This window comes from Glutamicibacter sp. NPDC087673 (assembly GCF_044743255.1).
Classification (GTDB): domain Bacteria; phylum Actinomycetota; class Actinomycetes; order Actinomycetales; family Micrococcaceae; genus Glutamicibacter.
Genome location: NZ_JBIUWB010000004.1, coordinates 230,687 through 343,620, shown reverse-complemented (window position 1 = coordinate 343,620; position 112,934 = coordinate 230,687). Strand labels below are relative to the sequence as shown.

107 protein-coding genes, 3 tRNA genes and 1 riboswitch (2 of these 111 running past the window's edge) are annotated in these 112,934 nt (G+C 60.2%); of the genes, 38 read left to right on the top strand and 72 right to left on the bottom strand.

Annotation, left to right across the window (positions count from 1 at the left end):
* From infB to rimP, 4 genes are all read right to left on the bottom strand, one after another.
* On the bottom strand, nt 1–1,329 hold the start of the coding sequence (infB, locus tag ACIOTL_RS11775; RefSeq protein WP_400342784.1) for a translation initiation factor IF-2. Its footprint begins 1,638 nt before the window's first position; 1,329 of the gene's 2,967 nt are visible here — the first part of the coding sequence; the start codon lies at nt 1,327–1,329; its stop codon lies off the left edge, out of view.
* Between the two features lie 176 nt (nt 1,330–1,505).
* Nucleotides 1,506–1,826 (bottom strand): YlxR family protein, encoded by a 321-nt coding sequence (locus ACIOTL_RS11770; protein WP_400342783.1) that lies wholly within the window; start codon nt 1,824–1,826, stop codon nt 1,506–1,508.
* Between the two features lie 141 nt (nt 1,827–1,967).
* A complete protein-coding gene (nusA, locus tag ACIOTL_RS11765) occupies nt 1,968–2,951 on the bottom strand; it encodes a transcription termination factor NusA (protein ID WP_105661830.1) in 984 nt (327 codons plus the stop codon).
* Nucleotides 2,952–2,953: 2 nt separating this feature from the next.
* Nucleotides 2,954–3,520: a ribosome maturation factor RimP gene (gene rimP / locus ACIOTL_RS11760; protein WP_400342781.1), complete on the bottom strand. Its 567-nt coding sequence runs from the start codon at nt 3,518–3,520 to the stop codon at nt 2,954–2,956.
* A 175-nt stretch (nt 3,521–3,695) separates the two neighbouring features.
* Here rimP and ACIOTL_RS11755 point away from each other — a divergent pair, with 175 nt between their 5' ends.
* Together ACIOTL_RS11755 and ACIOTL_RS11750 are read left to right on the top strand one after the other, a co-directional pair.
* Nucleotides 3,696–4,769 carry a hypothetical protein gene (locus ACIOTL_RS11755; protein WP_400342779.1) on the top strand — a complete coding sequence of 358 codons (1,074 nt, stop codon included), beginning with the start codon at nt 3,696–3,698 and terminating at the stop codon, nt 4,767–4,769.
* A 466-nt stretch (nt 4,770–5,235) separates the two neighbouring features.
* Nucleotides 5,236–5,667: a hypothetical protein gene (locus ACIOTL_RS11750; RefSeq protein ID WP_332730583.1), complete on the top strand. Its 432-nt coding sequence runs from the start codon at nt 5,236–5,238 to the stop codon at nt 5,665–5,667.
* A 5-nt stretch (nt 5,668–5,672) separates the two neighbouring features.
* Here ACIOTL_RS11750 and ACIOTL_RS11745 read toward each other — a convergent pair whose 3' ends face one another.
* The 15 genes from ACIOTL_RS11745 to ACIOTL_RS11675 form a co-directional block, all read right to left on the bottom strand.
* The gene (locus ACIOTL_RS11745; protein WP_181148826.1) at nt 5,673–6,485 is read right to left on the bottom strand and encodes a TSUP family transporter; all 813 of its coding nucleotides are present in this window, start codon (nt 6,483–6,485) and stop codon (nt 5,673–5,675) included.
* A gap of 37 nt (nt 6,486–6,522) precedes the next feature.
* Nucleotides 6,523–8,310 carry a proline--tRNA ligase gene (locus tag ACIOTL_RS11740; protein WP_400342777.1) on the bottom strand — a complete coding sequence of 596 codons (1,788 nt, stop codon included), beginning with the start codon at nt 8,308–8,310 and terminating at the stop codon, nt 6,523–6,525.
* Nucleotides 8,311–8,915: 605 nt separating this feature from the next.
* Nucleotides 8,916–10,706, bottom strand: coding sequence for an NAD(P)-binding domain-containing protein (locus ACIOTL_RS11735; protein ID WP_400342776.1), 1,791 nt, complete (start codon nt 10,704–10,706; stop codon nt 8,916–8,918).
* Between the two features lie 124 nt (nt 10,707–10,830).
* Nucleotides 10,831–12,000, bottom strand: a complete 1,170-nt coding sequence (locus ACIOTL_RS11730) for a GAF domain-containing protein (RefSeq protein WP_400342774.1) — start codon at nt 11,998–12,000, stop codon at nt 10,831–10,833.
* Nucleotides 12,001–12,112: 112 nt separating this feature from the next.
* On the bottom strand, nt 12,113–12,853 hold the full coding sequence (locus tag ACIOTL_RS11725; RefSeq protein WP_400342772.1) for a hypothetical protein: 741 nt from the start codon (nt 12,851–12,853) through the stop codon (nt 12,113–12,115).
* A gap of 369 nt (nt 12,854–13,222) precedes the next feature.
* Nucleotides 13,223–13,963: a hypothetical protein gene (locus ACIOTL_RS11720; protein ID WP_332486588.1), complete on the bottom strand. Its 741-nt coding sequence runs from the start codon at nt 13,961–13,963 to the stop codon at nt 13,223–13,225.
* A gap of 51 nt (nt 13,964–14,014) precedes the next feature.
* Nucleotides 14,015–14,725: a hypothetical protein gene (locus ACIOTL_RS11715; RefSeq protein WP_400342770.1), complete on the bottom strand. Its 711-nt coding sequence runs from the start codon at nt 14,723–14,725 to the stop codon at nt 14,015–14,017.
* A gap of 600 nt (nt 14,726–15,325) precedes the next feature.
* A complete protein-coding gene (locus ACIOTL_RS11710; protein ID WP_400342768.1) occupies nt 15,326–16,222 on the bottom strand; it encodes a GNAT family N-acetyltransferase in 897 nt (298 codons plus the stop codon).
* Entirely contained in the window at nt 16,176–17,342 is a 1,167-nt protein-coding gene (ispG, locus tag ACIOTL_RS11705; protein ID WP_105657267.1) for a flavodoxin-dependent (E)-4-hydroxy-3-methylbut-2-enyl-diphosphate synthase, read from the bottom strand. The genes ACIOTL_RS11710 and ispG overlap by 47 nt, the downstream gene beginning before the upstream one ends.
* Nucleotides 17,343–17,481: 139 nt before the next feature.
* Nucleotides 17,482–18,036, bottom strand: a complete 555-nt coding sequence (locus ACIOTL_RS11700) for an NAD(P)H-dependent oxidoreductase (protein ID WP_105657266.1) — start codon at nt 18,034–18,036, stop codon at nt 17,482–17,484.
* Between the two features lie 121 nt (nt 18,037–18,157).
* Entirely contained in the window at nt 18,158–18,580 is a 423-nt protein-coding gene (arfB, locus tag ACIOTL_RS11695) for an alternative ribosome rescue aminoacyl-tRNA hydrolase ArfB (RefSeq protein WP_105661823.1), read from the bottom strand.
* 114 nt (nt 18,581–18,694) lie between these two features.
* On the bottom strand, nt 18,695–18,994 hold the full coding sequence (locus ACIOTL_RS11690) for a YciI family protein (protein ID WP_105657265.1): 300 nt from the start codon (nt 18,992–18,994) through the stop codon (nt 18,695–18,697).
* Nucleotides 18,995–19,017: 23 nt separating this feature from the next.
* The gene (locus tag ACIOTL_RS11685; RefSeq protein ID WP_105661822.1) at nt 19,018–20,367 is read right to left on the bottom strand and encodes an RIP metalloprotease; all 1,350 of its coding nucleotides are present in this window, start codon (nt 20,365–20,367) and stop codon (nt 19,018–19,020) included.
* Entirely contained in the window at nt 20,364–21,587 is a 1,224-nt protein-coding gene (dxr, locus tag ACIOTL_RS11680) for a 1-deoxy-D-xylulose-5-phosphate reductoisomerase (RefSeq protein WP_400342766.1), read from the bottom strand. Before dxr ends, ACIOTL_RS11685 begins: the two co-directional genes overlap by 4 nt.
* A 76-nt stretch (nt 21,588–21,663) precedes the next feature.
* Entirely contained in the window at nt 21,664–22,818 is a 1,155-nt protein-coding gene (locus ACIOTL_RS11675) for an acyl-CoA dehydrogenase family protein (protein ID WP_105657262.1), read from the bottom strand.
* A gap of 237 nt (nt 22,819–23,055) precedes the next feature.
* Between ACIOTL_RS11675 and ACIOTL_RS11670 the strand changes: the two genes are divergently transcribed.
* Both ACIOTL_RS11670 and ACIOTL_RS11665 read left to right on the top strand, forming a co-directional pair.
* Nucleotides 23,056–23,676 carry a TetR/AcrR family transcriptional regulator gene (locus ACIOTL_RS11670; protein WP_105657261.1) on the top strand — a complete coding sequence of 207 codons (621 nt, stop codon included), beginning with the start codon at nt 23,056–23,058 and terminating at the stop codon, nt 23,674–23,676.
* A 69-nt stretch (nt 23,677–23,745) separates the two neighbouring features.
* Nucleotides 23,746–24,207, top strand: coding sequence for a GNAT family N-acetyltransferase (locus ACIOTL_RS11665; RefSeq protein ID WP_105657260.1), 462 nt, complete (start codon nt 23,746–23,748; stop codon nt 24,205–24,207).
* Between the two features lie 445 nt (nt 24,208–24,652).
* Here ACIOTL_RS11665 and ACIOTL_RS11660 read toward each other — a convergent pair whose 3' ends face one another.
* From ACIOTL_RS11660 to pdhA, 11 genes are all read right to left on the bottom strand, one after another.
* Nucleotides 24,653–26,350, bottom strand: a complete 1,698-nt coding sequence (locus ACIOTL_RS11660) for an ABC transporter ATP-binding protein (RefSeq protein WP_332486603.1) — start codon at nt 26,348–26,350, stop codon at nt 24,653–24,655.
* Nucleotides 26,347–27,417: an ABC transporter permease gene (locus tag ACIOTL_RS11655; RefSeq protein WP_105657258.1), complete on the bottom strand. Its 1,071-nt coding sequence runs from the start codon at nt 27,415–27,417 to the stop codon at nt 26,347–26,349. Before ACIOTL_RS11655 ends, ACIOTL_RS11660 begins: the two co-directional genes overlap by 4 nt.
* A gap of 51 nt (nt 27,418–27,468) precedes the next feature.
* On the bottom strand, nt 27,469–28,986 hold the full coding sequence (locus ACIOTL_RS11650; protein WP_105661818.1) for an ABC transporter permease: 1,518 nt from the start codon (nt 28,984–28,986) through the stop codon (nt 27,469–27,471).
* A 141-nt stretch (nt 28,987–29,127) separates the two neighbouring features.
* Entirely contained in the window at nt 29,128–30,936 is a 1,809-nt protein-coding gene (locus tag ACIOTL_RS11645) for an ABC transporter family substrate-binding protein (protein ID WP_105661817.1), read from the bottom strand.
* A gap of 437 nt (nt 30,937–31,373) precedes the next feature.
* Nucleotides 31,374–33,017 (bottom strand): ABC transporter ATP-binding protein, encoded by a 1,644-nt coding sequence (locus ACIOTL_RS11640; RefSeq protein WP_105657255.1) that lies wholly within the window; start codon nt 33,015–33,017, stop codon nt 31,374–31,376.
* A gap of 3 nt (nt 33,018–33,020) precedes the next feature.
* Entirely contained in the window at nt 33,021–34,043 is a 1,023-nt protein-coding gene (locus ACIOTL_RS11635; protein ID WP_286134595.1) for an ABC transporter permease, read from the bottom strand.
* Nucleotides 34,036–34,962 carry an ABC transporter permease gene (locus tag ACIOTL_RS11630; RefSeq protein ID WP_105661816.1) on the bottom strand — a complete coding sequence of 309 codons (927 nt, stop codon included), beginning with the start codon at nt 34,960–34,962 and terminating at the stop codon, nt 34,036–34,038. Before ACIOTL_RS11630 ends, ACIOTL_RS11635 begins: the two co-directional genes overlap by 8 nt.
* A gap of 190 nt (nt 34,963–35,152) precedes the next feature.
* Nucleotides 35,153–36,784, bottom strand: a complete 1,632-nt coding sequence (locus tag ACIOTL_RS11625) for an ABC transporter substrate-binding protein (protein WP_105661815.1) — start codon at nt 36,782–36,784, stop codon at nt 35,153–35,155.
* Nucleotides 36,785–36,980: 196 nt separating this feature from the next.
* Nucleotides 36,981–38,330, bottom strand: a complete 1,350-nt coding sequence (locus ACIOTL_RS11620; protein ID WP_400342764.1) for a dihydrolipoamide acetyltransferase family protein — start codon at nt 38,328–38,330, stop codon at nt 36,981–36,983.
* On the bottom strand, nt 38,330–39,319 hold the full coding sequence (locus tag ACIOTL_RS11615; protein WP_400342900.1) for an alpha-ketoacid dehydrogenase subunit beta: 990 nt from the start codon (nt 39,317–39,319) through the stop codon (nt 38,330–38,332). Before ACIOTL_RS11615 ends, ACIOTL_RS11620 begins: the two co-directional genes overlap by 1 nt.
* A 14-nt stretch (nt 39,320–39,333) precedes the next feature.
* Nucleotides 39,334–40,449, bottom strand: coding sequence for a pyruvate dehydrogenase (acetyl-transferring) E1 component subunit alpha (gene pdhA / locus ACIOTL_RS11610; RefSeq protein ID WP_400342762.1), 1,116 nt, complete (start codon nt 40,447–40,449; stop codon nt 39,334–39,336).
* 150 nt (nt 40,450–40,599) lie between these two features.
* Between pdhA and ACIOTL_RS11605 the strand changes: the two genes are divergently transcribed.
* On the top strand, nt 40,600–41,073 hold the full coding sequence (locus ACIOTL_RS11605; protein WP_388023964.1) for an Lrp/AsnC family transcriptional regulator: 474 nt from the start codon (nt 40,600–40,602) through the stop codon (nt 41,071–41,073).
* 85 nt (nt 41,074–41,158) lie between these two features.
* Here ACIOTL_RS11605 and ACIOTL_RS11600 read toward each other — a convergent pair whose 3' ends face one another.
* Entirely contained in the window at nt 41,159–42,784 is a 1,626-nt protein-coding gene (locus ACIOTL_RS11600) for a cation acetate symporter (RefSeq protein WP_105657249.1), read from the bottom strand.
* Nucleotides 42,785–43,129, bottom strand: a complete 345-nt coding sequence (locus tag ACIOTL_RS11595; RefSeq protein WP_105657248.1) for a DUF485 domain-containing protein — start codon at nt 43,127–43,129, stop codon at nt 42,785–42,787.
* A 197-nt stretch (nt 43,130–43,326) separates the two neighbouring features.
* Here ACIOTL_RS11595 and ACIOTL_RS11590 point away from each other — a divergent pair, with 197 nt between their 5' ends.
* The 4 genes from ACIOTL_RS11590 (at nt 43,327) to ACIOTL_RS11575 (ending at nt 47,147) form a co-directional block, all read left to right on the top strand.
* A complete protein-coding gene (locus ACIOTL_RS11590) occupies nt 43,327–44,508 on the top strand; it encodes a sensor histidine kinase (protein WP_400342761.1) in 1,182 nt (393 codons plus the stop codon).
* Nucleotides 44,509–44,537: 29 nt separating this feature from the next.
* A complete protein-coding gene (locus tag ACIOTL_RS11585; RefSeq protein ID WP_105657247.1) occupies nt 44,538–45,254 on the top strand; it encodes a LytTR family DNA-binding domain-containing protein in 717 nt (238 codons plus the stop codon).
* Between the two features lie 125 nt (nt 45,255–45,379).
* A complete protein-coding gene (locus ACIOTL_RS11580) occupies nt 45,380–45,679 on the top strand; it encodes a hypothetical protein (protein ID WP_400342760.1) in 300 nt (99 codons plus the stop codon).
* Entirely contained in the window at nt 45,672–47,147 is a 1,476-nt protein-coding gene (locus ACIOTL_RS11575; protein WP_400342758.1) for a cation acetate symporter, read from the top strand. The genes ACIOTL_RS11580 and ACIOTL_RS11575 overlap by 8 nt, the downstream gene beginning before the upstream one ends.
* Here ACIOTL_RS11575 and ACIOTL_RS11570 read toward each other — a convergent pair.
* Nucleotides 47,144–48,094 (bottom strand): DMT family transporter, encoded by a 951-nt coding sequence (locus tag ACIOTL_RS11570; protein WP_400342756.1) that lies wholly within the window; start codon nt 48,092–48,094, stop codon nt 47,144–47,146. The genes ACIOTL_RS11575 and ACIOTL_RS11570 overlap by 4 nt on opposite strands.
* A 39-nt stretch (nt 48,095–48,133) precedes the next feature.
* On the opposite strand from ACIOTL_RS11570, the gene ACIOTL_RS11565 reads away from it, so the two are divergent.
* Nucleotides 48,134–48,637, top strand: a complete 504-nt coding sequence (locus ACIOTL_RS11565) for a MarR family winged helix-turn-helix transcriptional regulator (RefSeq protein ID WP_400342755.1) — start codon at nt 48,134–48,136, stop codon at nt 48,635–48,637.
* A gap of 104 nt (nt 48,638–48,741) precedes the next feature.
* Here the strand turns inward: ACIOTL_RS11565 and ACIOTL_RS11560 are convergent, their stop codons facing one another.
* The 6 genes from ACIOTL_RS11560 to rpsB form a co-directional block, all read right to left on the bottom strand.
* The gene (locus ACIOTL_RS11560) at nt 48,742–49,314 is read right to left on the bottom strand and encodes a DivIVA domain-containing protein (RefSeq protein WP_105657242.1); all 573 of its coding nucleotides are present in this window, start codon (nt 49,312–49,314) and stop codon (nt 48,742–48,744) included.
* Nucleotides 49,315–49,463: 149 nt separating this feature from the next.
* Nucleotides 49,464–51,020 (bottom strand): phosphatidate cytidylyltransferase, encoded by a 1,557-nt coding sequence (locus ACIOTL_RS11555; protein ID WP_332486626.1) that lies wholly within the window; start codon nt 51,018–51,020, stop codon nt 49,464–49,466.
* On the bottom strand, nt 51,020–51,577 hold the full coding sequence (gene frr / locus ACIOTL_RS11550; RefSeq protein ID WP_105657241.1) for a ribosome recycling factor: 558 nt from the start codon (nt 51,575–51,577) through the stop codon (nt 51,020–51,022). Before frr ends, ACIOTL_RS11555 begins: the two co-directional genes overlap by 1 nt.
* Nucleotides 51,578–51,655: 78 nt before the next feature.
* On the bottom strand, nt 51,656–52,378 hold the full coding sequence (gene pyrH / locus ACIOTL_RS11545; RefSeq protein ID WP_105657240.1) for a UMP kinase: 723 nt from the start codon (nt 52,376–52,378) through the stop codon (nt 51,656–51,658).
* A gap of 204 nt (nt 52,379–52,582) precedes the next feature.
* Complete coding sequence (gene tsf, locus ACIOTL_RS11540) at nt 52,583–53,419, bottom strand: translation elongation factor Ts (protein WP_105657303.1); 837 nt, start codon at nt 53,417–53,419, stop codon at nt 52,583–52,585.
* Between the two features lie 145 nt (nt 53,420–53,564).
* Nucleotides 53,565–54,416 (bottom strand): 30S ribosomal protein S2, encoded by an 852-nt coding sequence (gene rpsB, locus ACIOTL_RS11535; RefSeq protein ID WP_105661810.1) that lies wholly within the window; start codon nt 54,414–54,416, stop codon nt 53,565–53,567.
* Between the two features lie 396 nt (nt 54,417–54,812).
* On the opposite strand from rpsB, the gene ACIOTL_RS11530 reads away from it, so the two are divergent.
* Complete coding sequence (locus ACIOTL_RS11530; RefSeq protein WP_400342753.1) at nt 54,813–55,346, top strand: M23 family metallopeptidase; 534 nt, start codon at nt 54,813–54,815, stop codon at nt 55,344–55,346.
* Between the two features lie 256 nt (nt 55,347–55,602).
* On the opposite strand, the gene ACIOTL_RS11525 is transcribed toward ACIOTL_RS11530, so the two are convergent.
* The 7 genes from ACIOTL_RS11525 to ACIOTL_RS11495 form a co-directional block, all read right to left on the bottom strand.
* Nucleotides 55,603–55,679 (bottom strand) — tRNA-Ile (locus ACIOTL_RS11525).
* A 99-nt stretch (nt 55,680–55,778) separates the two neighbouring features.
* Nucleotides 55,779–56,966, bottom strand: coding sequence for a glycosyltransferase (locus tag ACIOTL_RS11520; RefSeq protein WP_105657237.1), 1,188 nt, complete (start codon nt 56,964–56,966; stop codon nt 55,779–55,781).
* Between the two features lie 51 nt (nt 56,967–57,017).
* Entirely contained in the window at nt 57,018–57,929 is a 912-nt protein-coding gene (locus tag ACIOTL_RS11515) for a DMT family transporter (RefSeq protein ID WP_105657236.1), read from the bottom strand.
* Between the two features lie 86 nt (nt 57,930–58,015).
* Nucleotides 58,016–58,861, bottom strand: coding sequence for a phage holin family protein (locus ACIOTL_RS11510; RefSeq protein ID WP_400342751.1), 846 nt, complete (start codon nt 58,859–58,861; stop codon nt 58,016–58,018).
* A 273-nt stretch (nt 58,862–59,134) separates the two neighbouring features.
* Nucleotides 59,135–59,210: transfer RNA gene (locus ACIOTL_RS11505), tRNA-Asn, on the bottom strand.
* A 139-nt stretch (nt 59,211–59,349) separates the two neighbouring features.
* The gene (locus ACIOTL_RS11500; RefSeq protein ID WP_400342749.1) at nt 59,350–60,423 is read right to left on the bottom strand and encodes a glycosyltransferase family 4 protein; all 1,074 of its coding nucleotides are present in this window, start codon (nt 60,421–60,423) and stop codon (nt 59,350–59,352) included.
* Between the two features lie 42 nt (nt 60,424–60,465).
* A complete protein-coding gene (locus ACIOTL_RS11495) occupies nt 60,466–61,719 on the bottom strand; it encodes an MFS transporter (protein WP_400342747.1) in 1,254 nt (417 codons plus the stop codon).
* Between the two features lie 353 nt (nt 61,720–62,072).
* Here ACIOTL_RS11495 and ACIOTL_RS11490 point away from each other — a divergent pair, with 353 nt between their 5' ends.
* Genes ACIOTL_RS11490 through ACIOTL_RS11480 form a run of 3 tightly spaced genes read left to right on the top strand, consistent with a single transcriptional unit; the run spans nt 62,073 to nt 67,268 of the window.
* Nucleotides 62,073–63,566 (top strand): aspartate aminotransferase family protein, encoded by a 1,494-nt coding sequence (locus ACIOTL_RS11490; protein ID WP_105661913.1) that lies wholly within the window; start codon nt 62,073–62,075, stop codon nt 63,564–63,566.
* Nucleotides 63,563–64,909, top strand: a complete 1,347-nt coding sequence (locus ACIOTL_RS11485) for a lysine N(6)-hydroxylase/L-ornithine N(5)-oxygenase family protein (RefSeq protein WP_400342746.1) — start codon at nt 63,563–63,565, stop codon at nt 64,907–64,909. Before ACIOTL_RS11490 ends, ACIOTL_RS11485 begins: the two co-directional genes overlap by 4 nt.
* A gap of 10 nt (nt 64,910–64,919) precedes the next feature.
* A complete protein-coding gene (locus tag ACIOTL_RS11480) occupies nt 64,920–67,268 on the top strand; it encodes a GNAT family N-acetyltransferase (RefSeq protein ID WP_400342744.1) in 2,349 nt (782 codons plus the stop codon).
* 54 nt (nt 67,269–67,322) lie between these two features.
* On the opposite strand, the gene ACIOTL_RS11475 is transcribed toward ACIOTL_RS11480, so the two are convergent.
* The gene (locus tag ACIOTL_RS11475) at nt 67,323–67,970 is read right to left on the bottom strand and encodes a maleylpyruvate isomerase family mycothiol-dependent enzyme (protein ID WP_400342742.1); all 648 of its coding nucleotides are present in this window, start codon (nt 67,968–67,970) and stop codon (nt 67,323–67,325) included.
* Nucleotides 67,971–68,178: 208 nt separating this feature from the next.
* Between ACIOTL_RS11475 and ACIOTL_RS11470 the strand changes: the two genes are divergently transcribed.
* The 5 genes from ACIOTL_RS11470 (at nt 68,179) to bioB (ending at nt 71,867) form a co-directional block, all read left to right on the top strand.
* Nucleotides 68,179–68,523 carry a PadR family transcriptional regulator gene (locus ACIOTL_RS11470; protein ID WP_105661795.1) on the top strand — a complete coding sequence of 115 codons (345 nt, stop codon included), beginning with the start codon at nt 68,179–68,181 and terminating at the stop codon, nt 68,521–68,523.
* A 2-nt stretch (nt 68,524–68,525) separates the two neighbouring features.
* A complete protein-coding gene (locus tag ACIOTL_RS11465; protein WP_400342740.1) occupies nt 68,526–68,897 on the top strand; it encodes a DUF1048 domain-containing protein in 372 nt (123 codons plus the stop codon).
* Nucleotide 68,898: 1 nt separating this feature from the next.
* Nucleotides 68,899–69,690 carry an ABC transporter ATP-binding protein gene (locus ACIOTL_RS11460; RefSeq protein WP_400342738.1) on the top strand — a complete coding sequence of 264 codons (792 nt, stop codon included), beginning with the start codon at nt 68,899–68,901 and terminating at the stop codon, nt 69,688–69,690.
* Nucleotides 69,687–70,454, top strand: coding sequence for an ABC transporter permease (locus ACIOTL_RS11455; protein ID WP_400342736.1), 768 nt, complete (start codon nt 69,687–69,689; stop codon nt 70,452–70,454). The genes ACIOTL_RS11460 and ACIOTL_RS11455 overlap by 4 nt, the downstream gene beginning before the upstream one ends.
* Nucleotides 70,455–70,634: 180 nt before the next feature.
* Nucleotides 70,635–71,867 carry a biotin synthase BioB gene (gene bioB / locus ACIOTL_RS11450; protein WP_400342734.1) on the top strand — a complete coding sequence of 411 codons (1,233 nt, stop codon included), beginning with the start codon at nt 70,635–70,637 and terminating at the stop codon, nt 71,865–71,867.
* A gap of 22 nt (nt 71,868–71,889) precedes the next feature.
* Here bioB and map read toward each other — a convergent pair whose 3' ends face one another.
* Nucleotides 71,890–72,672: a type I methionyl aminopeptidase gene (map, locus tag ACIOTL_RS11445; protein WP_332594826.1), complete on the bottom strand. Its 783-nt coding sequence runs from the start codon at nt 72,670–72,672 to the stop codon at nt 71,890–71,892.
* Nucleotides 72,673–72,718: 46 nt separating this feature from the next.
* Between map and ACIOTL_RS11440 the strand changes: the two genes are divergently transcribed.
* The 5 genes from ACIOTL_RS11440 (at nt 72,719) to ACIOTL_RS11420 (ending at nt 75,838) form a co-directional block, all read left to right on the top strand.
* Nucleotides 72,719–73,012: a helix-turn-helix transcriptional regulator gene (locus ACIOTL_RS11440; protein ID WP_332486659.1), complete on the top strand. Its 294-nt coding sequence runs from the start codon at nt 72,719–72,721 to the stop codon at nt 73,010–73,012.
* A 104-nt stretch (nt 73,013–73,116) separates the two neighbouring features.
* On the top strand, nt 73,117–73,443 hold the full coding sequence (locus ACIOTL_RS11435) for a helix-turn-helix transcriptional regulator (protein WP_105657301.1): 327 nt from the start codon (nt 73,117–73,119) through the stop codon (nt 73,441–73,443).
* A 16-nt stretch (nt 73,444–73,459) separates the two neighbouring features.
* Nucleotides 73,460–74,212, top strand: a complete 753-nt coding sequence (locus tag ACIOTL_RS11430) for an NADPH-dependent F420 reductase (RefSeq protein WP_400342898.1) — start codon at nt 73,460–73,462, stop codon at nt 74,210–74,212.
* A gap of 55 nt (nt 74,213–74,267) precedes the next feature.
* On the top strand, nt 74,268–75,290 hold the full coding sequence (locus ACIOTL_RS11425) for an LLM class flavin-dependent oxidoreductase (protein ID WP_400342732.1): 1,023 nt from the start codon (nt 74,268–74,270) through the stop codon (nt 75,288–75,290).
* A 110-nt stretch (nt 75,291–75,400) separates the two neighbouring features.
* The gene (locus ACIOTL_RS11420) at nt 75,401–75,838 is read left to right on the top strand and encodes a 6,7-dimethyl-8-ribityllumazine synthase (RefSeq protein ID WP_105657220.1); all 438 of its coding nucleotides are present in this window, start codon (nt 75,401–75,403) and stop codon (nt 75,836–75,838) included.
* Nucleotides 75,839–75,934: 96 nt separating this feature from the next.
* Here ACIOTL_RS11420 and ACIOTL_RS11415 read toward each other — a convergent pair whose 3' ends face one another.
* Nucleotides 75,935–76,591, bottom strand: coding sequence for a DUF6308 family protein (locus ACIOTL_RS11415; protein ID WP_400342731.1), 657 nt, complete (start codon nt 76,589–76,591; stop codon nt 75,935–75,937).
* A gap of 136 nt (nt 76,592–76,727) precedes the next feature.
* Here ACIOTL_RS11415 and ACIOTL_RS11410 point away from each other — a divergent pair, with 136 nt between their 5' ends.
* The gene (locus ACIOTL_RS11410) at nt 76,728–77,102 is read left to right on the top strand and encodes a PH domain-containing protein (protein ID WP_013348303.1); all 375 of its coding nucleotides are present in this window, start codon (nt 76,728–76,730) and stop codon (nt 77,100–77,102) included.
* A gap of 44 nt (nt 77,103–77,146) precedes the next feature.
* On the opposite strand, the gene ACIOTL_RS11405 is transcribed toward ACIOTL_RS11410, so the two are convergent.
* The 5 genes from ACIOTL_RS11405 to ACIOTL_RS11385 form a co-directional block, all read right to left on the bottom strand.
* Nucleotides 77,147–78,373 carry a glycerate kinase gene (locus tag ACIOTL_RS11405; RefSeq protein ID WP_400342730.1) on the bottom strand — a complete coding sequence of 409 codons (1,227 nt, stop codon included), beginning with the start codon at nt 78,371–78,373 and terminating at the stop codon, nt 77,147–77,149.
* 58 nt (nt 78,374–78,431) lie between these two features.
* Nucleotides 78,432–79,991, bottom strand: coding sequence for an SLC13 family permease (locus ACIOTL_RS11400; RefSeq protein WP_400342729.1), 1,560 nt, complete (start codon nt 79,989–79,991; stop codon nt 78,432–78,434).
* A complete protein-coding gene (locus tag ACIOTL_RS11395) occupies nt 79,988–81,508 on the bottom strand; it encodes an ATP-binding protein (protein ID WP_400342727.1) in 1,521 nt (506 codons plus the stop codon). The genes ACIOTL_RS11400 and ACIOTL_RS11395 overlap by 4 nt, the downstream gene beginning before the upstream one ends.
* Complete coding sequence (locus ACIOTL_RS11390; RefSeq protein ID WP_400342725.1) at nt 81,501–81,692, bottom strand: hypothetical protein; 192 nt, start codon at nt 81,690–81,692, stop codon at nt 81,501–81,503. The genes ACIOTL_RS11395 and ACIOTL_RS11390 overlap by 8 nt, the downstream gene beginning before the upstream one ends.
* Before the next feature lie 284 nt (nt 81,693–81,976).
* Nucleotides 81,977–82,786, bottom strand: a complete 810-nt coding sequence (locus ACIOTL_RS11385) for a DUF4352 domain-containing protein (RefSeq protein ID WP_400342723.1) — start codon at nt 82,784–82,786, stop codon at nt 81,977–81,979.
* A 337-nt stretch (nt 82,787–83,123) separates the two neighbouring features.
* Between ACIOTL_RS11385 and ACIOTL_RS11380 the strand changes: the two genes are divergently transcribed.
* Entirely contained in the window at nt 83,124–83,951 is an 828-nt protein-coding gene (locus tag ACIOTL_RS11380) for a hypothetical protein (RefSeq protein WP_105657214.1), read from the top strand.
* A gap of 162 nt (nt 83,952–84,113) precedes the next feature.
* Here ACIOTL_RS11380 and ACIOTL_RS11375 read toward each other — a convergent pair.
* The 4 genes from ACIOTL_RS11375 to dusB all read right to left on the bottom strand — a co-directional run bounded on the left by ACIOTL_RS11375 (nt 84,114) and on the right by dusB (nt 88,675).
* Nucleotides 84,114–84,186, bottom strand: a tRNA-Asn gene (locus ACIOTL_RS11375).
* A 53-nt stretch (nt 84,187–84,239) separates the two neighbouring features.
* Nucleotides 84,240–86,120, bottom strand: coding sequence for a DNA primase (dnaG, locus tag ACIOTL_RS11370; RefSeq protein WP_105657213.1), 1,881 nt, complete (start codon nt 86,118–86,120; stop codon nt 84,240–84,242).
* 9 nt (nt 86,121–86,129) lie between these two features.
* The gene (locus tag ACIOTL_RS11365; RefSeq protein ID WP_332498739.1) at nt 86,130–87,413 is read right to left on the bottom strand and encodes a deoxyguanosinetriphosphate triphosphohydrolase; all 1,284 of its coding nucleotides are present in this window, start codon (nt 87,411–87,413) and stop codon (nt 86,130–86,132) included.
* Nucleotides 87,414–87,490: 77 nt separating this feature from the next.
* The gene (dusB, locus tag ACIOTL_RS11360) at nt 87,491–88,675 is read right to left on the bottom strand and encodes a tRNA dihydrouridine synthase DusB (RefSeq protein ID WP_105657211.1); all 1,185 of its coding nucleotides are present in this window, start codon (nt 88,673–88,675) and stop codon (nt 87,491–87,493) included.
* Between the two features lie 103 nt (nt 88,676–88,778).
* Here dusB and ACIOTL_RS11355 point away from each other — a divergent pair, with 103 nt between their 5' ends.
* From ACIOTL_RS11355 to ACIOTL_RS11330, 6 genes are all read left to right on the top strand, one after another.
* The gene (locus ACIOTL_RS11355; protein ID WP_400342720.1) at nt 88,779–89,243 is read left to right on the top strand and encodes a hypothetical protein; all 465 of its coding nucleotides are present in this window, start codon (nt 88,779–88,781) and stop codon (nt 89,241–89,243) included.
* Nucleotides 89,243–90,889: a DUF5671 domain-containing protein gene (locus ACIOTL_RS11350; RefSeq protein WP_400342718.1), complete on the top strand. Its 1,647-nt coding sequence runs from the start codon at nt 89,243–89,245 to the stop codon at nt 90,887–90,889. The genes ACIOTL_RS11355 and ACIOTL_RS11350 overlap by 1 nt, the downstream gene beginning before the upstream one ends.
* 135 nt (nt 90,890–91,024) lie before the next feature.
* The gene (locus ACIOTL_RS11345) at nt 91,025–92,101 is read left to right on the top strand and encodes a FecCD family ABC transporter permease (RefSeq protein WP_400342716.1); all 1,077 of its coding nucleotides are present in this window, start codon (nt 91,025–91,027) and stop codon (nt 92,099–92,101) included.
* A complete protein-coding gene (locus ACIOTL_RS11340) occupies nt 92,098–93,144 on the top strand; it encodes an iron chelate uptake ABC transporter family permease subunit (protein WP_102598151.1) in 1,047 nt (348 codons plus the stop codon). The genes ACIOTL_RS11345 and ACIOTL_RS11340 overlap by 4 nt, the downstream gene beginning before the upstream one ends.
* Entirely contained in the window at nt 93,141–93,941 is an 801-nt protein-coding gene (locus tag ACIOTL_RS11335; RefSeq protein ID WP_105657206.1) for an ABC transporter ATP-binding protein, read from the top strand. Before ACIOTL_RS11340 ends, ACIOTL_RS11335 begins: the two co-directional genes overlap by 4 nt.
* Nucleotides 93,942–93,954: 13 nt before the next feature.
* The gene (locus ACIOTL_RS11330) at nt 93,955–94,923 is read left to right on the top strand and encodes an ABC transporter substrate-binding protein (RefSeq protein WP_400342714.1); all 969 of its coding nucleotides are present in this window, start codon (nt 93,955–93,957) and stop codon (nt 94,921–94,923) included.
* Nucleotides 94,924–95,000: 77 nt separating this feature from the next.
* Here ACIOTL_RS11330 and chrA read toward each other — a convergent pair whose 3' ends face one another.
* The 4 genes from chrA to ACIOTL_RS11310 form a co-directional block, all read right to left on the bottom strand.
* Nucleotides 95,001–96,206: a chromate efflux transporter gene (gene chrA / locus ACIOTL_RS11325; RefSeq protein ID WP_400342712.1), complete on the bottom strand. Its 1,206-nt coding sequence runs from the start codon at nt 96,204–96,206 to the stop codon at nt 95,001–95,003.
* Between the two features lie 57 nt (nt 96,207–96,263).
* Nucleotides 96,264–97,277, bottom strand: a complete 1,014-nt coding sequence (locus ACIOTL_RS11320) for a DMT family transporter (RefSeq protein ID WP_400342710.1) — start codon at nt 97,275–97,277, stop codon at nt 96,264–96,266.
* A 79-nt stretch (nt 97,278–97,356) separates the two neighbouring features.
* Entirely contained in the window at nt 97,357–98,286 is a 930-nt protein-coding gene (locus ACIOTL_RS11315) for a GNAT family N-acetyltransferase (RefSeq protein ID WP_105661781.1), read from the bottom strand.
* A 6-nt stretch (nt 98,287–98,292) separates the two neighbouring features.
* Nucleotides 98,293–99,678 (bottom strand): glycine--tRNA ligase, encoded by a 1,386-nt coding sequence (locus tag ACIOTL_RS11310; protein ID WP_400342708.1) that lies wholly within the window; start codon nt 99,676–99,678, stop codon nt 98,293–98,295.
* A 180-nt stretch (nt 99,679–99,858) separates the two neighbouring features.
* Between ACIOTL_RS11310 and ACIOTL_RS11305 the strand changes: the two genes are divergently transcribed.
* The gene (locus ACIOTL_RS11305) at nt 99,859–100,089 is read left to right on the top strand and encodes an RNA-binding S4 domain-containing protein (protein WP_181148825.1); all 231 of its coding nucleotides are present in this window, start codon (nt 99,859–99,861) and stop codon (nt 100,087–100,089) included.
* On the opposite strand, the gene ACIOTL_RS11300 is transcribed toward ACIOTL_RS11305, so the two are convergent.
* Nucleotides 100,090–100,740 (bottom strand): alpha/beta hydrolase, encoded by a 651-nt coding sequence (locus ACIOTL_RS11300; protein WP_388024018.1) that lies wholly within the window; start codon nt 100,738–100,740, stop codon nt 100,090–100,092.
* Nucleotides 100,741–101,426: 686 nt separating this feature from the next.
* Between ACIOTL_RS11300 and ACIOTL_RS11295 the strand changes: the two genes are divergently transcribed.
* Complete coding sequence (locus ACIOTL_RS11295) at nt 101,427–101,495, top strand: hypothetical protein (protein ID WP_388063470.1); 69 nt, start codon at nt 101,427–101,429, stop codon at nt 101,493–101,495.
* 29 nt (nt 101,496–101,524) lie between these two features.
* On the top strand, nt 101,525–102,421 hold the full coding sequence (locus tag ACIOTL_RS11290; RefSeq protein ID WP_388024020.1) for an SGNH/GDSL hydrolase family protein: 897 nt from the start codon (nt 101,525–101,527) through the stop codon (nt 102,419–102,421).
* An 82-nt stretch (nt 102,422–102,503) separates the two neighbouring features.
* Here ACIOTL_RS11290 and ACIOTL_RS11285 read toward each other — a convergent pair whose 3' ends face one another.
* The gene (locus tag ACIOTL_RS11285) at nt 102,504–103,649 is read right to left on the bottom strand and encodes a homoserine O-acetyltransferase (RefSeq protein WP_400342705.1); all 1,146 of its coding nucleotides are present in this window, start codon (nt 103,647–103,649) and stop codon (nt 102,504–102,506) included.
* A gap of 2 nt (nt 103,650–103,651) precedes the next feature.
* A complete protein-coding gene (locus ACIOTL_RS11280; protein ID WP_400342703.1) occupies nt 103,652–104,995 on the bottom strand; it encodes a bifunctional o-acetylhomoserine/o-acetylserine sulfhydrylase in 1,344 nt (447 codons plus the stop codon).
* A gap of 91 nt (nt 104,996–105,086) precedes the next feature.
* A riboswitch (SAM riboswitch) is annotated at nt 105,087–105,206 on the bottom strand.
* Between the two features lie 172 nt (nt 105,207–105,378).
* Here ACIOTL_RS11280 and ACIOTL_RS11275 point away from each other — a divergent pair.
* Nucleotides 105,379–106,023, top strand: a complete 645-nt coding sequence (locus ACIOTL_RS11275) for a VOC family protein (protein ID WP_332498748.1) — start codon at nt 105,379–105,381, stop codon at nt 106,021–106,023.
* A gap of 61 nt (nt 106,024–106,084) precedes the next feature.
* On the opposite strand, the gene ACIOTL_RS11270 is transcribed toward ACIOTL_RS11275, so the two are convergent.
* Nucleotides 106,085–106,501: a GNAT family acetyltransferase gene (locus tag ACIOTL_RS11270; protein WP_400342701.1), complete on the bottom strand. Its 417-nt coding sequence runs from the start codon at nt 106,499–106,501 to the stop codon at nt 106,085–106,087.
* 18 nt (nt 106,502–106,519) lie between these two features.
* Nucleotides 106,520–107,302: a CPBP family intramembrane glutamic endopeptidase gene (locus ACIOTL_RS11265; protein ID WP_400342700.1), complete on the bottom strand. Its 783-nt coding sequence runs from the start codon at nt 107,300–107,302 to the stop codon at nt 106,520–106,522.
* Nucleotides 107,303–107,398: 96 nt separating this feature from the next.
* Between ACIOTL_RS11265 and ACIOTL_RS11260 the strand changes: the two genes are divergently transcribed.
* Together ACIOTL_RS11260 and ACIOTL_RS11255 are read left to right on the top strand one after the other, a co-directional pair.
* A complete protein-coding gene (locus ACIOTL_RS11260; protein ID WP_400342698.1) occupies nt 107,399–108,244 on the top strand; it encodes a phosphotransferase family protein in 846 nt (281 codons plus the stop codon).
* Nucleotides 108,237–109,145 (top strand): phosphotransferase family protein, encoded by a 909-nt coding sequence (locus ACIOTL_RS11255; RefSeq protein ID WP_400342696.1) that lies wholly within the window; start codon nt 108,237–108,239, stop codon nt 109,143–109,145. The genes ACIOTL_RS11260 and ACIOTL_RS11255 overlap by 8 nt, the downstream gene beginning before the upstream one ends.
* A 144-nt stretch (nt 109,146–109,289) precedes the next feature.
* Here ACIOTL_RS11255 and ACIOTL_RS11250 read toward each other — a convergent pair whose 3' ends face one another.
* The 5 genes from ACIOTL_RS11250 to ACIOTL_RS11230 form a co-directional block, all read right to left on the bottom strand.
* Complete coding sequence (locus ACIOTL_RS11250; RefSeq protein ID WP_105657191.1) at nt 109,290–110,102, bottom strand: DeoR/GlpR family DNA-binding transcription regulator; 813 nt, start codon at nt 110,100–110,102, stop codon at nt 109,290–109,292.
* Nucleotides 110,103–110,114: 12 nt separating this feature from the next.
* On the bottom strand, nt 110,115–110,825 hold the full coding sequence (locus ACIOTL_RS11245) for a copper homeostasis protein CutC (protein WP_400342694.1): 711 nt from the start codon (nt 110,823–110,825) through the stop codon (nt 110,115–110,117).
* A gap of 2 nt (nt 110,826–110,827) precedes the next feature.
* On the bottom strand, nt 110,828–111,685 hold the full coding sequence (locus ACIOTL_RS11240; RefSeq protein ID WP_388024032.1) for a carbohydrate ABC transporter permease: 858 nt from the start codon (nt 111,683–111,685) through the stop codon (nt 110,828–110,830).
* Between the two features lie 2 nt (nt 111,686–111,687).
* The gene (locus ACIOTL_RS11235) at nt 111,688–112,617 is read right to left on the bottom strand and encodes a carbohydrate ABC transporter permease (protein WP_388024034.1); all 930 of its coding nucleotides are present in this window, start codon (nt 112,615–112,617) and stop codon (nt 111,688–111,690) included.
* 123 nt (nt 112,618–112,740) lie between these two features.
* A protein-coding gene (locus ACIOTL_RS11230) for an extracellular solute-binding protein (RefSeq protein WP_105657188.1) crosses the window boundary here: on the bottom strand, nt 112,741–112,934 show its 3' end. Its footprint extends 1,060 nt past the window's final position; the window shows 194 of its 1,254 coding nt (coding positions 1,061–1,254); its start codon lies off the right edge, out of view; the stop codon is at nt 112,741–112,743.

The window sequence follows — 112,934 nt, the reverse complement described above, 5'->3', positions numbered from 1 at the left end:
CTCTTCGCCGAGCACCTCGAAGGTTGCCTCGTCCAGCGACTGGGTGGCGGTAGCCATTTCACCGAGGTGGAACAGTACGGTCACCAGTGCTGCTGGGTTCGCGCCAATCTTGTCGGCGAAGTCGGTGATCGACGCGCCGCGGCGCAGACGGATCTCGGTGTCGCCGTTGCCGCGTGGAACATTCACGCCGCCCAATGACGGAGCACTCATCTGCTCCAATTCCTGGCGCTTTGCGCGCTTGGACTTGCGCTGCTTGCCGCGACCGGCGCCTCCCTTGCCGAAAGCACCGCCAACGCCACCGCGACCGCGTGGTGCACCTGGGCGGAAGCCGCCACCGGTACCGCTGCCGCCACCGCTGCCGCCACCTGGGCGACCGCGGCCGCCGGCACCTGCACCTGGACGTCCGCCGCCTGCTGGCGCTGGACGATCGGTGCGGTTAGGCATCATGCGCGGGGTTGCAGTGGTACCTGCGCCAGCACCTGGGCGTGGACCGCCGGCACCTGCTGGGCGTGGGCCACCTGCACCGGCTGGGCGTGGAGCGCCCTGGCCTGCTGGGCGTGGACCGCCGGCACCTGCTGGACGTGGACCGCGCTGGCCGTCACGTGCCGGACGTGGACCGCCCTGGCCGTCACGAGCCGGACGTGGACCGCCGGCACCTGCTGGGCGTGGACCGCGCTGGCCGTCGCGTGGTGGGCGAGGACCGCCCTGGCCGCCTTCGCCGCGCATACCCTGCTGCGAGGAGAACGGGTTGTTGCCTGGGCGTGGACCGCCCGGACGAGGTGCGCCTGGACGTGGGGCACGACCGCCTTCGCGGTTGCCGCCACCACGGCGTTCGCCGGACTCAGCGCCGCGCATACCCTGCTGGGAAGAGAACGGGCTGTTGCCTGGGCGTGGAGCGCCTGGCTTCGGAGCTGGCTTGGCACCTGGCTTCGGTGCCGGGGCTGCACCTGGCAATGGAGCGCCAGGGGTTGCCTTCGCGGCCGGAGCTGCAGGCGCCGCAGGTGCGGCTGGGGCAGCTGGGGCTGCAGGAGCCGGAGCTGGCTTAACGCCTGGCTTCGGGGCCGAGGCACCTGGGGTAGCAGCCGGCTTGGAAGCCGACTTCGGTGCTCCAGGGGTCGCTGGCTTGGCGGCGGCTGGCTTGGCAGCAGCTGCTGGCTTAGCGGCACCGTTGGAACCTGGGAATGCGTCGCGCAGCTTGCGCGCTACTGGCGGTTCAACGGTCGAGGATGCCGAGCGAACGAATTCGCCCATGTCCTGCAACTTGGTTAGTGCTTCTTTTGAAGTGATTCCGAGCTCTTTAGCGAGCTCGTGAACGCGGGGTTTAGCCACATCTCTCCTGTGTCGATGTGATCTGCTCAAACCCCGGTATCAAAAGATAAATCTTTAGATCAGCGGTCTGGCAGATCAGCTGTGTAATTCGTGAAATTCTTCCGTCGCACGGTGGATCACGCAGAACTGATTGTTCATCGTTGTGCGCTCAGCATTGCCGACTCATCGGGTTGCCATCAGATTTCTGACCCGCTTTCATCATGTTTGCCAGATAGCTGGTTGCTTGCCAGCTGATCTTCGTATGCAGTGAATTCCTGCAGCACCTGCGAATCGTCTACCGCAGACCTGAAGGCCCGCGCGAACGCCCGGCGCTGCACCGCTTGCTGCACACACTTTTCGGTCCCGTGGGTCCAAGTGCCCCGCCCGGAAGCGGAACCCTGTTGATCCAAACTCACCGCCTGCAGCGGTGTACCGTCTTTCAGGACCCAACGGAGCAGCTCATTTTTACTGGTTACGGTTCGACAGCCAATGCACGTGCGTTGCTGATGCAGCTTCATGCGAGCGCCGTCGCCACCTTCCCTAGTTATTACGAGCCATCTACTAGTCTAGCGCGTTTGGACGCTATAGCACGCATGAGTTGTGGCTCACACGCAGCTAGGCTTCCAACACGCTGAACTGGAATTATTTCCCGCAGCTGCTTAGAGCTGCGGTTCCTTGCCGCCCGAGGCAGCCAGGATGTCAATGCGCCAGCCGGTCAACTTGGCAGCAAGGCGAGCGTTCTGGCCTTCCTTGCCGATTGCCAGCGAGAGCTGGGAGTCGGGAACAACCACGCGAGCACGGCGTTCGGCTTCGTCCAGGATCTCTACCGAGACGACCTTCGATGGAGACAGGGCCGCGGCGATGAACTTCGCTGGATCCTCGTTGTAGTCAACGATGTCGATCTTCTCGTCGTTCAGTTCGTTCATCACGGCGCGCACGCGGGTTCCCATTTCACCGATGCAAGCGCCCTTGGCGTTGACACCGGCCTTGGTTGCGCGCACAGCAATCTTGGTACGGTGGCCAGCTTCACGAGCCAGTGCCTCGACCGTGACGGTGCCGTCAGCGATTTCTGGAACTTCCATTTCGAACAGCAGGCGAACCAGGTTCGGGTGGGAACGGGACAGGGTAACGGCTGGGCCCTTGTTGCCGCGCTCAGCGGAAACAACGTAGGCGCGCAGGCGGTTTCCGTGCTGGTACTTCTCGCCTGGGGACTGCTCAACTGGTGGCAGCAGCGCTTCCAGATCACCGATCTTGACCTGCACCATATGCGAGGAGTAGCCCTGCTGGATGACGCCGGAGATCAGGGTGCCAACGCGGGCTGCGAACTCGCCGACAACCTGCGCATCTTCAGCTTCACGCAGGCGCTGCATGATTACCTGGCGGGCGGTGGAGGCGGCGATGCGGCCGAAACCGTGCGGGGTGTCGTCGAATTCGCCCAGCAGCACGCCGGCGTTGTCGCGGTCCTCTACCAGGATCGCCACATGGCCGTTGCTGCGCTCAATGTGCGCGCGGGCGCCAGGCATGGCGCCTTCGGTCTTGTTGTAAGCCAGCAGCAGTGCCGACTCGATGGTCGGAATCAAAACATCCATTGGGATGTCGCGGTCTTTTTCCAGGATGCGCAGCGCATTCAGATCGATATCCACGCTTAGCCCTCCAAATCTTCAGTATCGGCAGTGTCAAATAGTGCGTCATCGAAGTTCAGCTCTGGATCGACAACAGCTTTACGGATATTTTCGAAGGCATAGGCCGCAGGATCGAGCACCTTGACCTTCATGCCCTTCTTGGCCGGCTCGCGGTGCTCAGCAATCAACACGTCGCCGTCGTTGACCTCAAACAGGCGCCCGCGAAGCTTCGTGCCGTCGGCCAGCGAAATCTTGACCATGCGGTTGAGGGCGCGGATCCAGTGGCGCTGGGCAGTCAATGGGCGGGAGAGTCCTGGGGAACTGACTTCGAGTTCGTAAGGAGCCGACGATGCGTAGACGGCGTCCTTGTCCAGAGCGTTGGAGATGGTGGTGGTAACTTCACCAAGTTCATCGAGAGTCAGCGTTTCGTGACCGTCGGCCTTGTCGACGATGATCTGCACGATCATCTGCTTGCCGGAGGGACGCAAGGCGACTTCCTCCAGGAGAAGCCCGTGGGATTCTACTTCCTTGGAGAGCAATGCAGTCAGACGCTGCGCTTCCTGTTCGGTATCGGCCGGCATTCCGGTCATGGATATCCTCCCACGCTATTCGATGTTGTCCGTTAAGCCTATATTGCGTTCCGCTCATTGAGAACATCTAAACGGGCACAGGTGAAGGAACTCACGCCCATTTTCTATCCATCGTGGCGCTCGACACCGCTATTGCCCTCTTTACCTGCATTGATCATGGCATGATCGAAACGCTATGACTGAAAAATCGCCCCATTCCGCCCGTCGCACCGACAGGCAAGTACGCCGCGCTCCAGGCTGGATTGCTCCGGTACTGGCTGGTGCAGTTGCCCTTGCCGTGACGTGGGGCATTGGCAGCACCATCTTCCGAGGCGCCCTGGTGGAGCGGGGCCTGCCCGAACAGGTCAATGAGGCCAGCGCCGATGCCCGCATGACGTGGGAATACGGAGCAAAGCTGGCAGACCTGGCATCTCAGGCCCAAGCCTTGGCCCAGCTGGCACCCGAGGATAACGCTTCGAGGCTATCCGCATTGGCGACTTCCTTGTCGCAGGGGTCAGCGGTGCTCGGTGAATTGCGCTTCGACGACCAAGAGCCTGCGGCATTGCCGCAAAGCTTCTCCCCCGACGCGCTGGTTGCGCTTGCCACGAATGTCGCCGACGCATCGTCAGCGATGCCTGCCTTTGCAGAACCGTCGCTGTCCAGGGATTCGAAGCTGGCCCAGATTGCTTTCCAGATCAACCTGGACGCCCGCAGCGCTGTTGCATCTTTGGGAGAAGAGCGTGATGTGGACTTGGCCTTGCCACTGAGTGCAGTCTCGGGTGAAGAAGAGCAGAAAGACCAGCCAGTAGCCTGCCTGCCTAATGAGGAGCTGCTGGACCCCGCGAAGGAAATCACCGAAGCGCAGAACATCGAACCAACGGCCGTCGCCCGGGCCCTGGACCGCGGCTATGCACTGGATTTCCTTCTGCAACTCACGGCTGCACGTGGTGCCGACAGCGCCAAGGAAGCCGTCGAAGCTCGACGCAGCGAACTGGGACGCCAGCTTCGCGGCCTGCGCGCGGCCGTTGACGAACAGTGCGCAGACCTGCGTGAACCCGCCTATGCAATACCCGAAGGCGGCCTCGAAGACCTGGCTGCCCTATCCGCGGAAGCCGAAGGGGATTTTGCTGATGCATTGGTCGTAGCAGCGGGCGTTAGCGATGGAGCTGCCGGCGCAAAAATTTCCGCCGTCGCTTTCCAGGCTCTCAATGGCCAGCAGGGATCGAATGAGGAATACCGCATCTTGGAGACTGGCGAAGTCGGGAAATAGTTCTGGATTCAGCTAGAATTTAGCCGTATTTCACGTTTCGTTGAATTATCACGAAATAATCACGACTGCTAATTGCCCTGAGTCGAAATAGAGCACGGGTTCGGGTAGAGCCAAAACAGCGCGAGGCGCACTAAAATTCACGGATGATCCGTAATTTCCATCCGCACTATAAGATATAGCCCGCATATGGCATGCGGGTTTTACGCGGTATTACCCGAAACCAATTTATCAACGACCACCATTTCCTCCGCCATGGAATGATTTCAAAGATATATGAATCTCGTTCCTATTCACTGGCTCTCGATATTCGCGCCGAAAGGGGCTATCGTGAATATCAAGTGCTTGAGATACGGAATTTGGCTCCCATAACACGGAGCGGAATTCTCCGCTTTCTTCCACTTATTGGGGAACTAAACAACTTGTGGCTAGGTCGTCAATTGGAGGTTGGGTAATGTCAGGTCGATTCATGCGTTCGAAGACAGCAGAACTGGTCAGCGAAGTGATCGGTTCAAGGCAAGGTCGGGCGCAACTCAGTTCACATGGTTGGGTCCAAGGCATGCCTATTGTCATTGCGCAACCTGAGGAAACAGTCAACGACGTCATGTCGCTCGTGGCCGCGCACCAGCCGCCAGCTCTGATCGCTACTCTCGATCCGGAGAACAACGATTTGTGGTTCCTGTATGTATCCATCGGTTGCACAGCGTTGAAGGTTGTAGATCCGCTGGCAAGCCACACTACGGTTTCCCAACTCTACAAAACTGCAATGGGTTCCAGCTTCTTGACTTTCAGGATCGCGCAAATGGCGACCAGTTCCATGGTCCATGCCATTGAACCCCAGCATGTCCAGCACTACGCCGGATACCCGCCAATCGACACATCAGCAGCTAGCGGCCGCTAAAGCTATCACTTGCCGGCGAGGATCAGGTCCGAGCCGAGCTTGATGATCAGTGCCGAAACGACGATCACGAAAACAATGCGAATAAAAGCGCTGCCCTTTGAGATCGCCATGCGCGCCCCGAGATAGCCTCCGAGCATATTCATCACGCCCATGGCCAGGCCTAATGCGACTAGAACGTGCCCCGTGGGGATGAAGAGCAGCAGAGCACCTGCGTTGGTGCAAAGGTTAACGATCTTCGCCTTGGCGGAGGACTGCAAGAAGTTGTAGCCCAGCACTGTCACCATGGCGATGATCAAGAACGATCCAGTCCCGGGACCGATCATCCCGTCGTAGCCGCCAATCAGCAGCCCAATCAGGATGGCTCGAAGATAATGCCCATGCCCGGCGTAGCGCAGGCGCGACAGCTCCCCGGCTTTGGGCTTCAGGATCGTGAACAGCAGCACCGCAATGAGCGCTGCGATAATGATGGGCTGAATGGCTCCAGAGGGAAGAATTGTGGCCAGCGCAGCTCCGCCGAAGGCACCGAGCATGGCAGTCAATGCCATCGGAATAGCGGTCTTCAAATCCGGGCTGGTGCGCCGGTAGTACGTCACCGCGCTGGTAGCCGTTCCGAAGATTGAGCCCAGCTTATTCGTGGCCAGCGCCTGCACCGGCGTGATGCCGGGGAAAAGAAGCAGCGCGGGCAATTGAATCAGGCCGCCACCGCCAACCACCGCGTCAATCCATCCAGCGCCCAAAGCTGCAAGAAGCAGCAACACCAGGGGCCAGAAGGAGACGGGTTCACCGTTGACGGACAGCAATTCCAAGAACTCTTGCACCGCGCTACTCCCCTATTCAGTTATTGGCTACAGCCTTTTAGGCGCTCAGCTCAGCGACAACGTCCTCGACCTTGACATCGCGGCGTTCGCCGGTGGCACGATCCTTGACCTCAACTACGCCCTCAGCAAGTCCACGGCCCACAACAACGATGGTTGGAATGCCGATCAGTTCTGCATCCGAGAACTTCACGCCCGCGGACACCTTTGGACGGTCATCCAAGATAACTTCCAAACCGGCCGATTCTAGTTCTGAGGCCAACTTCTCAGCAGCCTCAAGCAGCTCTGGGCCCTTGCCGGTAACGACCATGTGGACGTCGGCTGGAGCAACCTGCTTTGGCCATGCCAGACCGTTTTCGTCATGGTAAGCCTCGGCCAGTGCTGCTACCGCACGGGTGACGCCAATGCCGTAGGAGCCCATGGTGACAACCTTCAGCTTGCCGTTCTGGTCCAGGACCCGCAGATCCAGAGCCTCAGCGTACTTGCGGCCAAGCTGGAAGATATGACCCATTTCGATACCGCGTTCGGTGCGCAATGGGCCCGAGCCGTCCGGTGCCGGGTCGCCCTCTAGCACGTTGACCGACTCGATGGTGCCGTCAAAGCCGAAGTCGCGCTCGGCCACCAAGCCGAAAACGTGCTTGCCCTTTTCGTTGGCGCCGGTGATCCACGAGGTACCGGATACTACGCGAGGATCAACCAGGTAGGTGATGCCGCTGGTGCCTTCGGTACCCAGAACAGCCTGATCCAGGCCGTTGCCTGGGCCGATGTAGCCGGCAATCAATTCCGGGTGCTTGGCCAAGTCTTCACCGCTAGCGGCTTCAACCTGGACCTCGCCGATGATGCCCAGCGGGGCACCCACGGTAGCTTCGACACGCTTCAGGTCCACCTGGCGGTCGCCTGGAACACCGATGACTACCAACTGGCGGTTGCCTTCTGGATCGGTCACCGCCAGGACAACGTTTTTCAGGGTGTCCTTGGCTTCCCAAGCACCGGACTCGCGTGGGCGCAGCTCGTTGGCCGCGGCAACCAGCGTCTCGATGGTCGGGGTATCCGGGGTATCGACAACTTCGAACGCAGGTGCGTTGGCGTAATCGATGGACGCTGGCACTACTGTGGTGACAGCTTCCACGTTGGCTGCGTAACCGCCGGCCGAACGGACGAAGGTATCCTCGCCAATAGCTGTTGGATGCAGGAATTCCTCGGACTTGGAGCCGCCCATGGCACCAGCCTGCGCGAAGACCGGAATAACTTCCAGACCCAGGCGCTCGAAGATCTTCAGGTAGGCGCCGCGGTGAGCCATGTAGGCTTCGTCCAGGCCTTCATCATCGATGTTGAAGGAGTACGAATCCTTCATGATGAATTCGCGGCCACGCAGCAGGCCCGCGCGTGGACGTGCTTCGTCGCGGTACTTGTTCTGGATCTGGTACAGGTAGACCGGAAGATCCTTGTACGAGTTGTACAGATCCTTCACCAGCAGCGTGAACATTTCCTCATGGGTCGGTGCCAAGAGGTAGTCTGCATCTTTGCGGTCCTTGAGACGGAACAGGCCTTCGCCGTATTCGGTCCAACGGCCGGTCTGTTCGTAAGGTTCACGTGGCAGCAGCGCTGGGAAGTGGACTTCCTGGCCGCCGATAGCGTTCATTTCCTCGCGAACAATAGCTTCAACGCGCGCAAGGACCTTCAAACCCATCGGCAACCAGGTGTAGATGCCCGGGGCCGCACGACGGATGTAACCGGCGCGTACCAACAACTTGTGGCTGGCGACTTCGGCGTCAACCGGATCTTCACGCAAGGTGCGCAAGAAGGTAGTGGAAAGCTTCAAAACCACTCGGGGTGTCCTTTTCCGTCCGTCGACTTCAGAAATATTTTCGGATGCCGACTAGCTATGCAAAATCAAATGGGTTTTGGCCGCAAAATTGGCCTTAATCAATGCTACAGCTTTCGGCCACTTCCCAATAAATTCAAGGGCTTGCGCGGAATCGTGTTGCGTGCCCGGGGCCGGATGCGGGCCTCTGGATAGATGGTGGGCGCTGCAGGGTTCTGTTTCGTTGAGTCGCTGCCAGCAAAGGACATCCCAGTCGGGTGCCAGTTCCCCGACGATTTGTACTTGCCAGCACCCATGGCGAGGCTTACGCGGAAGCATGGTGCAGCTGGGTCGGCTGCGGCGCGCAGGCCGGTGCACCGGCGTTGTTGCGGCATCCGCGGTCTGCGCCGATTCATAAACTGCGCAGGTGCCAGGAGCGTGGGAGTCATGGTTCATCCGGCTTTCCGTTCAATTCGTTGTGCGATTTCCAGGCCGTTGCAGTTCAACGAAACGTCCGGATAAGGCCCGAAAACCGCCTCGTGGCAGACGCGCGGGTGACCCGGAGGAAGCGCCATACAGCGCTTGCTCCGGGTCCGGGAAACCGATTCACGGGCAGGGAAACGGTGTTATCAGGATTGATGATAGGTTTCGGCGAGCGCATACACCGGAGTTCCGATGCCCTCGTACCGTGCCTTGAGCTGCAAGCCCAGATACTTCGAATAATGCCTGGACTGGTGCAGGTTGCCTCCGTGGAACCAGAGGTTCTTGACCTTGGTGGGCTTCCACATATTGCGCAGTTCCCCCTGCCATGGACCCGGATCCTTGGCGGTCCCCGACCCCAGGCCCCAGCATTTTCCGACTTCATCCGCGACTTCCTGGGAGATGAGCTTCGCCGCCCATCCGTTCATCGAGCCGTAACCGGTGGCGTAGACCACCGCGTCCGCCGGCAGCCGAGTGCCATCGGCCAGCACCACCGATTCTTCGGTCAAGTGCGATACCTCGCCATGGGCCAAAGCAATCGATCCGTCGGCCACCAGCTCGCTGGCACCGATGTTGATGTAGTACCCCGAGCCGCGGCGCAGGTACTTGAGGAACAGCCCTGAACCGTCGTCGCCGAAGTCCAGCTCGAATCCCGCATCCGCCAGCGACTTGTAGAAGTGCGCGTCTTCCTGCTGGATTTTCTCGAAGACCGGCTTATGGAATTCCGGGAGGACTTTGTACGGGATGGAGGCGAAGATCAGGTCTGCCTTGTTGTGGTCTATGCCGGCAGCGAGGGCTTCTTCCGAGTACAGTCCGCCCAGCACATGCTTCATCAGCGATTCGGAGCGCACGATATGCGTGCTGGAACGTTGGACCATAGTCGGCTTGGCCCCGTTTTGCACCAGATCCGCGCAGATATCGTGTGCGGAGTTGTTGGCACCGATAACCACGACGTTCTTGCCCTCGTACCGTTCGCCGCCTGGATGCTTGGAGGAATGGTTCTGCTCGCCTTTGAAGATCTCGGCTCCCGGGTACTGGGGAATGTTCGGAATACCGGACATGCCGGTGGCCAGCACCAGCTGGGTGGGACGCAGGGTCAACGGTACTCCGTCGCGTTCTACCTCGACGATCCACCCCTCTCCTTCCGGATCCTGCCGGGCGCTGGTCGCTTCAGTCAGTGACCAATAGTCCAGCTCCATGAGCTTGGTGTAGCTTTCCAGCCAATCCCCCATCTTGTCCTTGGGCGTGAACACCGGCCAGTGGTCGGGGAAATCAATGTAGGGCATATGGTCATACCAGACCGGATCGTGCAGCGCCAAGGAATGGTAGCGCGAACGCCATTGGTCACCGGGACGCGGATGCCTATCGATGACCAGGGCAGGAACACCCATGCGCTTGAGCCGAGCGGCCAAGCCTATGCCGCCTTGGCCGCCGCCGACAATCAGCGTGTAGGGCTGGTCGGTGATCCCCAGGGACTGCTGCTGCGCGGTGCGTCGATCAAGCCAGTTTTCCTTGCTCATCGCTACGCCGTGCTCGGCGCCCAGTTCGCGGCGCGGACCAGCTGGTTCGGGGAATTTGCGCAGGCCCTGCGCGGTGCTCAGCAGGGTCCAGGCCTTCCCATCGCGCAAGCGGAGTAATCCAAGCCCGTTGAATGCGTCGTTCTCGAACGTGTACCAGGCTTCAATGACGCCGTCAGCCTCTTGTGCGCTGGTGACTTCGATGTTCCGCGGCCACGCGCCTCGTTCAACGCCAAGCAGCATCTTCTCGATCCCGTCACGGCCCTCGCTGGTGTGAAGGTTCCATGTCATCGAGGCCAGATCCCGCCAGTAGCACTCCTCCGAAAATAGCTGCACAGCTGCTGGCGCGTCACCCGCTTCCAACGCTATCTGCAAGGAATGGAACCAGATCCGGGCTTGCAACAAGCAATCATTGTCAGTCATTTGCGTCTCATCTCTTCATCGGGATTCAATGGATGGCCATTCGGGCCCTCCGCGACTAATGAAAGAATATGATCTGCGTCACAAAAGAAAAGCGTTGCAATAGGTTGCAGCTGCTCCGGGATTGCTAGTGGCTGCTCACCGGGACCACGATCCGGTAGGGACGTGAGGCGATCAGGCCACGCAGCTTGGAACGCAAGCGGGATATTTCGGCGCGGATGGTGACGTTCGGCGTATCCGCAGGCCACAGGCTCGCCAACTGCCCTGAGCTCACTCCGTGAGGGTTCGCAGCCAGCAGCTCAAGGATCTGCCAATGCTTCGCGCTCAAGTTGATGCGCGTCGCCCCACCGGGCGAATGGACAATAGCCTGCAGTGAAGCTCCTGCGTACAGCTGGAGGCTCACCTGGCCTTCTGCCCTTTGCAGCAGCCAGCCTCCCGGTGTCCGCCGCGCATCAATTGATCCCAGCCCGGAAATCCAGTTCCTCCCTTCTTCCATGGACATCGGCAAATTGAGCTTGGATCCAACACTGTAGCCTTGGGCGGCGGCTATGGAGCCTTGCACGTCAACTAGGACGTACTCGCCTTCGGGCAGTTGGGTGGAAAGCTGGAGCGTCTGCATTTTCAAGGCATGCTCGGTTTGCAGGAATAATTCTGCTTCTCGGGCCACGGATGAGACCAGAGCCAAGGAGTGCGGATGCGCCGTGCGGAACGAGCCTGCCAGCGTGATCGTGCCAATCAGCGCCGAGGCGGCAGGATTCATGACCGGCGCCGATGTGCAGACCCAGTTGTGCTGTTCTTCCCGGGCATGCTCCGGGCCGAAAATCTGCACCGGGGTACGCTCGGCCATTGCCGCGCCGATCCCATTAGTGCCCACGTCGCTTTCGCGCCAGCGTGCACCGGCGACAAATCCGATGCCGTCACTTCGGCGGCGTACTGCAGAGGGCCCGAGCACCCAGAGCACGAATCCTTGCTCGTCGGAGATGACCAGCTGGTTTCCCGCCTGGGTGGCCAAGGAGAGCAAACGCTCCTTGAAGAGCTCGACCAGTCCGTTGAGTTCTTCGTTGGCCTGCCTGCGCTCGCGTATTTCAGAAGTATCCAAAGGAACGATATCTGTTCCAAGCTTGCCGGCCCTGGACCATGAACGCGCCACCACTGGCCGAACCACTTCAGGGATGCACGCACCTGCGGCCCAGAGCTGATGCAGGGACTTCAAGCTTCGGGCTTTGCGCGTCGGATCCTCGCCCGCAGTCAAGGCAGCCTCGATGGATTTGCGTGGCGCACCGTGTTCCAGGGTCATCCATTGAGAATGCCATGACTCGCGCATCATTGGGAAGCATTTGCCGCGCAAAGAAGTGAAGACTCTTCTGATTCCCTTGGAACCAGAAGAGCCGTCAACGGCTGAAGGAGGCCTACTTGGCCGTGGCCTTAACCTCTTCAACTGCCTTGTTCAGTTCCTCAACGAGTGCTTTCACAGCCTCGCCATCAGCTTGTTCGCCAGTTTGGGTGCGGGAAACGGCCACAACATTTTCACCGACTACGCCCTGAATCTGGTAAGAACCGCCTGGGACCTCTTCGCCATTCATGGTCATGGCAGTGTGGGTTGCGATGGTCTTGTCCGCATCGGATTCAGCATCCAGGATCTTGGCCGAGGCAGAAACTTTCTGGCCCGCAACACTCATCGAGAAGTCCTCGCAGCCCTGCAGGTCCTTGGCATCTACCATGCCCTTGATTGCATCCAGCTTGGCAGTATCCTCGTAGCCAGCGACGGAGTAGCTGTTGCTCTCGCCTGTTTCGCCAACGACGATCGCTGCGGCCATGTTGACGCCGTCCAGGTCCTGGGTCCCCTGCTGCGAGACGAACTCGGCGCACTTCGCAGGTTCGATCTCCATCTGATCGATCAGGCCCTTGGCGCTTTCCAATGAGCCGCTAAGTGCATCGCTAGCCAGAACCTGCACATTCGGTCCGTCTCCACCCAGGGTTTTGGCAACTGCAGCGGCTTGCTCAGCAGTCAGCGCTGGCACCCCCGCGCTTTCCTGCTCCTGAGGGGCCTCCGAAGAGCCAGCAGCGCCCTCAGTCCCTGAATTCGAGCTGCAACCGGTCAAGGCAAGGGCAACTGCTACAGGCAGCACCCAGAGTGAACGCTTCTTCATGGTGATTTCCTCACGTTGGTGATGATAAGCCATCCACAGTATTTCACAATGTGTTGGAAATAAAAGGACTATGAGAGAGTGTTGCAGCGAATGGAATAGAGTCCAAAGTTCACTTGAATGGTCAAGGGTTGGTCGCTTGCCACCCGTTGCCAGGAAAAGCACCAGTCAAAGAGAAATCGGCAGGCACCGCACAGAAACAAGGTCCCAGCAGTTGATTTATCGTTCATCTGCCAAGGGGGCCAATATGACTCGGAGGTACGCTGCTTCGAGGAAAAGGCATGTTGGCTGCTAAACCACGAGCTCTGCACTCCTCGGTGCAAGGCCAACTGATGTTGGAGAGTCCATAAAACGGATACCCCGCCCGTTCGGCTACTGAGCCGCCTCGATTTCGGCGAACGCCCGATCTGCCAGCTCCACTGCCTGTGCGGCCAGTTCAGCTGGTTGCTGCGAACCAGTCTGCAGGGTAACCAGCACGAAATTGCCATCTTGCAGAGCCTGCACAACGACCGAGGTCAGTAGCTGTCCGCCACCCGCATCCATCTGGGTGGACATGGTCAACGATTGATCCGCTTCGACGTCCAGCGGCAGGATCTGGCGTTGAGTTTCGATTTCCTCGCCGCCCAGCTCAACAGTGGCCTTTTCACATCCCTCCAGATCATCCAGCGTCAATGCCTCCGATACGTTCTTGCGGGTGGCCTCGTCGGTCAACGAGAAGACCTGCACGACTTTGCCGACGGATTCGGAGGAACTGGTCGCCGTTGCGGATACCGATGCCGTCAAGTCGGTAACTGAATACTTGGCATTCATCTCGGCACACTTTTCCGGCTTGATTCCGCTGGGAGTTTCAGCGTTCTTGGCAACTTCCAGTTGCTTCTGCATCTGCTCATTGCCAACTATCTGGACTGCGTTGTCGCCTTCCAAAAGCTTGGAAGCAATGGACTCTACCTGCTCCGCACTGAGCACATCACCCGAGGCAGAAGTCTTCTTGCTTTCCGCCGGGGCCGTCGAAACAGCCGTTTCCGCTGGTTCTGTCGCGGAATTCGAAGAACATCCAGCCAGCATCATGGTCGTGGCCAATGGCAATGCCCAGAGGGCTAAACGCTTAGTCATCTATTGCTTTCCGTAATTGCCACCGGAAGACCGATGGCGTCTTGAAATGAACTACTGGGTAAGTCGGTTCATGAGTTCTTGGAGGATCCCGGATGCTTCTTCAACTTCGTTCGCGGTGTTCGCGGCAGAAGTGGAACGCTGAATGCCGAGCAGGACGTTCGAATTAGCGGAGCGAATGATGAGCTGCTGTTTGGTGGACGACCCATCACTGCTGGTAATTACATACCCGTCGGCCAATCCTGCAGCAGAATCAATAGGCTGCTTTGCAATGTGGTAAGCGCGAGTCTCATTGCCTAATTTGACTGTGTAACGCGAGCAATCAGCATTGGCCTCAGTTTTGGCAACCCATTGCGCTTGCAAAACTTCAGGGTCTTTGTAGATTGCAACAGTTAGGTAGCTGTCCTCGAATTCGATGGCGCCCATCGTGGCGCTCTGCAATTGATCTGCGACCGGCTCAGCAAAGGTAACTCCGCATTTACTGGGATTCACTTGGACGTTCTCTATCCACTCCTGTGCTTGCGGAATGCTCTTGCGTAGCTGTTTGTCGTTGATGACTTGGGAGTTTTCTTCGTCTTTGGCGAAATCCTCAAGCAGATTTTCCAGCTGTCCGCCGTCGAGCTGGACTGGGGCGACCGTCGAGGCACCGGTTTCGACTTCTGGCGAACTGCACCCACCAATGAGGAGTACTGCTGCGCACATACCAGCACCCAAATACGCTTTAGTACCAATGGCTTGAACCACAAATTTTCCCATCACCATCACTTTTACACTTTCGAGTCTAGAAGACCGATGATCATTCGATGGGCATTGTTGCTCCCGCGTTGAGCGGAAGAAGAAATAGCCCAAGTTGCATAGCACCTGGGTCCCGTTTCCCTTGCCGGGTCATTAAGCGAATGGATTGCTCTCCATTAGCCGGAGAAATGGATGTTTGCCGCAGCTAAGCGAAAGTCCTCAAAGGATGCTAAACAGGTTTCCCGCCACTCGAGCTTCGCCAGCGATACAAAGGAAAAGCAGGTAATGGGGACTCATAGCGGCTAAGTGGGTCGCGGCGATAAGCTCAACTTCCGGCAACAGTCGTTCATGCGACTTTATTTGTCGATGCTCGGGCTTCATTGGCCGCGCAGCTGGAGCACTGACTGCCGCGAATACCGAATGGCCCGTTATAGCGCCGTATTAGTCATGAGAACGTTGCACAACAGACGATGAACCGGGATCCGCAATCAACTTCGTTTTCGCCTTCACCTGCGGGATTCTTTGCAGCCAGCCAGATCCGCGGTAAGGCGGAATTGTTTCTGGCGACGTAGCTGCAGGTGGCTCAAGAGCAGAACCGGTTGATTTCCACGTTGCCCGTGCCACTGCTGTTCAGAACAGGATCGTTGCGAAGGTGCCGACCTGTTCAAAGCCGATGCTCTGATAAGTCTTGATTGCAGCGGTGTTGTAGTCGTTGACGTACAGGCTCACTACAGGAGCGAACTGCATCGCGTAGTCCACCGTGGAGGCCATGTAGCCGGCAGCCAAGCCTTGGCCGCGATACATCGGGTTCACCCAAACACCTTGGATTTGCACTACTTCGTCGGTGACGGTGCCTAAATCAGCCTTGAAAATCACGTTGCCGCGCTGGTCGCAGTCCATGAGCGTGTGCCCCTCACGAATTAACTGGCGTACACGGTTGCGGTAGAAGCTTCCACCGTTTTCCAACGGCGAATATCCAAGCTCTTCTTCGAACATGGCAGCGCTGGCAGGCAGGACTAGGTCGAATTCCTGAACCTGAGCCGGCCGAATCCGGTTGCGGCGAATTCCCTCCGGGATTTGGGTGATGGCCATTAGTGGCTGATTTTCCCGGACATCAAAAATTTCTTGCGGACCATCCCGCAAGACGTCATGCATGGCCAGAACTGTTTCTGCCGGTCCGAATACCGAGGCGAATCGCTGTCGGGAATCGATGGCATGCATGGCGTACTTCTGGGCATCGGACTCCGGCATGGCGGTGGGCGCCATGTTGGCGCCCACCCAGCATGCCGATTCAAGACCTTCGCTGCCGTCCAAGCCAACGATGTGGGCAAACCCGTCTGGGACCGCTGACCGGTGGATGCTCACCTGCGAACGGGTGAATATATTGGCGACGGGGTCGCGATCGAGCAGCTCAATGAGGGCTGTCGTATCACGACGGCCCAAGATGCGCGGCTCTCCCTCGACGCTCCGGCGGCTAGTTCTAGCTGACGGAGACCATGGGAGAACCCGAGGAAGGATTCTCGTCATTGTCCAGTCCCATTTCTGCTGCCAAACGGTTGGCTTCTTCAATCAAAGTCTCAACAATTTGATCTTCCGGGACGGTCTTGATAACTTCGCCCTTAACGAAGATCTGCCCCTTGCCATTGCCGGAGGCAACGCCGAGGTCAGCGTCGCGGGCTTCGCCCGGTCCGTTGACAACGCAGCCCATTACTGCCACGCGCAATGGAGCCTTCATGCCTTCGAGCCCAGCGGTAACCTGCTCGGCCAAGGTGTAAACATCCACCTGGGCACGACCGCAGGACGGGCAAGAAACGATGTCCAGCTTGCGGGGGCGCAGGTTCAGCGATTCCAGAATCTGGTTGCCGACCTTCACCTCTTCTACCGGTGGAGCGGACAGCGATACGCGAATGGTGTCGCCAATGCCCTTGGAGAGCAGTGCACCGAAAGCGGTGGCGGACTTGATGGTGCCCTGGAATGCTGGACCGGCTTCGGTCACGCCCAGGTGCAGTGGCCAGTCCCCGCGTTCGGCCAGCATCTCGTAGGCACGGACCATGATCACAGGGTCGTTGTGCTTTACCGAGATCTTGAAGTCATGGAATCCATGCTCTTCAAACAGGGAAGCTTCCCAAACAGCTGATTCAACCAGCGCTTCAGGGGTGGCCTTGCCGTACTTCTGCAGCAAGCGGCGATCCAGCGAGCCAGCATTGACGCCGATGCGAATGGAGGTGCCGTGGTCCTTGGCGGCCTGCGCGATTTCCTTGACCTGGTCATCGAACTGGCGGATATTGCCGGGGTTCACGCGCACCGCGCCACAGCCTGCTTCGATGGCAGCGTAGACGTACTTTGGCTGGAAGTGGATATCGGCGATCACCGGGATCTGCGACTTCATCGCAATGATCTTCAGCGCTTCCGCATCCTTATCCGTTGGGCAGGCCACACGCACGATGTCGCAGCCGGCAGCGGTCAGCTCGGCAATCTGCTGCAAGGTGGCGTTGATGTCGTGGGTCTTGGTGGTAGTCATCGACTGAACCGAAATCGGCGAGTCGGAGCCGACACCTACGGATCCAACCTGGAACTGGCGAGTCTTGCGACGTGGTGCGAGTACCGGCGGTGGGCCTGCCGGCATGCCTAGGCTGACCGAAGTCAATGGACGCCTCCGAATAGATTGTGGGTATTTCTCTAGTCCAAGTATGTCACCGTATCGCGGTGAGCGGGTACTCATGCGAGAAAGGCCACGGTTACCGTGGCCTTTCTTGCACTATTGAGCTTCCGGGGATCGTGAAAACCTAGTTGGCTTCGGCGATTTCCTTGATGCTGCTCAGCACGCCAGAGACCTGCTCGACAACTTCAGCGTCATCCTTCGGGTGCAGTTCAGCGAAGCGCACTACCGAGTTAGGGATAGCCAGCTTGACGTTTTCCAGCACGTTGGCGCCGGCGATGTTCAGTGCCTTGCGCGCTTCGTCCTGCGCCCAGACGCCACCGTACTGTCCGAAAGCGGTGCCAACGACCACGGTTGGCATGTCCTTGAGCGCACCGGCACCGAAGGGGCGGGACAGCCAGTCAATGGCGTTCTTCAGGACAGCTGGCATGGTGCCGTTGTACTCAGGAGTGACCAGCATCAGCGCATCGGCGTCACCGGCTGCGTCGCGCAGGGCCTGGGCGGCGGCAGGAACGCCACCTTCCACGTCGTGGTCCTCGTTGTAGAAAGGAATGTTCTCCAAGCCGCTGAACACGGAAACTTCCATGCCTTCAGGTGCGTTGTGCGAAGTGGCTTCGGCCAGCTGCTGGTTGGTCGAACCGTTGCGCAGGGAACCGACGAGGGTGAGGACCTTGGTGGTCATAGGGTGTTCTCCTAAAGGCAAAATAATAGAAAGCTGACGCTTCACCTACTTTCAACCGTTTCCCCACCCCAACCATTCCGTGCAGCAAAGTGACATGAAGCACAGTAGCTGATCGCTGGGATCAGTCCATCCCTGGTTTGCGGCGAAGTTGCTTGGTGGCTGAGCGAGTAGCTTTGGCACTCAGCCTGCGCCGGTGAGAACCGCGGGTAGGTTTCGTTGCCTTGCGTGCCGGTGCATCCGGCGCCAGCGCTTTTTCCACGATGCGCCCCAACTTCTCTTGGGCGAGCTGGCGGTTGCGCCATTGCGATCGCTCTTCGGAAGCAGTCACGACGATGGCCCCGGCCACCAAGCGAGGTCCGAGCTTCGCCAGCAAGCGCTGACGCTGCCAGTCGGACAAGGCCCGCGAAGCGCCAATTACCCAGGTGAGTTCCACCCGTGAGTCCGAGGTATTCACATGCTGCCCGCCGGGGCCCGAGGAACGGGAGAAATGCCAGTTCAGCTCGGCTGCAGGGATCGCCAGCGTTGACGTGATCTGCACATCCATGATGTTTTCCACTTCCTCTCCCCTACCAGTCTGCGCCATCCGAGCTGTTTAATGCAGGCAGCCTCCGCTGTTCTCGGAAAAGAACAGCGGAGGCTGGTGCAAGGTACCTATCGCCTAGGACGCGAAATCCTCCAGCAGGCCAATTACCGGGTTCCATTCGGTGACGGTGGCCGCGCCGATTCCGCCAACCTTCTGGAAAGGATCATTGGAAAGCACTTCGTCCAGCGCAGCTTGCGATTCTGCCGCGAAGATCAACAGCGCGCCGTCGTTGACCGGGGTCGGCCCCGAAGCAAGAAGGCGTACCGCACCTTCGCCGAGGAAGCCGCAAAGGTACTGGCGGTGTGCTGGACGGTGTTCATTGCGCAGCTCGGTGGAGTTCTCGGCGTACGCGTATTCAACAGCAAAAACAGTCATGCCTACAGCATATTTCTCCCTGCCTAGAACAGCTGTATCGGCTTGAAGATATCCGCATATATTAAGAGCCCGCCCATGACCAGCATCGCTACCACCACGACATAAGTCAGCGGCAAAAGCTTGACCGTGTCCACAGGCCGTACCTTCTTGATCCTGAAGATCCTGGCAACTGTGCGCTTCAGCCCCTCATACAGCGCGCCCACCACGTGGCCGCCATCCAGCGGCAGCAGCGGGATCAGGTTGAAGGCGAACAGGGCCAAGTTCAAACCGCCCACCAATGACAGCAAGGTTGCGAATTTGTCAGCTACCGAGATGGAATCCTCCGCGCTGATCTCTCCGGCAATGCGCCCAACGCCCACGATGGACACCGGCCCATTCGGGTCGCGTTCCTCGCTGCCAAAAGCAGCTTGGGCGACATCCACCATGCGCTGGGGCAGGTGCAGGATGACATCGCCAATTCTCAGCAACTGATCCCCGATCACGCCGGGAACCGCGCTCAGCGGCTGGGTCAGGTCCCGCTGCAAGGAGCCCATCCCGACGAAACCGACCTTGGTCATGATGTATTCGCCCTGCTCATCGAGCAGCACGTAGCCATTTTCGTCGGTCGCCGGGCGTTCGGTCAGGTACGGAGTCAGCTCGGTGGTGCGAATCTGCCCGTCGCGGGCATAGTCCAGGGTGATGGGTTCTCCTGGATGATCGCGGATGACATCGGTGAGCTTATTCCATTCAGCTTCCGCAACAGCGGTGCCGTTTACGGCGGTGATCGTGTCCCCTGGCAGGAGGCCTGCCTCGTAAGCCGGCGCTGGGACATCCTTGTCGGTGCATTCGGCCTGCTCTGCGTTCTGCGCGCTGGCAATGCACTGGTACACCTCGGAGACTGTGGTGGTTGGCGTAGCCTGGCCGAAGCTGGTCAGCACGATGCCGATCACCACGAACCCGATGACCAGGTTCATGATTGGGCCACCGAGCATGATGATGACGCGCTTGTAGATCGGCAGCTGGTAGAACAGCCGGCCTTCATCGCTGGGCAGCACGTTCTCGTTGGCCTGCGAGCGTGCGTCATCCACCATCTGTCCGAAGACCTTCTGGAAGAGATTCGGCTTCTTCCCGGAAGCATCCGAGACGACCTGGTCGCGTGGCGGGTACATGCCCACCATCGAGATGTAGCCGCCCAGGGGCAGGGCCTTGATGCCGTATTGCGTTTCGCCACGCTTGAAGGAAACCAGCGTTTTGCCGAAACCGATCATGTACTGCGGAACGCGCAGCTTGAACAGTTTCGCGGGTACCAGGTGCCCGATTTCATGCAGCGCAATGGACAGCCCGACGGCTACCACCATGAATAGGACGCCGCCGATGAACAGCAATGCACTCATGCTTTGGCCTCGATGATCTTCGTTGCATGGGCGCGGGCCCAGCGGTCTGTTTCCAGCACTGTTTCGACCGATAGCGCTGCGCTCATCGGGGTGTACTCGTCCAAGGCCCGTTCCACGGTCTCAACGATGTCGGTGAAGCGGATCTTTCCATCATGGAAGGCATCCACTGCAATTTCGTTGGCGGCGTTATAGACAGCCATATGCGTTCCCGACGACGCTGCAGCCTGCTTGGCAAGCTTTACAGCGCTGAAGACCTCCTCATCCAGTGGTTCGAAGGTCCAGCTTGCTGCGGTGGAGAAATCGCAAGCCTTCGCGGCACCGGCAACCCGATGCGGCCAATTAATGCCCAAAGCGATCGGCAGGCGCATATCCGGCGGCGATGCCTGGGCGATCACCGAACCGTCGATGAACTCCACCATCGAGTGAATGATTGACTGGCGATGCACCACAGGCTCGATCTTTTCCAGTGGCACGTCGAACAGCAGGTGGGCTTCGACGACTTCCAAAGCCTTGTTGACCATGGTGGCCGAGTTGGTGGTGACCATGCGCCCCATGTCCCAGGTTGGATGAGCCAGCGCCTGGGCGGGGGTGACATCACGCAGCTGCTCATGGCTGTAGCCGAAGAATGGACCGCCAGAGGCAGTCACCAGCAGCTTGGCCACTTCCTCGGGCGCGCCAGAGCGCAGGGCCTGGGCGAGGGCGGAGTGCTCGGAATCAACGGGCGAGATCTGGCCTGGTGCCGCGATCCGCTTGACTACCTGGCCTCCGATGATCAGGGATTCCTTATTGGCCAGTGCCAGCAGGTGGCCGGCTTCCAAGGCAGCAATGGTCGGGGCTAGGCCAATGGCACCGGTGATGCCATTGAGCACCACGTCGGCCTCGGCGAAAGCGGCAACCTCGGTTGCCGCATGCGCGCCGGCCACCAGCTCGGGAGTGTATCCGGTTACCGATGCATCTTCTGCGGCTCGCTTAATGGCCGCTGCAAGCTCCTCCTTGGATTCCACGGCGCTGCCAACGAGCGCAGGGCGGTGCTTAATTGCCTGGCGAGCCAGTAATTCAAGGTTGTACCCACCGGACAGCGCTGCCACGGAGAATTGTCCGGATGCGTTTTCGATGACGTCCAGTCCCTGCGTGCCGATGGAACCGGTGGAACCGATCAGGCTGACGCGACGGGGATGTCCGGCTGGAATGAAAGTTTTCTGGGAGCTCACCCTACCCATTATGGTTCGTTTTACTGTGAGCGCCCAAAGAGCGCCACACCCCAAAATCAGGATGCAGCGCCCCCTCTGGCAAGAATCAGAGACCTAAGCTGCGGGCAATGAGCATCTGCTGGACCTGCGTGGTTCCTTCGCCGATTTCCAGGATCTTCGAATCGCGGTAGTGCCGTGCAACCAATGACTCATTCATGAATCCGTAGCCGCCAAAGATCTGGGTAGCATCACGGGCGTTATCCATCGCCGCTTCGCTGGCAATCAGCTTGGCATGCGCGGCTTCGATCTTGAAGTCCTTGCCGGCGAGCATCTTCGCCGCCGCCGCGTAGTAGGCCAGACGGGCCGTGTGGGCGCGCGAAGCCATGCGAGCGATCATGAAGGAGATGCCTTGGTACTGGCCGATGGCCTGACCGAAGGAAGTCCGTGTCTTGGCATACTTCACCGCCTCGTCGAGGCAACCCTGGGCGGCTCCGGTGGCCAACGCCGCGATGGCGATACGTCCCTCATCGAGAATTTCCAAGAAGTAGGCGTATCCGCGTCCGCGCTCGCCAAGCAGGTTCTCCTCCGGAACTCGCACGCTACTGAAGCTCAGCGGATGGGTGTCACTGGCACGCCAACCCACCTTGTCGTAGGCCTTCTCCGCGGTGAATCCTTCGGTTCCCGTCGGCACGATGATTGCCGAGATTTCCTTCTTGCCGGTTGCTTCGTCGACACCGGTGACAGCGGTGGCCGTGACGAGGGAAGTGATGTCGGTACCGGAGTTGGTTATGAATTCTTTGGCGCCATCGATAACCCATTCGCCATTTTCCAGTTTCGCTTTGGTCAAGGAAGCTGAGGCGTCGGAGCCTGCACCGGGTTCGGTCAGGCCAAAACCGGCCAAGCGTTCGCCGGCGGCCAGGGCTGGCAGCCACTTCTGCTTCTGGCCCTCGCTGCCAAAGCGGTAGATCGGCATCGCGCCCAGGGAGACGCCGGCTTCGAGAGTGATGGCTACCGACTGGTCTACCTTGCCCAGTTCTTCGAGCGCCAGCGCGAGGTGGAAGTAGTCGCCGCCGGAACCGCCGTATTCTTCGGAGACTGGCAGCCCGAAGAGACCCATCTGCCCCATTTGCTTGACGATGTCATAGGGGAACGCATGGTTGGCATCGTTCTGCGCGCTCTGCGGGGCTACGACTTCCTGGGCGAATTCGCGGACCATGTCGACCAGGTCTTGATACTGGTCGTCGAGTTCGAGATCAATCATCAGGCTCTCTCTTCGTTGAGGGACGAACCGGCATCGGCTGCGGGATGTGCATAAACCGGTGGCGGTCATGTTCTGCGCCAGGTGCGTGAGTTTCTTGGAAGCACACGCCGCGACGCGTATGGTTAATATTTATTAACTGGTTGCTGCCTACGGGTGGGTAAACAGCTACATTTTTGACATTAGTGGCAGCGGTCACACTTGTCCAGACCGAGGCTTGGCAAACGTAAGGAGTTGATTGTGTTGGCGAGCAAATACCAGTCGCTCAATGAACCAACAGAGCGTGAGCGCGCCAAAGCTGAACGACGAGAAGCACTCTTGCGCGAAGCCACTCGACTGTTCGCCTTGAATGGCTACGCGGGTGTTTCGCTGGAGGATCTGGGCGCTGCCTGCGGCATATCCGGTCCGGCCGTGTACCGGCATTTCGCCGGCAAGCAGGCAGTGCTTATCGCTCTGCTAGTAGATATGTCCAAAGATATCTATGCCGGGGGCTGCACGGCCACGGAAGCCGGCGGCACTCCCCTGGAGGTGCTTTCGCGTCTGGTTGATTTCCACACTGATTTCTCGCTGTCCCGCCCGGACATTTTGCAGGTCCAGGACCGTGATTTGAAATCGCTCCCGAAGGCCGAACTGGCATTAGTCCGCAAACTCCAGAACTCCTATATCGGGCTTTGGACTACGGAACTGGCCAAATTGCATCCCACCGGAAGCAAGCAGTCGCACAGATTCCGCGCGCACGCCGTCTTCGGCTTGCTGAACTCGACTGCTCATTCCGCCCACTCGCCGAGGACTAAAAAGTCCGGCCTGAAGCCGTTATTGTCCAACATGGCACTCGCCGCACTCACTTCCCCGGTAGTGTAGGTTTCAAGCCATTGTTCACTGGTGTGCCAATACCGGCACGCTGACCCACACGATTGAAAGGCCTTTATCGTGCAGCTACGAGAAGTCCGCCCTTCCGACTTGGACGCATTCTTCGCTCATCAGCAAGAACCCGAGGCGAACCTCATGGCCGCTTATCAAGCGCGTAACCCAGCCGACCGCGCGGTATTCGACCACCACTGGAACTCGATTCTGAACGATCCGAATGTTCTGGTTCGCACCATCGAGCATGAGGGCGAAGTCGTTGGATCCATTCTGGTCTTCGACGGCGAAGTACCAGAGATCAATTTCTGGACTTCGACCAAGTACTGGGGCAAGGGACTGACCACCAGCGCGGTAGACACCTTCCTCGCCGAATACACCAAGCGCCCATTGACCGCGCATGTGGTCCAGGACAATCTAGGTTCCATCAAGGTCCTGGAACGCCGAGGGTTCAAGACCGTTGGCACCGAGCAGATCTTCTCCAACGCCCGCGCAGAGGTCGTTACCGAAAACGTCATGCAGCTGGACTAGATTCCAAAAGATAGGCAAAAGCTGGCTCTCGGCAGAGAGCCAGCTTTTGCCTATTAACGGGCCTCTACCGCCGAGGTTCCCTTGGTCCTTTCCTGGATCAGCATCGTCCCGCGCCCGGCGCAAAGCCCCAGGCAGGCGTCTGCGGGTTCCGCCCGAGCTGGTTTTCTGCTGCACGATCCGTGCAAGAACGCCAGTGCGGGTCATCCTGTGATTCCTGCAGCGATGAGTGTTGAGCCCGAGGCATTCCCTCTCGTTCAGCTGGTCCAAGTTCCGCCGCCCAGCACCTGCTCGTAGGCCCGCAAGTACTTGTATCGCTTTCCCGGACCGAGGCCGGATCCGGGGAATCGGCTTTCGCCATGTCCAGCTCTCCCGGGCAGACGGAAGGGGCCCGCTTCCAGTGAAAGATCTGGAAACGAGCCCCCTTATTCGTCGTTCAGCTCAGCATCTACTTCGTGCTGTTCAGCAAGCGCCAAGCCTCACGGCGTACTGCCTGCTCATGCGGATCCGGCACCGGAGCCGCGGCCAACAGGCGTTTGGTGTAGTCGTGCGTTGGGGCATGCAGCACGGTATCCACCATGCCCTGCTCAACCGCCCTGCCTGACTGCATCACTACGACCGCATCAGCCAGCATGTCAACGACAGCCAGATCATGGCTGACAAAGAGGCACGCGAAGTTGAAGTCCCGTTGCAGGTCCTGCAGCATTTCCAATACGACTGCCTGAACCGAAACATCCAAAGCACTAGTTGGCTCATCGGCAATCAGCAGCTCGGGGTTCAAGGTCAACGCGCGAGCAATGCAAACACGTTGACGCTGGCCGCCTGAGAGCTCGTGGGGGTATCGGTTGATCACGTTGCGCGGCAGCTTCACCGCATCGAGCAGTTCTTCAGCACGCTTGATGCGCCCTGCTTTGCTGCCAACCTTGTGAACCACCATTGGTTCGGTGATGCAATCGCCAATAGGGAAACGCGGGTTCAAGGATGCTGCCGGGTCCTGGAAGATGACGCCGATTTTCTTGCGAACCGCACGGGCTTCCTTCGGGGAAAGTTTCGGCAGATCATGGCCCTGGACCGACAAGCTGCCGCTAGCCACAGGCAACAAGCCGAGCACCGCCTTGGCGATGGTGGATTTGCCAGAGCCGGACTCGCCCACAATGCCTAGGACTTCGCCCTTGGCAATATCGAAGCTCACCTCTTCCACGGCGCGGAAGATCTTTCCCCGCATGTCGTATTCCAGCACGAGGTCCTTGGCTTCCAGCACCAGCTCGCGTCCTGGAGGCGCAGTTTCGGAGCTGTGCGGGGGCGTCGCAGTAGTAACAGCCGGAGCAGACAAGCGCGGTACCGCGGCCAGCAGGCGCTGGGTGTATGGATGTTCCGGGCGCAGCAGAACTTGCTCCACGGTGCCGGTCTCGACGAGGTTGCCCTGGAACATCACGGCCACTTCATCGGCCATATCCGCGACAACACCCATGTTGTGGGTGATCAGCAAGATGCCGGTATTCAGTCGATCCTTCAGCTCGCGCAGCAGATCGAGAATTTCTGCCTGCACCGTTACATCCAGTGCGGTGGTTGGCTCATCGGCGATGATCACCTTGGGATCGCAGGATATCGCCATGGCAATGACGATACGCTGGCGCTGGCCGCCGGAAAACTGGTGCGGGTACTGCTTGACGCGCTTGGCGGGATCCGGGATGCCCACCATGTCCAGCAGCTCGATGGCCCGGTCGGTTGCTTCCTTGCCATAGGCGATGTCGTGCAGTTCCAGCGCTTCAGTCAACTGCCGCTCAATGGTCAGCACCGGGTTCAGCGCAGTCATGGGCTCCTGGAAGACCATCGCGATGTCGGTGGCACGCATCTTGCGCAGCTTGCCTTCGTCCAGGCCAACCACGTTGACGTTGCCGACCTTGGCGGCACCTGAGACATTGGCGTTTTCCGGCAGCAGGCCCATCGCCGCAGTTGAGGTGACGGACTTGCCGGAACCGGACTCGCCAACCAGCGCCACGACCTGCCCGGGGCGGACGGTCAAGGACAAGCCCTTGACTGCGTGGACGTCTGCACCACCGGTGGCAAAGACGACGTTGAGGTCGGTGAAGCTCAGCGCGTAGCCGTCTGAGCCTTGTTCGTTCATTGGTGCTGCGTGGCTCATGGCTTCTCCTTGCGGGTTGGAAGGGCGAACAGGCCGGCGCGGCGGCGGCGCTTCTTTCCGATTTGGCGCGGGTCGAACGCATCGCGCAAGCCGTCACCCAAGAAGTTCACCGACAGGGCGATGGTAACGATGATCATGCCTGGCCACCAGAACAAATACGGGCGGGTGGTGAAGGCGTTCTGGTACTGGCTGATCAGCAGGCCCAGCGAGGATTCTGGAGCCTTCACGCCGAAGCCCAGGTAGGACAGCGAGGACTCCAGCAGGATCGCGCCAGCGATCGCGAAGGTTGCGTTCACGATGATCACGCCCATGGTGTTGGGGATCAGGTGCTTGAAGATCACGCGGCTGGTCTTCGAACCCATGGCCTGGGCGGCAGCAACGTATTCGCGTTCGCGCAGCGAAAGGATTTCACCGCGCACCAGTCGGGCCAAGCCGGTCCAGGTCACCAGGCCGAGCACGAGGGCCAGGATGATGATGGAACCGGTGGATGCACCAGCCATCTTGCCCAGAACAGCGGCCAGGACCAGCAATGGGATCACGATGAACAGGTCAGTGATGCGCATCAGGATTTCGTCGACCCATCCGCGGAAGTAGCCGGCAACAGCACCGATGACGGTTCCCAGGACAGTGGCGACCAAGCCAACCACAACGCCGATAATGATGGACTTCTGCGTGCCGTTCATGACCAGGGCGAAGTAGTCCTTGCCGACCGAGTCCTGCCCGAAGGGGTGCTCTCCGATGCGGATGCCTTCGCCGCCGAGCCAGGCGGGGACCAGGCTCAAGGTCGGTTTGCCGCCATCCACAACGGCACCAGCGTGGTAGAAGTTCTGTCCCCACCAGCCGGGGATCGGTCCCCAGCCAATGGAGCTGAAAGCGAAAACGGTGATGACGACCAGGATCACCGCGGAAATCATCGCCGGCTTGTGGCTGACGAAGCGCTCGAGAACAATGCGTCCCTGGCTCTTCGGCTTTTCGTGGATTTGGGCCAGCTTGGCGTCTTCCACCTCGGCCACGGAATTCAGGTTCTGCGGCTCGTTCTCGTTCAAGTTCTTGTTCGGGGTGCTCATCGCTGGTCCTTAGGGTTGCAGGCATGAAGGATGTTCATTGGTCCATGCCTCCTAGACTCGGATTCGTGGGTCAAGCAGGGCGTAAACGATATCCGCCAGCAAGTTGAAAATGATTGCGGCGGTACCGGTAACCAGGAAGAACGCCATCACAGGTGCCGGGTCGACATGATCCAGGCCGGTTGCGAACATTTCGCCCATGCCCTTCCAGCCGAAGACGCGCTCGGTGATCACGGCACCGCCGATCAGGCCGGCGAAGTCGAAGGCTGCAATGGTGGCGATGGGGATCATCGCGTTGCGGAACGCGTGCCGGAAAATCACGGTGCGTTCGCTCAATCCCTTGGAACGGGCGGTGCGAATGTAGTCCTGGCGCTGCACTTCGAGCATGGAAGAACGCGTGTAGCGCGAATAGCTAGCCAAAGAAATCACTGCAAGCAGGATGGTCGGCATCAGCAACTGGGTGCCGTTATCCAGGAAGTGATCCCAGAAACCGCCTTCGAGGTTAGCAGTGGACGACCCGATGGTCGCGATGGGGCGTCCCTTGACGTCCAGGAAACCAGGCCAAGCGCGGAACATGTGATCGACAACGGTCAATCCTGCACCGACAACACCGGTGGCTACGGAGACGGACATCGCTGCTTTGCGCAAGCGGCCGCCCATGAAGCGCCCGACTACTGCCGGAATCGCTACCGCGAGGACCAGTCCGAACAAGAGGATCCATGCGTTTGGTTCCAGCAGCATGTAGAAGGTCGCGTAGTACATGGCCAAGACCAGTACGACGGTAATCAGCGCCGGGTACAGCACGCGCTTTTCCTTCAGGCCAACGCTCATGGCAGTGGCGCTCAAGGCCACGAGTGCCGTCAGCACGATGATGATTGCGGGGCCCATTTGCGGGTAGCGGTAGAAATTCAGCCAAATGCTGTACTGCAGCACCAGCGGGACGAAAACAGCGGCAGCTATGAAGGTGATGCCACGGCGCTTCAAGGAGCCCCCGAGGAACATCTGCAGGACGAGTCCGACGACGATGCCTATGGCTATGGATGACCCCAGGGATATCTGCGGATCCGCCAGCCAGTCGTTGTAGCTGATTGCCAGGTACTCCTTGAGCAGCACAGCTGCCCAGAAGACGGGAAGCGAGAAGAAGAGGAAGGTCATGAAGGTAACGATGTAATCCAGGCCGGAGTACTGGCGGATTGCAGTCAAAACGCCAATGGCGATACCCAGAACCGCGGCGATCACCGTAGCGAGCACTACCAGCCGCAAGGTGGACGATGCGGCGTTGGCCAGCAAGCCGGAGACCTCTACGCCGTTGATATTCTGTCCCAGGTCGCATTGGCCAATCAGGCATTTGCTGGCGCCGGTCAGCCAGTCCCAGTAGCGTCCGTACCAGGGTGCATCCAGGTTCATGTATTCCACACGCTGGGCCATCAAGTACTCGCGGTTATCCGCGTTGCTTTCGCGGAGGTCCTTGAGCGGGTCACCTGAATTGATTACCAGTACGTAGAGCAAGAGCGATGCGGCGAACAGCACGGCAAGTGCTGAGCCTAGTCTCTTGGCGATAAATTTCCACACGGTTCTAATGTCCTACTTTCATCTCACGGAAGTGAGCCGGCCCTTGAGGTTGGGGACCTTTGAACACACTGCGGGGCCCGATTTTTGATCGGGCCCCACATGTGCTCACTCACATTGTGCAAGTACGTTGCCTAGGGGCAATTACTCAGCACGTACCCACTGCTCGGCGTTCCAGACGATCTGGTCCTGCGTTGCGGTGTGACGGACATTTTGGATATCCGAACCCGAGGCGCTCAAGCCTGGGTGGGCGAATACCGGGATGCCGAACAGGTCATCCCACAACAGCTTCTCGATCTTCTTGGTCTGCTCGGCATGGACAGCCGGGTCCAGCGAGCTTGCCAGGGTCGCCCATGCTGCATCGACTTCAGCGTTCGAGTACTGGCCGAAGTTCTGCGGCTTGCCGGTGGCGTAGATGTTCTGGCCGGAACTGATCTGGCCGGAACCTGCCCAAGCGAACAGTGCTACTTCGTAGTCGCCACGGTCTTGCGCACCGTTTGGCGAGAAGAAGTCAGCCGAACCGGTGTCCTCGATCTTGAAGCCCGCTTCATCGCAGGAGGACTTGATGGCCGAGACCTGGTTGGCGCGGCGTTCGTTAGGTGCCGAGTAGCCGATGCGTACTTCGGTACCCACAGCGTCCTGCTCTTCAAGGATCTTCTTGGCGCCTTCGATATCCACCTGGTCATAGCGGCCGTCGTAGGATGCGTCCACTACTTCCTGGTAGTTATCCTGGAACGGGAAGACTTCGCGGGAGTTCATCACGATGGCGTCGGGGTTCAGCGGCTTGATCAGGTTGTCAACAATCTGCTGACGTGGAACACACATGGCAAAGGCCTTGCGCAGTTCCAGATTGGTCATTTCGTTGCCCTTGGCGAAGTTGAAGTCAAGGTGCTCCCAGGTCAGGGTGTCGCCCTTCTGGATTGCTACAGCGTCGCCAAGATTCTCCAGCTGCGCGAGCGTATCAACGGTGGGCTGCGGGTTAATGACGTCAACGTCCTTATTCTGCAATGCCTGGACCATGCTTGCGTCTTCAAGGAAGCGGAAGGTCAGTTCCTTGGTTGCAGGCGCGGGGCCATAGTAGTTCTCATTGGCAACCAGGGTTACGGACTCTCCAGCTTTCCAGCTGCCCAGCTTATAGGGGCCGGATACAGGCGAGATCTTCTCATCGGGCAGCTTGCCCGGGTCAGTCATCCAGCCTTCGTTCCAGAAATCGGCAGCCTTCTTCAGCTTGTCGGATTCCCCAGCGAGAATGGCTTTGACGAGCTCTTCGGTGCTCATGCCCGACTCTTCGGCCACCACATGTGCTGGGTGGAGCATCCAGGACTGGAGGGCCCAGTCCGGATCAGGCTCGGCGAATTCAACAGTGAATTCCTTGCCATCCCAGTCGCCCTGCGGACCAGCTGGAACAGTGTCGCCGAGATCAACTGAGACCGAGTTGAACAGCGGCTTGTCCTTGGAACCTTCGTTGAGGTTCAGGTTCTGCACTGCCCATGCCAGCACGGAGTCGGCTACGGTGATCGGCGTGCCATCGGACCATTTGGCTTCTTCATTGATGGTGTACTTGATGGTGAGCGGATCGTCGCTCACCTTCTCATAGCTGCCCAAGGCCTCGTTGGGGTACAGCGTGCCGTCAGTACCGAAGTAGCTGAACCCAGCGAACATCCGGTCCACGATGGCCGAGTTGTAGGTGGAATAGGTGTTCGGAGTAAAGCCGTTGTAGCTCAGGAATTCCGGGGCACCTACGGTGACGTTGATATTGTCTTCGGCAGTCTTGATATCACCCAGATCGGCTTTGCCGCTGTTTGCTGCTTCTGCCGAACCGTTGCCGCCACCTGCGCCAGCATCCTTTGATGCATCGGCGCCTGTGTCTCCGCCGCCTGGTGCACAAGCCGAAAGGGCCAGGGCCAGTGCTGCGCCTACAGCTACTGCTTTCGAAACGCGCTGAAACCGCATTTCGCCTCCTTGAGTTCTTGAACGATACGAGTGCTGGATCGGGGGATCCAATGTGGACCAGATCACATGATCAATCCATTGAGCAATAGACTAACCCGAATTTTCTGGCTTGGATATAGAAAGAAGCGCTTCAGATATTGCTGCAATCCTCCCCCTGAGAGTCATTCGCAACGCGCTTGTTACCCGCGGGTTTACGAGATCCAGCTCACACCCCCGAGATTTCAAGGATTTCTTTCAGATTGGGAAAAATCAATCGGGCAACTGTTTCATGCATGTTGACTCGCGGAGTGATTTATAACATTTTTGCAACGTTTGTTTCAGATTGATTAAATCTGAAATATTCGTTGAATATGACGTTGCTTGAGCTCAGGTTAAGCGCAGAATGGGACGGTGAAACCTTACGGTTTCACCGGCCCATTCAGCGGATTTCCGAGCTGCTAGATCAGCGAAGCTCCAGGGATCGCAGCCAGCAGGTTGCGGGTATATGCACTCTTTGGCGCATCGAAAATCTCGTCCGTCGTTCCCTGTTCGACGATCTTTCCGTGTTCCATCACGCATACGTTGTCCGCGATCTGGCGGACTACAGCCAGGTCGTGGGTAATGAACAGGTAGGTAAGGCCCATTTCGCGTTGCAGCTCATCAAGCAGCTCAAGCACCTGGGCCTGCACCAGCACGTCCAACGCCGAAACAGCCTCATCGCAAACGATCATTTCCGGCTGCAAGGCCAGAGCACGCGCGATCGCGATGCGCTGGCGCTGTCCGCCGGACAGCTCGTTCGGGAAGCGGTGCATGGTGGATGCCGGCATGGAAACCTGATCCAGCAGTTCCTTGACCTTCTTCTCCCGTGATGCCGCGTTACCAATACCGTGAATGCGCAGTGGTTCTTCGATGGTTCGGAATATCGAGTACATCGGATCCAAGGATCCGTACGGATCCTGGAAAATCGGCTGGACACGTCGGCGGTACTTGAACAAGTGCTTCTCGCTCAGGTTGCCAATCTGTTCGCCATCAAAGATGATCTCGCCCTCGGTCTTGTCCAACAGGTTGAGCACCATCTGGGCGATGGTGGACTTGCCGGAACCGGACTCGCCTACCACGGCGGTGGTGGTGCCCTTGGGGATCTCGAAGGACACGTTGTCCACCGCGGTGAACTTCTCCTTCTTGCCGAACCCCTTGCGGATATCGAAGACCTTCGTCAGGTTGCTGACCTTCAGCAGCGGCTCGGCCTTGCCCGGAATTACCTCATCAACAATCGCCTCGTGCTTGTCTCCACGCTGTGCTGACAACGATGGAGCCGAGTTGATCAGGCGCTGGGTGTACGGGTGCTTGGGGTTGCGCAGAATCTCCAGCGCTGGGCCATATTCGACGACACGCCCCTTGTACATCACGACGACCTTCTCGGCACGCTCTGCTGCCAAGCCCAGGTCGTGGGTAATCAGCAGCACGGCGGTGCCCAGTTCACTGGTCATGGTGTCCAGATGGTCCAGGATCTGCTGCTGCACGGTGACGTCCAGTGCGCTGGTTGGCTCATCGGCAATCAGCAGGCGCGGGCGGCAGGCCAGGCCAATGGCGATCAGCGCACGCTGACGCATGCCACCGGAGAATTCGTGCGGGTACTGCCTCGCACGCGTCTCCGGATCGGGCAAACCTGCATCGGCCAAGACCTGGGCTACACGCTTGTTCGGGTTATCCCCCGCCAAGCCGTTGGCTTTCAGGGTTTCCTTGACCTGGAACCCGATCTTCCAGACCGGGTTCAAGTTGGACATCGGATCCTGCGGAACCATGCCAATATGGTTGCCGCGCAGCTCTACGAATCGCTTTTCGCTCGCTTGGGCGATGTCCTCGCCGTCAAAAAGAATCTGGCCGGATGAGACCTTGCCGTTGCCGGCCAACAGGCCGATAGCAGCCAGTGCCGAAGTTGACTTGCCGGAACCGGACTCGCCCACGATGGCCACGGTTTCCCCGGGCATCACGGTGAAGTTGGCGTCGCGCACTGCGTGCACTGGACCGTCAGGAGTGGAGAAAGTGATCGCCAGGTCCTTGACTTCCAGCAGAGGCTTGGGAGTTGCACTCTGAGTCATTGCTTAGGCTCCCTTCCGGGCCTTCGGATCCAGTGCGTCGCGCACTGCATCGCCGAGCATGATGAAGCTCAATACCGTTACCGAAAGGAACAGTGCTGGCCACATCAGCATGGTCGGGTTATTGCGCAGCTGGGTACGTGCGGAGGAAATATCGTTGCCCCAGCTCATGACGTCTGGCGGAAGCCCGACGCCCAGGAAGGACAGCGTGGCCTCGGCAACGATGTATACGCCGAGGTTCACCGTGGCAACAACAATGATCGGTGCCAACGAGTTCGGGATGACGTGCTTGACCAAAGCGCTGAACTTGGACAGGCCCAACGCGCGCGAGGCCTTCACGAAGTCCGCGTTGCGGGCCTCGATCACTGCGCCGCGGGTAATGCGTGCCAGCTGCGGCCAGCCGAAGATCGCAAGGGTGATGATAACCGTCCAAACGCTTCGGTTTTCACGGAAGGCAGGAAGCTGCATCACGATGATGGCTCCGAGGATCAGCGGCAGCGCGAAGAAGATATCGCCCAGACGAGCCAGGATGGTGTCGATCCAGCCGCCGTAGTAGCCTGCCAGCGCGCCAATGGCACCGCCGAGCAGCACCACGATGAGGGTAGTGAATACGCCTACGAGCAGCGAAGCACGCGTGCCGTAGATCGTACGGGCGTAGATGTCGCAACCCTGCAGGTTGAAGCCCATGATATGTCCCTGGCGTGCTGGCTCATTGGAATTTTCCAGTAAGCATGCCTGGTTGCCAGTCGGATCAATGGACGTGAACAGCTGCGGGAACGCAGCTACAACCATGACGGCGATGATCAGAAGCGTGGAGATGATGAACAGCGGCTGCTTGCGCAGTGAACGCCATGCTTCAGCCCACATGGACAATGGCTTGCCGGTTTCCTTGACAGAATCCACCGCCTGCAGCGGAGTCTCCTCCAATGGGGCCACGTAGTGCTCAATTTTGTACTTGGAAACTTTGCCGGCACGGGTGTTTCGGATGGGAAGGCCGTCTTCGGGATTAAAGTTCTGGTTCTCAGGCATAACGGATCCTTGGGTCAAGCAGTGCGTACAGCATATCCACGATCAGGTTGGCGATCACGAAGACGATCACCAAGACGCCTACAACGGCAACCACCGTCGGGGTTTCGCCCTTCTGGATTGCCTGGTAGAGCAAGTGGCCGACACCGGGGACATTGAAGATACCCTCGGTAACAATGGCGCCGCCCATGAGTGCGCCCAAGTCGGCGCCAAGGTAGGTCACGACTGGAATCAGCGAGTTGCGCAAGATGTGCACGGTGACAACGCGGTTGCGGCTCAGGCCCTTGGCAGTTGCGGTGCGCACATAGTCAGCGGTTTTGTTCTCAATGATGGAGGTACGCGTCAGTCGCAAAACGTAAGCCAGAGAAACGAGTCCCAGGACCAAGGCCGGCAGGATCAGTTCGCCCCAGGTTGCCGAACCGGAAACGGTTGGCTTTGCCCATTCGAGCTTGACTCCGACCACGTACTGGAGCAGGAAGCCCAGTACGAAGGTTGGAACTGCGATGACCAGCAGCGATGCGATCAGGACGGTCGAGTCGAACAATTTGCCCTTGCGCATGCCGGCGATGACGCCGAAGATGATGCCGAAGACAGATTCGATCAACAACGCGAGGATCGCCAGGCGTGCGGTGACCGGGAAGGCCCGAGCCAGCAAGTCTCGAACTTCCTGGCCGGAGAACGAGGTTCCCAGATCCAAGGTCACCAGATTCTTCAGGTACAGGCCATATTGGACCCAGAAAGGCTTATCCAAGTTGTATTGTGCGGTCAGGGCCGCTTCGGTAGCGGGGCTCATTGGCTTGCCACCGGAAAGTGCGGCGATGGGGTTACCCGGTGTTGCGAAAACCAGGAAGTACACCAGCAGCGTAGCTCCGATGAACACCGGAATCAGCTGCACGATTCGCTTCAGGGTAAAACTTAACATGCTTGCATCTCACCTCGAGACACATGAGGGCACAGGGCCATTTTCATCCTCTTTCCGTCGATAAATATCTCGACGTTTATTTTTGCGAGGCAGGACGGACACGCCAAAGGGAGACCCTGAGCTGCTCGGATCTCCCTTGACGAGTTTTCAGCTTCTATTCGCTCTGATTAGGCCGAATGCTGAAGGAAACTTATTTGCCAGTGATTTGCTGGTACATAGGAACACCGTTCCACCCGAACTCGACGTTATCAACGTTTTCGCTCCAACCACCCTGGACTGCTTGGTACCACAGAGGGATGGCCGGCAAATCCTTGAACAGGATCTCCTGTGCTTCGTTGAAGATCTTTGCACCCTCGGCCGGATCCGTGGCAGACAGGCCTTCGGCCAGCTTGTCATCGAATTCCTTGCTGGAGTACTTGCCGTCATTCGAACCGGCCCCGGTGCCAAATAGTGGACCAAGGAAGTTGTACAGCGACGGGTAGTCGGCCTGCCAACCGGTACGGAATGCACCGGTCATCTTGTAGCTGGTGACCTTCTCGCGCAATTCCTTGAATGAAGAGAATGGCTGAGCCACTGCGTTGATGCCCAGGTTGCTCTTCAGCTGGTTGACGACAGCTTCGACGTATTCCTTGTTGCCCGCGCCATCAACGTTGTAGCCGACAGAGAATTCATCGCCGGACTCCCACTTACTGATTTCATCAGCCTGTTCCCACAGCTTCTTGGCTTCAGCCCCGTCGAAGTCGAGGACTTCGCTGCCTGGAACGTCGGCGCTGTAGCCTTCGAGCACTGGTGCGGTGAAGTCATCGGCCTTGACCTTGCCACCCTGGTACACCTTGTCGATGATCAGCTGGCGGTCAATGGCACGGGAGATCGCGGCACGGCGCAGGTTGCCCTCTTCGTCCTGCTTGAAGTGGTCCAGGTAGCCCGGGATGGTGATGGTTGCGTTGCCGGCATATGGCGAGTTGACTGAACGATCGCCCAGGTCAGACTCGTAGGAAGCCAGCTGGCTTGGCGGGATCTGGTCGAGGACGTCCAAGTTGTTGGACTGCAGATCGCTGTACGCCGAGTCGGTGGACTGGTAGACCTTGAAGTCGATGCCGGCGTTAGCCGCCTTGCGTGGACCGTCGTAGCTCTCGTTGACGTCCAGCTTCAGGTTCACATCGTGGTTCCACTCGGTCAACGTGTATGGGCCGTTGCCGATTGGCTTTTCGCCAAAGGCCTTTGGATCTTCGAAGGCCGCTTCAGGCAACGGCATGAACGCCGTGTAGCCCAAGCGCAGCGGGAAGTCGGACTCAGGCTGGGACAGCTCGACGGTGAAGGTGGTGTCATCCACTACCTTCAGGCCTTCCATCTCTTCCTTCTTGGAGCCTTCCTTGTTGACCTCATCGAAGCCCTTGATGGATTCGAAGAAGTACGAGTTCAGCTGTGCGTTCTTTGCCGCGGCGCCGAAGTTCCAGGCATCCACGAACGAAGCAGCAGTTACTGGGGAACCATCCGAGAAGGTATGTCCGGCCTTCAGCTTGATGGTGTAGTTCTGGGAGTCTTCGGTTTCGATGGACTCAGCGAGTTCATTGACCGGAGCGCCCTTTGCGTCATAGCTGACCAAACCGGTGAAGATCAGGTCCATTACGCGGCCGCCGCCAACTTCGTTGGTGTTAGCCGGCAGAAGGCCATTCTGCGGTTCGGTGGTGTTTGCGGTGACGACGTACGAGCCGTCACCTTCGCCACCGGCGGTTTCATTCGAACCGCCGCCACAAGCGGACAGGGTCAGCGCCAAGGCTGCAGATAAAACGACAGCCTTAGATGCGTGCGAGTATCGCATCCTATTTCTCCTCAACAGATCGTTGCTGCTTCTGCATTTCGCAGAGCCGTGCAGGCAAGCGTGAGCTATAGCACGTAGTGAATGAGATTACATCAAACATTGCGAAACAACCAATGAATAGTCATGAAAGCAATGCTTGAAATCGGGTTACTCACCCGAATGAAATAACTTCAGCCGGGTCAGTTTTTATTTAAGCTCAAATAAAAATATTCATCATTCCGGGGTCTTCCAATACCGAGCCGACACCTGCGAGGAACTCGCTTGCTTCCTTGCCGTCAACCACTCTGTGATCGAAGGACAAAGCCAAAGTCATGGTATGGCGAAGGGCAACTTGGTCTTGGTATTCCCAAGGCCTTCGTTTCACTTGGCCTAATGCCAGGATTCCAGCCTGCCCCGGAGGAAGAATCGGGGTGCCGGCATCCACGCCGAAAACCCCCACATTGGTAATGGAGAATGTGCCACCGGTCAATTGGGCTGGTGACAACGTTCCTTCGCGGCCCTGCAGAATGATCTCGCTGAGTTCAGTTGCCAATACGGGCAACGTCTTGGCTTGGGCATTTTTCAGCACCGGAACCAGCAAGCCGCGGTCACTCGCCACAGCCATGCCCAGATTCACTGACCCGAACTCAATGATTTCGTCAGCCTTTTCATCCCACGTCGAGTTCAGCGCAGGATAAGTCTTCAGCAATCTCGTCACCACGAGCGCCGCCAACGTTGTGATGTTGAGTTTCCGGTCCTTCAGCAAGCGATGCGAACGCATTCGTTCCACCAACGCCATGGATTCGGTGACGTCAATAGTGAGGAACTCGGTGGCATGCGGTGCAGTAAACGCCGACTGCACCATCGCTTTGGCTGTGGCTCTGCGGACGGCGGTGATCTTCACATGGCGGTCCACATCCGGCGAGGACGCTGGCTCATTTCCCCCTGCCGATGAGGTGCTGGTTCCGGCAGAATCGATGGCCCGCTGAACATCCCTACGCAGCACCAGGCCACCCTCGCCGCTGCCGGCGAGCGCCGAAATATCGACTCCATGATCGCGTGCCAGCTTGCGTACGGGCGGTGTGCATCGAGTCGTCTCATGTTGTTCGCGCTCAGGACTGGCCGGCGCGGCATCCGGTACGGATGCAACTGGTTCCGCCAATTGTGCCGCTCTCCCGTTGCGGGGGCCACGAGCTTTGCGCGTTGGACGGTTACCGGTGTCTGCCGGGGCACCGTAGCCAACCAGGGTTGGGGTGCGCTCGACGGCCGCACTTTCCCCATGATTTCCGGGACCTGCTGCTGGCGGCTGCCCGCCGGAAGCGCCTAGCTCCTGGTCAAAAGTGACCAGCGGACCGCCAACCTGCACTGTTTCACCTTCGGTGGCATGCAGAGCCTGAACGAAGCCGGCATACGGCGAGGGCAGTTCAACCACTGCCTTGGCGGTTTCGACTTCGGCAATGATCTGGTTGAGCGCAACATGCTCGCCAACCTTGATTTTCCAATTCAGCACCTCGGACTCGGTGAGCCCTTCGCCGAGGTCCGGGAGTTTGAATGTGTGGGCGGTCATCACTTGGCAGCTCCTTCGGTTGCCTCGTGGTGGCGCATCACGGTATCGACCGCGTGCATCACTCGATCCAAATCGGGCAGGTGGTGGCTTTCGAGCCGCGATGGCGGATACGGAATATCGAATCCGGTGACGCGCAATGGGGCGTGCTCCAGATAGTCGAAGCAGCGCTCGGTAATTTCGGCACAGATTTCTGCACCGATACCGCTGGTGCGGCTGGCTTCATGGACTACGACCAGCTTGCCGGTGCGCTTGACGGATTCGGCCACGGTGTCGACATCCAACGGATCCAAGGTGCGCAGGTCGATGACCTCCAGGCTGGTGCCTTCATCTTCTGCGGCCTTGGCCGCATCCACCAGGGTGTAGGTGGTCGGGCCATAGCCGACCACGGTGACATCTTCACCGGGGCGGACGATCTTGGCCTTTGGCGATCCGTCTGGCGTTGGAGCCAGAAGTTCAGCCGTGCTTTTCTCGTGGTAGCGGCGCTTCGGCTCGAAGAAGATGACCGGATCATCGCAATCGATGGCCTGGCGCAACATGCTATAGGCATCTTCGACACTCGAAGGCGCGAAGACGCGCAGACCGGCGGTGTGGGCGAAGTAGGCTTCCGGTGATTCGGAGTGGTGCTCCGGTGAACCGATTCCTCCGCCGTAGGGAATTCGAACTGTCACCGGCATCTTCACACGGCCCCGGGAACGGTAATGCAATTTAGCCAGCTGGGAAACTAGCTGGTCAAAGGCCGGGTAGGTGAAGCCGTCAAACTGGATCTCCACTACTGGGCGATAGCCTCGGTAGGCCAGGCCGATGGCGCTGCCGACAATTCCGGATTCTGCCAGCGGGGTATCGACGACGCGGTGCTCGCCGAATTTGGATTTCAGGCCATCGGTGACCCGGAAGACGCCGCCGAGGGTTCCGATGTCTTCACCGAGCAGGATGACTTTCTCGTCCTCGTCCAGGGCATCGTGCAGCGACTTGTTCAGCGCCTTGAGCATGGTGGTTGCCACAGTTACTCTCCACCTTCAAAATCTGCCAAGTAGTCCAGATAGTTCTTGGCTGCGCGTTCGGTTGGTTCGTGCTTCTCGGCATATACATTGGTGAACAGCTCATCCACCTTGGGGTCCTCCATGGTGGTGATCGCGGCGCGAAGCTTCGCGGCCAGATCATCGGCTGCGTTCTGGGCACGCTGCTCGTAGGACTGCACATCGGCACCCATCTCATGCAGGTACTTCACCAGGCGGTCGATAGGGTCCTTGGCTTTCCACTCTTCGAGCTGCTCGCTCTTGCGGTAGCGGGTTGGATCATCGGCGGTGGTGTGCGACCCCATGCGATAGGTGACCGCTTCAATGAAGGTTGGGCCCAGGCCGTTGCGCGCGTGATTCAGGGCAGCCTTGGTGGCTGCGTAGACTGCAAGGATGTCATTGCCATCCACCCGCCAGGTCTTCAGCCCGAAGCCGTGGGCACGGTCGGCAATCTGGGTGCGGCTTTGCAGGTGGACTGGTTCGGAAATGGCCCACTGGTTGTTCTGGCAGAAGAACAGCACTGGCGCCTGGTAGCTGGCGGCGAAGACCATGGCTTCGCTCACGTCGCCCTGGCTGGTGGCGCCATCGCCAAAGTAGGCCACAGAAACTTGCTTGCCCCCATCGAATTTGATTCCCATTCCGTATCCGGCTGCGTGCAAAGCCTGGGAGCCAATGACAATCTGCTGGCAAGCAATATTGACTTCATTCGGATCCCAGCCGCTGGCCTGGGCCCCGCGCCACACGCTGAGCAGATCTTCTGCTTTCACTCCCCTGGCCCATGCGACGCCATGCTCGCGGTAGGAAGGGAAAATGAAGTCATCCGCTTCGGTGGCGCGGACCGAGCCGATTTGTGCGGCTTCCTGGCCGAGCAACGGGGCCCAGAGTCCTAGCTGGCCCTGGCGCTGCAATGCGGTCGCTTCATTGTCCATGCGGCGCAGGACCACCATGTCGCGAAGGAAATCTGCAAGGTCCGCTTCTTTGAGGTCCTTCAGATAATGGTCAAGTTCTTCGTCCGGGATTCGTTTCCCGTCGACGTTCAGCAGCTGATGCGTGGGTAGGCATCCGGCGGCTACGTCAATGTGTTGTGTGGACACGATCGGCATCCTTACTCTCACGTAGTCGGTTGCGGGTTTTCATTCACAAACACCGCTTAATGTGATGCTACTCACGCAAGGCAGGATGCACAATGGTGTTTTTGGAATTAGAGCAAAACGCACTGTTTATGAGAACCTCTCAGTGCTAACGTGCACATTATGCAACTTCTGGACACTACCGACCGGCGCATCCTGCTGGCCCTCTCCACCGCAGCCAAGCGCACCGGCTCGGCTATCGCCACGGCTTTGAACCTCGGGCGAAATACCGTGCAGACGCGGATGACCCGCCTGGAAAATGAAGTTCTTGATTCCATTGACCGCCGCATCCCGCCCGAAGTGCTGGGCTACGGGCTGCTTTCCTTTGTCGAGCTGCATGTTGAGCAACGCCATCTCGGGGACATCGCCGCCAAGCTCGAAGCCATCCCCGAGGTGCTTGAAGCACACGGGCTCACAGGCTCTGCCGACATCTTGGTGCGGGTAGCGGCCAAAGACGCCGAGGAGCTGTTTCGGGTCCATGGACAGCTGCTGCATATAGACGGAGTGAATCGTGCGGACTCGGCACTATCCATGGCCGAGCTCGTCCCCTATCGCACCACCGCTTTGCTTCAGCACTCGCTAGCCGACAACGCGTAGCACTCAGGGCAGCAAAAAAGTTCCGGGAACCAGCCTGCTGGCTGGCTCCCGGAACTTCGCTATTGAGTTTTATGTATTCTCCGCCTTAGTGGTCGACTGCCTTCTCGGCACCGACACCGGTCAGCGAACGAACTTCCATTTCCGCCTGCTTGGTAATGTCCTCGACACGCTTGTCGGTAACCGAGCCCAGCCAGCCTAGGAAGAAGGCCAGCGGAATGGAGACGATACCCGGGTTAGCCAGCGGGAAGATCACCATATCGATGCTTGGGATCATTGCGGTCTCCGAGCCCGAGAACACTGGCGAGAAGATGATCAGCAGCAAAGCCGAACCCAGGCCGCCGTACATGGACCACACTGCGCCGCGGGTCTTGAAGCCCTTCCAGAACAGCGAGTACAAGATGGTTGGCAGGTTAGCCGAAGCGGCCACCGCGAAGGCCAATGCCACCAGGAAGGCCACGTTCTGCCCCTGGGCACCGATGCCGCCAGCGATAGCGAAGACTCCGATAACCAAGACCGTGCGGCGGGCAATCTTCATTTCCTTCTCTGGAGTGGACTTGCCCTTGGCAATCACCGACGCGTACACGTCATGGGCGAAGGATGCCGCCGCGGTGATGGTCAAGCCCGCCACCACAGCAAGGATGGTTGCGAAGGCCACTGCAGAGATCAGGCCCAGCAGCACTGTGCCGCCCAATTCGTAGGCCAGCAGCGGTGCCGCAGAGTTCACGCCGCCTGGAGCCGCCTGGATTCGATCCGGGCCAATCAGTGCACCGGCGCCGAAGCCCAGCACCAGGGTGAACAGGTAGAAGGCGCCGATCAGCCAGATAGCCCAGACGACGGACTTGCGGGCTTCCTTCGCGGTAGGAACGGTGTAGAAGCGCATCAGCACGTGCGGCAGGCCGGCGGTGCCAAGCACCAAGGCCAGGGCCAGCGAGATGAAGTCCAGCTTGGCAGTTTCAGAAACACCGTACTTCATGCCCGGATTCAGGATCTCGGGGTTGCCGGCTACTTCAGCTGCCTTGCCCAGCAGGTCGGAGAAGTTGAAGCCGAACATGGCCAGCGTCCACACGGTCATGATCAGCGCGCCGGCGATCAGCAGGCAGGCCTTGATGATCTGCACCCAGGTGGTGCCCTTCATGCCGCCAACCAGCACATAGAGGATCATCAATGCGCCAACGATAACGATCACCAGCGACTGTCCCAGCTTCTCGTCAATACCCAGCAACAGGGAAACCAGCGCGCCGGCGCCAGCCATCTGCGCCAGCAGGTAGAAGACGCACACTGCCAGCGTGGAGATGGCCGCGGCGATGCGCACCGGACGCTGCTTGAGCCGGAAGGACAGCACATCGGCCATGGTGAATTTGCCGGTGTTGCGCAGCAGCTCCGCAACCAGCAGCAAGGCAACCAGCCAAGCAACCAGGAAGCCGATCGAGTAGAGGAAGCCGTCGTAGCCCTGGATGGCGATAGCGCCAACGATGCCCAGGAAGGAGGCTGCCGAGAGGTAGTCACCGGCAATTGCGGTGCCGTTCTGCGTTCCCGTGAAGGAACGGCCGCCTGCATAGTAATCCGCAGCGGTCTTGTTGTTCTTGGAGGCGCGGAGCACGATCACCATGGTGACGCCCACGAAGGCCAGGAAGATGGCGATATTGACCAAGGGGTTGCCGACCTGGGTCGACTCTCCCGCGGCCTGGGCCAGGATGCTGAGCTGGTTCATTTAGTTCACTCCCTCGCTCTCTAGGCGTTCACGGATCTTGGTTGCCTTGGGGTCGAGCTTCTTATTCGAGAAACTGACGTAGGCCGCGGTGATCGCGAAGGTCGACACGAACTGCAGCAACCCGAGAACAATACCCATGTTGATATTGCCGAGAACCTTGATGGACATGAAGTCATGGAAGTAGTCGGCTAGCAGCACATAGGCGAAATACCAGACGAGGAAGAAGACTGCCATCGGGAAAACAAAACTGCGGTGGGTCTTTCGCAGTTCCTGGAATTCCTCGGATTGGCTCTCCTTGACGAAATCAACGTCAGCAGCGACGCCGTGTTCCGGGTTGGCACTCATGATGCCCTCCTTGAGCGAGTTGATGATGTGACTGGGCGCACATCGGTTTTGTGACTAAGTTCACTATTGGCGATAAACCCGTTGGCGACTAGGGGGCTTGCACAGCTCGTGGCTCAACGGACTGCTTTCTGCGCCCAACGGCGCAGCATGGCGCGCTGAACGGTCGGCAGATCAGGCAGGGCCCTAAGATGGGATACATGTCTCCAGCGCTGCAAGTCACCCTGATCGTCGCCATTGCGATGGTCGGAATCGCTCTTGTCGGCTACATCGGTTTCAGGATTTCCCGCTCCACCAAGGAAATGGGTACCGACGTCGAGGAAGCCACCTACAAGACGTTGCACCACATGTCCGTTGCGGTTCCCCATTTGGAGCGCGGCCTGACTGAGGACGGGGCGGCCAAAAGCGCCAAGGCGCTGCGCAGGCTCTTGAACTGCCAGGTATTGCTGATCAGCGACACCACCCATGTGCTGGCCACCGATGCAGGGGCCGATTTCACCGCGGAACTCGAAGAAGCAGCCTCCAAGGTTTCCAAAAGCGCGCTGGCAACCGGCAAAACCCAGGTAGAACGTTCCTCCGGCATGGACTTCGTGTCCGCGCCGATCACCGTAGGAGATCAAAGCGTGGGAACGGTGACCGCGCTATCACGCAGGGCCGCCGCCAGCTTCGTTCGGGCAGTTTCCGAGGTAGCGGTCTTTGTATCCGCGCAAGTTTCCACCGCCCAGCTCGATGAATCCAAGGCCATGCTGCTCGAAGCGCAGATGCGTGCCTTGCGCGCTCAGATCTCCCCGCACTTCATCTACAACTCGCTGAATGCGATCGCCTCGTTCATCAATACTGATCCCGCTCGAGCCCGTGAGCTGGTCATAGAATTCGCCGACTTCACCCGGTACTCTTTCCGCCGCCGCGGTGAATTCACCACCCTGGCCGAAGAACTGGAAGCGATTGACCGCTACCTGTTGCTGGAAAAGGCCCGTTTCGGTGAGCGCATCAAGGTCTCCTTGCAGATCGCTCCCGAGGTGCTGCCCACGCAAATTCCCTTCCTGGCCTTGCAGCCGCTGGTTGAAAACGCGGTACGCCATGGACTCGAAGCCCGGCCAGATGGCGGAGTCATCTCCATCACGGCCACCGAAGACGGAATGCACGCAGTCATCAGCGTGGAAGATGACGGCATGGGCATGGATCCCGAGCAGCTGTCCAGTGTGCTAGCTGGCGATACCCCGAATATGCACGTTGGCCTGCGCAACGTCGACCTGCGCATGCGCCAGCTCTACGGCAATTCCAATGGACTGGTAGTGGAGACCGCGCCGGGGGCCGGAACGCTGATCACTTTGCGCGTCCCGAAGTTCCGTCCGCCCAACACGATCACCTCGGATGCATAGAAAAATCCAATAAACGGTAGAATTTTCGCATGATTAACGTGGTGGTCGCCGATGATGAACTTCCAGCGGTAGAAGAAATCGCTTTTCTGCTCAGCCAGGATTCCCGCATCGGGAAAATTCACCGCGCCACCTCTGGTGCCGCGGCGCTGAAGGCGCTGGAGGAAAATACTGTCGACGCACTTTTCCTCGACATCCACATGCCGGCTTTGTCAGGCCTGGACATTGCCCGCGTCATCTCCCGCTTCACCAATCCCCCACTGATTGTTTTTGTCACCGCCGATGAAGATCAAGCGCTGCAAGCATTCGAGTTGGCCGCCATCGACTACGTGCTCAAGCCCATTCGCCCCCAGCGACTGGCCGAATCAGTTCGCCGCATCTGCGAGCTGGTCGAGGAGACCCCTGCCAAGCCGGAAATGATCACGGTGGACCAAGGAGGCATCACCAAGCTGATCCCTCGGGCGGATATCGCCTACGTGCAGGCCCAGGGAGACTATGCCCGGCTGCACACCAAGGATTCGAGCTATCTCATCCGGGTTCCGCTCAACGATCTGGAACAGCAGTGGGGCGAGTCCGGGTTCGTTCGGATCCACCGTTCCTACCTGGTGTGCATGGATAAGATCGAAACCGTTCGCTTGCAGACCGGCAAGGCCGCTGTGCTGGTCAACAGCACCGAACTTCCGATTTCTCGTCGCGCGTTGCCATACCTGCGGGAACGCTTGGCTGCCAACCGCGTCCGCCCGCTGTAGGAAGCTGCTGGCCTTCCGTGGAGCACCTTCCCCAAGACAACAGCCGGCGAGAGCCCCTCATGCCCGGACGGTTCGCTGAGCAGCGTCCAAAACGCGTGCGTGTCCAGGCTCCGCAGGATGCATCCTTGACTGTCTCGCCCCACCGTCCCGAGCACACAGCAGAAGAATTCTATGTCCGCCAGCTGATCCGCTCCCAGCTGCGGCTGGCCTGCGCCGTGGCGGCGGGCCTGCTGGCGATGCTGGTAGGCATCAGTGCATTGCTCGTCTTTTGGCCGGTCTTCGAGGACATCCACCTGCTGGGCCTGCCCCTGCCATGGTGGGTTTTGGGCATCGGCATGTATCCACTGATCATCGTGGCCGGAATGCTCTACAACAGGGCTGCGGGACGCAATGAAGAACGGTATCGGAGCATCAGCCGTGGCTAGCTTGCTATCCGTTTCCTCCCTGGTGATCGTTTGCCTCACGACCATGCTGATTGCCTTCCACGGCTTGCGCCTGTCCCGTACGACTTCCGACTTCTACGTAGCTTCACGCACCGTACGCCCGTGGTGGAATGCCTCTGCGATTGGCGGCGAATACCTGTCGGCAGCTTCGTTCTTGGGCGTTGCCGGACTGATTGTGCTCTCTGGGCAATCAGGTTTGTGGTTCCCCATCGGCTACACCGCAGGCTACTTGATGCTGCTCCTGTTTGTTGCCGCTCCCCTGCGACGGTCCCGGGCATACACAATTCCCGATTTCGCGCAGATCCGTTTCGAAGGCTCGCCGATGCTGCGGAAAATCACCACCTATCTGGTGGTGGTGATCTGCTGGCTCTATATCGTTCCGCAAATGCACGGAGCAGCCCTGACCCTATCCATCGCTACCGGATTCCCGAGTTGGGCCGGTCCGGTCATTGTCGCCGCGGTTGTCTGCGTGACGGTGCTATCCGGCGGGATGCGCTCGGTGACCTTCGTCCAGGCCTTCCAGTACTGGTTCAAGCTGGCGGCATTGGTTATTCCCACGATCTTCCTGCTGGGGCGGGCCATCCCCGAGCATTCGGCATCCGGGCATGCCCAGGCCCTGTATGCGCAGCTGGAGTCCGTGAACGCGATGAACCTCTACGAGACCGTATCCATCATCTTGGCATTGCTCTTTGGCACCCTGGGGCTTCCGCATGTGCTGGTGCGCTTCTACACGAACCCCACAGGCCAGGCTGCGCGTACCACCACGGTGATTGTGCTGTGCCTGCTCTCCGCGTTCTACCTCTTGCCGACGACTTTGGGCGTGCTGGGCTTGCTCTACACCCCGGAGCTCGGTGCCACCAATGAAACCGATGCCACCATCCTGCTCTTGCCCGGACGCCTCTTCGACGGATTCCTGGGCGATGCTTTGACCGCAATTGTCGTCGGTGGCGCATTCGCTGCTTTCCTCTCCACCACCTCCGGTTTGGTGGTATCCCTGGCTGGTGCGCTGTCCCAGGAATTCTTCTCGGGTACCGTGCGGGGCTTCAGGATCTCTACCGTGCTGGCCACCGCCCTGCCCGTCCTGGTCGCGGTGGTGACCAATTCATTGGCCTTGGCGGGCGCCATTGGCAACGTCTTCGCCTTCACTGCATCCACGATCTGCCCGCTGCTGCTCTTGGGCATCTGGTGGCGTTCGCTGACCGCACGAGGTGCTGTTGCCGGCCTGCTGGCTGGCGGCATCTCCTGCGGACTGGCCTTGATGACCGGTGCCTTCCTGCCCCAAGAAGATGAGATCTGGATCCACCTCTTGCGCCAGCCTGCGGCGTGGAGCGTTCCCTTGGCCTTCGTGGTGATGATCTTCGTATCGCGCAGCACCAAGCGGAGCGTGCCCGCCAACGTTGAACGCGTCATGGCGTTGCTCCATGTCCCGGACTGGCGGGCGAAGTTCTAGCCAGTCTCCACGGATTCCCCGGCGGGCGCGTCGCGGCCAGATGCTTCGCGTGCCGAAGCTGATCTGCGCCGGGATCCCTTGGCCAGCCCCAGAAGGACTCCGCCGAGAACCAAACCCATCCCGATCAGGCTTTGGAGGCCGAGACTTTCCGCTGCCAGCAATGTTCCCAGCAGGACCCCTGTCACTGGATTGAGCAGGCCAATGAGGCCAACTGACGATGCAGGGAGATGGCGCAGCCCGGTGAACCAGGCAAGATAGGCAGCCGCGGTGGCAATGAGGCTGACATAGCCAAAGCCCGCCATCGCCTGCAGGTCAAGCTCAGGGGGTGCTCCATGCACGAACAGCGCGCAGGGGACCAGCACTGCCCCTCCGGCCACCAGCTGCCACGCGGTGACACGGATAATCGGCATCCCTTCGGACCATCGTTTGGTCAAGATGAACCCGGCACTGGATAGGACCATTGATACCAGCGACAAGGCGATCCCCAGGATATCGATGCCGGCCTGTGCATCGAATACCATGATGCCCACGCCGACGAAGCCCAAGAGGGCCCCAACCAAAGGCCAACGTGCAGGACGTTCACCGAGCAATAGCCATGCGAACAGCATGAGCACACCGGCAGAAATCGCCATGGTCGTAGCAGCGACACCCGATGGCAAAAGTTGCGCCACCACGTAGATCAGGGCAAAGAAGGCACCGATATTCAGCACTCCCAGAACCGCGGATTTCCACCACCAGCTGCCGTGCGGGAGTTTCCTGGCTAGCCCCAGCAATACCAAGCCCGCCGGCAATGCGCGGATCGCCGCGCCCCAGAGCGCTGAGGCGTCGGGAAGAAATTCCTTGGTGACATAGTAATTGGAGCCCCACGCGATCGGGGCTATCGCGGTCAGTGCTACCCAGCCCAGCATTCGAAGCCGGTGCCCCGCGGAATTCAAAGTATCTTCCATGGAAGATACTTTAGCTTCCTTGGAAGATATAATAAAGGCATGGAGCAAAACGACCACGTATCGCGCATTCAACAGCAGTGGGCAGAACAACGGCCGGATCTCGACCCAGCTCCCCAAGGAATCATCGGCCGGCTGCATCGCTTGGCTAATTACCTGACCGAGGAGCTCTGCACGGTTTATGCAGAGCATGGGCTGACCGAAGCCGAATTCGATGTGCTCGCGGCCTTGCGGCGGGCAGGAGAACCCCACTCCCTGGCCCCCGGCGAGCTGGCACAGCAGACGATGGTGACCACCGGAGCCATGACCAAGCGGCTCGACAAGCTGGTCAGCAACGGCTGGGTCGCCCGCGCGCTATCCGGTGACGACCGGCGTGGGCGCCGCATCTCCTTGACGGCTAGCGGCAAGAAGAAAATCGATGAAGCGTTTACCGCCCACATGCGCAACGAAAAGCGCCTCGTGGACCAGCTGCCCCCCGCTGATCGTCCTGTGCTCGAAGAAATGCTGCGAAACTGGTTGGCCCACTATGAACAAGCCCGGCCCTAGCCATATCGGCCAGCGCGTCGCCAAGAATGCAAAAAGCCGCGCAGGGCAGCGGGAAGAATTTCCCACTGCCCTGCGCGGCAATGCGTTTGCGCTGGAGACAGCTGCTAGTCGATCGAAGCCATCAGCTCGACCACGCGGTCAAGGAATGCATCGACCTGCGATTCCTCGTAGCCATCGGTTCCCTGCGAAGAGCGGAATTCCACGCGGCGTACGGTGTCGACGGCCATGGGCACGTCGTTCTCGAAATAATCGATGAGCTGATCGCATAGGCGATCGACGTCTTCGATGTTGTAGCTCGACGCGTTGGAACGCGACGGGCGACGGAAACGCTCACCCTTGGCACGGTGCAGGCGGCCACGCAGGATCGCGGCCAGGCGGCCTACCTGCTGCAGCCAGACCTCCTCGCCCTGATGGGCAATCAAGTCGTCGCGCTCGCGCTTGGCAAAGACATCTTCCAAGCGGTCCAGCGCACCATCGACTTCGCGGGCCTGGTAACCGCCCTTCTGCGGCGCAAAAGTGGTGCGGCGGATCAGGTGGCTGGTGACCACACTGTCGTCGTTTCCTCCACCGTTGAAGGTGGCGCGGGCACGGCTCAGGAATGCATCAACTTGCTTTGCGTTGTAGCCGAATTCCGAGTCCGGTACGCGGGAAAACGGAGCATCTTGCTGCTGCGACACGACAGTTCCTTTTTCTCTAGAGAGATATCAGTTGGGTACCCCGGTAAGGCGATACCCCTCATATTCTATTGGCTTGGGCCAATAGTTGGCTTAATGGCCACACCAGCCAGTGTATTCCAGTAGAGGATCACACCCGCTGGCGGGACCGGTCAGAAGACTTCGACGCTCCAAGCCAGCACATGCGAAATCACGTAGCCCAGAGGAATGACAAACAATATCGAGTCCAAGCGATCCATGATTCCGCCATGGCCCGGCAGCAAGTTGCTCATGTCCTTGATGCCCAATTCACGTTTGACCATGGATTCCGCGAAGTCGCCAGTGGTCGCGGCAATGGTGGTGAAGAACGCCAAGATGACGCCCGTCCACCATGGCATTTCCAGCCAGAAGTGCATTGCGCAAGCACCAATAGCCATCGAACCAATCATTGATCCGGCGAAGCCCTCCCAGGACTTTTTCGGAGAAATCTTTGGCGCCATCGGATGCTTGCCTATTAGCACACCCACGATGTAGCCGAAGGTGTCGTTGGCGACCGCGAGCAGCAAAAGCGTGGCAATGAGCCATTGGCCATTCTCGGAATCAAGAATCAGCAGGGCGAAGGAAAGCAGCAGCGGCACCCAGCTGATGATGAACACGCTGCTCATCACCGAGGCCACAGCACCCTTGAGTCCTTCCATGAGCCGGAAGAGCAGAGCGATGAGGATACAGGCAATGTAGCTGAAGCCAAGGGCTTCCACCCCGCCCCAAATGGCACTGACCGGCAGCAAGACCGAGGACAGGTACAACGGCAATTGAGGCACCGCGGTCTTGGCGTGAGTAGTAGCTCTCGCAACTTCCCAGCAGCCAATGCCGCTGAGGGCAATCAGCGCGATGACCAGCAATGGCTGCGACCACATCAGGCCAACGAGGACGACGCCGAGCATCAGCAAGCCTACGCCGATTGCCGCGGGCAGGTTGCGTCCGGCGCGCGATTTCTTCGGCTCCGGGGTTCCTATCAACAGCTCGGCAGGGATGTCTGCTTCTGCCGCGTCGGGCTGGCCGGTCTCGGCCAGGTCCGTGGAGTCGGAAACCGGTGGAGCAGGCACCTTGCCCTCGGCAGGCGCTGGATTCTGCGCCGCTGATTCGGCGTCCTGTTTGGTCGCTTCGCCCTTCGCTGGCATACCACCCTGGGCAGCTGGGGCCGCTAAGATCTTGGCTTTGCCGGGTTCCGCCGATTCTACGGGCTCAGCCGGTTCCTCGGCTGGTCCGGCCTGCTGGGCAGCTACCGGCCCCGGAGCCGCCACCGACTTGGACGTATCAGCCTTGAAGGCTGCCTTGGCACGCTCTTTCGCTTGCCCGGTATCAGCCGTAGCGGCTGCATCCTTGCCTGGGGAAGCCTCGGCTGCCGGGTTCGCGCCAGCCCCTGGCTGAGGGGTCGGCAAAACGCCATCGGTGCCGGCAACTTGCTCCACGGCTGGTGCCGGTGCTGGCGTGGCCATTGGAGCAGCTACCGGATTGGCCGGTTCAGTCGTGACCGGTTCTTGGATTCCAGTGGCAGGTTCTGGAGTTTCCCTAGCCGCGCGGTTCTTCATGAAACCGCGTTTTTTCCCCTTGGCGGCAGCCTCGCGCTGGGCACGAGCTTCACGTCGGGTCAGGGGCTGGGATTCTCCGGATGCCACTGAGGGCACCGCCGAAGCGTTGCCCTCAGTGTTGTCTGTCGAGCCTGGCATTAGACTTCCAGCAGCTCTGCTTCTTTTTTCTTCAAGATCTCGTCAACTGCGTCAACGTGCTTCTTGGTCAGCGCGTCGAGGTCCTTTTCTGCACGGGTGCCCTCGTCCTCGCCAATTTCGCCATCCTTGACCAACTTGTCGATGGAGTCCTTGGCCTTGCGGCGGTGGTTACGCAGCGCAACGCGGGCGTCCTCACCCTTGGCCTTGGCCAGCTTGACGTATTCCTTGCGGCGTTCTTCGGTCAGCACTGGAAGGACAACGCGGATCATCTTTCCGTCCGAAGATGGGTTTGCCCCAACTTCTGGATCGCCCAGAGCCTTTTCGATTGCGCGCATAGCGGTCACATCGAATGGGGTGATGGTGATGGTGCGTGCTTCTGGCACTGCGAAGGAAGCCAACTGCTGCAGTGGGGTCGGGGAACCGTAGTAGTCCACCATGACCTTCGAGTACATGCCTGGGTGGGCGCGACCGGTACGGATCGTCGCGAAGTCCTCCTTGGCGGCCTCAATGGTGCGTTCCATCTTTTCGGCGGTTTCCGCCAGCGTTTCGTCAATCACCGGTACTCCTCAAGTACTTCATCTGTGTTTCCGCTACGGGAAATTAAATCTACTTCAATCCTAAGCCACGATCACCGATTAGACGGTGACGGTGGTGCCAATCCGCTCGCCGCGAATTGCCGCGGCCACGTTTCCTTCGCCTTCCATGCCGAAGACCAGCATATTGAGCTTGTTGTCCTGGCACATGGTCATGGCGGTCTGGTCCATTACGCGGATGTCGTTGACCAGCGCGTCGCTGTAGGTCAAGGTCTCCAGCTTCTTGGCGGTCGGATCCTTCTTCGGATCCGCGGTGTACACGCCATCGACGCCCGACTTGGCCATCAGAACTTCGTCAGCATCGACTTCCAGGGCACGCTGCGCGGCCACGGTGTCGGTGGAGAAGTACGGCAGGCCTGCGCCAGCGCCGAAGATGACAACGCGGTCCTTTTCCATGTGGCGGATGGCACGGCGTGGGATGTAGTTTTCTGCGACCTGGGCCATGGCGATGGCCGACTGGACGCGGGTTTCGACGCCGCATTGTTCCAGGAAGTCCTGCAGTGCCAGGCAGTTCATGACGGTGCCAAGCATGCCCATGTAGTCTGCGCGCGAGCGGTCCATGCCGGAGGCCGAGAGTTCTGCGCCGCGGAAGAAATTGCCGCCGCCAACCACGATTGCGACCTCTACTTCGCCTACGGTTTCAGCGATCTGCTTGGCGATGCCGCGAACGGTATCCGGGTCAACGCCGATCTTGCCGCCGCCGAATACTTCACCGGAGAGCTTGAGCAGTACGCGGCGTCGTTTGGTTTCTGGGGTGCTTGGCATGAGGTGTCTTACTCCTGGAGGTCGGAATCAAGCTGGGGGTACTACTTCCCAGATCCCAAGCTATCGTGAGATCCGGGCTCAAGAAAAGGGAGGCGAGTCACCGAGTTTTCTCTCGGTGCTCACCTCCCTTTGATCTTGTGCACTCAGGTTGCCCTGAACGCGGTTCGCTTAATGCGTACGGCTAATGCTTAGAGCTGTAAAAGCTTAGGCACCAACGCGGAAGCGTGCGAAGGCAACTGGCTTGGTGCCAGCTTCTTCGAAGACCTTGCCTACGGACTTCTTTGCGTCCTTGGCGAAAGCCTGGTCAACCAAGACGATTTCCTTGAAGAAACCGGTCAGGCGGCCTTCAACGATCTTGGTGAGTGCAGCTTCTGGCTTGCCCTCCGCGCGAGCGGTTTCGTCTGCGATGCGGCGCTCGTCGGCAACCTTGTCAGCTGGAACCTCCTCGCGGGACAGGAAGGTAGGAGCCATTGCAGCGGTGTGGACAGCAACGTCGTGTGCGACGGTTGCGGCAGCTTCGCTGTCAGCGTCAACAGCCATCAGAACGCCAACCTGAGCTGGCAGGTCCTTGCTGGTCTTGTGCAGGTACGAAGCAACCTTGGCACCCTCGATGCGTGCAACACGGCGTACAACAACCTTCTCGCCGAGGATTGCGCCCTCTTCGATAACGATGTCGCCAACGGTCTTGCCGTCCAGCTCGTAAGCCAGCAGTGCTTCTGCATCTGCAGCACCGGAAGCCACAGCGGCATCCAGGACCTTGTTGGCCAGTGCGATGAACTTCTCGTTCTTGGCAACGAAGTCGGTCTCGCAGTTGATCTCGATCATGACGCCGACGTTGCCTTCAACCTTGGCAGCAACCAGGCCTTCAGCGGTCGAACGGCCTTCGCGCTTGGTAGCGCCCTTCAGGCCCTTGACGCGGATGATCTCGATGGCCTTCTCGGCGTCGCCGTTAGCCTCGTCCAGTGCCTTCTTAACGTCCATCATGCCGGCGCCAGTGCGCTCGCGCAGTGCCTTGATATCAGCAGCGGTGTAGTTTGCCACGTGCAATCCCATTCAGCTAGGAGTTTCAAGTTTATTTTGCTTATGGGACGGGTCGGATTTCCGGCCCGTCCCACAAGACTTGGTGAAGTTCACCCCGAGCTACACGCTAGTGGGCCCAGGCAAACTTCTGGAGTCACCGAGGTGACTACTTGGCTTCTGGTGCCTCAGTTGCATCGTCTGCAGCTGGTGCTTCAGTTGCAGCTTCTGCAGCTGGAGCTTCGGCCTTGGCCTTCTCGCCCTCAAGCAGCTCGCGCTCCCACTCAGCCATTGGCTCAGCAGCACCCTCGGTCTTGCCGGCAGCCTTGTTGTTCTTGGCGATGAGGCCTTCGGCCACAGCGTCAGCAACAACGCGGGTCAGCAGGTTGACGGAGCGGATTGCGTCGTCGTTGCCTGGGATTGGGTAGGTAACTTCGTCCGGATCGCAGTTGGTGTCCAGGATGGCCACAACTGGGATGCCCAGCTTCTGCGCTTCGTCGATAGCCAAGTGTTCCTTCTTGGTGTCAACGATCCAGATAGCGGAAGGGGTGCGGGTCAGGTTACGGATACCACCGAGGTTGTTCTGCAGCTTGGTCAGCTCGCGCTTCAGCAGCAGCAGTTCCTTCTTGGTGTGACCGGAGCCAGCAACGTCCTCGAAGTTGATCTCTTCCAGTTCCTTCATGCGCTGAACGCGCTTGGAGACGGTCTGGAAGTTGGTCAGCATACCGCCGAGCCAACGCTGGTTCACGTATGGCTGGCCAACGCGGTTAGCCTGCTCGGCGATCGATTCCTGAGCCTGCTTCTTGGTACCGACGAACAGTACGGTGCCGCCGTGGGCAACGGTCTGCTTGACGAACTCGTAAGCGCGGTCGATGAACGACAGCGACTGCTGCAGGTCGATGATGTAGATGCCGTTGCGCTCGGTGAAAATGAAGCGCTTCATCTTTGGGTTCCAGCGACGGGTCTGGTGGCCGAAGTGGACGCCGCTGTCAAGCAGCTCTCGCATGGTTACGACTGGCATGTCGCAACTCCTTTCAGCAGTGGCGGACCGGGCGCGCATGCGCCCGCGGTAACTGCTCTTGTTTGTTCGGGTTGATGCAGATAGCCATTGTGGATATCCGCCCTAGCATGAATACCGATAGATGCTTGGCATCTCGCCTTCGGTCCACCGATTCTCTCGGACCACTGGAACCTCAGGCCACAGCTCATGAAGCTGTGGATACTCATACGCGAAGTCAATCCCCTGCCCGACGCACCCAGTTTTGGACACACCTGTGACAGGACACTGCTGTTTCAAGTGTACTACAGAGAACTCAACGCTTTACACGGCGATATCGGTGATCTGCAGCCCATTCGCTTGCCCACAATTCGCTCTTCCAACTGCTCAAGATCCGGCTATTGGGTCCATCCTGAGAGGATGAAATCCAATTATCTAGTCGCCGGGCTGCAGGTTTTGCTGCTGGCCTTCAGTGGTCCTCCGGCCTCGCCCCTGACTGCGGCGCCACAACCAGTCCAAGCACAAGCTGCACTCGCCGCCGGCAACGGCTGGCGTTGGCCGCTAGCTGGCGAACCGGAAATTCTGGAGCCCTTCGATAAGCCGGAGGAGAATTGGCTTCCCGGTCATCGCGGCGTGGATTTGGCTGCCAGCTCCGGAGACTCGGTCTTCGCGCCCCAGCGCGGCCAAGTCGCCTTCGCTTCAGTGATCGTGGATCGACCCGTGCTGGTCATCGACCACGGTTCCGGATTCAAGACCAGCATCGAACCGGTAGCCGCCGGAGTCTCGGTGGGCGATTGGGTCGAGGCTGGCGCGAAGGTGGGACAGGTAGCAACCGGGGCGCACTGCTCGGGCCGATGCATTCACTGGGGCGTGCGGCTCGAAGGAGAATACATTGACCCGGTGTTGCTGATCCGCGACATGCGTCCATCAATACTCTTGCCGCTGCACGAATGACCGTGAAGGCTCCCAGGGGTGCACCATGAAGAGCCACGGTTACTGTCGCGGGTCTTGCAGACCGGATCCTCTGCGTGTTCTTGCCCCTGGCGAGAGCTCCATGCCGCGCAGCCGCGTGGCCTGTTCCTTGGACTGCCATGAGAGTTGCAAGTTGGCACCGCGCAATGGGCCGGGAACTGGCTTCTTCCAGTTTCCAGACCCCGGAACGAAAAATCGTCCAGCAGCTTTTTTGCATAAGCTGCTGGACGATCTTGTTTGGTAGGGAGTATGGGACTTGAACCCATGACCAAGGGATTATGAGTCCCCTGCTCTAACCAACTGAGCTAACTCCCCACATGGGCCCATCGCCGAAGCGGCGTAACCACACTCGAAATATTCTAGGGCATCACTAGCCGAAACACCGACTTGACGCACCCGATGACGATGAACCTATTAATGGGTGGAAACTTCGTGGCCGCGGTAAAGGGCTTCGAAGGAGTTCATTGTCTTTTCCTGCGCGTGGTTCTTCACCTTTTCGTGCCCGGCTTCACCCATCTTGGCACGGCGCTGCCCATCCAAGGCAAGAACCTGGTCTAGCTTGTTGGCCAGATCCTGCCGGTCTCCCGGCGTGAACATGTAACCATTGATGCCTTCGTCTACCAGGTGCGGCAGGGCCATCGCGTTGGCCAGAACGACGGGTTTGGAAGCCGAGAGTGCTTCCAGGGTTACCAATGACTGCAGTTCGGCCGTGCCTGGTTGGCAGAACACATCGCAACGCAGGTAGGCCTGGCGCAGTTGTTCATCACTTACATGCCCAAGGAAACGGACACGGTCTCGCAGCTGCAATTCGTCGGCGATCTTCTCCAAGTGAGCGCGTTGCTCTCCCCCGCCAACAATTTCAATGATGGCATCCGGCACCTGGCTCATTAAAGGCAATGCCTCGATGAGTTCATTGATGTTCTTCTCAACGGCAAGACGGCCTGCGAACAAGATCGTGGGGAACTCGTTTTTAATGATTTCTTCCCCTGCCGCCAGCTCGTAGTTGCCGATCTCGATCCCGTTAGACAGCGGAAGCACCCGGTTCAGTTTGGCACGCTCACGCATTGCCTTGGCCGCCAGTGGAGTCGGGGTCGTGACGGCGTCTGCCCGCCCAAAGATCTTCCCCATGTCTCTCCACGAATTCTGCGCGACAATTCGCTTGAACCACTGCGGGAAAGGCAGGAAGGGGTCAAGGTTTTCCGGCATGAAGTGGTTCGTGGCGATGGAACGAACCTTGTTCTTGCGAGCCCATCCGATCGTGCGCTGGCCAATCATATAGTGGCTCTGGGCGTGGACTACATCGGGCTTGATATCCGAGAGCAGCTTGCTGATCTGCCGATTGACTTCCCACGGGAACACGATGCGGAAGTACTCGTGGGTAGGTACCGAATGCGATTCCAGACGATGCACAATTGCTTCATCACGGATCTCGGTGTAGGTCTTGCCCTTATCTCCACGGGCCGCCAGCACATGCACCCGGTGGCCGCGTGCATGCATCGCAGTAGCCAACCGGTAGCAAAACATCGCTGCACCGTTGACGTCTGGCGGATAAGTGTCAGCAGCAATGACGATGGTCAGCGGTTTTTCCTTGGCCACGAGCATCCTTCGGCGTTCACACGCGTTGTAGTTTCTATTAAAATCTGCAGCTTCAGTCTATTTGGAATCAGGCATGGATTTTTCTGCTTCAGACTGGTTCCGGCGTTCAATAACATCCGGGTGATGTCTGGACAGTGCGGTCACACCGACGATAGCCAAACCAGCAGCCACCAGCATCAGCACGGTGACCAGTACCGGAACATCAGGACGCAGCTCCCCGAGGATGCCGATTCCAATGGCAATGCCAATTATTGGGTCAATCACCGTCAACCCTGCGATGACAAGGTCAGGAGGTCCCTTTGAGTAGGCCTTTTGCACAAAATACGAGCCGAGAAGGCCAGCTACAACTACCGCTAGGCCAGCCAGCCAAGGCAGCTGGACAAAGCTGCCGTCGCCGATATTCATCACGGCGATTGCAATGGTTCGAACCAGTACGGCGACGAATCCGAATAGAACGCCAGCACCGAGGATGAAGAAGAACGCACCGAGCTTCTTGTGGAAGAAGATGGTGGCCAATCCCACGATGGCAACGACTACCGCCAAGATCATTTCAATCAAGTGCGCTTCGTAGTCGTTTACCTCCTGGTTGCTGCTAGTGGCCGTGACGGCCAGAAGCACGAAGCCAACCGAACCCACCATGCAGCTGATGATCGCCAATACGGTGGGACGATTCATCGTCAGGTCGGTTTCCTTGGCATTGACCATCGCAGTGATCACCAATGCAATGGCACCAATTGGCTGCACCACCGTCAAGGGCGCGCTGGCTAGCGCGAAAACATTCAAGGCCATGCCAAGAGCCATCAGCCCCAGTCCGCTCATCCAGCGTTTATTGCGGGCCAGCTTCCCGACATTCTTAATTGTCAGGTCCAGACCGCCAACAGCACTGCGGACTGCCTGCGATTGGAAGTGCGCTCCAAAGGCAAGACAAAAGGCACTGCATAGTGCCGCTGCAATAGCGATCCAAACCATGTCAGTGCCTTTCTAGCCTAAGTTTTCATACGACGGGGCACGCGCACGCTTGGTACGGCTAATGCCTGGCCCCGTCGGCGAAAGACCTAGGAGCGCTTGAACAATGCGCGGACAACAGCCACCAGCGCCAGCCCGGAACCTGCCATCACGATATACGGTCGTGCCTGCTCTAAGCGGTTTGAGCCGGCTCTGTCAGCCTCCGATTGGTCTTCGGAAGACGAAGACGAGGAAGGGCGAACGAATCCCTTCGCCTTGGCAGCTGCTCCGGAGAACTTTTCCCCAGCTCCCTGGGTGAACGAACGAATCTTGTCGATCTTGGCCAGTGGCGCTTGCACGCTCTCGCCCAGGTTGTCACGCAGAGCCTGGATCTGGCGACGGCGACGCTTGGTGCGAAGGATCAGCTCATCGGCACTCGGTGCCGGAGGCTTCGGTTCCTTCTTCTTTTCAGCCTTCTCGTCATCCTCAGCCGACTTCTTCTTCAGCGGCTCATCAAGAGTGCTGACATCGAAGGCGCTGCCGTCCTTGAGCACGCCCAAGTCGTGGCGGAGTCCGCGAATAGCTGCTTCCGGTTTCAGCGGCAGTGCCTTCTTGACCTTGGCATATCCAACCAATCCCAAGATGGCAGCAATCAGCAAGAAGAATCCTGCAACGATCAATGCGGCTGCCCAACCGGGCAACCAGAGAGCCAATACATTGACCAAGGTAACTACAACAGCAATGACGAAGAGCAGCACTACGAGCAGTGCAGCTCCGGCGAGCGCCGCCGCCATGCCAATGCTGATTCCCTTGCCTTTGAGTACCGTAGTCGCGAGTTTGATCTCGTCCGAGAGCTGTTGTGGAACAAGCTCCTTGAGACCATCAACCTGCGTCTTAGCACTCTTGACACTCGACTTAAGGCTTTCGTCAGCTTGCGTCGATTCAGCTTCAGACATGGTTTCTCCATATTCTCGATCGCTCAGCAACCGGTACATCAAACGCTAACACCCCGGTTGCCGCATACGACTCAGTCTTCAGGCGTAAAACCCACTGCATTTATCTCATGCTGTGGGTGTAACTGTTAACGATTCGAAAGTCTATCGTCTAATCACCTGTGGTTATAGGAGGTTCGGGTGTTGTTGGGTTTTCACTTCGAATTTGCGCATGGCAACGACCGCTTTTGGGTAAAACAAAACCTCCCAGCTACTTGCGGAGCTGGGAGGTTTCTTTGGCTCCTCCAACTGGACTTGAACCAGTAACCCTTCGATTAACAGTCGAATGCTCTGCCAATTGAGCTATGGAGGAATGCAACGAGTAATACTTTAGCACTGGCCAAGTGCCGTTTTCAAATCGGAAGTTCCCGTTGCGGAGCATGCGTTCCCTGCCCCGAAATTCCGCCATTTTCCGGGCGAGACCGGATGCTTATCCACCAAGCAGCAGCAAACTACTTTCTGTGATCTGCCGCATATCTGGCCAAATCCAGCAGCTGCTGCGCTGATTGTTCCCATGAGTAGTGCCCGGCTCGTTCCACGGCGCGTTGCGAATACTGTCTCCAGGTAGCCTGCTCATCCAAAGTGCGTACTTGGTCCGCGAAGCCTTGTGCATCATCTGCCGAAGCGTACAGCGCGGCGTCATCCGCGACTTCCCTGAAAATCGGCATATCGGTGGCAATCACCGGAGTTCCCATGCTCATCGCTTCGACCAGGGGAAGCCCGTAGCCTTCTTCTCGCGAAAGGGTTACCAAGGCAGTGCATTCGCTGAGCAGCCGCTCGTATTCCTCATCGCTGACACCGCGGTGGAATACCACTGTGGATTGCGAGGGGATGAGCTTGGATAATTCAGCATGACGCTGCTCGTTGATCCCGCTTAGCAGGTGCAGCTCATAGTCCGGCAGGTGCGCCATACCGCGGATGAGTGTCTCGACGTTCTTGTATTCCATGAAGGAACCCATATAGACCAAGGTCTTCTTGGGGCGCTTCGCTTGGTCTCGACGAGCAAAATTTCCGGTGGGGGCGTTGGACACCAGTCCAATATGCTTCTTGGTCAGTCGATGTCTGCGCATGAGTTCGGCTGTGGTGTTGGAAACGGTAGCCACCGCGTCGGCACGATTCAGGAGCATCCGCTGCGGCCAGTAGACCTGATGGAACAAGAACCATCCAGCGCGAATCGGAGCAGGCAGGAACTTCGGTGCATGCGGATGCGAGTAGTAGATCAAATCATGCAGGGTCAAGACCAAGGGATATTTCCGCCCCAACGATCCGATGGTCTGCATGGGCGAGAACACGACATCCGGCTTGAGCTTGTTGATCTGCAGGGCCACGAATGGCTCGAGCACGCTCGTGGGGCCGGAAATCTTCAGATACGGAACATCGGGGAGCATTGCCAGCTGCCTGGTGTCGTTGACCAGCATCGTGACCTCGGCAAGCTTGCTGGCGGCCTCGATCAACCCGGCGGTATACCGGCTAATGCCATCATGGTGGGTGATGCGGGTGTATCGAGCGTCGATAACGAGTTTCACGTGCGCGGTTGCCTTTACTTCGTGGTGCGTATGCTTTCCAGCCTAACGGCTTGCGGGGCCGCGCATCACTAGGTAGCTAATAACCGAGAGGGTTGCGGCAACGACCCAGGCAAGCAGTCCAGCGGTAATCCCCCACGCGCTGGCCAATGCGCCGCCCGCCAATCCGCCAACGGGTACGACTCCAAAGGTGAATAACCGGCGTGCACTTAGGACCCGGCCCAGCAGCTGCTCCGGAACGATCTGCACAATCCAGGACGAGGCAGCAATGTTGAAGAGCAGCACGACGATTCCCCATCCCAGCGCGAAAATTCCCAGCAGCGCCATGGACCACATTTCGGTTGCATAAGCCGCGGCCAATACGCAGCCCGCCAAAACTGCCTGCATCGAACCGGTGTAGATCAGCAAGGTTGCCGGAGCGAATTTTCCAGCCAGCGTTCCTGCGATAGCAGCTCCAATTAGCCCGCCAACACCACTCACCGAGGCGAAAAGGCCGTACCCGAATTCGCCAAAGCCGAGCTCGTTGATAATGAAGATCGCTTCCACCGATGACCCGATGGCCAGCCCCAAGTTGGAGAACATCACTGCAACGGTAATTGCCAAGAGCAGGCGGTGCCGGGCCAGATACCTGAGGCCAGCCAGGATGCCGCCCTTTTCGGTCGACGGCCCGGGGCGGCGGCCAGGGCCTTGCGACAGGCGAGAGGAACGCACCTGCAGCGCCATCAGCATTGCCAGCAGGCCCAGAGCCGTCGAGATGCTCAGCAGCGCTGGCGCTCCCCACAGCGCGAAGCCGGTTCCCGCCAAGGCCGGGACAATCACGGTCATTGACTGGTCCACAGCTCCCAGCGAGGCGATCAGCTTGCTAATGCTCGCCGCTCGGACTTCAGGCTCATCTCCGATGAGCTGTGGAACGGCAGTGGTTTGGGACGTTTCGGAAAAAACATTGCAGAAGCCGAGCAATGCGCACAACAGCATCCCCAGCGGGATCGTTAGCTCCTCGGCGAAGGACAGCGCCGCTAGGCACCCCAGCAGGAAAAGCTTGGACCCGAGACCGATGCGCAGGACCCGCAACGCGGAATACTTGTCGACCAAATGGCCCGCGGGGATGCTCGCGAGCACAAAGGAAAGGGAACCAAGCGCATTGAGCACTCCCATCTGCATGGCAGTTGCGCCAAGGGTACCCACGAACAGCAGATCAATCGTGATATCAGAAAGTGAGCGTCCTGCCGCGTCCGTTGCGTTCGACCCGAGGAGCAGACGCTGGGATCGCTGGACTTTTCCTGGGCTTGCCGTGGCCACTTGCCCTCCCTTGCTCTAACTGTTTGATCATACAGTTCTAGCTTGAAATTGCAATCAAACGATTAGTGATAATTCCGGGACATTGGAAGTCGAGAAGTTCTCTCCACTTCAACTTCACAGGGGTCCAACTTCAGCCTCGCTCAGATGCAGGTCAGCGGGTAACTTATCACAGCCGGGCGCCACCCGCAGGAAAATGTAGAAACTTTTCTCCTGGCGGAGAGAGTGAATTACTCGGCTTGCATTAACTAATTGAAGTGTGTTGTTAATAGATTCTTGTTAGGTGAGCCTGACCAACTATTGATTGTCTCTATCTGAGGAGCATGCTTTTGGGTGCCTCACTGCCTACCCTGCAAATGCCTGATCTACCACTGCCGATCTACGATGATTCGTTGCTCTGCGCAGACACCGCCCGTGTCTACGAAAACGAGTCGCGTGAAGCCATTTCACGCGTGGCCCACCGATTGGCATCGGTGAACGCGCCGACGACCGGACCGACTCCGCAGCAGTTGCAGGAACGCATCGACCTGGTCGACCTGCATAGTCCGTTGGGTTCAACCCAGGACTCGTTCACCGAGCTGAATGAGTTGTATTTCAACGACGCGGTCTACTTCCACGACCCGAAGTACGCGGCGCACTTGAACTGCCCCGTCGTGATCCCTGCGGTGGTCGCCGAGAACTTCGTCACGAGCATCAACACCTCGATGGACACTTTTGACCAGAGCGCTGGAGCAACACTGATCGAGCGCAAGCTCATCGATTTCACCGCCGATCTGATCGGCTTCGGGACCGGGCAGGCCGACGGAATCTTTACCTCTGGCGGAACTCAATCCAACCTTCAGGCCATGCTGATCGCACGAAACACCGCTACCGCAAAGCTGCGGGGCACCTTGCCTGAACGGCTGGCTAATCTGCGGATCTATTGCTCGGAAGATGCGCACTTCTCGATTCGCAACGCCGCGATGCTCCTTGGCCTGGGCTACGACGCGGCCGTGGCGATCCCTACAGACGCCCAGCACCGCATGGATGCGCATGCATTGCGCGTGCGCCTGGACGCAGACCTCGCCGCCGGTTTGGTGCCCATGGCCATCTCCGCCACCAGCGGGAATACCGACTTCGGGGCCATCGATCCGTTGCCCCAGCTAAGTGCTATCGCCACAGAAGTAGGCGCGTGGTTCCATGTGGATGCCGCATACGGTTGCGGCCTGCTCGTCTCCAACTCCCACCGCCACCGGTTGGACGGCATTGAATTGGCCGACTCGGTCACTGTGGATTACCACAAGTCCTTCTTCCAGCCCATCGGCTCCAGCGCCTTGGTGGTCCGCTCGGCAGCCTCCTTGGAATCCATCGCCCACTATGCCGAGTACCTGAACCCGCGTGCGGAGGCCGAGTCCACCCCCAACCAGGTCTCGAAGTCCCTGCAGACCACACGGCGCTTCGATGCGCTGAAGCTGTGGGTCACGTTGCGCTCTTTGGGGGCCAGCCGTTTGGGTGCCATGTTCGACCAGGTCATCGCCTTGGCAGAGGACGCTCAACAGGAAGTTGCCATGCGCGCCCAGCTTCGGATGGCAGCCGACGTGCAGCTGAGCACGCTGGTCTTCTCCTTTGAAGATCCACAGCACCCACTGGAACTGGACGAGCACAATGCCTTGGCCAACCAGATCCGCCAACGCCTCTATGCCAGCGGCGAAGCGATGATCGCCGCCACCACGGTCAAAGGCAAACGCCTGCTGAAACTGACGCTGCTCAATCCGAATACGACCCTGGCCGATATCAGCGAGATCCTCGACGCTATCTGCCGGATTGGTTCCGGACTGCTGGCCGAACGCACCCTTGGAGAGAAGAAATGATTGAACCTACCGAGCACTTTGACGTCATCGCTATTGGCGCTGGCCCTTTCAATCTGGGTTTTGCCGCCTTGGCCGATGGATTGGATGATCTGCACGTTGCAGTTCTGGAAGCCGGAGAGAAGTTCGTCTGGCACCCTGGCATGATGCTTCCCGGAACCCATCTCCAGGTTCCCTTCATGGCAGATCTGGTGACCATGGCGGACCCGACCAGCAAGCATTCGTTCTTGAACTATCTCAAGGAAAAACAGCGGCTTTACCCGTTCTATATCCGCGAAGACTTCTACGCCTTGCGCGAGGAGTATTCCAACTACCTGGCGTGGGCCGCAGAAAATATTCAAAGCGTACGATTCGGGCACCGGGTGCTCGAAGCCGAATACCACGACGGGGTCTACCTGTTGTCGGTGCTCACTGCCGCAGGATTGACCCGATTCACCGCAGACAAGTTGGTGCTGGGCACCGGATCCCAGCCTTATCTGCCGCCGGTTCTCACCACGGAAGCACAAGCCACCGGCAACGTGGTGCACTCAAGCGACTACGCCTTCCACCGCGAGAAACTCCTATCCTCCCGGACCGCAGGTTCCGGCCCGAAAGTAACTGCTGTGCTCGGCAGCGGCCAGAGCGCCGCAGAAATCTTCTTGGATCTTCTGCGCAGCTTGCCAGAAGAGGATCATCTGGTGTGGGCAACGCGTTCAGAACGCTACTTCCCGCTGGAATACACCAAGCTCACTTTGGAGATGACATCTCCGGAATACATCGACCACTTCCATGCCCTGCCCATGGATCAGCGGGATGTCCTGTCAGCAGAGCAAAAGGGGCTCTACAAGGGGATCAACGCGGACTTGATCAACGAAATCCACGAAGAGCTCTACCAGCGAAGCGTCAATGGCGCAGCGAAAGTGCACCTGCGTACCGGCTGCGCGGCCACGAGCATCGGCGCTGACACGGATCACCTGGCCATCAGCTTGCGCCATGAACGCACCGGTGAAGACCTGGAATTCCTCGCCGACCACCTTGTCATGGCAACCGGCTACCGCGCAGGCACTCCGGACTTCTTGCAAGGCATCAGCCAACGCATCGATTACCTTCCCGATGGCCGCTTCAATGTAGATCGCGAATATTCCATCGGGTTGGACCAGGACATCTTCGTGCAGAACGCTGAACTGCACACCCACGGCTTCACCGCTCCGGATCTGGGCATGGGAGCCTACCGCAATTCAGTAATTATCAACCGCTTGGCTGGACGCGAGGTCTACCCGGTCGAGCGACGGATCGCTTTCCAGCGATTCGGCGCCGCCGAACTCAGCGGCTTGCCCACTTCCGCCAATGCCAGCGCACGAGCCTAAGGAACTTCCGATGACCAACTACACTTTCCGTTCCGTGACGTTGCCCGGGGATACTGCGCTGCTGCATTCGTGGCTTGCCACCGCGCATGCCTCCTTCTGGGGCATGGCCAACGCAACCGAAATGGAAATCGAAGCAGAATACCGCACATTGCTTGGCATCTCAGGCTACGAAGTCCTCTTCGGCATTGACGCATCAGGGGACGAGAAATTCCTTGTCGAGCTCTATGACCCAGCAGCATCGCCACTTGCCGATGCGTACAACTACGTCCGTGGCGACCGTGGACTGCACTTCCTGGCTCCGGCAGCCACCGAGCCGCAGCCTGGGTTCACCCTCGAAGCTCTCTCCTCGGCCATGGTCCAGGCTTTCGCCCTGCCCGGAACCGAACGAATCATCGTGGAACCTGACCTGCGCAACAAAGCCGTCCATGCCCTGAATGCCCGCGTTGGCTTCCGCCCGGTACGTCCAGTGGAGCTCTCCGAAGCAGACGGCTCATTCAAGCAGGCGCTGCTGTCCATCTGCACTCGCCAGGACTTCGAAACCGCTACCGGCCGCGGCTTGGAATCCTCATTCCTCTCCCCTGCACGTTGGGACATCGCCAATCGCCATGTCTTGGCCAAAGCCCTGGGCGAATTTTCGCATGAGCGCCTCCTGGAGCCTGCCGGCCATGGAGAAAACCGCTACTCAGTCCAGAAAGATGCCCACCGCTACAGCTTCAGCGCCCAGCGGTACCAGCTGAACCACTGGTTGGTTTCACCGCAGTCCGTGGAACACCACCACTTCGTTGACGGCAGCTGGCAGCAGGCAGAGGTGGACGCCATTGAGTTCATCACCCACTTCTGCCAGGAACTCACGCTTTCCCCGGTGCAGCTGCCCACCTACCTTGAAGAGCTCTCGTCCACGCTGGCCAGCCACTGCTACAAGCAGGTTCATGCAACCCATAATTCAGCGCAGCTGGCGCGGTTCGACGGCACAGCCGCACAGTCCTTCCAGCTCATCGAATCTTCCATGACCGAGGGCCACCCGTGCTTCATAGCCAACAACGGAAGAATGGGCATCGGGCGCACCGACTACCTGAGGTACGCCCCCGAAACCGGTTCCGCCCTGCACCTTGGCTGGGCTGCCGCCCACAAGTCCCGAGCACAATTCGATGCCGTGGATTCGCTGGATTACGAAGGGCTGCTGGCCACCGAGCTGGATCCAGCCGAGCGCCAGCGCTTGGATGCGGCTCTGGAGGCCTCCTTGTTCGGCACCGGCTATGCAGCCGGGGACTACATCTTCATTCCGGTACACCCTTGGCAATGGGAGAACCGCCTGTCGATCACGTTCGCCAATGATATTGCCCGCAAGCAATTGATCTGGCTGGGCACCAGTTTTGACGAGTACCAGGCGCAGCAGTCGATCCGCACCTTCTTCAACCTGTCCAACCCGGAACGCCACTACGTCAAGACGGCAATGTCGATCTTGAATATGGGGTTCATGCGCGGGCTCAGTGCCGAGTACATGAAGGTGACTCCCGCGATCAACCAGTGGTTGGGCGAGCTGTTCGCAAAGGACCCGGTGCTCTCGACCCAGCCGGTCGCCCTGCTGCGTGAAATTGCGACCGTAGGCTACCGCAACCCGCAGTTCGAAGCAGCCACCGGCAAGAGCGATCCGCAGCGGAAGATGCTGGCTGCGCTGTGGCGGGAGTCCCCGATCAGCCTGCTGGGCCCGGAAGAAAAGTTGGCTACGATGGCCAGCCTATTGCATGTCGATGCTTCCGGCAGGTCCTTTGCCGGCGCCCTCATTCGCCGCAGCGGGCTAGCACCGGCCGACTGGCTTAGCCGTTACCTCGATGCCTACCTCATTCCGCTGGTGCATTGCCTGGCTGCCTATGATTTGGTGTTCATGCCGCATGGCGAAAACGTGATCATGGTGCTTGAGAACGGTGCTGTGAAGAAGGTCCTGCTCAAGGATCTGGGCGAAGAGATTGCCGTGCTCTCGGACCGGGTGGAACTCCCGGAGGAGATTCGCCGGGTACGCACCGGTGGAGATCCGGTTTTGTCGGTCTTCACGGATGTCTTTGATTCGTTCTTCCGCTTCCTCGCGCCGCTGCTGGATGCCGAAGAACTGCTTTCCGAAGCAGATTTCTGGAAGACCGTAGCTCAACGGCTGCTGGATTATCGCGGGCAGCATCCGCAGTTCGCTGAACGCTTTGATCAGCTGGGACTTTTCGCGCAGAACTTCCCGCTGTCGTGCTTGAACCGCCTGCAGTTGCGCAACAACCAGCAGATGCTGGATCTCGCCGACCAGTCCGGAGGCCTGCTCTACGCAGGCGATCTGGAGAACCCGCTGGCAACCGCTCTCATTCCCGCTGGCTGATTTGCCAGCTCCCCCAGCATCGCGCCGTACAGTCATCGTGCGGCGCGATGCTTGCTATTTCCGCGACTGTGCCGTGATCCTGCGTGCCAGCTCGCCGACCCCTGCGCCCTGAAGCCGCGGGAGGACCTGTTCCCTTCCGGCCATCGCCAGGACCAGATCCAGCAATTCGCCATGCACCTCGGGACCGTTCCCGCAACTGAAAGCGTCGTCCGCCGCCGACATCCGCAACCCCTTGACCAGGGTGCTGCTATTGACTGCGAAGTCCTTGGAGGCGAAGAATCCTGCCACCGCTCGCAGTGCCGTGGGTTCAGGCCGCAGGATCAGATCGAGCGCCTGGGCGATGTCCTGCCCGTGCACTACCACTTCGCCCAGCAAACCGGTCACCGAGTTCAGCGGGGCAATGGACTTGCTGGCAGAACGATTGAAATTATCCAACGTTTGCCGGGCGCCGTCCCCAAGCTGCAAGCGCAGCAGCCGCTCGTTGTGCCGGTCGGCGTTGAATCCGGAACGAGCCATATTCACCAGCCAGCGGGCGGTCGAAGTGGATCCGGCGGCCGCCAGGTGCGCCGCCACATCGCGGATCTGCCAGTTCGCGCATAGCGATGGGGCGTTCCACTGCTCCGGAGCCAAGCTGCCCAGCAATCCTGCCAACCGCGCACGCTCGGCATGGACCAGCTCCCAATGCCATCTCGCATCCTTCATGGCGCCTCATCCCCATAGATCCAGTACCGGCTCAGCTTCCAGGAGCATACCGGATTTCCGGTTGCCCCATCTTGCCACTGGTCAAATGGCGGTTCTCCGCGGCCCCGAAAAATATCTGGAAAATCTTGGTACTAAGCATTGCTAAATACCGCTACTTAGTTTTACTATCTACTTGTACTCAATGATACTAAGTAGAGAGGGGTGCACCATGGCCACACAGATGACCGAGATGCTCAAAGGCACCTTGGAAGGGATCGTCCTGGCGATCCTGGCCGAACGCCCGGCCTACGGATACGAGATCACCACGGAACTGCGCGAACGCGGCTTCACCGATCTGGCCGAGGGGACCATCTACGCGCTGCTGGTGCGCATCGAGCAGAAAGGCCTCGTCTCGGTGGAGAAAGTCCCGTCCGAAAAGGGGCCTCCCCGCAAGGTCTTCACCCTCAACCCCAGCGGCAAGCAGCAGCTCGACGACTTCTGGACCACCTGGAACCTGCTCGTCTCCCGCATCAACAACCTCCCCCACCCGAGCACCCCGCAGAAAGGGCACTAATCATGGTCGCCAAATGGATTGAAACTTTCACCGGCTCACTGGAGCAGAAGAAGCAGTACAAGCAGAGCATGGCACGCCTCAAGGCCCTGCCCCAGCCCTATGCCAAGGCCGCTGCAGGAGTGCAGCGCTACCTGCTGAACCAGAGCGGGGTCACCGACGCCGAAACGATGATCTCCATGTATTCGGACCTGGCCGACCTCTTCGAAGGAGCAGCCGCCAACGGCACCGCGCTGCGCGAACTGCTTGGCCAGGACCCGGCGGAATTCGCCGATGACTTCGCCCATGCCTACGGGGGCAAGCGCTGGACCGACAAGGAACGCACCCGCCTGGCCGACACCATTTCCGAAGCAGAGAACGAATCGAAGGAGCAATGACATGAATACCGCATTGGCCCCGGAACCGGCCATCGAGGTCACCGGACTGGTCAAGTCATTCAAGAAGCTGCCCGTGCTGCGCGGACTGGACTTCACCGTGCAGCCCGGCAGCATCTTCGCCTTGCTCGGTTCCAATGGCGCCGGCAAGACGACGCTGGTGCGGATCCTGGCCACCCTCCTTCCCGCCGATGCGGGAACCGCCCGGGTCTGCGGAGCTGCAGTGCGCGAGAACCCGGTCCAGGCCCGCCGGTCACTGGGCCTGACCGGGCAATTCGCCGCAGTGGACGAGGTCCTGACCGGGCGCGAAAACTTGCTGCTGATCGCGCGGCTGCTCCGCTTGGAGAATCCGCGGTCCATCGCCAACGGCTTGCTGGAGCGCTTCAACCTCTGCGACGCAGCGGACCGGCCCGCAGGAACCTACTCCGGCGGGATGCGCAGGCGCCTTGATATCGCCATGGGACTGGCCGGCAACCCGCCGGTGCTCCTGCTCGATGAGCCGACCACGGGACTGGATCCCCAATCGCGCCGCGAGACCTGGCAGGTGATCCGCGACTTGGCCGAGTCCGGCACCACGATCCTGCTCACCACCCAGTACCTGGATGAAGCAGAGCACCTGGCCGATCAAATCGCCATCCTCCACGAGGGCACCATCATCCACCAGGGTACGCTGGCCGAACTCCAGGCCCTGCTGCCGCCGGCCACCACCGAGCTGGTGGCCAAGCGGCCGAGCCTGGAGGAGATCTTCCTGGAACTGATCGGCCACCACCAGCGAACCGAAGGGAGCAAGCCATGAGCATCGCGGCACTGCGGGAAACCAGAATCCTCACCGGGCGCTCGATGCGCCACGTTGTCCGCAGCCCCGACACCATCATCACCACGGCCATCACCCCGGTGGCCATGATGCTGCTGTTCACCTACGTTTTCGGCGGGGCTATCGGCACCAGCGCCACCGGGCCGTATATCAACTACCTGCTGCCCGGGATCCTGGTCATCACCATCGCCTCCGGGGTCGCCTACACCTCCTACCGGCTGTTCCTGGACCTGCGCGATGGGCTGGTGCAGCGCCTGCACTCCATGCCGATCTCCCGCTCCAGCGTGCTCTGGAGCCATGTGGCGACCTCGTTGGCGGCGAACCTCCTGTCCCTGGCGCTGGTACTGGGGGTCGCCCTGGCCATGGGCTTCCGCCCCTCCGCCTCCATGGCAGCGTGGATCGCCGTGCTCGCGCTGCTGTGCCTGGTGACCCTGAGCCTGACCTGGGTAGCGGTGCTTGCCGGCTTGAGCGCGAAATCGGTGGATGGCGCCAGCGCCTTCAGCTACCCGCTGATCTTCCTGCCCTTCATTTCCTCGGCGTTCGTTCCCACCGAGTCAATGCCCGGGCCGGTGGCCTGGTTCGCCGAGTACCAGCCGATCACTGCTATCGTCGATTCGCTGCGCGCCCTGCTGTCGCAAGAACCCGTGGGTTCCGAGCTCTGGATCGCCCTGGCCTGGCTGGCAGGCATCTTGATCCTGGCTTGGGCGCTGGCCACGCGGATCTACCGGAGCAAGACCTCCAGCTGAGCGGCGGGCGCGCGGCACGGGACGCGCGCCGTCTGCAACTGCTGTGGAAAGCAGCGCAAGCCCCCGGCTTGAACATTGTTCAAGTCGGGGGCTTTTCGTGTACATTGGTGCCAGCAATTGAACACCGTTCAAGAATGGCTGCACCTTGGCAGGCAGCCATCCAACCAGGCGAAGGAACCCATGAGCATCCCCGCGCAGCGCACCGACACCGCAGATTTCACCGAGCTAGCCGCACGCATCTCCGCTGGCCACCAGCTCACCGCAGCAGAGGCCCTCGGGCTGCTGGCCATCAGCGACGCGCAGACGTCGGCGCTGGTTAGTGCGGCCGGGGTGCTGCGGCGCAAGCATTTCGGCAACACCGTGAAGGTCAACTACCTGGTCAACCTGAAGTCCGGCTTGTGCCCCGAGGACTGCACCTACTGTTCCCAGCGCCTGGGTTCCAAGGCCGAAATCCTGAAATACACCTGGCTCAAGCCCGGCGAAGCGGTGCGCCAGGCAGGACTGGGCATCGCCGGCGGCGCCTCGCGGGTCTGCATGGTCGCCTCCGGCAAGGGGCCCACAGACCGCGATGTGGAACGCGTCGCGGCCATGATCGGCGCACTCAAGGAAGAGCATCCGCAGGTCGAGGTCTGCGCCTGCATCGGTATCCTGAAGCAGGGGCAGGCCCAGCGGCTCAAGGAGGCCGGCGCCGACGCCTACAACCACAACCTGAATACGGCCGAGTCCCTCTACCCGGAAATCTGCAGCACCCACAGCTTCGCCGAGCGCGTCTCCACCGTCCAGCAGTCCAGGTCCGCCGGCCTCTCCCCCTGCTCGGGGCTCATCGTTGGACTGGGCGAAACTCCTGAGCAGCTGGTCGAGGCGATCTTCGCCTTGCGCGCGCTGGAGGCCGATTCCATTCCGGTGAACTTCTTGATGCCTTTCGACGGCTCTCCGCTGGAAGGCACCTGGAACCTGACCCCGCGCGCCTGCCTGCGGATCCTGGCCGTAGTGCGGCTAGCCTGCCCGGACAAGGAAATCCGGATGGCCGGCGGACGCGAAATGCACCTGCGTTCCTTGCAGGCCAATGCCCTGGAAGTGGCCAATTCGCTGTTTCTCGGCGACTATCTGACCAGCGAAGGGCAGGATGCGAAAGCCGACCTGGCGATGATTGCCGACGCGGGGTTCGTGGTGCTGGGCCAAGAAGGCCAGGACCCGGCGCAGCTGGCCAGGACGCTGCGCGAAGCCGCCGGCCATGCTTCGCGCCAGCCGGAGGATGCGGGCAACGCCGGGGCCAGCGGGTGCAGCGGATCGTGCTGCACCTCCGTTGCTTCCCCGGCCTGCGGCAGCGCCTCCTCGGGCTGCGGCACCGGCACGGCCGAACCGGTGCTCCGCCGCCGCGGCGCCGGGACCGGGGAAAGCCCGAACGCCTGATCGCCGCCATGCCGGCCTCTGCCTATGCCGAGAGGTCGGTGGGCAGGGTGAGAATCTCCGCGCCAGTTTCCGTGATGGCAATGGTGTGCTCGGTGTGCGCCGTGCGGCAGCCGGTGGCGCTGCGCAGGGTCCAGCCATCGCGGTCGGTCACCAGCTTGCTGGTATCGGCCATGACCCACGGTTCGATGGCCAGCAGAAGACCGGGACGCAGCGTGTACCCGCGTCCGCGGCGGCCATCGTTGGAAACGTGAGGATCCTGATGCATGGTGCTGCCGATGCCGTGGCCGCCGAATTCCATGTTGACCTTGTACCCTTCGGCGGTCAGCACCGATCCGATGGCGAAGGACAGGTCGCCGATCTTGGCTCCGGGACGCGCCTCGGCGATAGCCGCAGCCAGGGCGCGCTGCGTGGTCTCGATCATCTTCAGGTCTTCTGCACGCGCAGCCGTGCCGACAATGAAGCTGATCGCCGCGTCGGAGGCGATGCCTTTCAAGGTGACGGCCAGATCCAGGGTGAGCAAGTCGCCATCGGCCAGCTGGTAGTCGCGAGGCAGTCCATGGAGCACCGCATCGTTGACTCCCGTGCAGATGTAATGGCCGAAGGGGCCGCTGCCGAAGGACGGGGCGTAGTCGACGTAGCAGGAGACCGCGCCGGCCTCCTCGATCATTTCCTTGGTCCAGGCGTCGATTTCCAAGAGATTGGTGCCGACCTGCACGCGGTGCTTGAGCGTATTGAGGATGTTTCCGACAAGGCGTCCGGTCTCGCGGGCGCGCTCTACTTCGCTGGCTGTGAGAATCTCGATCATTCCAATTACTATACCGGTATTTTAATACCGGTATAATGGTCTCATTATGGTCAGACTGCCGCTTACCGCCCGGGAAATCGAACAGGGCAAGAACCTCGGCGCGCTGCTTCGGCAGGCACGCGGCGAACGAACAATCCTCGACGTCGCGATCCAAGCCGGCCTCTCCCCCGAAACCCTGCGGAAAATCGAAACCGGCCGCGTCGCCACTCCCGCTTTTTCCACCATCGCCGCCGTCGCGGCCGCGCTGAGCCTATCGCTCGATGAGATCTGGTCAACCATCAACTCGCAGAAAACCTGCGGCTCTCCAGCACTTCACCCCTCACAGCTATCGCACCGCTAATTCGCAGGGCCTGATCCCTTCTGCATGTACATGTTGACGCGTACATAACTAGTATGTACACTTTTTTGCGTACATGCACGCCTTTCGGAGTTAAGGAAATGAACGTGGCAAGCCGCCTCACTCGACCTCTAACCATTCCCTCCGAAGAGGAAATGGACCTATTCGAAATCATGGCCGCTCTGGCCGATCCGGTCAGGCGCGCCATCATCGCTCACATTGGCGCAACCCCCGGTGGCGCGTGCAGCAGCTCGGACTTTGGTGTCTCAAAGTCGGCACTCACCCGGCACTGGCGCATCCTCAGGGAATCCGGCTTGATCAGGCAAGAGGTTGATGGCACCCGGCACCGCAACTGGTTGCGCACCGAAGAACTGGATCATCGATTCCCTGGACTCATGGATACGGTTCGCCAGGAACTTGCCCGCACCACATAAAATTCTTCACCCTTAGATACCTCATCGACCACAAGATAAGAATTCGGAGCAACCCATGAGCACAACCAAGATCGGGATTATCGGTAGCGGAAATATCGGCCAGGCCATTGCTCGCCTAGCTGTGGCCGCTGGCACCACCGTGGCCATCGCGAACTCACGCGGCACCGCCTCGCTCGCCGACGTGGTGGAAGAACTCGGCGACAACGCGCACGCGGCAACCGTTGCTGAAGCCGCTGAATATGGCGATATCGTCGTGTTGGCCATCCCGCTGTCGGCTTATTCGGACCTTCCAACCCAGGTGCTTGCCAACAAGACGGTCCTATCCACCGGCAACTACTACCCATCCCGCGACGGGCGCATAGAAGTTCTCGATTCCTTGAAGTCCACTACTGCGCAGTTGGAAGCATCGCTCCTTCCCGGCGCCCGCATCACCAAAGCCTTCAACAACATCGTGGCGCATCACATCCCGCTTCTGGTCAATTCAGCTCCGAGGACCGCGTTGCCAATATATGGCGATGACCTTGCTGCCAAGACCGAAGTGCTGGAACTTGTCCAAGCGTTGGGCTTCGACACGGTTAATGCCGGAACCTTGGCTGATTCGTGGCGCGCCGAGCCCGAATCCGGTGGCTACACTCACGTCTACGCCCAAGATCCCGCTAATTTCTACTCCGCGCACCTTGCCGATCGCGGTCAGCCAGTGACTATCGCGCAGCTCGAAGAGGCGTTCGCCACTGCGCATCGATCCGACGTCGCCGCCCGCCAGTTCTAGCAGACCACGAGGCTAGGACTGGAATAACCATTCGAGACTACTTGTTGCCTCAAGCATGAAGAACATCGGATTTTTGTCCTTCGGCCACTGGACCGACCACCCGCAATCAGGCACCCGCACCGCCTCCGATGCCCTGCTGCAGGCCATCGATCTGGCGGTCGCCGCCGAGGAGCTCGGCGCGGACGGCGCCTATTTCCGCGTGCACCACTTCGCCCAGCAATACGCCTCCCCGTTCCCGCTGCTGGCTGCCATCGGCGCGCGAACCAGCCGCATCGAGATCGGTACCGGCGTCATCGACATGCGCTACGAGAACCCGCTGTACATGGCTGAGGATGCAGGCTCCGCCGACCTGATTTCCAATCGCCGCCTGCAGCTGGGCATCAGCCGTGGTTCGCCCGAGCAGGTCATTGACGGCTGGCGCCACTTCGGCTTCGAGCCGCGCGAGGGCGAATCGGATGCCGATATGGGCCGCCGGCATACCGAGCGCCTGCTCGAGGTGCTTTCCGGGGAAGGCTTCGCCGAGCCTAGCCTGAACCCGATGTTCCCCAATCCCCCGGGCCTGCTGCGCATCGAGCCGCATTCGGACACCTTGCGCGAACGCATCTGGTGGGGTTCCGGTTCCAATGCCACTGCAGTGTGGGCCGCGAAGCTGGGCATGAACCTGCAGAGCTCCACGCTCAAGGACGATGAATCGGGCAAGCCCTTCCACGTCCAGCAGGCCGAGCAGATCCAGCTCTACCGCGACGCCTGGAAGGAAGCCGGCCACTCACGCGAACCGCGCGTCTCGGTGAGCCGCAGCATCTTCGCACTGACCGATGAGCGCGACTGGCAGTACTTCGGCCGTGACCGCTACAGCTCGGACCAGATCGGCAACATCGATGAGAAGACCCGTGCGGTCTTCGGCAAGTCCTATGCCGGGGAACCAGATGAACTGGCCAAGAAGCTGGCCGAAGACGAAGCCATCGCCGCGGCGGATACGCTCCTTCTCACCGTTCCAAACCAGTTGGGCGTGGACTACAACGCCCACGTCATCGAATCAGTGCTCAAGCACGTGGCCCCGCTGATGGGCTGGCGCTGAACCGGCTCATTCGTTACGCGGATCCCTTACCCATTTATTCCATTGAGACCCACGCCACTAGGGTAGATCAAAAGACTTAGACATTTGCACGCAGAATCAGGGAGCAACTCATGAGCAAGCCATTGAACGTCGCCTTCATCAAGGCCAGCTGGCATGCGGATATCGTCGACCAGGCCCTAGCCGGCTTCAAGGCCGAGATGGATTCTTCCGGGCAGGAATACACCATCAATGTCGTCAGCGTACCCGGCGCCTACGAAATGCCGTTGCAGGCCCAGCGCCTGGCGAAGACCGGCAAGTACGATGCAGTGGTAGCCGCAGCCCTCGTGGTTGACGGCGGCATCTACCGCCACGACTTCGTTGCCCAGGCGGTAGTGGACGGCTTGATGCGGGTCCAGCTGGATACCGATGTACCTACTTTCTCGGTCAGCCTGACCCCGCACCACTTCCACTCGAATGATGAGCACCAGGGCTTCTACTTCGAGCATTTCCTGAAGAAGGGCGCCGAGGCGGCACGCGCGGTTCAGGCCGTGGCGGCTATCGAGCTCTAGGGAATATGCGAAAAACAGGCGTGCTGCCTTGAACGCCGTTGCCAACGGTCAAGGCGGCACGCCTGAGCCGATTCTGGGCCAAGCCCTAGGCGCGATCTACGAATGCCTTATTTCGCGCTTTCCTTGCTTCCATAATGCAATATCCAAAACTCGTAATAACGACAAGTGAGGTTGGCCAGCCTCAGCCCTGATCGCTCTGAGCTTGTCTACAAATTCCGCGGCCTCGGAAGAACCGTCGTGGAAGGCGGAGTACCAAACGATCCACTGTTCTCCACTGCCTTTGATCCCGGCAACTGCTTCGACAACCGAATCGTAAACCGGAATCAAGTCCGGCCGCTTGCGAGCCATGATCTTGCTTGCCGTGGTTTGTCCAACCTTCCAAGGGTCTTCATGTTGCCGTAGAAGCGACCACAATTTATCCGCAGGCGATCCCTCAGCGAGATATCTCTCGAATGATTCTGGTGTCAAATTCTCAAACTTCAAGTCCTGCGGAATCTGGGACAGCAATTCGCTGATTTGCTCGGCTAGCGTTTCGAGGATTCCCAAGGAAGCCTGCGCTGGCACGTCAACGGAGAGCATCGATACCGCCACCAAGTCGGTCGCAGTGATTCGATGTGGATCAGTATCGACACCTTCACCCAGAGTTTCAAAGCGCGATCCAGAATACTTGGGCCGACCGTTTCCCATGGTCCCGAAATAGTCCCTTACATCTTCTACCGCAGTGCTGAAGTCTACTTTTGATCGAAGTTGCATTTACGCTGACCCCCATTATTGGTTGAAGATTTGATTATTTCACCGTACCTGAAAGTACCGACAAGTTGGGCTCTCAGCCACGATTCGGGAAATTAGTCGTCGCCTATTTGTCCCTCATCCTTCGTACGCTCTTTACATGATTGATTTCAATAATTCCTCTGTCTTCAAATTGGGCCCATGGGACCTTTCACAAGTCGCACCGGAGATCGTACCCATGATGGTCACTGGCGAAGAGCTACTAAGCGCTTTCAAGGGTGCACGCGACTACGTGGTCTTCAGCAACAAGCGACTCATCGCCGTCAATGTGCAAGGCATGACCGGCAAAAAGCGGGATTACACCTCGTTACCGTATTCGAAAGTCCAGTCGTTCTCCGTTGAAACAGCTGGAACCTTCGATCTGGATGCGGAGCTGGACCTGTGGTTCAGCGGGTTGGGCAAAGTTCGTCTGGAGTTCAAGGGCAAAGTTGATGTCCGGGCCCTCTCTCAGCTCATCGCCTCCTACGTGCTCTAGCAAGACAGCACGCCTGTTCCTATTCAGGGCGAGACCGCTGGCTGCTACCAGGCCTCGCGCGGGCTGAGCCGGGCTGCTGCCATTGATGCACCCAGGATGATGGTGCGCATGAAGCGTTCGGCCGCTTCGATCAGCAGCCGCTCCCCGTCATCCACTGCTTCTTGCAGCGTCATCGGGATGGGCATGATCGAGGCAATGGCGTCAATTCCGATATCGTGCACGTCTCGGCAGCCGCGGCCCAGAGTTCCTGCCAGAGCCACTACCGGCACCCCATGCAGCGCCGCGCGCCGCGCTACCTCCGCAGGCACCTTTCCCTTGGGCGTCTGGAAGTCGATGGCGCCTTCTGCGGTGATGACCAGATCCGCTCCGCGCAGCATCGAGTCCAGATCGATGCCGGCCAAGCCCGAGTCCAGGATCGCCTCGAAGCGAGGCAAGAGCACCGCCCCCACCGCCGCCAAGCCAGTGCCCAGCCCGCCCGAAGCACCCGTCCCCGGGGCCAAAGCGAAATCCGTGGAGCGCGAGGACTCCAGCGCATCGCGGCGCAGGATCGAGGCCCAGCGTTCGAAACCTGCTGACATGATTTCGACCTGTTCCGGAGTTGCCCCCTTCTGCGGACCGAAAATGCGGGCCACTCCGCGTGGGCCGGTCAGCACATTGTGCGGGTTCAGCGCCATGGTGATCCGGACATTCCCGGCAGCCAGGGCCGGGTGCAGGCCGGACAGATCCAACCGGTCCACCGATCCGAGGTAGTTGCCGCCGGCCTTGACCTCATGGCCGTTGGCATCAAGGATTCGTGCACCCAGCGCCTGCAATGCCCCCATGCCGCCATCCGAGGTACCCGAGTCGCCGCAGCCCACGAGGATCTTGGAGGCCCCGGCATCAATGGCGGCCGCGATCAGCTCGCCCACACCGTAGCTGGTGGTGGTTCCCGGATCCCGCTGGTCGCGGGGAACCAGCCGCAGGCCCGCAGCGGCGGCCATTTCGACGACTGCCGTTCCGGCCGCTTCGCCACCGAGCATGGCGTAGTGGGACTCGACTTGCTGGCCGACCGGACCGGTGACTGCCATTGGCACCAGGTGGCCGCCGGTAGCGCACGCCAGGGTTTCTGCGGTGCCTTCGCCGCCATCGGCGATGGGCACTGCCTTGACCGTGGCTCCGGGCAAGGCCCGGCGAACCCCGGCGCCGATGGCCGCCGCGACTGCCGCCGCGTCGAGGGATTCCTTGAATCCGGAAGGGGCTACCAGGATGCGTTGTGGAAGTGCGTGTGCCATGATTCGTTGTCCTTTTCAGTGAGGATGAATGCGATGAGATGTGAAGCTATGAGGTGGCTCAGAGGAACAGCGGCAGTCCCATGGCCGGCCAGATCCAGAAGGCGAAGACCAGGACCAGCAGGACCATGAGCGGTCCGAGCACCGCGCTCAGGCGCAGCAGGTCTGCCGGCTTATAGGTTTCGATGCCCTCGATCTCGGAGAACAGGTTCACCGGCTTCGCGCTGCTGGTCAGTGTGTGGCAGAAACCGGCGGCGGCGGTGGAAGCCAGGGCAATGGCTACCGCGTTGACCCCGACGCCCGGGGCCAGCGAGACCACCAGCGGAATCAGCACCGCTGAGCGGGCCGAACGGGACTGGATGACCAGATGCGCCGCGGCAGAGACCACCACCACGAGGACGGTGAAGACCCAGGGTGCGGCAGCGCCGAGCTGCTCGACGGGGCCAAGCACCTTGCGGGCCAGCCATTCGGCGGCTCCGGTTCCGGCGAGCGCCGTGCCCAGGGTGAGGGTCGCGGCCATGAAGATGAGCATCGACCACGGCACCGCCTTCAATGCCTTGGCCAGGCCTACAGAGCCATATCCCGGGCTGGCTACCAGCAATGAACCAAGCAGGGCCACGATGGCGGGATGGAGCTGGTGCAGGGGCTCGGTGCACCAGAGCACCACCACGGCCGAGACCAGCAGCGCTGCCCTGGATTGCCCCACCGTGAGCGGGCCCGAGAGCGGCACCGGCGAATACTGCTGCAGCCGCTCGATGCCCACCGCCAGCGGTTCTGCGCGGTCCTCCTTGCGGGTGAACATCCACAGCACCAGTTCGGCGCACAGATGGGAGGAAACGAAAGCCAGCGGCAATCCGTAGACCAGCCAGCCGGCGAAGGAGAATCCTTCATGGCCCGCGGTGGCGAGGATCTGGCTGGTGATCAAGTGCGCTCCGGCGCCCAGATAGGATGCCACCGCCGAAAGCAGGATAACCGAGGGGAAAACCAGGGACAGGGCCAGGACGATGCGGCGGCGATCCGCCAGGGCCTTGGCCAGGGCAATGAAGACCGGAATGGCCAGGGCCGCGCGCCCGGAAGTGGACGGCACCGCGAATGCGGTAGCGACCAGCACCCCGGTGGTCAGGTGGATCAGCTGCCGCGGGGTGTTCGCCCCTGCGGCTATCCATGCTGCGGCGCGGGTAGTCAGTCCCGTGGCGGTGATCCCCGCCGCGATCACGAAGGCGGCCAGCAAGAGCCAAATGGTGTCTTCTCCCAGCGAGGAGAACAGTTCGGCTTCGGGCAGCACGCCCATGAGCACCAGCACCACTGCTGCGCCCAAGGCGATATAGGTATCGCCTACTGGCGAGAAGACCCAGAGCCAGATGGCCAAGGCGAAGACCGCCAGGGTCAGGGCCCCTTGGGCTGGCAATGCCTGCGCTGTCCCCGCATCCGGGCCGAAGGCTCCGTAGGCGCACCAGCCGAGAAAGCCCAGCAAGACCAGTGCGGCGATGATTCGCGCTGCGTTCTGCTTGCTCCAGCGGCTTCGTGCCCCACCGTCGTTGCCCTGTTCCGCGGCCTGGTCCATGGACCGCTGGGCGGTGTAGCGGAATCCCGAGCGTGGTGCGGTTGGCTTGATGCTCATGACTCACCGCCCAGGCTGCTGGCCATGGATTGGGCGAATTCTTCTTCGCAGCGGATGCCTTGTCCGGCATCAGCTTGCGGGAGGGAAAATCCGAAACTGGTCCCGTTGCCGTTTCCGGATTCCACCCAGGCCGTGCCGCCGTGGGCTTGCGCGACCGCTTTCACCACGGCCAAGCCCAAGCCCATGCCGGATCCCTGCTGGCCGGCTTCCGGGGCACTGCGATAGTTTTCCAGCAGGGCACGGGCCTGGTCCGGGTCCAACGCCGGTCCATCGTTGGCAACCCAGAAGCTGGCCATGCCCTTTGCTGCGGCAGAACCGATCCGGATGCTTTCTCCATCCTCGGTATGCGCGACGGCATTTTGGATCAGTTGGTGCATGGCCTGGGCAACGCGCAGCGGATCCAGCCACGCCTGGGCCTTGGCAGACTCGGCTATGCGGAATCGGCGGTCCGGGTAGGCGCCCGGGCGGGCGGCTGCCGCGGCAACGTCCGCCGTGACTTCGCCGACGGGCACCATTCGGCGCTGGATGAAGTCCGGGTCCGAGCTTTGCGCCAGCAATTCCAGGTCGGCAAGCGTCTGCCCCATCAGTGAAATGTGCGCCTGCGCGGTGCTGATGATCCTGCCGCGTTGCTTCCGGGGCACCTCTTCCTCGTTGAGCTTCTGCAAGGCAGCTGCCATCTTGCGTTGCGGGCTTCCCAGGTGCTCTCGTGCTTCGGCGATGAAGTGGCGTTGGGCCAGATGCGAAGCTTCAACCCGGTCAAGCATCGCATTCAGTGTCCTGGCCAGCTGCGCCAAGTCGTCGCGTCCTTCGACCGGAACGCGGGCCGAGAGGTCATTGGCGCTAATCGAGGCGGCGGTTTCGCTCATGGTGCGGATGGGACGCATGATCTGCCCAGCTGCCAACCAGGCGATCCCCGCGGTCAAGGCCAGTCCCCCGGCGGCCACGCCGAAGAGCATGGTTGCCTGCCGGTTGGCTTCTTCCTGGGCCCCGCCAATGAAGTGCGCGACGACCAGATGGGCTTGGTGCCCCGCCCCGCTGGCTCCGGAGGCATCCTTGGCCTCGGCCTTCGCCCAGCGAACCGTCCCGTGGTTGCTCTCCAGGATTCCGGAGGTCTTCGCGTCATCGAGAATACGGCCCAGGAGCACGGGGTCATCAGCCAGCCAGGTCCCGGCCTGGTTGGCTGCGGTGCCTGCGGTGAGCACCCGTCCATTGGCCTGCGCGAGAATCGCTTCGCCGGCCGTCGGCTGCTGGCGGGCCAGATAGCGTTCCATCAATTCACCGATCGAGGAAAACGGGCGAGCTGTCTTCGGGTCCAGTCCCTCGGCGGCGAAGGTCCGGAACTCCTCGATTTCCTGCGCGATGCCCACGTTGGCAGCTTCGGCTACTTGGCCGGACATGATCGAACGCATCGAAACCGTTACGGCCAGCAGGGCCAGTGCAGTAGTGAGCACGATCCACCCGACAATGCGCAACCGTGCCGACACCGTTGATCCCTGGTGCTCATGGATATCAGCCATTGGCGATCAGCTCCTCAGCTTGCGCTTGTGCAGCAGCGGGCTCGGGATCCGGTGAGAGCTGGACAATGATTGGCTGCTGATGCGGGATGGGCGGATTGGCCTTGTCGGCAAGTGCCTGGCTGGCGCCGGCCAGTCCCGCTGGCACGGCCAACACCATGAGGATGAGAAGTATGCGGCGATTCATGCTTTGAACATTAAAAGACCCTTGTGAGGAGCGCATTAGGCGGTGGTGAGAGGATTATGGCGCGTCCATGAGAAGCAAATGAGAGCGAGCGAATCGCCCCGGGTTCTCGCGTATTTCCGAGGTCCGGCAGCGCGGGGAATTCCTTGAAAATTTTCCCGATCTTCCTATTTTCGGTGTTCATGTTGTGGTCGCAATCCGCGAGCTGCGGGCTTCCTCGCCGCCAGGGCAAAAGAAAAGAGGTTCCGCCACCCCTGATGGGATAGTGGAACCTCTGCGAATTCGAGCTACTTCGCAGCCCAGAGCACCGAGTCGTCAGTGAATGAGAGCGTTTCGCTCATGCGGATTTTCGCATCTGCCACGGCCTCGGCCGGCACGTCGAAGACCACCTGGTAGCTTCCCTTCCCGCCCTTGGCCAAGGTAGGAACGTCCATGCCCGGCTTGGCGGTGATCGCAGTCGCGCTGCTGGTGCTGTAGATGCTTGCATCCGAGCCCACCAGCTCTGGATTAAGGTCCAGCCATGCGTCGCCTTCTTCTTCTCCGTTGTAGACAACAGAAAGGTCCACGAGGACATACTGGCCTTCGGCCTCCTGGTTGAACTCATTTGCCTTGGCGATCTGTGCGCCGGCATCCAGGTTCACCGCACTGACATTGACCGAATACTCGCCAACAGCAGCGGCCTGCCCCAAGGCCAATACCTGTGTTTCGTCTTCGGCTTGCTCGATGATCTCAGCCGGTGCCGCCACTTCGCCGTCGGAAGCGTCGGCAATGCCGTTGGCGACCTCGTCGATCGCCTTCACATAGGCTGCCTGGGTGGCGAACACAAGAACGATGGCTACGATGGCGATGATGCTCGATGCAACGCCCAAGCCCTTGCTGCCACGGCGCTTGGAAGCGGCAATGAGCGAGACGATGCCCAGTACCAGAGCAATGAAACCGAGCACGGCGGCAAAGTTGTTGACGATCGGTACCCAGCACAGGGCCAATGCAACGATGGCCACGACCAGGGCCGCAATGCCCAGGCCCTTGCCAGCTGAGCTCTTGGCAGGCGGTGCCGGTGGCACCATGTTCGGATCGACCGGATTTTGTACAGACATGAAAGCTTCCTTCGAGTGAAGACGGCGCCACGCTGGCGCCGAGGCGGATATCAGCCCAAGCGGATGAGGACTTCGGCCGAAAAGAGTCTTTGTTGACTCTTCAAGAATCATGCCAGTGCCTACCGACAATTTAGCTTGCCCCGGATTCGGCTCCAGCCGAGCTGCCCAAGGCAGCTGCAGTTTCCGGAAGCCAAGTGCGGTCGATTGACGTGCACCATTCAGGTGTTCCAGCAGGTGCATCTGGCCCGCGGACCGATGCCTGCGATTCTCCCGGGAATTTTCCTGCGCTAGGCGGGCCCGTTGGCAAAACCTGGGTGATTCATTACAGAATGCACTTATGGCGACTTCCCTTGAACACTCCCCGGGCCGCAGTACATTGCGCTATGTGCGCCTCATGCTGCTCGCGGTGCCCCTGCTCCTTGTCGTTGCCATCGTCATCTATGGCATTGCCAACCAGCGCATTGAAGACTCCCTGAGTTCCTATTACCTGGGTCCAGCACGGGACTTGTTCGTTGCGATGCTGGTGACTACCGGAGTGCTGCTCGTGGTTTACACCGGAGACGAGCTGGAGGACTATGCACTGAATTTGGCCGGCTTCTACGCCATGTTCGTCGCCTTGGTTCCCACCAAGCTGGGTGAAACGCTGGCGCAACTGCCCCTGGGCGAGCAGAGGCGGCTCATCTTCTCCGTGCAGGTATCGGTTATTGCGGTTCTCGTCGTCAGCTCGGTATTCATCTGGCTGGGAATCAGGACTAGCCGCGCTCCGCACCGCGCGCTGTTCCACAGCACCGCGACCAAAGCGCTCGGTTTGCTGAGCACCCTGCTCCTGGTCGGCTTTGTCCTGCTGCTGCTGTGGCGGACCGTTGAAGGCAAGCAGTTCGCCGGCGTGCATGCCAGCGCTGCATTCCTGCTGATCTTCTCCATGGGCATCGCCATCGCCAGCCACCTGGACCACAAGCCGCTGTGCGCGATGGACACCAGCGGAGGCAAGAAGCTGCACTACGCAATCATCCTGGTGCTGATGCTCATCGGATTGATTGCCTGGCCGATCCTGCTGGCCGCGGGCATCCAGGAGGCCCTATTCATTGTCGAATGGTTCGAGATCAGCCTTTTCTCGTATTTCTGGTATCTGGAATCCCGGCGCTTATGGAACCCGGCTGCCTGAATCCGCTAGGCAAAAAACCCGCCGCTGGTCCAGCAACTGGCCCCTGCTACCTAACTCGGCTTTTTCCTGGCGAGGCTAGTCAGGACTAGGTGCCAGAATTCCGGTTTCAGGCGAAAATAAAAGGTTCCGACTCGCGAATGCGAGCCGGAACCTTCTTGTAAGCTCCTCCAACTGGACTTGAACCAGTAACCCTTCGATTAACAGTCGAATGCTCTGCCAATTGAGCTATGGAGGATTGCAACGAGATATAACTTTACCCAAGATTCCCGCGAATGCAAAATCGGGATCCTAGGTTCCGCGAAGGATCCTCCGGCGCATCTCCAGTTCCATCAGTTCCCGGTTGATCTGGGCATATTCTTCACCCTCGGGTGCCATTTCAGCACGCTGCAAGCGGCCGATCAGCTCAGCCTTGCGGTGTGTGATTTGAAGCTCAATCAAGCCGTTGATGATATCGGCGCAGTAGCGGTTCAGGCTATGTTCGTCAGATGCCGGAATGCTGGTCACTGCGAGTTCTGAAACGAAGCTGCGCAACTGCTCGGGGACTTCGTCGCGAATGACTTCAACCCAGGAGGTCGCCGAAGCGCCTGCGCTGGACGCGGCAACGACGCCATCGTGGACAGCAGAGTGCGCCGGGGCCAGGAAGCGAGCCTCGTAGAACGCCTGCCATTGCTCGTCCTTCAACCGCTGCGGCTGCTGGATCACCACTTCCAGGGCCTGTCGTTCAAGGCGCATCACCGGGTCGCGGTGATCCGGGCGTTCAAAGGCCGCCGCCGGGATTGCCTGTTCAGCCTCCCCCGGTTGCGGGTGTGGTGCCTGCAGGTCGGCGTTCTTCGGCAACCGGGCGCGTTTGATGGAGGCGCCCACCGAGCGGTTGACGTCCTCATTATTCATTCCCAGCCAGCCGGCAAGCTCACGGGCATATGCCGGACGAATGGCCGAGTCGCGGATCTGCGCAACGATCGGAGCGGTCTGGCGCAAGGCCTGGACACGTCCTTCAACGGTGTTCAGATTGAATTTCTTCAATTCGGCACGGATGGCGAATTCAAACAGCGGACGCTTGAGCTCGATGAGCTCGCGTACAGCTTCGTCTCCGCGGTGCAAACGCAAGTCGCACGGGTCAGCACCGGTTGGTTCAACACAAACGTAAGTCTGGGCAATAAATCGCTGGTCTTCTTCGAAGGCGCGCAGCGCGGCCTTCTGGCCTGCGGCGTCACCATCGAAGGTGAAGACGACTTCACCACCGGTGCCGTCATCCTGCAGCAGGCGACGGGCAATCTTGATGTGGTCCGTGCCGAAAGCGGTACCGCAGGTGGCCACCGCGGTGGTGATGCCAGCCAGATGGCAGGCCATCACGTCGGTGTAGCCTTCCACCACAACGATCTGGCGGCTCTTGGAAATCTGCTTCTTGGCCAGGTCCAGGCCATAGAGGACCTGGGATTTCTTGTAGAGCTGGGTCTCCGGGGTGTTCAGATACTTCGGGCCCTGGTCATCCTCGTAGAGCTTGCGTGCACCGAAGCCGATGGTGGCACCAGACAGGTCGCGGATCGGCCACATGACACGTCCTCGGAATCGGTCATAGATTCCGCGATTGCCCTCGGAGAACATGCCCGTCAGCTTCAGCTCATCATCAACGAAGCCCTTGGAGCGCAGGTGCTTGAGCAGCGAATCCCAGCCCTTGGGCGCATAGCCCACGGAGAATTGGGCTGTGACTTCCTGGTCAAAACCGCGACCGGCAAGGAACTCGCGGCCGGCGGCTCCTTCCTCGGTAGCCAGCTGCGCGCGGAAGAATTCCTCGGCGACCTTGTGCGCGTCGACCAGGCGCTGGCGCTTGCCGTAGTCTTCGCGGCGCGGTCCCGGTCCCCCGTCTTCATAGCGAAGCTCGTAATTGATCCGGGCAGCCAGAAGTTCCACAGTTTCGGTGAACGAGGAGTGGTCCATTTTCTGGATGAAGGCGATCACGTCGCCGGACTCGCCACAGCCAAAGCAGTGGAAGGTTCCTAGCTGCGGGCGAATATGGAAGGACGGACTGCGTTCGTCGTGAAAAGGGCACAGGCCCTTGAACGAGCCAATGCCCGCGGATTTGAGCGTGACATAGGACTCGACGACCTCACGGAGGTCGGTGCGGTTACGCACCTCGTCGATATCTTCACGCTTGATCAGCCCTGCCATGATTCCCTTCTAGAACAACTTTGCGTCAGGGGCTTCGCCCTTGACCAGATACGAGTGCCATTCGGTGGCTGAGACGTCAGTGAGCGAGGCGACCTGGTCAATCACCACACGCAGCTGGGCCGCTTCATCAGCGGCGTCTTCCCAGTCAGCTGCGAAGATCGGCTCCAGATTATCCCGGCCCGTTTCAAAGAGCAGTTCGACCAGCTCGGTCAGCAGCGTGCGCTGATCCAGGTAGAGCGGCTGGCGCACTTCCGAAGCCATCACGTAGCTGGCCGCGATGCCCTTCATCACGGCAATCTCGTGCTCGGTTTCCTCGGGCACAATCAGGTTCGCGTTATAGCGGGTGAGCTTGCCTTCCCCGAAGCGTGCCCGGGTGGCATCCATTGCGGCGGCGGCGAAGCGGCCAATGAATTGGCTGGTCATGTCCTTCAGCGCCGCCATGGAACGCCGTGAGCCGTCAAAATGCGAAACCCACTCATCGCTGATTTCCAGGCGGCGCAACGCCGCGTCGATGTCGGCCTCCCCAGTGGTCGGCAAGTACCAGTCCTTGGTCACCTGCAACGCGCGCTCGCGCTGCAGATCCTGCTTGAGCCAACGCAGCTGCAGCTTGCCGCCGACAATTGCGTCTTCCACGTCATGGACCGAGTAGGAAATGTCATCAGCCAAGTCCATGACCTGGCCTTCCATGCAGACTGCTCCGGCGGTGGCCTCCGGGACGTTGCGCAACCAGTTGAAGACGGTGGCGTCATCCTCGTAGACACCGAACTTCCTGGTTTTCTTGCCGTTGACCTCTGGCGCATCGGTTTTCAGCCACGGGTACTTGCACGCTGCATCCAGCGAGGCCCGCGAAAGATTCAACCCGGCCGAATGCCCGTTGTGCCGGAAGGTCTTGGTTTCCAAGCGAGTGAGCAAACGCAAGGTCTGGGCATTGCCCTCGAATCCGCCAATGTCCTTGGCTGCCTTGTCCAGCGCCTTCTCGCCGTTGTGGCCAAAGGGCGGATGACCCAGGTCGTGCGCCAAGCAGGCGGTGTCGACGACATCCGGATCGCAGCCAAGGGCCGCACCGAGCTCGCGGCCCACCTGGGCCACTTCCAATGAGTGGGTGAGCCGGTTGCGCACGAAGTCATTCTGGTTCGGTGCCACTACCTGGGTCTTGGCGCTCAAACGGCGCAAGGCGGAGGAATGCAGCACGCGGGCACGGTCCCGCTCAAAGGCAGTACGGTAGGACTTCTTCGCTGGTTCAGGCACCCACCGCTGCTGGTCGGCTTCGGTATATCCGGGGATCTGAGTCATAGTTCCTAGTCTAGTAACTCTTTGCCGGCATTGAGGAGTTATCCACTAGTGGCGTAGCCGTGGCTATCCCGGGGTGGCTAGCCGCCGGAGATATCCAGCTCGGCGGCCTTGATCATTTCGCGGTGGGCATCGCTCATCACGCGGTTATCCAGCCAGCCGTCGGGGACGTGCGTCTTCTTCGGGTGGCCCGCACGTCCGCGGGTGCCTTCTGCGGCAACCCCCGGGTACGGCAGGTCCAGATCCAGCTGGTCCAGCAGTTCGCGCAGCACTGCCAGGGATGGCACCTGGGCCAGCTGCGAGCGGATTTCGCCGCCTACCGGGTAGCCCTTGAAGTACCAGGCAATGTGCTTGCGGATATCGCGCATGCCCTTGCCCTCGTCCTCGAAGAATTCGGCCAGCAGTTCGCCATGGCGGTATACGGTGTCGGCGACCTTGCGCACGCCCGGGCGGAAACGGTCTTCACGGCCCTCGAAGGCCGCCTGCAGGTCGCCGAAAATCCATGGCCGGCCCTGGCAGCCACGGCCTACCATGACGCCGGCGGCACCGGTCTGCTCAACCATTTCAATGGCATCCTCGGCACTGAAAATATCGCCGTTGCCCAGCACCGGCATGTCATCCATGGCTTCGCGCAAGGTCGTGATCGCGTCCCAGTCGGAGTGCCCCGCGTAGTACTGGCCGGCGGTGCGCGCGTGCAAGGTGACTGCGGCCGCACCGTGGTCCCGGGCAATTTTCGCTGATTCCAGGTAGGTCAGGTGGTCCTTGTCGATGCCGATGCGCATCTTCACGGTCAGCGGGATATCGCCCTTGGCGGCCTCTGAGGTCGCGGCTTCGATGATGGAGGTGTAGAGATCCGACTTCCAGGGCAGGGCCGAGCCGCCGCCCTTGCGGGTGACCTTTGGAACTGGGCAGCCGAAGTTCAGGTCAACGTGGTCCGCCAGGTTTTCGTCAACCACCATGCGCACGGCAGCGCGCACGGTGCCGGGGTCCACGCCGTAGATCTGGATGGAGCGGATCTCCTCGTCGGGATCGTGGGAGATGATGCGCAAGGATTCGGGGTTGCGTTCCACCAGTGCCCGGGCGGTCACCATTTCGGTCACGTACAGCCCGCCGCCATATTCGCGGCAGAGGCGGCGGAAGGCGCGGTTGGTCACCCCAGCCATCGGAGCAAGAACCACCGGGGTATCAATGGTCAGCTTGCCCAGCTGCAATGGAGGCAGCTTGAGGGTCGGGGTGTTGGTTGGCGCATCAGTCAGGGTCGTCACCCATCCATTATCCCGCACGAACGCAAAACAGTAACTGAGATCTTCATCAAATCTTGATGCCGAGGCGCTGGATTATTGTCCTGATGTGGACCAAAATGATGCAATGACAAGTAAATTTTCGGCGACGCGGGTGGTTCTGCTGGCCCTTGCCGCCGCCATTGTGGCTTTGGTTATAGCCGCATTGCTCGTGGTTTCGCTGCGTTCGGCACCAGAGGTCCACGGGGAGAACACTCCGGAAGGGGTCGTGCAAAGATATCTGATGGCTTTCGAGGCCGAGGATTTGCCGGCCATGCAGGGCTACACCGTTGAAGGCCAATCCAGGACGCTGTGCTCTCCCGAACCCTATGCCCCGCAGCCGCTTGATGTGCGGCTGCTGCGCAGCACCGTCGGGGAGTCCAGCGCTACCGTGCGCACCAGGTTCAATACCCGCGACGCCCAATTCCTGCCCTTGGGGAATCTGTCCTCATATGAAGAGGCGTTCGAGCTGCGCAAGATCGATGGAGCCTGGCTGATTGACCGCATGCCGTGGCAGGTCGGCCTGTGCACCGCCGAGGAGATGGGTTACTGATGGCCGCAACCGCCCCGGCGTTCCACGTGCAAAGCAGCAGCGTGCTGCGTCCAGTGATCCTCCACGGCTTGCTGTTCGTGCTGTTGATGGTCTCGGCTACGGGCTTGTCTACGCTCTTTACCGCGCTCTTCCATGGTTTCGATTCCTTGCTGGTCAGCACCGAGCAGCTGGCGATGGCCTTCACCTTCACCCTGGTTGGAATCCCCTTGGCCTGGCTGTTGTGGCGTTCCATCCGCAAGCGCTTGGCCCGGCCGTCGGCCTTCGACTCAGCCATCTGGTCCTTGCAGGCCTCGGCCGCGTACCTTGCCACCCTGGCTGCCAGCAGCTGCGCCGCGCTGGCGTTCCTGGCGGGACTTGTTTCCGCAGCCCGCGACGGTGCATGGCAGTCGACGCTGGCGGTGGCCTTGGGCTGGGGCACGGTGTGCGCCTGGCAGCACCGCCAAATCACTTCATCGCGTACGGCACCGCGGCAATTCGCCCAGCTGGCGGCCACCGCGGGAAATTACTTCAGCATGGTGCTCTTCGCGCTTTCGCTGGTTGCCACGCTGACGGTCGCGTTGGAAATCCTGGTCGTGCCGGAAAACACGCTGGTGGGCCCCACCGGCATGCCGAATCTGCTGATGGCGCTGGTCTGGCTGGCAGGTTCCTCGGCCCTGTGGTTCTGGCATTGGAAACTGCGCAGAGTCCAGAAGATGTCCAATCTCCTGAACAGCGTCCTGCTGGTTGCATTGGGCCTGGCCGCACCGGCGTTGGCGTTCCTGCTGGCGATCGCCGAGCTGGTTTCCTGGGTGTGGCCGCAGGCATGGACGGCGCAGGAACGCACCGAGCTGTTCCTCGACGGCGGTCCAAGCCTGCTGGCCATCATTGTGGCGGCCGCGGTTCTCTGGATTTACCACCAGTCCCAGCTGCGTTCCAGGCTGCACCCTGCCGCCGTGGTTGGCGCAGCGCACCTGGCGCTGAGCGGTGTCAGCCTGGCCGTGCTGGCTACCGGGCTGGGCATGGTGGTCAATGCGCTCTTCGCAGCACTCGGGTCCAGCGTCTCGGTGGGCTACTCCGCGGGTTTGCTGGGCCATGGTCTCGGCTTGCTCGCCTTCGGAGCCGCCGCATGGCTTTGGTACTTCAAGCCCTGGAAGCCCTTCCCGGCAGACTCGCGCAGCGCCTATTTGGTCCTGTTCTTCGGAGCCAGTTCCGTCGTCGCGCTGGTTTCCCTGCTGGTCTTCGGGTACCGGATTTTCGAGTTCTACCTGGAACCCGATTCTCGTCTTGATTCCCTCCTGGACACCGTTCGCGGCCCGCTGGGCTGGCTGGTTGCGACCGCTGCCGTGGCCGGCTACCACTTTGCGCTGTGGCGTTCGGATAAGGATTCCAGAGCCGGTTCTTCTGGAAAATCCATTGCCTCTCAGGGGGCGATAACACATCGAGCAGTGGTAATCGTTGGCCCGGCGGCTTCCGAGCCGATGGCGGCTCAGCTCAAAGCGCGCCCGGAGCTAGCGGTGACGTGGATGGCTTCGTCCGGCCCTGCATTGGACGACCGGGCCGAGGTGTCGGTGCTGGCGCGCATCGAGGAATACCTGGCAACTCATCATGATTCCTTCATGGTTCTTGCCGAAGCTGACGGGTCGGTGCGTTGTATCAATCTCGCCTAGTCGGAACGCATTCAGCACCAATTTGTAAATAGGTGCGTCTATTGTGACTTATTTTGCCCTAACCTAAAAACATCATGGTAGTGTGACTTTTTGTGCTCGCGATTCAGTGAGTGTTCCCTAATTACGGAAAGTCGCATGACCCTCCTTGCGCCGCATCAACCCGCCAACAAGTCCGATCAAACCAAAGCCGCCCATGGATCAGCAGGATTGGCCGCCAGCAATGCTTGGAAGTCAGCGGCGTTGGCCCTCTGCCTCGGCTTGCTCGCAGTCGCCCTCTTCGCGTCTTTGGGCATTGGAGCAAAGGCGATTGCGCCGCTGGCTGCCGGGCAGGCGCTATGGGGAATTGGCACACCCGAAACACTGGTGATCATCAACGAGCTGCGCCTGCCGCGCACCGCGATTGGGCTCCTGGCAGGAATGTCCCTGGCTGTTGGCGGCGCATTGATTCAGGCACTGACCCGCAATCCGCTGGCAGATCCCGGTATCCTCGGGGTCAATGCGGGCGCCGGATTCGCCGTCGTGCTCGCAGTGGCATTCCTCGGCATCACCCACATTTCCCAGTACATCTGGTTCGCCTTCGCCGGAGCCGTGCTGGCCACCCTCGCGGTATACCTCATTGGATCGCGTGGCCGCGGTGGAGCGACACCGGCCAGGCTGACCTTGTCCGGCGTCGCACTGGGCGCCGTGCTGGGAGGAATTTCCAACGGGATGACCCTGCTCAACCCCGAGGCTTTTGACCGCATGCGCTATTGGGGCGCGGGAACCTTGAACAACCGCACCCTGCCCATGGTGGGCGTCATCGCCCCTTTCGTTATCCTGGGGCTGGTCTTGGCGGTGCTGTGCACCCGCTCGCTGAACACATTGGCCTTGGGCGATGAGGCCAGCCTCGCGCTGGGTACCAATATCGGCCTGACCCGCGCAGTGGTGATCGTGGCGGTCACCCTGCTCTGCGGCGCAGCGACCGCCGCCGCCGGCCCGATCGGCTTCGTGGGCTTGATGATCCCGCATATCAGCCGTTGGATCGTCGGACCGGATCAGCGATGGATCCTGTGTTTCTCGATGATCCTCGGCCCGGTGCTGTTGCTCGTTTCCGATGTGCTCGGCCGCATCGTTGTCCCGCCCGGCGAAATGCAGGTGGGGGTCGTCACGGCCTTGCTTGGCGCTCCGGTGCTGATTTGGCTGGTTCGGCGCAAGCAGGCTAGCGGACTATGAGTGCTGTGGATTTTGGCCCGGGCCACCGGGTACTGCGCATTGGACGCATCTGGTTGCGCGTGCAACCACGTCAGCTGCTTCTCGCCGCACTCCTCTCGGTGTTGGCGGCCGCCCTGGGCCTCTACGCGTTGGCCACTGGCGACTACACGCTGGGCTTGGGCGAAGTGCTCAATACCCTGGCTGGAGCCGGGGAGGCCAGCAGCCAGCGGGTGGTGCTGCAATGGCGGCTGCCCCGCGTTCTGATGGCACTGCTATTGGGCGCAGCGCTAGGCGCCAGCGGGGCAATTTTCCAATCCATGACCCGCAATCCCCTGGGTTCTCCAGACATTATCGGATTCAATACCGGTGCCTATACCGGTGCGCTGGCCGTCATGCTGGTCTTCGGCGGCGGGTATTTCCAGGTGGCACTCGGTGCATTGGCTGGTGGCTTGGCCACCGCGGCCGTGGTGTATGCCTTGTCCTTTAAGAACGGCTCTGAGGGATTCCGGCTGATCATCGTCGGGATCGCGGTCAGCGCGATCCTCGCTTCGGCCAACACCTGGCTGATCTTGCGCAGCGAGCTGGAGGACGCCATGTCCGCGGCCATCTGGGGTGCCGGCTCGCTGAATGCCATCGGCTGGGACCAGGCCATACCGGCCGCAGCGGTCGCGTTGCCTCTCGCGCTGGGCGCCATGGCCTGCACGCGCAGGATGCGCCTGCTGGAATTGGGCGATGACGCTGCTGTGGCGCTGGGCATCAACACCGAATCCAGCAAGCTGTCCTTGCTGGTGATCGGGGTGGCGTTGACTGCCCTGGCCACCGCGGCGGCAGGCCCCATCGCCTTCATCTCGCTAGCTGCTCCGCAAATCGCGCGCCGGATCATGGGCAGCGCAGGCGTGTCGTTGGCTTACTCGGCATTGCTCGGCGCCGTGTTGCTGCTGGCCAGCGATGTGCTGGCCCAGCGCGTTTTGGAGAACACTTCCCTGCCGGTTGGCGTAGTCACCGTCAGCATCGGCGGGGTCTACCTGATCTGGCTACTACTTCGTGAGGCACGACGCCAATGAGCATGACCCATCCGCAGCTATCCGCCGACCGGCTCACCTTGGGCTACGGGCCATCGGCCATCTCCGAAAACCTCTCGCTATCCATCCCCCCGGGCTCGTTTACGGTCGTCATTGGACCCAACGCCTGCGGCAAATCGACCTTGCTGCGCGCCCTGTCCAGGGTGCTGAAGCCTTCCTCCGGCCAGGTCATCCTGGATGGCAAACCGATCCTGTCCCTGCCAGCCAAGCAGGTGGCCCAGCGGCTGGGGCTGCTGCCGCAGTCCTCCATCGCCCCGGATGGCATCACCGTTGCGGATCTGATCGCCCGCGGCCGCAGCCCGCACCAAGGCTTGTTCTCCCAATGGTCTGCCGCGGACGAGCAAGCAGTGCTCAGCGCCATGCACGCCACAGGCACCACCGGGCTCTCCCGGCGGCTGGTCGACGAACTATCCGGCGGGCAACGCCAACGCGTCTGGATCGCCATGGTACTGGCCCAGCAGACTCCTTTGCTGCTGCTCGATGAACCGACCACCTTCTTGGACATCTCCCACCAGATCGAAATCATGGAACTGTGCCGCAGGCTCAACGAGCAACAGGGCAACACGGTGGTTGCGGTGCTCCATGACTTGAACCAAGCGTGCCGCTACGCCACGCACCTGATCGCGATGAAATCCGGTGAGATCGTCGCCGCAGGACCTCCCTCGCAGATTGTCACCGAGGAACTGATCCGCGAGGTTTTCGCCTTGCCCTGCACCATCATCCAGGATCCCGTCTCGCACACACCACTCGTGATCCCGCTGGGCCACGAGGCCATCTAAGAAGGAAAAGAACATGCAACCAATGACCCGACGCGTCTTTTTCGGCGCAGCTTCGCTGGCCGCAGCCCTGGCCCTGGCCGCCTGCAGCCCGAGCACCCAGGCCGCTTCCCCTTCAAGCGGCGAAGCCAGCGCAGCGTGGAGCTTCACCGATTCCGGCTATGGAAAAACCATCTCCATGGATGCTGCACCGCAAACGCTGGTCACCGATTCCTATTCGGCTGCGGCACTCTGGGACTACGGCATCCGCCCCTCGGGCGTCTTCGGATACGGTTTGGACGAGTCGGGCAGCCTGGCCCTTAGCAGTGCGGATCCAGCAGAGATGACCATCATTGGCCAGGACGGAGAGTTCAGCCTGGAGAAGTTGCTTGGCCTCGACCCGGATCTGATCGTGGGCTTCGGCAATGCCGAAGGCACGGGCTGGACCTGGTGGGATGACAAGGTCCAGGCAGAGGCCACTGCCACGGCTCCATTCCTGGGCATCAAATTTGGCAACCGGCCTGTTCTGGAGGTCATCGAGGACTATGAATCATTGGCCAAGTCATTGGGTGGGGATATTGCGTCGCAGTCCGCCGCCAAGGCCGACTACCAAGCCAAACTTGAACAGTTGCGTGCCTTGGCCAAGGACCAGCCGTTGCGGATCATCGCGCTCAATGGGTATGACGACCTGTACGTCGGCCAGAAATCACTGGGCCAGCTGGCCCTGCTGGATGAACTCGGATTCGATATTGTCGGCCAGACCGAGGACAGCGGCTGGGCTTCAATGAGCTGGGAGAAGGTTGCCGATTACCCTGCCGATGTGGTGCTGAGCTATTCGGGCACCGCGCAGCAGGTCAAGGACCATCCCGTCTTCGCGTCTTTGCCAGCGGTAGAGGCCAGCCAGGTGGTCGAATGGGATGATAAGCGTCCGTTCACCTACAGCAGCTATGCGCAATGGTTCGACGAGCTGATCGCAGTGCTCAACACAGCCAAGAGCCTGAACTAGGGGCACTGCGCCGAGGTCCGGTACCCCGCGCCACGAGGCGCACCGGGGCGCCGGCCCCAGCAGCTCACCGACCCTGCCTAAGCCAGCACGCCCAGCAGCACTCCCCCGAGCGCACCGATGGCCACGACAATCCATGGGGCCATCTTCCAGGCGGTCAGCAAAACAAAGCAGAGCAAGGCCAGGACGAAAGCGGGAGCGGAAGTAATCGCCGAGGTGAAGACCGGGTTGTACAGTGCGGCGGCGAGCACTCCGACCACTGCCGCGTTGGCGCCATGCATGATGGCCCTGGCGGTAGGCCAGTGGCTCACCCGGTTCCAGAACGGCAGCACGCCGAGCAGCAGCAGGAAGCCCGGAAGGAAAATGGCAAGCAAGGCGATGAGCGCTCCGGCAGCGCCGCCGGGACCCGAGTCGACGAGGACGCCAAGGTACGCGGCGAAGGTGAAGAGCGGTCCGGGCATGGCCTGGGCCGCGCCATAGCCGGCGAGGAATTCTTGGGAACTGATCAGCCCGGGATCCACGACTGCGCTTTGGAGCAGCGGCAAAACCACGTGCCCGCCGCCAAAGACCAGGGCGCCGGAGCGGTAGAACGCATCGATGAAGCCCAGCAGATCCCAGCCGGTGGCAAGGGCTGCCACCGGCAACCCGAAAAGCAGGATGGCGAACAGCGACAGGCAGCTGATGCCCACGGTCCTTGATACCGGAAACTGCATAGCCGCCGCTGCTCCGGCATCCTTGCCGCGGCACCAGAAATATCCTGCCAATGCGCCGAAGGCAATGGCCAGGACCTGCCCGAAGCTTCCGGCCAAAAGCAGCGCCGATCCGGCAGCGACAACCGCAATGGCGGCACGGGCACGATCCGGAGCCAGGTTCCTTGCCATGCCCAGTACCGCGTGGGCGATGATGGCGACCGCAACGATTTTCAGGCCGGCCAGCAGCCCGGTACCGATGGGACCGCTGAACAGCGAAGCGCCGAAGGCGAAGACCGCCATCACCACCGCAGAGGGCAGGGTGAACGCCAGGAATGCCGCCAGGGCACCGCGCATTCCGGCCCGGTGCAAGCCCAAGCCGAAACCGACCTGGCTGGATGCCGGGCCGGGCAGGAACTGGCTCAATGCGACCAGTTGGGCGTACTGCTGGTCATCGAGCCAGCGGCGGCGATCAACCAGTTCGGTGCGGAAGTATCCCAAGTGGGCGATTGGACCGCCGAAAGAGGTCAAGCCGAGCTTCAGGAAGACCTTGAAGACTTCCCTGGCCGAGCCCTGTGCCATGCGCTGTGATTCCATGGATTCCAGCATAAGTCGTGGAGGAAAACGGAAGGTAAACAGCGATAGCGCGCCACGCTAATTGCGTGATGCCACCGGGATTCGGGGGCTGGTGCGCTTCGCGTTCCGCGCTCCGGAGATCGAGGCCAGGCCAACAGCGAGCAGTGTCAGCAAGGTACCCATGACAGTTGCGGCGGTGACGGACGAACCGGGAGCCGGGAAGAAAACGTCCAGGAGCAGCGAGCCCACTAGCTGGCCGCCAACGGCCGCGAGGCTGGTGACCAGCACTCCGAGCCGCTTGACCACCAGGGCGGTGATGCCGACGAACAGGCAACCGAGCAGTCCGCCGATGTAGTACCACCAGGTGCCTGGCAGCGGGTCCAGGCCGATGCCGGCAGGCAACCGCACCAGCATCACCATCGCCAGGACCACGAACCCGACGGCAAAGTTCACCAGGGTCGCCGCCGTGGCGCCGCCATAAGCCGCCGCTTGCGCGCCGTTGGCAGCTGCCTGGAAGCCCATGAGCATGCCGACGACTGCCGAAAGCGCCATCGGCAGGAGCAACGCGGCAAGATCGGCGTCGGCTCCGCGCGGACTGACCGCCCAAACCACGCCGATAATGGTCAGCACCACGCCGAGGATGCGCAAGGCATTGATCTTGCGCGGCGCGGCCCCGCCAAAGCCCACCCGGTCCATGAACATGGAACCGATTGCCTGGCCGGTCACCAGGCAGACGGTGAACAGCGCCACCCCAATGAGCGGCACCGCTGCGGCCTGGCTGAAGACAATCAGGGCACCTACCGCGCCGGCCACCAGGTACCAGCGCGGGAAACGGCCTTGGGCCAAGGCGCGCGGCACTTGCGCCACCGAGCCGCGCACCGCGGGAACAAAGATGGCCAGCAGTACCAATGCCGCCAAACCGACACCGAAGCTGATGGTTGATGCCGCGATGGCGTCCCCCAGCTTCGCGCCCAGCGCCCCGTTGATGCGAGACTGCACGCACAGCAGCAGGCCCGAAGCGATGGCAAGCAGGATGAACAGGATCTTTCCGCCGGAGCGGACCTGCGCGGTCATGGTGGTGCTGGTGGTCAACGGAGTTCTTTCACGAAGTGGAGGCTGGTGCAGAATGGCAAAAACGGGACCCGCCAGGCGGGTCCCGTTCTTGCTGGCATTACTTCGCCGCGTCGCTGGCGAGGATATGCGTCGTGGATATGACGGTGGCCTGGTCAACCACGGCCAACGCATCAATCAGCGAGGAGAGGATGAACATCGACGAGTCGACTTCCAGCTTCACCGGGTACTGGTGGATCAGCATGGCGACCATGTCGCGCACCGCTTCTGCCACTTCGTCATCGCTGAAGGCCGGGTTGTGGCCTACCAGCACGTCGGTCGGGGCGTTCTCGCGGGCGGGCACGTAGCTGACCGCGAAAGCCAGCGGAACGCCGCCCTCGCGCTTCGGCTTGTCGCGCAGCACCAGGGCGCCCTGCGCGCCGGTGTGCTCGTCGAGCAGCATGCGCTGCGCCGAGCCCACGGTCATCTTGGCTGGATCCCAATCGGTGTGCACCGCGTTGTAGAAATCCATCACCAGCTGGGTCAGCTCGACACTGCCGGTGGACAGGTCCTCGATCACCCGGTCATTGGTGTCGAAAACCGGTTCAGCCAGAGCCCCCGGCTCCAGGATGACATCGCGCGAGACCTGGATTTCGCCCAGGCCCAGCGACTGGCAGAAGCCAGCCGCCGCGGCAGCAGGATCGCCCGCGGTCACCGTGTAGCGGGCCTTGAGCTCCTGCGCCTGGCCGGCCGGGATCTGCTTGCGCAGTTGTTCCACCAGGGCGGTGCCCACGCCGGACCGGCGCTGCTCGGCGGCTACCTCGACATAGAGCCACAGGCGCTGCGGATGCAGCGAGGAAGCGAACACCACCCCGGCGCCGATAGCCACCTGGTCAACGGTGGCTACCAGCGTGCGGGAGAACGGTGCATCGCTGTTTTCGCGCAGCATGGTGCGGTCCTGGTGGGCCTGCGGGGAACGCGGGTCGCCGAAGATCTGCAGCAGCTGGAGGTCGTCCCCGGAGCGCCACAGGCGGAATTCCAGTTCGTTCATCGGGCTCTAGGCTCCGTTCAGGCGCTCGGAAAGGTAAGCGGTGACCTGGTCCAGGGAAACACGTTCCTGGGACATGGTGTCGCGTTCGCGGATGGTCACGGCCTGGTCCTCGAGGGTGTCGAAGTCCACGGTGATGCAGAACGGGGTGCCGATCTCATCCTGGCGGCGGTAGCGGCGGCCAATGGCACCGGCGTCATCGAAGTCGATGTTCCAGCGCTTGCGCAGCTCGGCAGCCAGGTCCTTGGCCTTCGGGGAAAGGTTCTCATTGCGGCTCAGCGGCAGCACCGCGGCCTTGACCGGAGCCAGGCGCGGATCGAGCTTGAGCACGGTGCGCTTGTCCACGCCGCCCTTGGTGTTCGGTGCTTCGTCCTCGGTGTAGGCATCGACCAGGAAAGCCATCATGGAACGGGTCAGGCCGAAGGAAGGCTCGATCACGTAGGGGGTGTAGCGCTCACCGGTGGCCTGGTTGAAGTAGGACAGCTCGGAGCCCGAAGCCTTCGCATGGCTGGACAGGTCGTAGTCGGTGCGGTTGGCAACGCCCATGAGCTCGCCCCACTCCGAGCCCTGGAAGCCGAAGCGGTACTCGAAGTCGATGGTGCCGGCCGAGTAGTGCGCGCGCTCGTCTTCTGGCACGTCGAACTGGCGCAGGTTCTCTTCCTTGACGCCCAGATCCAGGAACCATGCCCAGCAATCCTTGACCCACTGGTCGAAGAAGGCGGGGGCATCTTCTGGAGCGGTGAAGAACTCGATTTCCATCTGCTCGAACTCGCGGGTGCGGAAGATGAAGTTGCCCGGGGTGATTTCGTTGCGGAAAGCCTTGCCGATCTGGCCGATGCCGAATGGCGGCTTCTTGCGCGAGGCGGTGAGCACGTTGGCGAAGTTCACGAAGATGCCCTGGGCGGTCTCCGGACGCATGTAGGCCAGGCCGGCTTCGGTATCCACTGGGCCCAGGAAGGTCTTCATCAGGCCGGAGAACATCTGCGGCTCGGTGAACTGGCCCTTGGTGCCGCAGTCAGGGCAGGCGATCTCGCTCATCCCGTCCTTGGCTGCACGGCCCTTCTTGGCCTCGAAAGCCTCGATCAGGTGGTCCTGGCGGTGGCGCTTGTGGCACTGGATGCATTCGACCAGCGGGTCGGTGAAGGTGGCCACGTGGCCCGACGCTTCCCAGACAGCCTTGGGCAAGATGATCGACGAGTCCAGGCCAACCATGTCCTCGCGGCCGCGAACGAAGTTCTGCCACCACTCGCGCTTGATGTTTTCCTTCAGTTCGGTGCCCAGGGGACCGTAATCCCATGCCGAACGGGAACCACCGTAGATTTCACCAGCCTGGAAAACGAATCCTCGACGCTTTGCGAGGGAAATAACCTGGTCTAGCTTGGACTGTGGCGCCATATCAACTCCAATGGGAATTACGAGGCCGCTGGTTGCGGTCCGTAGAAAAATACATACCTTCCAAGGGTATCGTTTCCGCGGCCTGCAGACGAAGCCGAATCAGGTAACGCCGACGTGAACTTCCACGCCTTTGGCCGATTCTAACGATGCAGCGCGCTTATTTAGGGAAGAATGGAAGCCATGAGTGCCAACGAAGCTTTTGACCTAGAAATCCGCGACGAGTCCATCCGCTTGGGCCAGTTGCTCAAGCTTGCCTCCCTGGCCGAGGATGGCATCCACGCCAAGGAAATGATTTCCGACGGAATCGTCACCGTCAACGGAGAGGTGGACACCCGTCGGGGGGCGCAGATCCGCCCCGGCGACGTGGTGTGCGTGAATGGTGAATGCGTGAAGGTCACCGCGCAGCAGTAGTCAGCTTTTCCCCAGGACGACCCTGTTGAGGAACTCGGAAACATCCTGCAGTTCTTCCATGCACACCGAGTGGCCAATCTGCCGGTAGGTTTCGCTGGCCAATTCGGTGTGCCCCGGGACCCATCCCAGGGTGTATTCGATCTTGTCCCGGGTGATCACCGGGTCAGCCAGATCGCGGCCCCAGAACAGCGGCAGCGGCTTTTCTGCCAGCTTCGCGTCGTCGAATATATCCAAGGGCCCGGGATCCACGGCGAAGCCCGAGAGCCCGACGACGGCTTCAATGGAATCGGGCTGGTAGCGTGCCAATGAAGTCGCCATGGCCATGCCCTGGGAGAAACCGAGCAGGGTGATCGAGGAGTGCTGCTTTGCCAGCGGTTCCAGCAATGCCCATAGCGCTTCGACGCTGCGTGCCACCGACTCGATGGAGTAATCGATTTCCTGGGTCAGCGGGAACCAGCTGTACCCCGGGCCTGCTTGGAGCGGTGCGCGCACCGAGAGGTAAGTGAACTCTTCGGGCAGATGCTGCGAGAGCCCCATGAGGTCTTGTTCATTCGAGCCATAGCCGTGCAGGAACACCAGCAGCGGAGTTCCAAGGCGGGATTCGTCGTTACGGGAGATGATGGCCACTGGAGCCTGATCCGGGATAGTCATAGTTCCCCAAGACTATCGAACAGGACGTCGCGGGGAACTACAGCTAGCTCAGCGCTTCCGCGGCCCGATTCCATCAATTCCCCGGCCACCGGCGATGGCAGCGCCCGGGTGCAGCAGAACTTCCCCATAATCACCGTCGAATCTGCTGATGGCGTTGGCCGGCACTATCCTGGAACCTTGGTCTTCCAAGGCCTCGAAATCCAGTTGACATGTTACAAGATTATAAATCTTCAAAAATTGCTTAGCTTTCCAAGTTTTTCGTGTTCAACTGGACCAACGGCCTCACGGCCCTCCGGAACGCCGCTCTCGCCGGACGAGACAGCGACAGCGACAGCGACAGAGTAAGGAATAGGCGCCATGGGCGAAATTGAATACAGCGAAGATATTCCGGGGCAGCTGCAAGAGGATCTCGATAGTTTCGGGTACATCGAACCGGACCCGGGAAGCGCTTCGTCCCTATTCGATAACGTGGACGCCGTATTTTCAGTCGGCACTCCCCTGTTCGCCATGCTCTTTATCGCCGTTGTCGGATTGATCATCTTCGTAGCTGTGCGCAATTACCGCAAAGCTAAGAGCGCCGGTTTTGATCCGCTGACCCTGGAAACCGAACTGTTGGCAAGAGCCGCTAATTCAGCTATGCTGGCGCCGGAAAATCCCTTGAGGACAAGCTTGCCGAACTCGATTCCCTGCACTCGCGAGGAATCATTACCCGCGACGAGTACTTGCAGGCGCGCCGGGACGCTTTGAGCGACTAGCACGGCAGCTCGTGGAATCATCCTCGGGAATGATTGACTATAAGTTACCCTTTGGTAACAATAGATTCGTGCCAAACGATTCTGCTTCTGAACTATCAACATCCGCCAATGCCCCACTGCATCCGTGGCGCCGCTATGTCGCCATTGGGGACTCGTTCACCGAGGGCATAGGCGACCCCGACCCGTCGAGCACCGGCCGCCACCTTGGCTGGGCCGACCGCTTGGCCCATGAGCTCAGCCGCACCGTCCCGGACTTCTCGTATGCCAATCTCGCCATTCGAGGCCGGCTGATTGGCCAGATCGTTGCCGAACAGCTCGATCCCTGCATTGACCTGAAGCCTGATCTGATCTCGCTCTGCGCGGGCGGCAACGATGTCCTGCGCCCGGGCGGGGATCCAGACAAGATTGCAGATATCCTCGACAATGCGGTAGCCAAGCTCACCGATACGGGCGCCACGCTCTTGCTCTTCACCGGGCCCGATATTCGCGATACCCCGGTTTTGGGAAGCATCCGAGGCAAAGTGGCGATCTACAACGAAAATGTGCGCACCGTAGCCGCCCGCCACGACGCCATCGTGGCGGACATGTGGGCCTTGCAGGAGTTGCACCAATCCCAGATGTGGGCACCGGATCGCCTGCACTTCTCCCCTGCCGGGCACCGGCGCATTGCCGCCATGGCACTGGACTCGCTGAACGTCGCGCATCCTCTGGATACCGAAATCGTTCCGGCCGTGGATGAACGCAGCTGGCGGGAAGCCCGCAAGGAGGATCTGCAGTGGGCGCGCGAGCATCTTGCTCCCTGGGTATTGCGCCGCCTGCGCCACCAGTCCTCCGGCGACGGCATCACCCCGAAGCGGCCCTCGGCCACGCCGTTTGCGCAGACCAAGCCAAACGACTCGCTCGGCGCCGGCGACAGCGCCAAGTAGGCATGAAAAGCCTGAAGCAGTTCCACCGATTACTGGCGGAACTGCTTCAGGCTTTGAAATCTTCCCGAGCCCTTTCCGGGGCTCAGTCCCCGAACACCAAGGTCCGGAGCACGCCATCGAGCTGCGTGGCATCGGTCAGGAATCCATCGTGGCCAATCGGCGAATCAATGTAGTGCACCGGTTTTGGCTTGGACAGCGACGAGGCCAGCTTCACTGACTGCTCAGGAAAGTACAACCGGTCAGTGGTTACCGCGGCAACCACCACGTTGACGTTCGCCAATCGCGCCAAGGCGGCTTCCAGGGATTCATGGCCGCGAGCCACATCATGACTCATCAGCGCCTCGGTGAGCACCAGGTAGCTGTTGGCGTCGAAACGATTCACCAGCTTGCTGGCCTGATGGTCAAGGTAGCTTTCCACCTGGTACCGCCCGCGAGGCCCCTCGAGCAGACTCGTTGGCTTCTCGCCATCCTGCGGATTGCGCGAGAAACGGGTTTCAAGCTCGGCCTCGGAACGATAGGTGATGTGGGCCAGGCGGCGAGCCAAGCCAAGACCGGCGTCCGGGCGCGCATCGTTGCCGTAGTAGTCGCCATTGCAGAAGTGCGGATCCAACCGGATGGATTGGGTTTGCACCTGTGCAAAGGCAATTTGCTCGGCAGTCGCCTGCGCGCTCGAGGCCATCACTACGAGGTTCTTGACCTGGTCGGGGAACTCGACGGCGTATTCCAACGCGCGCGCACCGCCCATCGAACCGCCAATGACCGCATGCCAGGAATCAATTCCCAGTTGCTTGGCCAGCCGCGCTTCAAGGCGCACCGAGTCCTTGATGGTGACGAAGGGAAAGCTCGAACCGTAGGGCAGGCCCTGGTCGCCCAAGGACGAGGGGCCGGTGGAACCATTGCAACCACCCACCATGTTGATGGACACGACAAAGTACTCATTGGTGTCAACCGTGGCTCCGGGACCTACGAGCTCTTCCCACCAGCCGGCGCTTTGCGAATCGCCTTGCGCAACGTGGGCGTCACCGGTGAGCGCATGCATCACCAGCACCGCGTTGGAGCCATCAGCTGCTAGCGTCCCCCACGTTTCATAGGCCAGCACCACGTCCGGAAGGAATCCACCGAATTCGAAGTGGTGCTCCCCCACGGACTTACGGCGCAAAATGCCGTCTTGCCCGCCGGCGAGCTCTTCGGCGCGCAGAGTATCTTCAGTAGTCACAATGGATGCCATGCCTAGAGGGTTTCCTGCAGTTCCTTGTTCTCGAGGGCTGCAACAGCTTGGAAGCCCAGTTCCAGATCGGCCAGAATATCCTTGATATTCTCCAGTCCGACGCTCAGCCGCACCAGTCCCGGGCTCACGCCGGCCGCAACCTGCTCAGCTTCGGAGAGCTGGGCATGGGTGGTGGAGGCCGGGTGGATGACCAATGAGCGCACGTCGCCGATGTTCGCGACATTGGAGTGCAATACCAGTGCGTCCACGAAGGCCTGGCCGGCTTCCGAACCGCCCTCCAGTTCGAACGCGATGATCGAGCCGGCGCCCTGATCGCTGTACTTCTGCGCACGCTCATGCCATGGCGAAGACTGCAGGCCTGCGTAGGCGACCTTCTGCACTTCCTCGCGGGCTTCGAGCCAGTTGGCAACTTCTACGGCATTCTGGCCGTGGCGTTCAATGCGCAGCGACAAGGTTTCCAGGCCCTGTGCGATCAAGAACGCGTTGAACGGCGCAACCGAGGAACCCAAATCGCGCAGCAACTGCACGCGGGCCTTGAGGATGTAGGCCAGATTGGCGCCCAGGATGCCGTTGACACCCAGGTCGCGGGCGAAGACCAGGCCGTTGTAGGACTCGTCCGGGGTGTTGAAGCCCGGGAAGCGGTCGGCGTCCTTGGCGAAGTCGAAGTTGCCCGAGTCCACGATGACACCGGCAATGGCATTGCCGTGGCCGCCGAGGAACTTGGTGGCCGAATGGATCACGATATCCGCGCCCCACTCGATCGGGCGGATCAGGTACGGGGTGGCCAGGGTGTTGTCCACCAGCAGCGGCACGCCGGCTTCGTGGGCGATCGCCGAGATGCCCTCGATGTCCAGGACGTCCTGTCGCGGATTGGAGATGGTTTCCCCGAAGAAGGCCTTGGTGTTCGGACGCACCGCGGCACGCCAATCATCCAGGTTGTCCGGGTCGGCAACGAAGGTGACCTCGATGCCCAGGCGCTTGAGCGTGTGCTTGAGCAGGTTCTGGGTTCCGCCGTACAGGCTGGGGCTGGCCACCAGGTGGTCGCCGGCTTCGGCCAAATTCAAGATGGCGAAAGTGGTGGCAGCCTGTCCCGAAGAGAGCAGCAGTGCTCCAACGCCGCCCTCCAGGTCAGCGATGCGGGTTTCCACCGCGTCGGTGGTCGGGTTGCCGATACGGGTGTAGATCGGCTCCAGTTCCTGCAGCGCGAAACGTGCAGCAGCGCTCTGGGCGCTGGGGAAGACGAAAGAGGTGGTTTGGAAAATCGGGAGAGCCCGTGCTCCGGTCGTCGGATCCGGGGTCTGGCCGGAGTGGATCTGACGGGTTTCAAATGACCAGTTATTGCTCATGGTTTCCTCCAAATAGCGTTTCATGACTATGGGGGTACGCCACTGAAAAGACACCGACAGGAAGCACCATATCGTGACGACTTCCAGGGGTAACCCGCGCTTGTCCTTGATGCCTTGTGCGTTCAAGGGCCAGGTCTTCACCCGGGGCACCCCACCGCGGTTGGAGGGTTGCCGCCCAGTAAGCCGGGGCTTGTTACTGGGACTCATGACCTGGTACCAGTTTGCCCGAAAACCGAAGATCTTTGCAACGCAAGGGCTCGTCATTGGACTCAATCGGTCATATTTCGCGAATATTGCAGGTTCATCGCAGAGTATTCGATAGCATCCCGGCACTTAGGTGTGCCTAAGTAGAGACTCGCATCACATGTTGCCATGATGGGCACATGATGAGGCTAGATCACGTAAGTTATGCATGCGGCCCAGACGGGCTGTTGCCAACCGCTGAAAGAATCTCCGAGTCCCTCGGACTGGAATTCGTCAAGGGCGGCGTGCATCCACGATTCGGAACACGCAATGTCATCTTCCCGCTCAAGCATGGCCAGTACCTGGAGGTGGTTGAAGTCCTGAACCACCCGGCCAGCGACAAGGCACCCTTCGGACAGGCGGTTCGCGCCCGTTCGGAGCTCGGCGGCGGCTGGATGGGCTGGTGCGTCTCGGTGGAGGATCTATCCAGTGCCGAGGACCGCTTGGGCCGCAAGTCGGTGCCGGGCAACCGGAAGTTCCCTGATGGCCGCGAACTGACCTGGCAGCAGATTGGCATCAAGGGCCTGATCGCCGATCCGCAGTGCCCGTACCTGATTTCCTGGGATGAAGGATCCGAGGAGCTGCATCCGTCGAAGGCGCTGGAACCTGCCGGCGCCATCAGCCAGATCGCCATTGCCGGCTCGCGTGAACGGGTGCTGGATTGGCTGGGCCAGCCGCAGAACGTCAATTTGGGCGCTGTCACCATGCAATATGAAGCGCCGAATGGCACTCCGGGCATCATGTCGGTTACCTTTGAGACCGAGTCCGGCACCGTGGTGCTGTAAACAGTTCCGCAGAGAACGCAAGTAGGCGGGGACAATGGCGTCCCCACCTACTTTCTTTTCGTTAAGGCCGGTCCAGGCGCTTCCCCAGCACCACGACGTGCTGGTCTTCGAAGCCCAGTCGTTCATAGAAATCGATGACGGCAGAGTTCTCCTCGCGGACCATGAGCTGCACCTTGGGCACGCCGCGATCCCGCAGCCACAGGACAGCGGCATCCACCAGCTCCCTTCCCAGGCCGTTGCCCTGCCGGCACGGATCCACCGCAACATAGTAGAGCCAACCTCGGTGGCCATCATGGCCAACCATCGCAGTAGCCATGAGTTGATCGTTCTCAACGATGGCCAGCACCGTGGAAGTAGGCTCGGCCAAAGCCCGTCGGGCGTCGGCGAGCGCATCATTCCACGGACGAGTCAGCCCGGTTGCTTCCCACAATTCAACTGCTTGGCGAAGGTCCTCTTCCCGCAGCACGGTAATCTGCATTGGCTCAGCTTACCTGCGCTACTGGCCGATTCCGATGGCCGGCCCGACCAAGGCGTATCCCACGAAGCCGATGGCATCAAGCAGGAAATGCGCGATAACCAGCGGCATCACCCGCCCGTACTTCTGGTATACCCAGCCGAAGACGATGCCCATGAGCATATTGCCGATCATCGGCCCCACCCCCTGGTACAGGTGGTAGCTGCCTCGGATCATCGCAGAACCAATAATGGTGCTCCACAGGCCCAGCTTCAATTTCTTGGCGTAGGTGAACAGGAATCCGAGCATCAGCACTTCTTCGAGGACTGCATGACGTGCAGCCGACAGCAGAAGCACTGGGACGCTCCACCAATAATCGCCAAGATTCGCTGCTGACAGTGCCGTGGTGACGCCCAGCGCCCGTCCAGCGGCATAGACGCCCAGCGTTCCTACTCCCATGGCCAAGAACATCCCCGCCCCGAGCAGTGCGTCCTTGCCCGGCTTGCGCATATCGAAACCGATGTCCCGGATGGTTCGTCCGGTCGTGCGCTTCATCAGGTAGAGCGCCAGCACGACGGGTACCAAGGCAAAGACTATGTCCAGCAGCTGGTAGGAGAAATCAAAGAACTCGCGGGTGCTCAGCGGGTTGTTCAGGGATGTAGTTTGCTCGCGCAGTGGCGCCCGGGTGACCTTATCGGCAAAGCTCAGCAGCGAGTAGACCGCGCTTTGTCCCAAAGACAGGGCAAGAACCAAGACGATCTCGAACTTGAGGGTCTTGCGGGTTGCTGTCTGCTTAACTTGTTCAGCGTTCACGTTTCCGATCATAGGCTGATCTGGCTGTGCGCGTACTGAGCAGCCTCGTGGCAAACCTGCGATAGCCTGAGGTTGAGACCACCAGCAAGCTGAACGAGAAGAGTGCGAGTGAGCCGTCCTGCCACCATTGGAGAACTGCAGATTGCCCGTCAGCTCTGCCCCGATCTTTCCTGGGAAGATGCGGCGGTGAACGAAGGCGGACAATTCCACAAGGTGGTCATTGGCAATCCGCAAGCGGTGATTCGCATGGCGCGCACGCCAGCGGCCACGGAACAGATGCCCCGTTCCGTCAAGCTGCTGTCTTTGCTGGAGGATCAGCTCAACTACCAGATCCCGGTGGCGGTCTCCGAGATCCTGCACGTCGACGGACTCAGCTCCGTGGCCATGTCCTTCATCCCCGGCAACGCCCATGAACCGCATTACGGGGATCCGAAGGTGCTGGGTCAGCTGGTCAAGGATTTGGCCGAGCTGCCGCTGGAGCCGATCAGCGAGCATCTGGCCAAACCGTTTTCATTCCGTGGCGAATGGACCCAGGCCAGGCAGCAGCAATGCTTCGATGCGCTGCCCGAGGAACTGCGAGGGCCTGCTACCGAGCTCTGGGCCCAGCTCGATTTCCTGGCGCAGGTTCCTGCGGGCTTGGTTCATGGCGATTTGGCCGGTCACAACATGCATTGGATCGGCGAGAAACTGGTTGGCATCTTGGACTGGGACCTGGCCGCTGCGTGGGACCCGGCTTTGAACACCGCTTACCTGAGCCTGTGGCATGGGTTGGAAATGGCGGATTTGATTGCTCCCAGCGCCGAGGAAGCATACCGGGCCAAAATCTGGTTGGGCCTGATGAGTCTTGAACGGCTATCGGATACGCTCTCGCGCACCGACAACCCGAAGATGGGCAAGCTCATGCGCAAGATTGGTCCGCGCATCCTCTCCGCTGCGCAGTCAATCAATGGCTAGGACGCATATTTACGAGCCCCATCAGGTCGCTGCCAGGCTAGCCGCCCGCCGTGGCGCACGCGAGCTGGCACTAACCGGGGAAGGCACCGAATTCCTTTTTTACAGCTCACTGCGCGGGACCCGCTACGAGGGCTACCGCGTCCCTCGAATGCGGGTCTACAACACCAGCAACAATCCGCAGATTTCGGCCAGCAGCCTTCAGATCAAGGAATTGCACTGCAGCCTCTGGGCTCAACAACATGGGTTGCCCAGCGCACGGGCAAGTGATCTCGTTGATCAAGATGGGTACCCGGTGTTGATCACCGAAGTCATCGAAGATGACGGCTCACCAGTGGACGCTCACGCATTGGGCTCGTTGCTGGCTTCTTTGCACGAACTTCCGCCGCTCGCTTTCGACGAGGAAGGCAGCCAGGCCGGCACAATTTATGCGACGGTTGCCCAGCGCATCGCTGACCGCTACGCGAAGCTAGCCCGCCAGCATTCGATGCCAGCCTTGCCATCGGCCGACGTGTTGCGTGCTCTTCTCGAAAGATCCTTGCACCGGCGCAGGCTGTTGCATCTGGATATCCGTAGGCAGAACGTTCGTGTTCTGGCTGGAATGCCCCTGGCCATATTCGATTGGAGTAATGCCCTCTGCGCTGCCCCGGAGATGGAACTGGCACGCATCGAGGAATACGCTGCCATTGCCGAAAACGGTTTGGACAACGAGCGCTTGCGTACTGCATACACCGGAAATGGCGGCAGTTTCGACGACACTTCGGCAGCGTGGACTGTGCTGAGGCTGGATGCTGCGGTGATGCTCGCCGGGGTATTCAACTCCGTGGCTCCCAATAGCAATCGTGAACAGCTCTTCCTCGCGCGAAGCCGGGCGTTGCTTGAAAACCTGGGCTCCTCGCTTTGACCTGTGCGGCCGGCCCTGCTTGTTGCGCGCGTTGCTTTGACAGGACCAGCGCAGGCCATCGGAAAAGATAGTGCTTGGCATCCGCTGGTCCCGCAAGCACAAACGCCGACCGGACCAGCAGCTCGGTGGGCAGTTCCAGCGCAGCTAGGATTTCTCCTCGGGCCGATATTCCGCCACGTCCATGGCTGCACGCATGCCGGCCTTGGCCAAGGCACCCAGTTGCTCGCTTGTGGCGTCGTTGTCCGTGATGATGCCGGTCAGGTTCTGACGATCCAAGATGACAAACGAGCGCCTGCCGATCTTCGATGAATCGGCCACCAGGTAGCTGCTGCTCGATTGCCGGATCATTTGCTCATTGACTGCCGCTTCCATTTCATCGCTGACCATCGGACCGACTTCGGGATCCAACCCGTTGATTCCGACAAAAGCCAAGTCAATGGTGATCTTTGCCAGAGAGGACTGCGCCATTGGACCAACCAGCTCGTAAGAACGGTCGTTGAGCACGCCGCCAGTAACCATCACCCGGATATGCGGGCGGACGGCCAGCATCGAGGCAATGTTCACCGCGTTGGTGACCACGGTCAACGTGACCCGGCCCGGTTCACCCACCAGGTCTTGGCGCAGGCTCAGTTCGCTGGCGATCGCCTTGGTGGTGGTTCCCCCGGATAATCCGATGACCATATTCTGCGAGACCATGTCGGCTGCCAGCTTCGCGATTTGCGCCTTCGCGCGGTCGTTGCTATCGCGCTGGTAGCGGGAAGGCAGGTCGTAGGCCACCGAGTTGGAGACCGCACCTCCGTGAGTGCGGGTAAGCAGTGATGCGGCGGCCAATGCGTCCAGGTCCCGGCGCGCCGTGGCCGGGCTGGTACCCAGTTGCTTGACGACTTCCTCTACATCGATCTGGCCGCGGCTGGCCAGCAGATCGAGGATCTGGTTCTGCCGTTCCTCGCGTTTCATCGTGCGCGCTCCTTAATTTTCCAGTTCATCAAGCGTGCAGCGCAGTTGGCGCACCTGTTGCTCAGATACTTCGATGGTATCGGCATAGCGGGTCTTGGCAGAAGAATGAACGGCTGCGACTCCCAGTCTGCGTACGGATTCAATATCTGTTGCCTGCAGCCCGCCACCGCACATGATCTCGATCCGGCTGCCGGCGGCTTGAACCATGGCCTCGATCGTGGCCATGCCCTGGTCAACGGTTCTTCTCCCGCCGCTGCTGAGCACTCGGTGAGCCGGGAACTCCAGAAGCCTGGCAAGTTCCCCTATTGGGTCTCGGCTGGCATCGATGGCCCGGTGCACCGTGATTTCCAGCCTCTGGTTCACCGCCAGGGCGGCCTCGGCCCAGTGCCGCATCATGGCCAAGTCCAGTGCCCCGCGTGGATCCAGCGCACCGAGCACTATCCCGTCTACCCCCGCGGCAGCAAGACGTGCAGCTTGCCTCTCCATGAGCGCGGCTTCCTCGGTGGTGTAGCGGAAATTTCCCGGACGGCTGCGCAGCAGTGCGTGCACCCCTCGTGGAGGCCGATGCTCAAGGATCTGTTCGAGCGCTTCCGGGTTTGGCGTGAGCCCGCCTAGTTCCAGCGCTTGGCAGGCTTCGAGCCGATCGGCTCCGGCCCGCGTTGCCCGTTGGGCGCATGCACCAGACGTGGCCACGATTTCCAGCGCCGGCAACGCCGTGCCCACGGCTATTTCACCGCACCGGCAGCCAGGCCGCCGATCAGCCGCTTCTCGATCAATGCGAAGAGCACGATCACCGGAACGATGGCCACAATGGATACTCCGAAAACGTATTGCCATGCAGTGGAGTACTGGCCAACGAACTTGGTCAACGCGACGCTCAACGGCTGGTTCTCGGCGGTGGAGAGGATCACCAGCGAGGCAGCGAATTCATTCCAGCAGGAAACAAAAGTGAAGATCACTGCTGTGACAATACCCGGCCAAACCAGTGGAAGGTTGATGGTGAACAGCACCCGCAGCTTTCCAGCCCCATCAATCTGCGCAGCTTCATCGATGCTGCGTGGTACGCCTGCGAAGAAAGAGTGCATGATCCATACCGCGAAGGCCAAGTTGAAGGCGGCATTGATCAGGATCATTGCCAGCCAAGTGTCGTTCAGATTCCAAGCCAGCATCTGCTTGAACAAACCTGCGGTGAGCACGGCAGGTTGCAGCATCTGCGTGACAATCACCAAGAACATGAACACCATCTTGCCCGGGAACTTGAATCGGGCGGTGTAGTAGGCGGCCGGGGTCGCGACCAGCAGTACCAGCAAGGTGGCGAAAACCGCGATCACGATGGTGGAGATCAAGTTGTAGGGCACCGGAGTTTCCGGGGTGTCCCACATGGTGATGTAGTTGGAAAACTGCGCACCATCCTGCGGCAGGTATTTTGGCGGGATGGCCAGGATTTCGGATTGGGTTTTCAGCGACCCGATCAGCATCGTGCCGTAGGGAATGAGGAAGATAATGACTACCGCGAAGCCTACAACCATCCGGCCGATGACAGTCTTCTTCGCGGCTCGATCTTCGGTTACCAAAAATGCCACGGCTAGATCTCCTGCATGGGTTTGACGGTTTTCACGTAGATCGCCACAATCACCAGCACGATTGCGAAATTCACAACCGAAAGTGCCGAAGACAGATCCAGTCGGCGGTCGAATTGCAGCACCTTGAAGATGTAGGTCATCAGCGTGTCTGCGCTGTTGCCGGGGATGGATCCGGTCATCACTTTCAATATCGGCAAGTTATTGAAGACGTTGATGATGTTGATCAGCACCGAGACGGCCAGCGCGGATCGCAGCTGGGGAATGATCACCAACAGGTAGGTTTTCCATCTACCGGCTCCATCTACGCGGGCTGCTTCCAAAGTTTCTTGCGGGATTGCTTGCAACCCGGCCAGCAGGGTGTAGGTCGTAAAAGGGATGGAAACAAAGATGGCCACAACTACCGAAACGGCAATGGCGGGAACGGCGTTCTTGGTCCATCCGTAGCCTTCATCCATCAAGCCGAGTTGAACAAAGAAGTGGTTGAAGATGCCGTAGTTCGGATCCAGCCCGTAGTAGAAAACTGTGGTGGTCATGACTACTGAGGCGGCCCATGGGACGATAACCGCCATCCGGACGATGGTGCGTCCAGGGAAGGGTTTGTTCAAGAACTGGGCCAGGACCAGTGACAGCAGCACGGTAATGACCACCACCGACACCACCCAGAGAACGGTGTTGAGCAAAACGCGGGGCAAGACCGGGTCTTGGAAGATGGTCACGAAGTTCTCCAGGCCTGCCGATTCAAGATCGGTTCCCACCGAAGAGATCTTCCTGGTCGAGTTGTAGATCATGTAGCCGGCGGGGAACACCACGATGGCCAGGATCAGCAAGAGTGCCGGCCCAATCCATGGCAAAGAAGACAAGAATGTCTGGGAATCCGTGCCTCGGCGGCGGGTGCGCCGGGCCCGGTTCGTGGCTGGCAGTACGGAGCTCATAGTCGGCTCGCTTTCGTTGCGTTCGGCCAGGTAACCCTGGGACCGGAGATTCTCGGTTGTCCAGCACGGCAGGCCCGGCGGTGTTACGCCGGGCCTGCCGTGGAATGCTTCCGGTAGCAGTTCCTAGCTTGCGGCGTCGGCCTTGGCTTGGATGCTCTCGAGTACTTCCTGAGCAGACTTGCCGGTCCCCAACTCGCCCATCAGTGACTTGAATGCACCATCGGTGGCGTTCCATGCCGGGTTTGTCGTCGGGTAGAAGACCGCGTTAGGCAACATGTCCAGGAATGGCGTGAGTGTTTCGTCTCCAGCCATCTTCT

Excerpts from the sequence above, each read along its gene's own strand:
- ACIOTL_RS11675 (WP_105657262.1), bottom strand. The coding sequence starts at position 22,818 with ATGATTGATCTCGAACTCGACGACCAGTATCAAGACCTGGTCGACATG.
- ACIOTL_RS11280 (WP_400342703.1), bottom strand. The coding sequence starts at position 104,995 with ATGAGCAATAACTGGTCATTTGAAACCCGTCAGATCCACTCCGGCCAG.
- dnaG (WP_105657213.1), bottom strand. The coding sequence starts at position 86,120 with ATGGCAGGGCTGATCAAGCGTGAAGATATCGACGAGGTGCGTAACCGC.
- ACIOTL_RS11380 (WP_105657214.1), top strand. The coding sequence starts at position 83,124 with ATGGCGACTTCCCTTGAACACTCCCCGGGCCGCAGTACATTGCGCTAT.
- ACIOTL_RS11600 (WP_105657249.1), bottom strand. The coding sequence starts at position 42,784 with ATGAACCAGCTCAGCATCCTGGCCCAGGCCGCGGGAGAGTCGACCCAG.
- ACIOTL_RS11660 (WP_332486603.1), bottom strand. The coding sequence starts at position 26,350 with ATGAGCCACGCAGCACCAATGAACGAACAAGGCTCAGACGGCTACGCG.
- ACIOTL_RS11735 (WP_400342776.1), bottom strand. The coding sequence starts at position 10,706 with ATGACTGACAATGATTGCTTGTTGCAAGCCCGGATCTGGTTCCATTCC.
- ACIOTL_RS11410 (WP_013348303.1), top strand. The coding sequence starts at position 76,728 with ATGATTGATTTCAATAATTCCTCTGTCTTCAAATTGGGCCCATGGGAC.
- ACIOTL_RS11285 (WP_400342705.1), bottom strand. The coding sequence starts at position 103,649 with ATGGCATCCATTGTGACTACTGAAGATACTCTGCGCGCCGAAGAGCTC.
- pyrH (WP_105657240.1), bottom strand. The coding sequence starts at position 52,378 with ATGCCAAGCACCCCAGAAACCAAACGACGCCGCGTACTGCTCAAGCTC.
- ACIOTL_RS11565 (WP_400342755.1), top strand. The coding sequence starts at position 48,134 with ATGGAGCAAAACGACCACGTATCGCGCATTCAACAGCAGTGGGCAGAA.
- arfB (WP_105661823.1), bottom strand. The coding sequence starts at position 18,580 with ATGGATGTGCAGATCACGTCAACGCTGGCGATCCCTGCAGCCGAGCTG.
- ACIOTL_RS11440 (WP_332486659.1), top strand. The coding sequence starts at position 72,719 with ATGGTCAGACTGCCGCTTACCGCCCGGGAAATCGAACAGGGCAAGAAC.
- ACIOTL_RS11395 (WP_400342727.1), bottom strand. The coding sequence starts at position 81,508 with ATGGCTGATATCCATGAGCACCAGGGATCAACGGTGTCGGCACGGTTG.
- ACIOTL_RS11425 (WP_400342732.1), top strand. The coding sequence starts at position 74,268 with ATGAAGAACATCGGATTTTTGTCCTTCGGCCACTGGACCGACCACCCG.
- ACIOTL_RS11405 (WP_400342730.1), bottom strand. The coding sequence starts at position 78,373 with ATGGCACACGCACTTCCACAACGCATCCTGGTAGCCCCTTCCGGATTC.
- ACIOTL_RS11510 (WP_400342751.1), bottom strand. The coding sequence starts at position 58,861 with ATGTCTGAAGCTGAATCGACGCAAGCTGACGAAAGCCTTAAGTCGAGT.
- rimP (WP_400342781.1), bottom strand. The coding sequence starts at position 3,520 with ATGACCGGAATGCCGGCCGATACCGAACAGGAAGCGCAGCGTCTGACT.
- ACIOTL_RS11635 (WP_286134595.1), bottom strand. The coding sequence starts at position 34,043 with ATGCCTGAGAACCAGAACTTTAATCCCGAAGACGGCCTTCCCATCCGA.
- ACIOTL_RS11625 (WP_105661815.1), bottom strand. The coding sequence starts at position 36,784 with ATGCGATACTCGCACGCATCTAAGGCTGTCGTTTTATCTGCAGCCTTG.
- ACIOTL_RS11520 (WP_105657237.1), bottom strand. The coding sequence starts at position 56,966 with ATGCTCGTGGCCAAGGAAAAACCGCTGACCATCGTCATTGCTGCTGAC.
- ACIOTL_RS11455 (WP_400342736.1), top strand. The coding sequence starts at position 69,687 with ATGAGCATCGCGGCACTGCGGGAAACCAGAATCCTCACCGGGCGCTCG.
- ACIOTL_RS11290 (WP_388024020.1), top strand. The coding sequence starts at position 101,525 with ATGATTGACTATAAGTTACCCTTTGGTAACAATAGATTCGTGCCAAAC.
- ACIOTL_RS11335 (WP_105657206.1), top strand. The coding sequence starts at position 93,141 with ATGAGCATGACCCATCCGCAGCTATCCGCCGACCGGCTCACCTTGGGC.
- ACIOTL_RS11730 (WP_400342774.1), bottom strand. The coding sequence starts at position 12,000 with ATGACCCTGGAACACGGTGCGCCACGCAAATCCATCGAGGCTGCCTTG.
- map (WP_332594826.1), bottom strand. The coding sequence starts at position 72,672 with ATGATCGAGATTCTCACAGCCAGCGAAGTAGAGCGCGCCCGCGAGACC.
- ACIOTL_RS11605 (WP_388023964.1), top strand. The coding sequence starts at position 40,600 with ATGCAACTTCTGGACACTACCGACCGGCGCATCCTGCTGGCCCTCTCC.
- chrA (WP_400342712.1), bottom strand. The coding sequence starts at position 96,206 with ATGGAATCACAGCGCATGGCACAGGGCTCGGCCAGGGAAGTCTTCAAG.
- ACIOTL_RS11465 (WP_400342740.1), top strand. The coding sequence starts at position 68,526 with ATGGTCGCCAAATGGATTGAAACTTTCACCGGCTCACTGGAGCAGAAG.
- ACIOTL_RS11720 (WP_332486588.1), bottom strand. The coding sequence starts at position 13,963 with ATGACTAAGCGTTTAGCCCTCTGGGCATTGCCATTGGCCACGACCATG.
- ACIOTL_RS11420 (WP_105657220.1), top strand. The coding sequence starts at position 75,401 with ATGAGCAAGCCATTGAACGTCGCCTTCATCAAGGCCAGCTGGCATGCG.
- bioB (WP_400342734.1), top strand. The coding sequence starts at position 70,635 with ATGAGCATCCCCGCGCAGCGCACCGACACCGCAGATTTCACCGAGCTA.
- ACIOTL_RS11710 (WP_400342768.1), bottom strand. The coding sequence starts at position 16,222 with ATGACGAGAATCCTTCCTCGGGTTCTCCCATGGTCTCCGTCAGCTAGA.
- ACIOTL_RS11400 (WP_400342729.1), bottom strand. The coding sequence starts at position 79,991 with ATGAGCATCAAGCCAACCGCACCACGCTCGGGATTCCGCTACACCGCC.
- ACIOTL_RS11470 (WP_105661795.1), top strand. The coding sequence starts at position 68,179 with ATGGCCACACAGATGACCGAGATGCTCAAAGGCACCTTGGAAGGGATC.
- ACIOTL_RS11265 (WP_400342700.1), bottom strand. The coding sequence starts at position 107,302 with ATGATCGGAAACGTGAACGCTGAACAAGTTAAGCAGACAGCAACCCGC.
- ACIOTL_RS11750 (WP_332730583.1), top strand. The coding sequence starts at position 5,236 with ATGCGTTCGAAGACAGCAGAACTGGTCAGCGAAGTGATCGGTTCAAGG.
- ACIOTL_RS11595 (WP_105657248.1), bottom strand. The coding sequence starts at position 43,129 with ATGAGTGCCAACCCGGAACACGGCGTCGCTGCTGACGTTGATTTCGTC.
- ACIOTL_RS11755 (WP_400342779.1), top strand. The coding sequence starts at position 3,696 with ATGACTGAAAAATCGCCCCATTCCGCCCGTCGCACCGACAGGCAAGTA.
- ACIOTL_RS11365 (WP_332498739.1), bottom strand. The coding sequence starts at position 87,413 with ATGACTCAGATCCCCGGATATACCGAAGCCGACCAGCAGCGGTGGGTG.
- ACIOTL_RS11590 (WP_400342761.1), top strand. The coding sequence starts at position 43,327 with ATGTCTCCAGCGCTGCAAGTCACCCTGATCGTCGCCATTGCGATGGTC.
- ACIOTL_RS11460 (WP_400342738.1), top strand. The coding sequence starts at position 68,899 with ATGAATACCGCATTGGCCCCGGAACCGGCCATCGAGGTCACCGGACTG.
- ACIOTL_RS11330 (WP_400342714.1), top strand. The coding sequence starts at position 93,955 with ATGCAACCAATGACCCGACGCGTCTTTTTCGGCGCAGCTTCGCTGGCC.
- ACIOTL_RS11485 (WP_400342746.1), top strand. The coding sequence starts at position 63,563 with ATGATTGAACCTACCGAGCACTTTGACGTCATCGCTATTGGCGCTGGC.
- ACIOTL_RS11300 (WP_388024018.1), bottom strand. The coding sequence starts at position 100,740 with ATGACTATCCCGGATCAGGCTCCAGTGGCCATCATCTCCCGTAACGAC.
- ACIOTL_RS11390 (WP_400342725.1), bottom strand. The coding sequence starts at position 81,692 with ATGAATCGCCGCATACTTCTCATCCTCATGGTGTTGGCCGTGCCAGCG.
- ACIOTL_RS11305 (WP_181148825.1), top strand. The coding sequence starts at position 99,859 with ATGAGTGCCAACGAAGCTTTTGACCTAGAAATCCGCGACGAGTCCATC.
- ACIOTL_RS11615 (WP_400342900.1), bottom strand. The coding sequence starts at position 39,319 with ATGCTCAAGGCGCTGAACAAGTCGCTGCACGATGCCCTGGACGAGGAC.
- ACIOTL_RS11255 (WP_400342696.1), top strand. The coding sequence starts at position 108,237 with ATGGCTAGGACGCATATTTACGAGCCCCATCAGGTCGCTGCCAGGCTA.
- ACIOTL_RS11555 (WP_332486626.1), bottom strand. The coding sequence starts at position 51,020 with ATGCCAGGCTCGACAGACAACACTGAGGGCAACGCTTCGGCGGTGCCC.
- ACIOTL_RS11690 (WP_105657265.1), bottom strand. The coding sequence starts at position 18,994 with ATGACTGTTTTTGCTGTTGAATACGCGTACGCCGAGAACTCCACCGAG.
- ACIOTL_RS11480 (WP_400342744.1), top strand. The coding sequence starts at position 64,920 with ATGACCAACTACACTTTCCGTTCCGTGACGTTGCCCGGGGATACTGCG.
- ACIOTL_RS11630 (WP_105661816.1), bottom strand. The coding sequence starts at position 34,962 with ATGTTAAGTTTTACCCTGAAGCGAATCGTGCAGCTGATTCCGGTGTTC.
- ACIOTL_RS11270 (WP_400342701.1), bottom strand. The coding sequence starts at position 106,501 with ATGCAGATTACCGTGCTGCGGGAAGAGGACCTTCGCCAAGCAGTTGAA.
- ACIOTL_RS11345 (WP_400342716.1), top strand. The coding sequence starts at position 91,025 with ATGACCCTCCTTGCGCCGCATCAACCCGCCAACAAGTCCGATCAAACC.
- ACIOTL_RS11355 (WP_400342720.1), top strand. The coding sequence starts at position 88,779 with ATGACAAGTAAATTTTCGGCGACGCGGGTGGTTCTGCTGGCCCTTGCC.
- ACIOTL_RS11235 (WP_388024034.1), bottom strand. The coding sequence starts at position 112,617 with ATGAGCTCCGTACTGCCAGCCACGAACCGGGCCCGGCGCACCCGCCGC.
- ACIOTL_RS11315 (WP_105661781.1), bottom strand. The coding sequence starts at position 98,286 with ATGAACGAACTGGAATTCCGCCTGTGGCGCTCCGGGGACGACCTCCAG.
- ACIOTL_RS11490 (WP_105661913.1), top strand. The coding sequence starts at position 62,073 with ATGCCTGATCTACCACTGCCGATCTACGATGATTCGTTGCTCTGCGCA.
- ACIOTL_RS11250 (WP_105657191.1), bottom strand. The coding sequence starts at position 110,102 with ATGAAACGCGAGGAACGGCAGAACCAGATCCTCGATCTGCTGGCCAGC.
- ACIOTL_RS11620 (WP_400342764.1), bottom strand. The coding sequence starts at position 38,330 with ATGACCGCCCACACATTCAAACTCCCGGACCTCGGCGAAGGGCTCACC.
- ACIOTL_RS11685 (WP_105661822.1), bottom strand. The coding sequence starts at position 20,367 with ATGAGTGCATTGCTGTTCATCGGCGGCGTCCTATTCATGGTGGTAGCC.
- ACIOTL_RS11310 (WP_400342708.1), bottom strand. The coding sequence starts at position 99,678 with ATGGCGCCACAGTCCAAGCTAGACCAGGTTATTTCCCTCGCAAAGCGT.
- ACIOTL_RS11770 (WP_400342783.1), bottom strand. The coding sequence starts at position 1,826 with ATGAAGCTGCATCAGCAACGCACGTGCATTGGCTGTCGAACCGTAACC.
- ACIOTL_RS11700 (WP_105657266.1), bottom strand. The coding sequence starts at position 18,036 with ATGACCACCAAGGTCCTCACCCTCGTCGGTTCCCTGCGCAACGGTTCG.
- ACIOTL_RS11585 (WP_105657247.1), top strand. The coding sequence starts at position 44,538 with ATGATTAACGTGGTGGTCGCCGATGATGAACTTCCAGCGGTAGAAGAA.
- ACIOTL_RS11570 (WP_400342756.1), bottom strand. The coding sequence starts at position 48,094 with ATGGAAGATACTTTGAATTCCGCGGGGCACCGGCTTCGAATGCTGGGC.
- pdhA (WP_400342762.1), bottom strand. The coding sequence starts at position 40,449 with ATGCCGATCGTGTCCACACAACACATTGACGTAGCCGCCGGATGCCTA.
- ACIOTL_RS11475 (WP_400342742.1), bottom strand. The coding sequence starts at position 67,970 with ATGAAGGATGCGAGATGGCATTGGGAGCTGGTCCATGCCGAGCGTGCG.
- ACIOTL_RS11275 (WP_332498748.1), top strand. The coding sequence starts at position 105,379 with ATGATGAGGCTAGATCACGTAAGTTATGCATGCGGCCCAGACGGGCTG.
- ACIOTL_RS11645 (WP_105661817.1), bottom strand. The coding sequence starts at position 30,936 with ATGCGGTTTCAGCGCGTTTCGAAAGCAGTAGCTGTAGGCGCAGCACTG.
- ACIOTL_RS11350 (WP_400342718.1), top strand. The coding sequence starts at position 89,243 with ATGGCCGCAACCGCCCCGGCGTTCCACGTGCAAAGCAGCAGCGTGCTG.
- ACIOTL_RS11640 (WP_105657255.1), bottom strand. The coding sequence starts at position 33,017 with ATGACTCAGAGTGCAACTCCCAAGCCTCTGCTGGAAGTCAAGGACCTG.
- ACIOTL_RS11515 (WP_105657236.1), bottom strand. The coding sequence starts at position 57,929 with ATGGTTTGGATCGCTATTGCAGCGGCACTATGCAGTGCCTTTTGTCTT.
- ACIOTL_RS11385 (WP_400342723.1), bottom strand. The coding sequence starts at position 82,786 with ATGTCTGTACAAAATCCGGTCGATCCGAACATGGTGCCACCGGCACCG.
- ACIOTL_RS11725 (WP_400342772.1), bottom strand. The coding sequence starts at position 12,853 with ATGAAGAAGCGTTCACTCTGGGTGCTGCCTGTAGCAGTTGCCCTTGCC.
- ACIOTL_RS11340 (WP_102598151.1), top strand. The coding sequence starts at position 92,098 with ATGAGTGCTGTGGATTTTGGCCCGGGCCACCGGGTACTGCGCATTGGA.
- ACIOTL_RS11415 (WP_400342731.1), bottom strand. The coding sequence starts at position 76,591 with ATGCAACTTCGATCAAAAGTAGACTTCAGCACTGCGGTAGAAGATGTA.
- ACIOTL_RS11530 (WP_400342753.1), top strand. The coding sequence starts at position 54,813 with ATGAAATCCAATTATCTAGTCGCCGGGCTGCAGGTTTTGCTGCTGGCC.
- rpsB (WP_105661810.1), bottom strand. The coding sequence starts at position 54,416 with ATGCCAGTCGTAACCATGCGAGAGCTGCTTGACAGCGGCGTCCACTTC.
- dxr (WP_400342766.1), bottom strand. The coding sequence starts at position 21,587 with ATGGGTAGGGTGAGCTCCCAGAAAACTTTCATTCCAGCCGGACATCCC.
- ACIOTL_RS11655 (WP_105657258.1), bottom strand. The coding sequence starts at position 27,417 with ATGAGCACCCCGAACAAGAACTTGAACGAGAACGAGCCGCAGAACCTG.